Source organism: Roseobacter sp. YIN89 (assembly GCF_057219365.1).
Genome location: NZ_JBXVVD010000003.1, coordinates 401,367 through 516,709, shown reverse-complemented (window position 1 = coordinate 516,709; position 115,343 = coordinate 401,367). Strand labels below are relative to the sequence as shown.

Below are 115,343 nucleotides of genomic sequence, written 5' to 3'. Positions count from 1 at the left end.
TGTTGCTGCAGTGGTTGCGGACGGCATCGGTGGCATGCGTGAGGGAGCACGCTGTGCATCTCTCGCAATTGGCGCGTTTGTATCACATCTGGTATCGTCTTCGAAGCAAAGACGCGCCATCCCGGCTCGTTGGATGCAGAATTCCATTAACGCAGCGAACGCCGCAGTCTATAAGGAATTTTTAGGTCAAGGAGGAAGTACCCTCGTAACCGTTCTTCTTCACCAAAATGGCGAAATTCACTGGGCCAGTGCCGGTGACAGTCGTATATATGGCTTCTCTGACAACCAGTTGAGGCAAATCTCAGTTGACGACACTATTGCTGGGCAGCTCAGAAAAAAAGGACCGGTACCGGCTGAGCATTCGAAAATCCTCCAGTTCGTTGGGATGGGAACAGATTTCGCACCACATTTTGGCAACGAAACTTGGCGGGGAGATGCGCAGTATTTGCTAACTACGGATGGAGTTCATTACCTATCCAACAGTTTTGAAGTATATTCCCAAATAGTTGCTCACGCCGAAGAAATTGGCTTAACAGCAAAACGGCTCATTGACTTGGCAAAGTGGTGCGGCGGGCCGGACAATGCCACGGCTGCCATTCTGCGCCTGCCACTAATCCCGTCTCAGCTAAGATCAGAAGATAATGATAGTATTTCCGTTTGGGATGCATTTGGAGAACTTCAGGTTCAGATAGAAAGCATTGATGAGAGGTCTGGACATGCTAAACAAGAGCCAAAGCACGATCCGGAACATGGCGAAACAATGGATGATTGCGATGAGGAGCCTTCACTTATTGAAGGTGCCGCTCACGAAGACCTGTCAGAGAAGCCTAAGCCCGCACCAAAGAACCAAAAAACTCCTAAGAGCAAAAAGAAACCGCAGGTTGATGACGACAAGGCGCAACTGGATATCAAATTTTCTTCCAAGTCGGATTAATCATTATGCAGTTGCCCCAGCGCTATGCTCAATTAGGACCCGCAATCGATGGGGGAATGTCATCAGTATTCCCCTATCGAGATGAATACCTAGATCGCAAGGTTGCGTTAAAAATTATCCCACCTGGACGGAACGCGAGAAGAATACACGATGAGCTAGAAGCTCTTTTCAAACTGCGTTCGAAGCACGTTGTCCAAGTATACGATGTGGCGACGGACGCGACGAGCATTGGCATTGTGCAGGAGTTTGTCGAGGGAGATGACCTGTTTAGCGACAGGCTAACCGCCAATAACACGGAAAATTATCTAAAGATTATTTGGCAAATAGCTTCTGGAATTTCTGAAATTCATGAGGCAGGTATTATTCATCGGGATGTCAAGCCAAACAACATGAAAATCGATCATGAGGGCATCCTTAAAATTTTCGATTTTGGCCTTGCCCGGGATGAAGCTACGAACGCTGCGACGGTCGGCTTTGTGGGCACGCACGGCTTCGCTGCCCCAGAGCTGTATGCTAGTCAAGTGCAATTCACGCCTGCCGTTGATGTGTTTGCTTTCGGTGCAACGGCTCTTTTCTTTGCCTTGCGCGATTTACCTGACGAGTTGAAGTCTCCGCCCCCAACGCCCATGGCAGTTAACCCATTCTTGTCACTTCCTTTTCAGTTACCAGCTGAAGTGGCACAAATCTTGTACCAATGCTTGTTTATGGATCGTTCATTGCGCCCAGAGATGTCTATGGTGAAAACAGTGATTGAGAAGCATTTGTTGCATGATCGACATCGAGCGCTTGTCGTAAACGGAGCGAAAGCGTCCTATTTAGATAGTAACAACCGGTCCGTCAGCCTGAAGTATGGAGACCACGGAGCAATCGAAATCAAATACGACGGATTTGCATTTGTCGTTACTAATGCGAGTGGCAGCGTGTATCTTAATAACTTGCCGGCCGGTGTTGGGGATCATTTGCCGGGGGCCTGTGTACTGACGCTTGGAGGTCCGGAGCTTGGTGTTGGCAGAGCATACGTTACATTCGACCTATCCAATCCTGGAATTGTATTATGAGCGATGTTCTCAAAAACGGTGATCTTGTTGATAATCGCTACCGTGTTGAAGGCTATTTAGCGGAAGGTGGCATGCAGTTTGTCTACATAGCTTTGGACGAAACTACAGGCAGAAGAATTGCGCTTAAAACTCCCAAGAATGCTTCTGCGCAAAAGCGTTTTCGTCGCAGCGCCGTAGTTGCGGCTCGCGTAAATCACCCCAATGTTGCCAAGACACTGGATTACATTGAATTTGGGGGCCGAACTTTCCTAGTAGAAGAACTGATTGAAGGCGAAGACTTGAAAGCCGCCCTTCTAACAAGGGCAGATTTTGTAGATCCGTACCTCGCCGCCCGCGTATTTCATCATTTAGCAAAGGCAGTTGCAGCGGCCCACCACACCGGAGTGGTTCATCGGGACCTAAAACCAACCAATGTCATGGTAATTGGTGGATACAACGTTGAGAGCCTCAAGATAACAGACTTCGGCATTGCCAAGATGGCAGAGGCCGAAATGGAGGAAGCAATTGAAGGGGGCGACGAAACGCTATCAGCTTCTGCGACTGCGGTTGGGGCGCTTCCCTATATGGCTCCGGAAGCAATAGATGAGCCTGAGACGGTTGGACTGCCTTCGGACATTTGGTCTCTCGGCGCAATGATGTTTCATCTTCTTTGCGGGGAATTCCCTTTTGGTTCTGGCCTTCGGGCGGTGCCAAAGATTATGGCAGCCGAACTGCCAGACACTCCAAGGTTTGTAGTATCAAAACAGCAATTCAAACCTCTTGCTGATGAAATCCTGAGCATTATCCATCACTGCCTTCAAAAAAATCCAAATGATAGGCCAACTGCGGATGATCTAGTTAGCCAATGTAGCGCACTCTGCTACACGGTTTCTGACCGCACGATTGGTAGAGTTTACGATTTTCGCCACAACGCTTTTGGCTTCATTCGAGGTCCACAAGGCGACGTATTTTATCATAAGAATAGTGTATACGGTCCCCTGCCTCGAGAAGGTGATGAAGTTGTGTTCTCCTGCTACGAGAGCGGCCAATCACCAAGAGCGCTGCCTGTCGTGAAACTGCGCATTCACACCAACGATGCAGCTCAAGCTTAATGCAGGCTGCATTCCTCTAACCCTATGGATTGCCGGGTAAAACAGGCAGTATTGGTCAGAGCGGTGCTACGTCTAACCCATTACTCATGAGCGAGAAGCGGTCAATGATGCTTTGCTTGTTTGGTCTGTTGCCATGCGGCAAACTCAACTGACTTGAACGCCGAAAAAAGACTGAATGGTCAGTCCGCCCTATAGGGCATGCCCCCGTGAGACACCGCCTTTGAGCACATTTATGCGTCTCATAAACATATATTTTGACTTTTGATACAATTGTCTCTTATTCTTTAAGAGGCTAATGAGACAAAGGTGACACATGTTATTGGGATATGCGCGGACTTCTACTGTAGATCAAAAGGCTGGCTTAGAAACCCAGCTTGATGAGCTAAAAAAAGCCGGATGCGAAAAAGTATTTGAGGAGCAGGTATCTTCCGTGGATGTCCGTGCCCGCACACAGCTTGCAGAGGCGCTGAACTATGTGCGTGAGGGGGATACCCTTGTGGTGACCCGCTTGGACCGCCTCGCGCGCTCTGTGGCGCATCTGATGCAGATACTGGACCAGCTAAAGGAGAAGTCGGCGAACCTGCGTATTCTGGGGCTGGGAATTGATACCGGCAATTCTACCGGAAAGCTGATCCTGACTGTGTTAGGCGGCATCGCTGAATTTGAACGGGACATCATGCTGGAACGACAACGCGAGGGCATTGCTAAGGCCAAAGCTGCCGGGAAATACAAAGGTCGAAAGCCAACAGCACGCGCCCGCTCAAAGGAAGTGCTGGAACTGCATGCTGGGGGCTCTGGTGCGACTGAGATTGCCAAGAAGTTAGGGATTGGCAGGGCGTCGGTGTACCGAATTCTAAGCATGCAAGACGGGACAGAGGGCGCTTAGTCCCTGTTGGTTTCGAGCATTTGTTAGGAGCACGCACTGATCGGTGCACTTGGGTGCACCAGACAGCTTGGAGTTAGGACGCATCTGAATGAGTGTTCTCTAGTCCGGCCGGGCAAACCCGTCATCCAATGATACAAAGGAAGGGATGATAAGAAAAACGAATGCAAATCGGGCTCTGTCTCGCTGCGCAAATCTGAATTAATAAAGTGCTTATAGAACTCTGCTACGCCCAGAACTATTGGCGCAGCTCGTCAAGGTCATTGTCGATCTGGTACACAAGTTCATGCTGCCTTTTCAGCTCGTCGGTCAGGACATCTATATCCTTTTGCAAGCGTTTCATGTCCCCTTTCAGTCGATTAATATTTGACGATCTGCGGCTATTGTTCGCACTGGATATGAGCACCCACAGGAACAAAATTGCAAACAATGTCAGATTGATCATGGCTAATCATCCTTTAAGGCATAAATTGCAAAATCGCGAACAATCGACACTCGGCTCGTCGCATAGTTCCACCCAAGCTCTTCCGGATTTTGGTTTGTCATAACGAATTTCTTTCATCAGATCGCTGATTGTTTTGGTGCATTCCCAAGCACCAGCAACCCAATGATTGCTATCACAGGCGAAAAGAAGAGTGAGATGAGCACCCAACCGAGTTTGTTGCGGTTCCGGTTCCCGGCCATTTCTGCGGGCAAGAGGATGTAAATCCAGACAACCAACGCAAGCGCCGCCAACCCGATAATTAGTGCGAATATTTGTTCCATTTCGTTTGTCCCTCGTAAGTCAGTCTGCAAGCATTATTTGGCGCTTGTGAATTCGGGACGCTTTCGATTAATTGCCATTGTTTTTACTTTATCAGCCAGTCGGTTAGTTCCCGTTTATTATTATGGTCAATTATTACGCCGCCATAGGTTCGATCTAAACATCCTGGAGCACTACCTAATGTTACAACCGAAACGCTTTAGCAGTACCGGGATTGTGGTAGCCGCGACCGCGCACCAGCAGGCTCCAGATTGCGATATCGCCCTCCGGAGTAACGGCGACAGTCCAAAGCATATCCATTTGCAATCATGGCCGCTCCGATGTCGTGACCTTCTTCCGTGAAGCAGACGCCAACCCATCGGTCATAGGTTCGATCGCCATTCAATTCGCAATTCAAGGTTTTGCCACGCAGGTAGCGTTTCATTGCGGCGGTAGCTTCGTTACCCGCCTGCGTGCCGGTTTCAGGGGCGTCAACGCCATTAAGACGGATCGGTACGCCTTTGACGACTACGGTGTCTGCATCGCGGACCTTCGTTACTTTGCCCGTCACGGTCTGAGCCGCGTTGGCAAAAGACGCGAAGCAAACCAATGCGACCGTCGCGATAGTAAGAATACGTTTCATGAAAAACCCACCTTTTCTATTAGTGGCAGTGCAGTGGTTTGGACCCAGCATGACAGCATTGGCCCGGAGGGCTTGATTTCCTGCAGCCACCACTGTGATGGATTTCATTTTGGCCCTGAAACTCAACGTCCACAGAACTCATTGCCAAAGCGGGTGTGCTCGCGAGAAGTGCAAGCGAGCAAAGCAGATTAATTGTAGCTTTTTTCATTTCAAACTCCGAAGCAATTTTGTGTCAGAGCGGTACTTCTGAGGCACCACGCTTCTAAGGCGCTGCGCTTCTGACACACTTCCGATAGCCGAAACCAAAGGGCCAAACTTTTGAATTAATGCCACTGTTTTTGGAGTTCGTGCCAATAGTTGAAAGCTGGGCAAACTCGTCCAACCGGTAAGCAACGGAATAGCCGGTGCATTTCGCAGTCTCTGCAGGAGGGCGTTGTATACACCCCACATCTCCAAAAAGGCTATTTTCAGCCATTGATAACTTTCATTTTCCCTGCACTTTGTCCGCGAAAGTGAACAACTCGGAGTAAAGACGTGCAGATCGATGCATTTAGACTGAGACATGTGGCGGAATGCGTCGAAAAACAGCCGAATGGCTCAGCGATCTTGGACGAATTGTTTCGTCGCACGAAATTATCACGCAAAGCCATATCACTGGACAAAACAGTTGATGTGTTGAAGGAGCCAGAGTTCATAAGCGAGGCCTGCGACATCCTGCAGGATCCAGTTTTTGCCGCCAGAGCAGGTTTATCGCTCCGAGACGGAACCAATCTTACCAGTTACATCGCAAAATACTCGCCGACCTTGCGAGCGGCTATAGAAAATTCCTCTCGCTATTATTCAATCTTTGACCCTGCATTTTCTTATTCCCTGAGGGTTTCTGGAAACGCCGCATCCTTTGAGGTGGACTGCAGAGACCCGGAATATTTGCAATTCCATCGCCACAAAGAGTTTTTGCTATTCGCCGCGTTGTCCCGCGCGCGATCACTCACGAATACTGGTTTTTACCCTATTGAAATGCGTTTTAATCACGAAGTGAAATCAGCGGCAAAAGCAATCCAGAAACTAGCAGGATGCCCCGTAGTTTTTGGTGTTGAGAGTATTGAGATACTAATACCTCTTTCAACTCTGGACCTGACGATCCCAACGTATGATCCTAGCCTCCAAAACCACTTGATGCAGTATGGAGAAAAGTTACTCAAGGAAACACCGGAACAGGAACCAACTTTGGAGGTAAAAATCAAAAGTATTCTTGCAAGCAGCCTTCCGGGCCGCATGGCGACCGCTGACGAGGTCGCATCGATCTTGGGGATGAGTAAACGAACATTCGCAAGACGCCTGCGCGAAGAGAACAGTAGCTTTCGCAAGATCGTGGATGAGGTGCGCTGCGATATAGCCAAGGTTTACCTGAAAGACAGCATTAGTATATCCGAGATCGCTTTCTATCTGGATTACTCCGATCAGGCGGCTTTTTCGACCGCGTTTAAGAGGTGGATGGGTTGTAGTCCGAAAGAATATCGGATGCAGCAAGGCCGGTAGTTGCAGTCAAAAACTGCAACCAATGAATTTCTTGGGATCATCTTATCCGATCTACTTTTTGGATATCCACGAGGGCTGGATCAGCCTCACTTGACCGTTAATCCAATAAACTTGGCATAAGATCGAAAGCCGTTCGGCAAAACTATCCACATATAAAAAGCATCAATTTTTCCACGTAGGTAACTGGGTTGGTGAGTTAAAAGGATGGTAACATGAATGGTGTAAGTAAAAAAATTATTGCTGTAGCAATCGGTGCAGAAGTTCTCATTATTGGAGCAGGTCTGTCACTTGCCACGGCTATTGGTTGGCAATCCTTCACGGAACACAACAATGCTACGCTGGCGCTATCGGCAGCTACATTTCCACTGATCCTCGCCTGTCTGGAGCTTTTTAAAATCCCAGCTGGGTATGCGCTCTACAAAGCGTCATGGATTATGAAGCCCTTCGCCGCAATCCTGCTGATCGGTGGTGTTGTCGCGACTTTCGAAACCGTCACTATGGCTGGATCAACTTGGTTCCGCTCAGTTCAGTATGACGTCATGGAGGCGCAAACAAATCTTGCCGCCATGGAGGAGCGTAAGGCTGGTCTTGTCACTGACGTATCCTTCGCCCCACAGCACGCGGTTGTATCTGCACTGCAAGATCAGCTTGAAGGTCTCAACGGCACTGGGCCAAACGCGGCTCTCAAACAAGCCACAGCTGAGCGTGCAGCGTTGCTGAGCCGGTTTTCGGACATGCGTGACAAGTTCGGTGCAGAATGGGATGCGCAGAGCGCAGACAACGAACGCCGCGCAACCAGTCCCAACTCAGCTATCGCTGCAGAAGCGGTCGCATCCCAACGAAGCCTGCCGTCGCGCACCAACTATATTGCTGCTCAAATGGCTGAGTGGGAAAGAAGCGAGGGTGCTCTAATTGCGACGGAGATCGAGAGGATCAACTCCAGAATTACCAATGCCGAGCAGCTAAAAGAGGTGTCGACCGACAATAGCGCTGCAATCGCGGCCATACAGGAACAGCTTGCCCAGGCCAATGCCGCACTTTTGATGGCGCAACGCGCTGCAGCACAGGCGGCGACGGACAAGATCACTTTGAGCGTCGATATCGAGAAAGCCCGTTTGGTTGTGGGCGAAATGGCCTCAGCAAGTATTGTCTATGACATCGCTGCCAAAGTTTATGCTGTACCGGTCGTAGAAGTGACGGAAGAACAAGCCAACAAGATCACAAAATGGATCGTTGGCGGCGTTGCGGCAGCAGCGGCCCTGTCCACAGGCATGGCGGCGTTTATTGCGGCTCACGTTGCCTCGCCACCGCCTGCACTTTCACTGGGTCAGGCACTTCGCCGATATGTTGTAGGTCGTAGGTGGCGTCGAAAGCAGACTGTCGAGAAGATCGTTTACAAGGATCGGGTGATCACACGGTATCTGCCGTCAACGGACACCGTTGAAAATGTTGGCAGCAACTCGGTCATCGCTGACCTGTTTGGTAAAAAGGAGAAAGCCAATGTCGGTTGAAACTATTAACGACTACAGTGCCGTTGAACAGGCGCTCAAGCAGAACGAAGCACCTGTACGGATGCGTGAACGCGTCGGCCGGGGTATCATGACTGGTGCAGTTATACTTGCTATGGGCGTTGCTATTCCACTAGCCGCGCTCGGGATCGGAAAGGCCATTCACATGGCCAAGGAAGAGAAGATCGTCGAGGTCGAAAAAATCGTGGAAGTTGAAAAGATTGTCAAAGTGCCTGCGCCAACTCTACCGCAGGCTCCGACGCCAGAAATCGGCACCAAGATTACACGTAACTTTGTGATCTTTCAGGATGTCTCTCAAGTCATTGGGGGAGAGGAAATGACGATCGTGACTGGGCACAATTACGCGTCCAGCGAACAGGATACATACGATGATGCCTATTGCTACACGCAGATAGATATAAACGGCCTGGATGTACGGGTTAGCTTGTCAAACAAATTGCCGCATGAAACGCCGCAAAAAACACCCTCTATTGGATGGCAGAAAGCGGGCTTGTCATCGGCAAATCTGGCGGAACTGCGAAGCCTTTGCCCGTATTTATGAGGTTATCCGCGTTGCTACTGTCCCAAGGTACGGGGTCCGAACTGCTTGATCCGGTCCAACCTGAAGGCATTGCGTGGCTCTGGCTACTGGGGGTCGGATTTTTCGCTACCCTGAGCCACATCATGATGACCTATGCGCTGTCGCTTGCACCCTCCGCCACGCTGGCGCCACTGCAATATCTGGAACTGCCGGTGGCGACCCTGCTGGGCTATCTGGTCTTCCGCGATTTACGTACATTCAACCTCGTCACTCGTAATATGCGGAGTTCACGTCAGGGCGCCTGATGACATTGTCGATGGAGTGCTTGGGCCAGCACCAGCGCCTGGATACGACGTAGGAGACCGCCACGCAGCCACGGGTTTGCGCGCACATCCGCTGGCAAGCATCGAAGGAAATGTCGCGGATCCCGTCCTCGGTCATGTCGCCGCCGGTGAGATCCACACCATCAATTCGCTTAAGCCGCGGCGCGGGTGTCGTGGCTGCACTGCGCGTCTCGCAGCCTCGCGCCATCTCCGATATCTTGGTGTCCTCTACGCCCTCCTCGAACCCGAAGAAGATACCAACTTCCGGAGATGTAGCGCGGGCGCCCAGGGTCCGGGCATTGCCGAGGCGTGCGGCGACGGGACCGGGAACCAAGGAAATTGCCTTGAGGCGATTGCTCTTGCGCTCGATCACGTCGGCATCCGGAAGGGCAAAGATATCTCCGTCGATGAAGAACTCCAGGATATCCGCGCGCGCTGTCTCTGGTTCGTTGAGATCCAGGATTGCAACAAGTCCCGTGTCGCCACAAAGAAGCGTCAAGCTGTTCGTACCCACCTGGCTCACCTGCTCGAGGTACAGCGCGATATCGCCGCCCAAGTTCCGGTATTCCGCAAACTCCCGGTAGATGCCGTTGGTCACGACGAAAAGATCTTCCAGATCCGTCTTCGGCACCCAATACATTTCCTCTGGATTTGCCGTAACCATCAGGCTGAAAAGTTTAGGATCTGCTCGCATTTCGCGGATGTATTCGACGATTTCAGCCGAGATCGATTGCGACAAGGATAGTGCCTCGGTGCCATCCATCTCCAAGCGGGTCGAAAATTGGTGAACGCCCAGTCGCGCGGGCGCACTCAGGAACCTGTAGTCAGCCCCGAGATATGCCAGTACGCAGGCCGAAGCGCAAATCTGATGCCCATTTTCCGTACCAACGGTAATGCGGGTCGCAAAGGGTAAATCGTTGATGGTCCTACCAAGACGCATGCCTTCCGCGAGACTGCCGCCGGGGCTGTCAATGCGGATCACCATTTCGTGGATATCGTGATCAAGGTAAGGCAAAATCGCTTCGAGGAAGTACAGGGTGTCACCCTGCTCGATTTCACCTTCCATGCTGACCCACAAGGCCGGCGGGAAAATTGGCCTATTGTCGGTGTATTTGATATCGAAAGTCATCGCGCCTAACCCGGCGAAGGGAAGGATACAATGGAACGCGGCGACAACGAGCAACCTAATAATGCTCGGCAGTTTCATAGCAATTAATTCACCTTTTTTCTGCCTCGGTGTTTTTAGCTGAAAGATTGGCCGATTTTATGAAGTTTATACAGACAGGATCTCAAAAGATCGCGTCCAACGCGATGGTCGCACTGACTTTGGGCGCTGTGCGGCATGGTGCCCTTGCCTCGTAGTTTATCTTGTCCCCCTGCACTTAGGAAAACTCGTGCATCCCCAAAAGGCATCGCCCGTCTTACGGTTGGTCCGCTTAACCATTTCCCCGCCACATCTCGGGCATGATGTTTCGTTTGAAGAATTAACGGGCTTTGAAATGGCTGTTCGGTTTTTGGCTGCAGCTTTCTTTTCAAGGTTCTGCAAGTGCTGTTTGCGCACTGCCCTAGTGTTTTCCAAAGCCTGATTTTGCAGCTTGCGGGCATAACCGTCCACTTCAATATCTGAAATCACATGCTGCTTTCGCACGCCTATCAGCTTACCAAGCGCCTGTAATCCCCATGCAACATTTTCCGGCATAGCAGTTTTCGGTTCTGCGGTGCCGGTAAATACAACGAAGTTATGCAGAACTTTTTGGTCGATACCCAAGATTTCTTGCACAGCCTTAACATGCGCATAGTTCTGTATGAGTGGGTTTTGGAAGCTGCGTTTATTGCCTCCTTTTTGGACCTGGGTCCACTTCTTCTGTTCCGCATCGCCAAAAATCCATCCAGACATGTTTTTGGTCTCGATTACAAAAACTCCGTAGCGGGACAAAACGAGGTGATCTAACTGGGTGGTGCCGCCAGCGACAGGCAGTATTAAATCAGACAGCACCCGATAATGATTTTCATCCAGGACAGAGGTCAGTGCATTATGCACTCGGCGCTCACCCCTAGCGCCTTTTCTTTCAGGTGTGTTGTAGCTATCTTCTGCAGCCCGGATGGCCGACCGAACAGCGGATTTCAACAAATACTTCAGCATAGGTACTTTCAGTTTTCTGATGTCAGCCGTCCGGCTAAATCGCATATTTATCAACTACTCCCAATGACTTGGGTCAAATTAAGGCAATAAGGAGGCCTCACGCCGCGCGAACGTAAAGCTAGCGGGCTCTTTGATTTAAGTGAACTTGAGTTCACTGCATCGCAAGGCTTTTAGGAACCAATTATTTGCCGATAATCCATACAGGCTACGACTACTTCATACGAACAACCGGACCTTGCGGCAGCTGAAGTTGAAGTTGAAGTTGAAGTTGCGAAATTACCAGTCCTTAGCTGCAACACCTTGAAGTAGTCAGAACTGCCCATTTCTGCCTTCTCAATTACAGGTAATGTCGATAATTTCGCGACCTAAACTATCTGGCGGCAATCTGTCGTAGACCGTCTCAGGGACTACGATCATCTGACCGTTGGATTGCAGGCTGCGGTGTTCACAGAGAACATCGACGAATAATGTTTCTTCGCCATCTCGCATAAACCAGCGGTTTCGCTCTTTGATAAGCATGGTGCCGTCGCCTACCTCTTGCCAGTGTTCACTGAAGTATTGGCGCAAATTTTCCCAGTCTTCAGGCGTACGTTCTTCCGCGACTACTGAAGTTGTTACGAAGGCTGACAATAAGGCCGCAACAAATGAATGTTTCATATCTGTAACTCCTGTTTAGGTGGAGTTAGTCATCGCCGGACCTATTCGCTTTTTAGGTGCAGCCAATTATTTGAGATTTCTTGCCAACATTCCGAGTTCGCAGGCAGGAATATCGGCAACAAATGCGTTCGTCATCCCAACAGGCGTCTAGTTTCTATATTTTCATATCGCGAAGATATTTGAGCACAAATAACCAAGCGTCAATCAGCGATCCGGTCGTTTAAACACGAACTCACGGTGGAACGCCAGGTAAGGAAGCTGCTCCTTTCTAAAGGGGTCATAGCGTCCATCAGGCTCTATGCCCCAGAGGATTAGGGTGTCGATATCTGCTTCCAACGAAACAAGCAGCGCGCCGTCATCGGCAAAACTTATGAAGCCCTGATCGAACAAATGGTCGATATGCGGGCTCAACAAAAGGCCGTTGTTGCCATCAAGTTTCTCGAAGGTCGTAGAGGCTCGCCAGGGCTTAATGTGGCTTGCGCGCAGATGACGGCGGCTGGCGGCTCCCGTGATCCGGCAGGCCTTTTCGAAGCCTTCTAAATTCTGTCGATAGATACCCTGCCCGCGGCGTGATTTGACGAGTTGCAGCTTCTCGGTCTCATCTAAGTCAGTACGGTTTCGCAGTTCTTGTTCAATCTGCTCTTCGTAAGCCTCGATCGTCTCGATCTGATGTGTTGGCTCAACAGTGGCGCCGTGATCAACCTCTTCCCAACGTGGGCCGAGAAGGGTTATCACCGCTTCGGCCATCTTCATAGGTACAGCGGCAAGATACGCACCCTGGTTGCCATTGCCATCGGGGCGGATGGGAGAGTATTTGGCCGGCAAAGTCGGTCCGAGAATGTCCATGTGATCCTTAGGGCGCATTGGTGTGCTGAGGCGGGTGAATTCAACGGGAACACGCCAGCCCTCGCTGCCCCATGCATCGCCGGCCGCCCCGAACTCCCCGGGCTTTGGCGCCAGGATCGCGGGAGCAGAGCATATGCCGACAGCTTTGATCTCGCCTCCGGCAAAAGCGAACACCACATCGCCAGGCCGAATGCGCTTCATATTTTCGTAGAACTCATTGCGGCCCCCATCGCTCCGGTGGGTCGGCGACCACAAATAATTTCCGCCTATTTCGTGAGAGTAGGTCTGCTTGTTGTTGACCCACCAGAAAGCGAAGCCCTCTGGTCCAACATTGCCAAGCGATTGCGCACCAGACGTTACAGTAGAAACCTGAACCTCAAATCCCAAGCCGCGAAGCTTCTTCGCAACTGTGGCATCACCTCCAGAGAATTCAGTATTGGCCAGCGGGCCGCGATCCCCACCAGAGAAGCCATGCGCTGCCCCGATGATCGCCTTCGTGTCGTATTGCTTGCCTCCGTGGTGAAGAAAATACGCACGCGATCGGCCGTAGCCGTATTGCTGCAAGAAGGCATCCCGACCGATCCAATCGAATTCCTCAATGGCGCGCAGGACCGCGGCCCGATCTATGTCTGAAAGTGACAATCCGATCTCCCAAAACCTAAAGTCAAAAGACTGCGTCGCAGTGCAGCCGATTTAGGCTACACAAGCAATTCTGCTAGGCTTTTCCAAGTGACCATCGCCAGCATCTTGTACAATCTCACACCCACTGCTTAAATTTGAACTTAAGTTCAATTGTTTAAGTGCGCTATGGAAAAAGGCCGCGAAATCGCCGGTGAACTAAAGGCCTCGGAATAGGCAGTTCCTGCGCACACGTTTGAATTCAGTTAACAAATAGCTGACCCGTACGAAAATGACGATGGCGGCGTACTCCTATTCATCCGGCAATTATCGTGCAATCAGTGAACTCGGTGGGCTTACCGGCAAAGTTAAGCTGCCACTGCCCGCTGGACTGCCCGTTCCGATCCCCTAAAGTCGGGCTATCAGCTGGGATTTATCCAGCAAATGCGAAGGTGTGATGCAGCATGACAGCAGCCGAACTGGACGACTATCTGCGGAACCGGATGCGCATGTCGCATGTCTATCAGCCTGCCATGCTGCGTGTTCTGCTTGAGGGCGGCGGACAGGCATCTACAGCGGACATTGCACAGGCACTTCTGTCTTATGACAAGTCACAGGTAGAGTATTATGAAGTGCGCACCAAGCAGATGGTGGGCAAGGTACTCACTCAGAACGGCATTGTTGAACCTGTTAAGAAAGGATCGCGCACTGTCGGATATAAGCTGACTGCTGACGGGCTGGAAGACGCTGAAGCAGAGGCTCTGGCGGCGCTTTGCGCGGAAAAGATAAATGCCTACGTCAGCCAGCGCGGCGGCGCGATCTGGGACCACCGTAGCAACGCATCGGGCTACGTGCCGGGGTCGATCAGATATAAGGTGCTGTCACGTGCTAAGATGCGCTGTGAGTTATGTGGCGCACATGAGACCCAAGCCGCACTGCATGTCGATCACATTGTGCCCCGCAATAAAGGCGGTAGCGATGACATCAGTAATTTTCAGGCACTCTGCATCACATGCAATGCGAACAAGCGCGACACGGATGATACGGACTTCCGGCACTTGCTGGATAGCTATCAAGAAAGAGACGCTGACTGCCTTTTCTGCACCCTTGGCCCTGACCGCATCATTGCAGAGAATGAGTTGTGCGTTGCTATACGCGATGCTTTTCCGGTGACGCCAATGCACACGCTGGTCATCCCCAAGCGTCATGTGGCCGATTTCTTCGATCTCTATCAGCCTGAGATCAACGCGGCCCACAGCCTGTTGCATGAACTGAAAGAAGACATCGCAGCGGGTGATCCAAAAGTGACTGGTTTTAATGTCGGGGTGAATTCCGGCGCATCGGCGGGGCAAACAATCTTCCATGTTCATTTCCATCTTATCCCCCGCCGTGATGACGATGCAGATGACCCGCGCGGCGGTGTGCGCGGCGTTATCCCTGAGCGCCAGTCATATTAAACTGTGATCGTGCCACTTGCTATGAGTTGCCAAGTTCATGTCACTAGAAGACTTGCGATACCCAGATTAACCTGGATATCGCAGATGCACCTTACGACCCGCTGTACCATTTAACGGGAATGTCCGTTGATTGATCCTTGAGCGGTTTCAGCTCTGCGTCAGTGATCTTAAAAGTGTATCTGAGTTGGTTCAAATCGAACTCATAGTGATCTTTGATGCAGTCGACCAAAATCCCGCAAAAAGCAAAGGCCTGTACCCAGCCATAACACATGCTCTCAAACCTGAGGTAGTCTTGTAGCCCCATAACACGCAGCTTCTCAGACTGCGCCTTTTTAGCGGCTGTGAGGCGACCGTAGACACGCTGTCGCTGGCGATAAGTGTGTTTGCGGAATGCTTTCACATTAGCATCAGTAGGGTCGGCTTCAAGACTTCCGTCCTTCTCCATATACACCCAGCATCCAAGCATCTGAAAACCCTGCTTAGCGGTGACGGCTTGCACTGTCTTTCCGTGGAAGTCCCCTCCCGGCAGCCCGGCAATGCCGGAACTCAGGGCTTTGGATGCGCTCTGGTCACATTCAGGTGACGCAGAAAGGGCAAAGAAATTGTCGGCGTGATTTATTACCACGGTATCCTTCAATGTCTCCATTGGCATATTGGCAATGCACCAGTCTGCCACGGCTGCCGAGGACGCACTGCCCTGTGGTATGCCCGGAGGGGATGATATATTACCGTACTGTATGTATAGGGGATGTAGACCCCAGCTTGCGCTTTTGGCCAGTACGATTTGCCTTATTGCCTCTTTCGGCAGTGGTAAGGACTTTATCAGGGCTTCTTCGGTAAAAGATGGGAAGAAGTCCTTGATGTCGATTTCTGTTACATGGGCAAATCCTTTCTCTTTTATGACGGTCATCGCTTGCTGCACCTTCTCTGAGAAGTGCAGTTTGGCGAACTGAAACGGTTGCGGTTGATATTTTAAGCGGAGCAGCTTGCTGACCATGAGCTGCGCAGCGCGAGCAACAGGGCCAAATGAACATACGACCCGCATGCGATTGCCGCACGCCTTGGGTTGCTGCCAGACCCGCGCGGGTTCATTAAGGTTTTTGAGAATGTCGTATTCATTTGCCAGCGCAATCAACTGATCAAGCGATCTGCGGTCGCCTATAGGCCGCTTTGCATTGTCTTTATGCAGTGCGACCAACAGGCACCTTTTGCAGGATAGATATGTCTTTGAGACAGCCTTGGAGGCTTTCGTATTTTTGTGCGCTACGCTCTTGCATTTTTCGCGCAATTTTTCTTCATGCTTTAATGCATTCGCCACATACGCCATCGCCTTCAGGCTGCTGGGAGGTGCTTGCACTGACGCAGTTTCTTTTATGATAAAAATGACGGGCATCAGTATTGCCGCCGATCCGAGTGGCGTCTTTTTCCTGGCATCATATCTTCAGTCAAAATGTTGCTTTATTGGTGACCGCGTTCCGCAAAGAAGCTGAGCGAAACGCGGCGCGATACAGTACAGCAGGCTTAGACTAGTTCTCGGCCCTTAATATTTTTTCTTGGACCTCCATATTCTCCCAATGTTCTAGCCGACCTGCCTCACTGGCTTCCAAAAGGCGTTGCGCCAATCGACTGACCCATACTTGATTGCCGTATTGTGCCCACGGCAGGTCCAACACCAGTTCTTCAAGGACCCGCGCAGATACTTCGAGTAAGCAGAAAGAGGTCATAATGTAAGTTGCTTGTACTTCACTGTAGTTTGCTCCCGTTTCAGTTGGGTCAACCAGCAAAGAATGATCAGGAGCGAACTCGTGGTCCAGGATTTCGGATAGCTTTTCGGTAATCAAATGGCCGTACTTTAAAACATCCATTATTCCGTTCATATTGTTGCATTTCTCGTAGAACTCTTTGGGATCTACTTTGGGCGGGTCGTACAGATCGTCCAAAATGTCATTTTCAGGTTCATTTACTTTATCCATTGATACTGGCTCCTTCAGTTAGGTGCGTTGATTAATTGTGCGAGCCGGAGATTTCGGCGGCACGAGGAGAGCCATTAATACCCCGAAGATACTCGGCCAAAAACGCCGTACAAATTGTATTTTTTGGCCAATGAATTACTTGGTATGGTGAACTTAAGTGCACACTGCGATGAACTCACGTTCGCTTAGCTCGGCTACGCTCTTCCAATCCGTAATTTGACGTTGGGAAAACAACGCGGGATGAAATTTTCTGCTGCCCAAGAGGCGACTACGCCGAGGATAAATGCCGTGAAACCGTCAAAGGGCGCTCCTGCTAGCTCAACCAGGTTGCCACAATAACACCTTAACTGCTTCACGATTTAGCTCCGAGTATCGCTCAAACAAAAAACAGGGCGAGACATGAAGTATGGTCCGGAAAAGGCAACAGCTATGGTGACTTCTGAATGGGGCGAACGTAACCACTTAGCCAATCTCGGCCAGAAAGACGCACGGCTTCTCCTAGAATTTCAGAAGGAAATCCTGCGTGATGATCCAATTGCTGTGTATCAGACACTGCTTTTATGCTGTGACCAACAGATTGCTCTGCCTAAATGGCTCACAGATCACCTGCTTGAACTCATCGCAAAGTACCACCTAGGACAAAAACCTAAGTGGAAAGGTGCTGGAAATCGGCCTTTGATTATTGTGCGGCGTCGGTTCGAGAATGAGGTGAGGCGCAGGGCTGTGATCGGCGTCAGGGCGTGGGTCAAAGATAGGAACCTGTACCAAAAGATGCCGACGGCATGTATTCACGCTTGGAATGAACAAGATTGTCGTCATTGCGAATTCAAAAACGATACCGACGCGCTGGAATTCGCATCATTTGGGTTACGAGATATTAGATTACAGACCAACGGACCGGTTCTGAAGCGTAGTCCACGGACTTTAAGGCGCGCGATAGAAAATAAAAATTTAAGTCAGCTTCCCAAGTTGTCCAGTCGTATCGCAACAGTTTTTGGCTTGATAGATCCCGACAGCCTTTTTGGATATAACGAACCGCTAAAACCCAACCTCAAATAGGCAAAAGTGTCAGTTGGAAGTAGAGCGTGGGGCTGTGAGTGAACTTGAGTGCAACTAGGTTTACCTGATTGAGAACTCACAGCAGGCGCGTAACTGATTGTTTCGTTAGCAAACGCATGCAAGTGCATCAGGTAGATCTTTACTTTTGGCCAAAAATTAAAATTTATATGGCGTTTTTGGCCGGAAATTCTGTCGCTATATTTGTCTCCACGCGACAAGGAGACACTGAGTGCATATCAAAATACAGCTTCATTATCATTTCGGCGAGTTAATCGGAAACCTGGGCATGCGCTCACCTTCGAGGTTCTTCAATGGCTTGAAAGAACGCCGCAATTGGCGAAACCGAACACCATGAAAGTTCGGCCGAGATTGTTGTGCCCCACAATACCTACGCATAGTGCTGAGTAAGAAATTCAGCCTTGCACTGATGTCGAAATTCCCCGAAGGAGATTGCATGAAACCTTTTAATCCCAATACGTTATCCAGGCGATGGGAGTGTTCCGCGGAAACCATTCGGCAGATGTGTAGACGCGGCGACCTACCCAGTTTCCGCGTGGGACGGATGATACGCATACCTTACAAAGCAGTAGAGGAAATTGAATGCCAGACCTCAATATCGGACGTTTGCGCGGCGGGTTCTGCGTCTATTGGCGCAATGGGGACAAAAAGCGAAAGCGTTTTCAGCTTGCGGCACGTTCCAGAGCGGAAGCAGAAGCGGAAGCGATAAACGTTTACAGACGAGAGAGTTTCTTAAACAGCTCCGATAAAATGACGATTTCCAAAATTTGGATGGCATACCAAGAGGAACTTGGTAACAAACCCACTGCTCTTACGATGATGTACACAGGCAAGGCCATCTTACCACATTTTGGAGCGCACGACCCTCAAAACATAGATGTTGAAATATGTAAGGCTTACGCTGCAAAGCGAACCCAACAGGGGATTAAACAAGGCTCAGTTTGGACAGAACTGGGACACTTGCAATCCGCTTTAAACAGTCACTTTGGACGAAACAACGCACCAAAGATTTGGCGACCACAAAAGCCGCAATCCGACAAGCGAATTTTGACACCTGACGAAGCTTGTTCATTGATTGAGGCGGCCAATGCACCACACATTAGGCTTGCATTGATCCTACTGCTTTGTACCGCGGGACGCGTAGGTGCCATTCTAGATTTGACTTGGGATCGCGTGGATTTTGAAAGAGGAACGATCAATCTCAGAAATGAAACAGCAGCCACTCGAAAAGGGCGCGCAATTGTTCCCATGAATGGTAGCACTAGAGCCGCCCTTTCATCTGCGCACGAGGCAGCACTCAGTGACTGGGTCATAGAGTATGCAGGTTGTCAGGTAGGCTCAATTCGGAAGGGTTTCACAAATGCGGTTTTGCGTTCTGGCATTGGCCATGTAACCATTCACGAGCTACGTCATACAGCTGCGGTCACGATGCTTGGCGCAGGTGTGCCAATCGAGAAAGTGTCTCAGATGCTTGGTCATTCAAACTTGACCATTACGTTCTCGACTTACGCTCGCTATTTGCCTCAACACATGCAGGACGCTGCTGATGTTTTGGATTTTCTTGCAGTGCGGAATGGCCATTAGGTTCACAGAACCAGTGCACGCTTCGCAGCATTCATCCAAGTCATTGATTAAATGGTGGGTCGTGAGAGGCTCGAACTCCCGACATCTTCGGTGTAAACGAAGCGCTCTACCAACTGAGCTAACGACCCGATGTAGCGCGGTTTAGCCAAACTCGGCGTCGGCTTCAAGCCCTTATCGACAACTTCGTCTGCTTGCCGTTCTCAAGACGAAAAACCACGCCCTGCCCTCCGTCAGTCATGGCGATTTCGCTAATATCGCGGCCGGTCGCTATCAGGCGCAGCATGCGAGATGTGATGCCATGCGTGACCACAACCGCTGGGCCCTGCAAGCTGTCGAGGAAGGCCTCACAGCGCGTTTGCAAAGCAGCGAATCCCTCGCCCCCCGGTGCGCGCTCATATAGATCCAGCGCGCTCTCTTCGCTCTCATCCATCATCCTGTCGATCAACAATTCGTCTCGACGACGCCCTTCCCACGCTCCGACACCAATTTCGCACAACCTCGGATCGGTATGAATAGCTGCCACCAGCCCCTCAAGAGCAATCGAAGCGGTGTGGAACGCGCGGCCTTGCGGGCTGCACAGCGCTGCGTAACCGGTGAGCGCACACTCTGCCAACAACGCCCGCTGCGCCCGCGCCTGCTCCCTGCCCTTGTCGGTCAAAGGAGAATCGAGCCGACCCTGAATGCGGTGTTCCGCATTCCAAACCGTCTGGCCGTGGCGCAACACATATAACGGGGGGAAATTCGTCATTTGGTATCAGGATCCGCAAGCCGGATCGGCTGTGTACTGCCGTCCTTCGCCTCGCCAAACCAGATGGTTTGTTGCGGAAACGGAATTTCGATGCCGCGTGCGTCAAACACCTTTTTCAGCACCGCATTATAAGCGCGTCCTGTACCCCACTGCTTGCCCGGGACTGTTTTGATACGTGCCCGCACAACGACTGCGCTGTCGCCAAAACTATTAAGCCCGTGCCATTCCAATGGTGCAATGATGTCCGGTGCGATCTCGTTGTCTTCCATCAACCTGTCAAAAGCCTCAAACATGGCTTCCTTCGCTTCATCTACGTCTTCGCGGTACGCAATGCCCATGTCGCATACGAAATACGAAAAATCCTTCATAAAATTCGAAACCATATCGACCGATGAGAACGGGATGATGTGCAGTACACCCTGAACGTCGCGCAGAGATACAGACCGCACCGAAAGGCGCTCCACCCCGCCTGTAACACCGCTAAGAGTGATGACATCTCCGACATTAATTGCGTTTTCAAATTGAATGAAAACACCTGTGATGATGTCCTGCACCATTTTTTGTGCGCCAAAACCGATGGCAAGGCCTAGCACACCGGCAGATGCCAGCAATGGCCCGATATCCAGCCCGATCTCACTGAGGCAGAACATCGCGGTCAATACGATCAAAACGATGGTCAGCGCGTTTCGCATAAGGGTCAGCAGCGTGGTTTCGCGTGCTGTCGGGACGGCCCCGTATTCCGGATTGAGCCGGTAATCCACAAAAGATGTCAAAGCGAGCCAGAGCACAAATGCAACCAAGAGCAACAGCGACACAGACATCATTGTAGTGGTTACCGACAGTCCAACCTGGCTTTCCAACCACCCGCGCATGTCGATGACACCAATGACGTCAAGGCTAAAGACAAAAACGAAGACTAACAGCCCCAACCGCAAAAGACCAAACGCCTGCGGTATGAAGCGGTTGATGCGCAACTCCAACAGTGGCAGTTTTTCGGTCACATCATCAGGCAACCTGACACCGCGCGCGACGGATCCGGCAAGCCACCCCGATACCAGTGCGGCAATCATGATCGCCAGCAAGATTTTTCCCGACCCGATCAAGGCATTGAAGGTGGTCAGTGCCGGTTGCGTCATGACCACGACAAACATCATCGAAAGATATACCAAAGCAAACCAATGCCAGCCCGCCGCAAGAGCGTGCAAACTTTGACGAATTACGCCGGGCTCTTCACGCTTCATCTGCTCGAGACGGTTTTGTCGTTCCTGTTCTTCGAGGTCGTCTTCCAAATCCAGTTTTTCATGCGCGTCAGTGTTTTTCTTCAACCACGCAGCGACGCTTTTTCTGTACCGTATGACCGCCCAGAACAAATACAGCAGCACTAATGTGGACAGCACAGCAGAGGTGCCATTACCAGCTGTCAAAGACGCATTCTTGTTGACGATTGGGACAACAAGAAGCTGGCTATAGCCAAGGATACTGATGACCGCACCACAAATACGAGTGAGCACCCGAGCGGCAAAATTGCTGACCGGGATCAGTCGCAAACTGCCAGATATGGGTGACAGCGCAGTTCTGATCAGCCATCTTCCGAGACCGACAATCAGGAAGGCATTGAGATACATGCTCTGGTGGATCCCGATTTGGCCAAACTCACCAACCGCAAACAGAGTGACCAGATAACCGGCAGCCCAAGCCAAAACTACAATCAACGCGCCTAGTAGATTGGACCCGACAAACATGCCCAGAAGAGCCAATCCACGTGCATTCTCAGCCTTTCCTTCGACACGACGATACACTCTACGGGCAAAAACGCGCAAGATCAGGTAAATGGTCATTGTGCTGATGATCACGACCAGCAACCCCGGCAAGGCATCGATCATAATGGACAACTCGTCACCGCTCAGACCGGAGAACACAGACGCCCCCCCGGTCAAAGCGCCCCAGAAGTTCACAAGTGTTTCGACGGTTGTCTCTGCAAACTCTTGTGTCAGCGTGGCGATGCGACGACCGAAAGACTGGATCGCATCGTCTGGTTCGACAACTGCCTGAGGTTCCGGTGCAACTGCAGTTTCCAGTTTGGCGATCAAAGCTGCGCGGGCAGCATCATCTTTCAAAACGTCCAGAAGGTTTTGCAGGGCTGACGGCTCGGTATCAGCGGAAGCAGCCTCTTGCGCCGAGACGGCACCGGATAACATTACGAACGAAGCGCAACACACCAGAAACGTTCGCAAAAACAGCCTTACAAGGTCGAGTCGTTTCATATCAGATTTTCCTTGCGGGTTTCCAACGCTCAGCAGAAAGAAGCGCCCAATTTTGAATGAGCCCCGTACAATGAAAACCCGCGCACCGACAACTCAAGCCGGTGAAGAAAGTCGACTCTAGAGCAAATTTCAGCTGTTATTCAGCCGCTGTCTTGGTTGAAGTCGTGGGACCGGACTGCACCGGCTGCTCTTTTTGGCGTAGCTTCATCGCCAGAACGCGCCCGTCTTCCAATTCTTTCGTCCGATTGATGCGCACGCGCCCTAAAGGCGGCAATATGAGATCCCGCCCCTCTGCCAAAGTTGCGCCCAGTTCAGCCAGCATTGCCTCGATTATCACGCGTGCATCGCGTCTTTTTACACCTGTTCGTGTGACAATCGCCTCTACGAGTTCTTTCTTTCGCATGGGCAGGACGTCAGCCTTGGTATTGCTTGCCTGCTGCGAAGTCGCGGCCGCGCTTGGCGCTGTTACATTTGTCGTGACTGTCGTGCTTGTCGATACCGGATTGGTATCCGCTGTCGTTGCCTGCGTCACGGGCGTTTTACTGCCAGCGGTTTTCGCGGTAGCCGTTGTTTTAGAGGTTGTGGTCCTTACGGAACGCGTCGCCGTCGCTGGGACGGCGGATTTCGCCTTGGTCACCATGGGTCTGCCTTTACTGCTCGGTGCGGCAGTTCATCTGCCGCGATTCCTTATGCCGAAATCTTACCCGCAAATGGCCAATTTGAATAGGAGTCTGTCATTACGCGCATATTCCGCGCAGAAAAAGACATGAGCTTTGCCCCACAATGCACTGATAAAAAATAAAGAGCGGCGCAATTTGACCCGCGCCGCTTCAATGCTTTTTCTAAAGTCCTAGTGCGCCGTTGCGGAGTCCGACTGTGTTGCCTGCTTGCTCAACGCAGCAGCGGCAGCTTCTTCCGCTTCCTCATCCCATTCAACGGCCTCGGGCTCTTTTGTCAGAGCATGCTCCAACACTTCGGAAACGTGGGTCACCGGAATAATGGTCAGCCCCTCTTTGACATTGTCCGGAATCTCGGGGAGGTCCTTGGCGTTCTCCTCAGGGATCAGCACGGTCGTGATGCCCCCTCGCAAAGCAGCCAAAAGCTTTTCCTTCAATCCGCCGATCGGCATGGCGTTCCCGCGCAGCGACACTTCACCAGTCATCGCAATGTCTTTGCGAACTGGAATCTGCGTCAGCACTGACACGATGGACGTTACCATTGCCAAACCAGCTGATGGGCCATCTTTAGGCGTCGCGCCGTCTGGTACGTGAACGTGGATATCCAGCTTGTCGAACTGAGGCGGCTTGATCCCAATCTTGGGACTGATCGAACGGACATAACTAGATGCCGCATCAATCGATTCCTTCATTACGTCACCGAGCTTACCGGTTGTTTTCATCCGGCCTTTGCCCGGAAGCCGGAGCGCTTCGATGCTCAGCAACTCTCCGCCAACCGACGTATAGGCCAGTCCGGTCACAACCCCGATCTGATCCTCTTTTTCGGCCAGACCATAGCGATACTTTTTAACCCCAAGGAATTCGTCAAGGTTTTCGTCTGTGACGACAACTTCGCTCACTTCCTTTTTAATGATCTTGGTCAACGACTTACGCGCCACCTTGGCGATCTCGCGTTCGAGATTTCGGACCCCCGCTTCGCGCGTGTAGGTCCGGATCATTTCGGTCAATGCGCTATCCTCAAGAGAAAACTCCTTGGCTTTAAGGCCATGATTTTTCACTTGTTTCGGAACAAGGTGCTGTTTGGCAATCTCGCGCTTTTCATCCTCGGTGTACCCTGCCAGAGGAATAATCTCCATCCTATCAAGCAACGGTCCGGGCATATTGTAGCTGTTCGAAGTTGTCAGAAACATCACGTTGGACAGGTCGTATTCCACCTCAAGGTAATGATCCACAAAGGTCGAGTTTTGTTCAGGATCGAGGACCTCCAGCATTGCAGATGCAGGGTCACCACGGAAATCCTGTCCCATCTTGTCGATTTCGTCGAGCAGGATAAGCGGGTTCGTGGTTTTGGCCTTTTTCAATGCTTGAATGATCTTGCCCGGCATCGAGCCAATGTAGGTACGACGGTGTCCCCGAATTTCGGATTCGTCTCGCACGCCACCAAGGCTGATGCGGATAAACTCACGACCGGTGGCCTTGGCAACTGACTTGCCAAGGGAAGTCTTACCCACGCCCGGAGGACCGACCAGACACATGATCGGGCCTTTCAGTTTCGTCGATCGCTGCTGCACGGCCAAGTATTCGACAATGCGCTCTTTTACCTTTTCGAGACCGTAATGGTCATCGTCCAGCACTTTTTGCGCACGGCTCAGGTCTTTCTTGACGCGCGATTTCACGCCCCAAGGAATGGACAGCATCCAGTCAAGGTAATTGCGCACGACAGTTGCTTCGGCAGACATCGGGCTCATGTTTTTGAGCTTTTTGATTTCTGCGTCAGCCTTTTCCCGCGCTTCTTTGCTGAGCTTGGTTTCCGCGATCTTTGCTTCGAGTTCGGCGACTTCGTTCTTGCCGTCCTCACCATCTCCCAGCTCTTGCTGGATCGCCTTCATTTGCTCGTTGAGATAGTATTCGCGCTGAGTACGCTCCATCTGGCTTTTGACGCGCGTTTTGATCTTTTTCTCAACTTGCAGAACAGACATCTCGCCCTGCATGAGACCATAGACCTTTTCCAAGCGTTCCGAGACGCTGAGCGTCTCGAGCAGGTCTTGTTTCTGGCCCACCTCGATACCGAGATGCCCTGCCACAAGGTCTGCAAGCTTGGCCGGTTCGGTCGATTCACCTACGGCAGCCAGCGCCTCTTCAGGCACGTTCTTTTTGACCTTTGCATAGCGCTCAAACTCGTCAGCAACCGTGCGCAATAATGCTTCGGTCGTTGCGACATCGCCCGGCATTTCGGTCAGATATTCTGCCCGCGCCTCGAAAAAGCTATCGTTTTCAAGGTATTCCGTGATACGCACACGCGCCTGCCCCTCAACAAGCACCTTGACGGTGCCATCTGGCAATTTGAGCAGTTGCAGTACGTTGGCCAGAACGCCTGCTTTGAAAATCCCGTCCGCTTCCGGATCGTCCTCGCCCGGATCAATCTGGCTGGACAAAAGGATCTGCTTGTCATCCGACATGACCTCTTCCAGAGCCCGAACTGATTTATCGCGGCCCACGAAAAGCGGTACGATCATATGGGGAAACACCACAATATCGCGCAGCGGCAATACGGGGTATGAGGCGTTGAGTGGCTCTTGCATGCTCTTTCCTTATTTTTGGCAAAACGAACATGGTCCCGCATCGCAGCAACGCTCGCTCGTTTCCGGTCTACCTTGAGAAGGTGGGCGCTCTGCACGCGAATTCAACCTTGCCCGTGGCTTGCACCTGCAGCATGACCAGAGATTTCCCCCAACACAAGGCACACCAAGCGTATTTTAGGTAAAAATCGTCAAAACCCGTACAACGCCGAAACGGACGTTCCCAGATTGCGATATTGTCCGTATCAGAGGGGGTATTTTTATCGAACAAATACACTTGCGCGGGCCATCCCTGCCCACAATGCACCGTTTGGGTCAGATCGGCTCAATGTCGCCTTCGGCGCGTTTGGCGTGAAATTCAGATTGCCATTTCTCAAATGTCCCAGCCGCAATGGAGGCGCGCATGCCAGCCATAATCTCTTGGTAATAGTGAAGATTGTGCCATGTCAGCAGCATTGATGAAATTATCTCCTGACTGCGAAAGACGTGATGCAAATAAGCACGGCTGTAGTTTCGGCACGCCGGACATGTGCAACTTTCGTCCAGCGGGCGCGGATCGTCGGCGTGACGCGCGTTTTTGATGTTGACCACCCCGTGGTGCGTAAAGACCTGGCCGGTCCGCCCTGATCGACTGGGCAACACACAATCCATCATATCAATACCGCGCGCGACAGCACCCACTATGTCATCAGGCTTCCCGACCCCCATAAGGTATCGCGGTTTGTCTTGTGGTAACTGGCCTGCCGCAAAATCAAGACAAGCAAACATCGCTTCCTGCCCTTCGCCAACGGCCAGTCCGCCGACGGCGTATCCGTCAAAGCCGATGTTACGCAGCGCCTCGGCACTTTCCGCGCGTAAATCTTCCTCTAGCCCGCCTTGCTGAATACCAAAGAGCGCATGGCCGGGCCGGTCACCGAATGCGTCACGCGAGCGCTGAGCCCATCGCATCGATAACCGCATGCTTTCGGCGATCTGTTCTCGCGCCGCAGGCAGGGCCGGACACTCGTCGAAGCACATAACGATATCCGACCCGAGCAAGCGTTGGATTTCCATCGAGCGCTCCGGTGTGATCTCGTGTTTGGAGCCGTCTATGTGACTTTTGAACGTGACACCCTTTTCAGTCAGTTTACGCAACGCGGCAAGGCTCATCACCTGAAACCCGCCTGAATCTGTCAGGATCGGGCGGTCCCAATTCATGAAATTGTGCAACCCGCCAAGCCGGTCAATTCGTTCTGCCGTCGGCCGCAGCATCAGATGGTAGGTGTTCCCAAGCAGCACATCCGCACCGGTCTCGCGTACAGAGCCGGGCAACATCGCTTTGACTGTGGCGGCAGTACCAACGGGCATAAACGCCGGCGTGCGGATTTCGCCGCGTGGGGTCGAAATGACCCCAGTGCGCGCAGCACCATCCTGTGCAATTCGTTCAAAACCGAAACCTGCCATGATACGCCCTTAATTTCGTCGCATCCGCGGGGTAGCGCCAAAGCAGCAAACTTGCAATCATTGCATCACCCGACCAGATCGTTGGGTACAGGCGTAACTAGAAGAGGCAATAACCATGGATCTCGAGACATTGATCGTGGATCTGCTGTCGGGCAATCTTGTACTGCTGCTCTTTGCAGCGTTGATCATCACCTTGGTGGTCAAAGGGGTCAAGATCGTGCCCCAGTCAGAGAAATACGTCATCGAACGGTTTGGCCGACTGCGGTCCGTACTCGGCCCCGGGATCAACCTGATCGTGCCGTTTATCGACCGCGTGGCACATCAGATTTCCATTCTTGAGCGGCAACTGCCAAATGCCAGTCAGGACGCGATTACCAAGGACAACGTTCTGGTTCAGGTCGAGACATCGGTTTTCTATCGCATTACAGAGCCGGAGCGCACGGTGTACCGTATTCGCGATGTAGATGCCGCGATTTCGACCACCGTCGCCGGTATCGTACGCGCCGAGATCGGCAAGATGGACCTGGATGATGTTCAGGCCAACCGCGCGCAACTGATTGCCACGATCAAGCTTTCGGTCGAAGACGCCGTTGACGATTGGGGGATCGAGGTCACCCGCGCCGAGATACTGGACGTCAACCTGGATCAGGCGACCCGCGAAGCAATGTTGCAGCAGTTGAACGCTGAACGTGCAAGGCGCGCGCAGGTCACCGAGGCAGAAGGTTCAAAAAGGGCGGTTGAACTGTCCGCCGACGCCGAACTCTACGCATCTGAACAGACCGCTAAAGCAAGACGCATTCTCGCTGACGCGGAAGCTTATGCCACGCAAGTCGTGGCACAGGCCATCAATGAAAACGGTCTGGAAGCCGCCCAATACCAGATTGCGCTGAAACAAGTCGAGGCAATCAACACGATGGGCACTGGCCAAGGCAACCAAACAGTTGTTTTACCAACGCAAGCGCTTGATGCCTTTAACGACGCGTTCAAACTGCTCAAGGGACGCGGTGGATGATTGATGCGTTACTGAACATCTGGTGGCTCTGGATTGCGATCGCCCTTGTACTGGGCCTGATCGAGCTTTTTGCCCCTTCTTTCATTTTTCTGGGATTCTCGATTGGTGCTCTGGCCACAGGGCTGGTTGTGCTTTTTGCCACTCCCGGATCGGCCGCAAGTCTGCTTGCCATCTTTGCAGTTCTGTCTTTGGTCGGTTGGGTAGGTTTACGCCTTGCTTTTAAAAAGCAGTCGAGCGGCGCGAAAATCGTATCCGAGGACATCAACGACAACTAATGTCCGGCACCCAGTCTGGTTGAGCTTCGCCAGAGCACCTGTTACGCCCGAGTGCAAGCTATTGGACGGGACAAGACATGGAAAAGCTGACATTCGGGTGGGAAGAATGGGTGTCCTTGCCAGACCTGGGCTTGCCTGCGATCAAGGCAAAAGTTGATACTGGCGCACGGACCTCGGCGCTGCACGCCCACGACATCGAAGTGTTCGGGCCGGCGAAAAACCCAAAAGTGCGCTTCAACGTCCACCCTGTGGGCGGAAGTACGGATGTGTCCATTACCTGCTCTGCCCCGCTCATTGACAGACGCGAAGTGACCTCTTCCAACGGTGAAACAGAACAACGGTTTGTCATTCTGTCAACGCTGCATGTGGGCGGACAATCCTGGCCGATCGAAATTACCCTGACCAACAGGGCCGGTATGACATCGCGGATGTTATTGGGGCGTCAGGCACTTGGCGATCACATTTCAATCATGCCGACGGAAAAGCACCTGCAGCCAGAGCTTAGCTATGATGACTATCATACGGCGGCGTTGAAGAAAGGTGCGCCAAAGCGCGCCTTGCGGATCGCCGTACTGAGCCGCGAGAATAATTATTCGACACGGCGGTTGGTTGAAGTTGGCGAGGCGCGCGGTCACGTTGTCGAAGTCATCGACACCACCCGCTGCTATATGGCGATCAATGCCATGGCACCGGAGGTGCATTACGACGGCAAGCGACTGCCGCGCTACGACGCGGTAATTCCCCGCATCGGCGCTTCGATCACATCATACGGCACGGCCGTGATCCGCCAATTCGAAGCCATTGGCACTTATTGCGTAAATGGCAGCGCCGGCATCACAGCAAGCCGCGACAAGCTGCACGCACACCAAATTCTGGCAACGAAAAAGATCGGCATGCCTTCGACCGCCTTTGCCGCCTCGCCCAAGGATACATCGAACATCATGGGGCTGGTCGGAACCGCACCTTTGATCGTCAAACTGCTCGAAAGCACTCAAGGCAAAGGAGTGGTTCTGGCAGAGACGAAAAAAGCGGCTGAATCTGTCATTGACGCGTTTCGCGGCTTGAAAGCGAATTTCCTCGTGCAGGATTTCGTCAAGGAAGCCGCAGGAGAAGACATTCGCTGTCTCGTGGTCGCCGGCAAGGTCGTTGCGGCCATGAAGCGTACGGGCGCCGACGGTGATTTCAGGTCCAACCTGCACCGCGGAGGCAGTGCAAAGGTTGTGCGGATTACGAAACAAGAACGTGAAACTGCCGTACGTGCGGCACGCGCTTTCGGATTGGGTAAAGCGGGCGTTGACCTTTTGCGTTCGTCCACCGGCCCCAAGGTTTTGGAGGTCAACTCGTCTCCGGGTTTTGAAGGCATTGAAACCGCAACCAAGAAAGACATTGTCGGCAAGCTTTACGACGAGATTGAAGCTCGTGTGAAACCACAGCCCGTCCGCAAGAGAGCCCGGGGCTAAGCCAGCCACTTTCACTACATTTGATTTAAATTGCTCAGGTGGCTGCCGGCTTGACGCGGCAATAATGAGTGAATGGTGCACAGCCCTTGAGGAGCGGAGTACTCTTTACGTCGCTGGCGTTAATTCCTATATAAATGCTCAGGAACATACTGAGGCACCTAATGAACGATCAACCAGAACCACTTGAAGGGACGCCATTGATCGCACCTTCATCTACCGACCATCCGCTGTACGAGCAGGTCGTGGATGCCTGCCGCACAGTCTATGACCCTGAAATTCCGGTCAATATTTATGAGCTGGGCCTGATCTATACCATTGATATCGATGCAGAGAATGCCGTTGCGATCAAGATGTCGTTAACCGCGCCCGGATGTCCGGTTGCAGGCGAGATGCCTGGCTGGGTTGCGGATGCGGTCGAGCCCATTCCGGGGATCAAGCAAGTTGACGTCGAACTGGTCTGGGAGCCCCCTTGGGGCATGGATATGATGTCTGACGAGGCGCGCCTCGAACTGGGTTTCATGTAACTGCGATCCGATGCAGACCGAAAAGCAAAAAATGATCGCAGGCGAGCTATACCGCCCTGGCGACCCTGAACTGGTTGCGGAACGCGCGCAATGTCAGGACTGGCAGCGTCAGTACAACGCCACAATCGTTTCGGACGTGTTGACCCGGCGCACAATTCTCGATGTCTGGATCGGATCGCGCGGTGATAACTGCGCGTTGCGCGCACCGTTTTACGCAGATTACGGCTACAACATCCACTTGGGCGACGACGTATTTTTTAACTATGGTTGCGTCTTGCTGGATGTCTGTGAAATTCACGTTGGCGACAACACGCAGATCGGCCCCTATGTTCAGATCCTCACTGCGGACCACCCCAGAGACGGCGCAACGCGTGACGCGGGTCTGGAGTTTGGTAAGCCAATTCACATTGGCAGAAACGTATGGATTGGCGGTGGTGCGATCCTTTTGCCCGGTGTGAGCGTGGGTGACGATGCCGTGATCGGCGCTGGCGCAGTAGTGACAAAAGATGTAGCACCCGGCACAACTGTTGCAGGAAATCCCGCGCGGGTTCTTGTTCCGCAGGGTCAAAATCCCTAGCTTGGTTCCAAAGGAGGCGCCTCATGTTTGGTATTCCCGGAAAGCAGGCCGTTACACTGACCCCCAAGGCTGCTGCACAAGTAGCCAAACTGATGCAGTCCGCAGGACATGCAGGATTGCGCATTGGCGTCAAAAAAGGCGGATGTGCAGGCATGGAATACACCATGGAATACGTCACCGATGCCGACCCCAACGATGAGGTCGTTGAACAAGATGGCGCACGCGTGATGATCGCTCCGATGGCGCAGATGTTTCTTTTCGGCACGGAAATCGATTACGAGACCAGCTTGTTGGAATCGGGGTTCAAGTTCAACAACCCGAACGTGGCGGATGCCTGCGGATGTGGCGAATCCATCAACTTTAAAGATGTGAGTGAATTGGAAGCTCAGCGGCAAAGCTGAACGCTTTGCGTGACTCAAACGCTTCGATCAATCCTGCAAGTGGACGTAGGTTTCCTTGAACCTGCGCGATAAGTGGTCACCTGCGAGGATGACCTCTCCCGATCCCATAGGCGCAATATTGGTATCCACTGATGGGTTGAAAAACAGTGGAACAGACAGTCTCTCATTGTCTCCTCCCACAACCCGGTGCGGAGTGGCTCTGACCTTCCCTTCGCTCCAGATTTCCATCATTTCACCAAAGTTGATGACGAATTCACCCGGCGGTGCGCTGACAGGTATCCAGCCGCCACCACGCTTGCGCACCTCAAGCCCTGGGGACCCATCGGTCGCAAGTAGCGTCAGGCAACCGTAATCGGTATGTGTGGCGATCCCGAAATCCTGCGCGGTCGCCCATGACGGCCTTTGTGGGTAGTAGTTGCCCCGCAAGAGCGCCATTGGCGCATCAAATGCGCCGTCAAAGTAACTGGCCGGTACGTACAGAGCCTTTGCCACGCCGCGAAGTACCCCCATCGCCACATCACAGGCCTGCTGGTAGTAGCTTTCGATTTCCGGTCGAAAGGCGGCCGGCTTTTCCGGCCATTGGTTCGGCGCATATACGTCAAGGCGGCTGCGCGGATCGTCCGAAGGCAGGGTGAAGCCGCTGTCGAAATACTGCTTGTAGTCAGGGTTGGCATCAGGGTCGACCTGTTCAGAGCCCGAAGCTCCCCACCCCCGGTTCGCGCCGGTTTTCGCCATATCGACAGCTGACTTGTCACTCTCGGGCAATCTGAAAAAGGTCCGGTAAAGCTCCAGGATTTCGCGAACCCGATCCGCTGAGATACCTGTGCCATAGACGGTGGCAAACCCCGTCACTGTGGCGGCCTCTCGCATCGCTTGTATCGTATCCGGATCGTTACTGGCAATCTTGCGTGCGTCTAGCCGGGGGATCATCGCATGCTCCTCTAACTCGGTATGGCTGCCGTTTGGCACAGCATATCGGCACACGCAACCGCCGCCATCTGTTTGAAGACCAGCCCACAGCCTGATAGCTAGCTTTCAACGCCCAACCAGAGGAGATGCCCATGCGCCGCAAGCTTGCCGCCGGAAACTGGAAAATGAACGGATCCATGTCACAGATGGACATGATTACCAAGCTGAAGCTCTCTCATCCCGAGTGCCCGATCGACGTGGTAATTTGCCCTCCCGCGCCGTTGATCTACCCGGCACTGCAAAACACGGCAGGCGCACCGGTGACCATCGGGGCTCAGGATTGCCACCCGGAAGAAAAAGGCGCCTACACCGGTGACAGCGCAGCACCAATGATTGCAGAGATTGGCGCAAAATATGTGATTGTCGGGCACTCCGAACGGCGTGAAGCCTACGGGGAAACGGACAGTCTGGTCGCAGCCAAAGCCCATGCCGCACAGAATGCCGGACTAATTGCTATTGTCTGCATCGGTGAAAGTCTGGAACAGCGAGAAGCTGGCGAAGCGTTAGACGTAATTGCCGCTCAACTGGAGGGCTCAGTCCCGGAGACCAGCAGCGGCGCTTCGCTTGTGATTGCCTATGAGCCGATCTGGGCCATTGGTACCGGAAAAATCCCGACGATGGACCAGATAGAAGAAGTCCATGCCCTGATGCGTGAACAGTTGAAAAACCGTTTCGGAGAGGAAGCCGACGGCATTCGGCTGCTTTATGGCGGATCGGTAAAACCTGACAATGCAGCAGACATCTTTTCACTGGAAAATGTCGACGGCGCGCTTGTTGGTGGCGCCAGCCTCGCTGCCGAAGACTTCTCGCCGATCATCACAGCATTGTGCGACGCCTGAGCGGGCCCGCAGGAATAACGCAAAGGGCCGCCCCACAGGGCGGCCCTTTTCATTTGGATCAGGCGAAATTTTCGCTATTTCACGATAATCTCTGGCCCCATGACAGATATCGGCAACCACGTACTTATGGCCGGAATATAGGTCACCATAATCAGGAATACGAAGAGAACGGCAGTAAAAGGCAACGCCGCCTTGACGACCTCCCACATGGGCATATTCGCGACCCCAGACGTGACAAACAGGTTAAGTCCGACCGGTGGCGTGATCATCCCGATTTCCATGTTGACCACCATAATGATGCCCAAATGGATCGGGTCGATCCCCAATTCAATGGCAATCGGGAACACCAATGGCGCCACGATGACCAGCAGGCCCGATGGTTCCATAAACTGCCCACCGATCAGCAGAATAACGTTGACGATGATCAGGAAAACGATCGGTCCAAAGCCAGCGTCGAGCATCGCCGCCGCAATGTGCTGCGGAATCTGCTCATCGGTGAGAACGTGCTTGAGGATCAGCGCGTTCGCGATGATGAACATCAGCGTCACAGTCAGCTTGCCCGCCTCGAACAGTGTGTTTTTGGTGTCTTGGTGCACGAATGCGGTGATCAGCGCGACGGGCTTTTGCAAAAGCGTCAGATTACGCCTGTCGTCTCCGTCCTGATGCAGTGGCCCCATGTCCCGATACACGAAACTGGCGATGAAAAAGGCGTAAACCGCCGCGACTGCCGCGGCTTCGGTCGGTGTGAAGATACCGCCGTAGATGCCTCCCAGAATGATTACGATCAGAAACAGACCCCAGCCCGCTTCACGACCGGATTCAAACACCTCGTTCCAGCCACGCCATTCGCCTTTTGGCAGGTCGCGCAGCTTCGCGATAATGTATATCGTAAACATTAGCATGGACCCGGCCAGCAAGCCCGGGATAACGCCTGCCAGAAACATTCTGCCCACTGAAACATCGGTTGCCGACGCATAGACCACCATCACAATCGACGGCGGAATGAGAATGCCCAAAGTGCCTGCGTTCGCGATGACACCGGCAGCAAAGTCCTTTGTGTACCCAACTTGGCGCATGCCTGCGATCACGATGGAACCGATCGCCACCACGGTCGCCGGTGACGATCCCGACAGCGCGGCAAAGAGCATACAGGCAAAAACACCCGCAATTGCCAGACCACCCGGCAAGTGCCCGACAAGCGCGATGGAGAAACGGATGATCCTCTTGGCCACGCCGCCTGTCGACATGAATGACGACGCCAGAATAAAGAACGGGATCGCAAGTAAGGTATAGTGTCCGGCCATCGCCTGAAACAGTGTCTGGGCGATTGACGCCAGAGATGTGTCACTGAGAACCAGCAAAAACAGGATCGAAGACATGCCAAGGCTGACCGCGATCGGTACGCCGATCAACATAAGGCCGACGACCATTGCAAAAAGAATTGCGACTTCCATGGCTTATTTTCCCGAATTCATATGTTTGACGGCCTCGACATCATCTTCGGCCTCATGGCTGACGATCAGGCTGCTCTGCTCGCCCTTGGCAATGCGGATGGTTGCCTGAACAAAGCGAAAGAGCAAAAGCGCCATGCCAAACGGCAGCATCGCATAGGGAATGAAACGTGGAATTTTCTCGTACTCCTCCCCCTGATTGAAGATCGGTTCGATCCAGCGCAACCATTCCGGCATCGGCATATCGACAACTTCATACCATGCCTGATCGCGGCTGTTTTCAAACCCCGTCGGGAACCAGCGGCCGGAGGTTGCATCCAAGCCTGCAAACGGTGCCCAGTAATCCCACGCGCCTTTCAGAACCAATGCGGCATAGGACAGGCAGACGGCCGCAGCCACCAGCGCAAGGATGCGCCTGACCGGGGGTGAAAAAAGGTTAATAATCGCATCGACACCTAGGTGCGCAGTCACTTTCACTGCGTAACTGACACCGAACAGAACCAGCCACGCAAACAGAAAAGTCACTGCTTCGAGGCCCCAGATGATCCCGGTATTAAAGCCGTAGCGTAAAACAACGTTGATAAAGGTAATGATCGTCATCAGGCCAAGAATGACGGCGATCGCCGTCTCTTCGATCTCGTTGACGACTCTGCCCAGCACCGAGTCTGTTTCATAGGATTGCGACATCGCACCCCTCCCCCCTAAAAAACGCCCGGCCACGCACACTGCGGGCCGGGCGGTATCTTTGTGACGCGATTAGAAGCCCGCGTTGATGGCCTGTGCCGCGTCGATGTTTTCTTGACCGACGTCATCCTTGAACTGGTCCCAGACCGGTTTCATCACGGCAACCCAATCGGCGCGCTGTCCTTCGTCCAGCGTACGCACAACGCCACCGGCTTCGAGAATGGCTTGCTTAGCCTCTTCGTTGACTTTGGTGGATTCTGCGTTGCGAGCTTCCGTTACCTCATTGATGATCGTCACAAGCTGTTCGCGCACGTCCGCGTCGAGGCTGTCGATCCAGTCTACCGAGGTTACGACCATGTAATCAATGATCCCGTGGTTGGTCTCGGTGATCCCGTCCTGAACCTCAAAGAACTTCTGGCCGTAGATGTTGGACCATGTGTTTTCCTGACCATCGACAACGCCGGTTTGTAGCGCACCGTAAACTTCGGAAAAGGCCATCGGCTGCGGCGACCCACCCAGAGCGGCCATTTGTGCTTTCAGCACGTCGGAGTTTTGAACCCGGAATTTAAGACCGTTGGCATCTGACGGGCTGTTCAGTGGCACGTTGGCCGACATCTGTTTCATGCCGTTGTGCCAGAATGCCAAGCCCAGCAAACCGCGACGTACCATGGATTCCTTCATCGCCTGACCGGTGTCAGAGTTCTGGAATGCATCAACGGCGTCGATGTTCTTGAACATAAATGGCAGGTCAAAGATGCGGAACTGTTTGGTGAACTGTTCGAACTTGGACAGCGATGGCGCGGCCATCTGAACGTCGCCCTGCAACAGCGCTTCCAGTACTTGGTCGTCGTTGTAAAGCGTGGACTGCGGATAGACTTCCATGCAGGCCTTGCCATTCATTTCTGTGTTGACGCGCTCTTGCAGCAAGCTGGCCGCAATTCCTTTCGGGTGGCGGTCAGTGTTGGTTACATGGCTGAACTTGATAACCATTTCGCCGTCATCGCATGCAGCTTGAACGGCCCCTGCGCTGACAGTCAGGGTCAATGCCGTCAATGCGGCTGTAATCACTCTCATGGTGTTTCCTCCCAAAAACGATTTGTGATCGTAAAGCTAACACCGCCCCAGACGGTGAGCCTGCGCACTAACAGACTACTGCCCTAGCGTTAGTGCAAGGGGACAAGTCAAAACACACCAATTAGCGTTTTTTACATATTATTTACAATTATTTAGCTCTATCTTCATCTCCACTGGAAGAAGTCGCGTGCGGAGAAACGCACAGATGTTAGCGCCAATGTGCGAAATTCCGCACACTATTCGGTTCGAAAGTCTTCAGCCCGAATCCCGTAGCGGTTCAGCTTGTCGTAAAACGTTTTACGCGGCAGTTTTAGCGCGCGTGCGGCATCCACAGCCTTTCCTTCGGCCCGGCGCAGAGCTTGCTCTAATAAAGACTGCTCTACCTGCGCCAACTGCTCTGCAAGACCCAAATTGGCGTCCTGAGAGCTTTCATCGGCCAGCCCAAGTGCAAAACGCATCGCCTCGGACATCAGCGCGCGCGCATTCCCCGGCCAGTCGCGGGCCAGCAAGGAAGATACGACCTGCGGTGTGATGGGCGGTGGTGTCAAACCGGCCTGTTCGCAGGCTTGCTCGACATAATGCCCGAAGAGCACCGGTATATCTTCTGGTCGCTCAGCCAAAGCCGGAATCCTTACAGGAGATACTTCCAGACGGTAATAGAGTTCCGCGTTCAATTCCGACTTCGCGACGCTCGCCTGCAAATCGCGATTTGAACCAGCAAGAAAGCGTGTTGCGCTACCTGCCTCGAGTATCTCCAACAGCGCGATCTGGGCTTGCGCCGGCAACTGGGTGATTTCATCAATGAACAGCGAACCGGTTTGCGCGCTTTCAAGCGCTGCGGCAAGGCTTTGACTGTCGAGCGACGCTGCTGCGCGTTTGACAAAGGGGGCTTTGGACCGGGGCGAACAAAGATGAATGACCTCGGCCACCTTTGAGATGCCGGTTCCCGGTGCGCCGGTCACCAGAACATCTGTATCTGCCTGCGCAACGCGGCGCACTCGGGCGCGCAACCCTTCGGCAAGCTGTGATGTCCCAAACAGCATGCGTGCTGCCGGATCTCCTGTTTGCACCATCATGCGCAACTGGCGGTTATCCAAAACCAAGGCACGGGTGTTCAATGCCCGCTCCAAGACTGCGAGCAGATCACCGGGTGCGCAGGGCTTTTCCAGAAAATCAAACGCGCCCTGCTCCACCGCTTTCATCGCGGTGGGTATATCGCCCTCACCTGTCAGCAGAATAACGGGCAGTTCCGGATCCTGATTTTGTGCGTAGGACAGAAGGTGGAATCCGTCGCGACCCGGCATGCGAAGGTCAGACAGGATCACACCGTCAAAGGCCGGTGTAATATGATCTTTGGCTGCTACGAAAGACGCGGCCGTTACGGGCGACAAATCTGCGAGTTCAAGGCTTTGCGCCAACGCGTCGCGTACCGCCACGTCGTCATCCACAACAAGCACCCGTTTGCTCATGCCGCCTCCTGAACGTGCCACCGTTGCAATTCGACAATAAACCGCGCTCCCGGATTACAATTACGCACCCGAATGTCTCCGCCAAAACCGCGCACAATTCCGTAAGAAATTGACAGACCAAGCCCCATACCTTCGGACGCGCCGACCTCTTTTGTCGAGTAAAAAGGATCAAATACTTTTTCAGGAACATCCACGCCGGTGCCCGTGTCCTGCACCCAGACCTCGACCGACTCTGTATCTGGGATGGTAATCTGTATTACGCGTTCTTGTGTAATGTTCATTGCGTCCAATGCATTCGTCAAAAGATTCACGAAAACCTGACCTAGACGTACTTCGCCGCCTTGCACCCATAAAGGCTCCTCGGGCAGATCACACAGGATGCGCGCCTGCATCTGCGCCGCGCGCGCCTCGACCATCTCTATGGCCTCTCGCAGCACCGCCGTCAGATCTACACGGGTCATCGGTTCGGCCTGTTGCTTGGAAAATGCACGCAGGTTCTTGATGATCCGTCCCATACGGCGGGCCATCTCGGCAATTCGCGTGAGGTTCTGGCTCGCCTTGTCAGGCTGGCCACGGTCCAGAAAAGTGGCCGCGTTGTCGGCAAACGAGTTTATTGCCATCAACGGCTGATTAAGCTCATGACTGATCCCCGCACTCATCTGCCCTAATGCGCTGAGCTTACTTGCCTGCACAAGATCATCCTGTGCACGCGCCAACGCCGCCTGGGCCTCTTGGCGCTCACTGATTTCCCTGCGCAGCGTCGTATTTGTTTCCGACAAGGCACGGGTACGCTGATCAACACGCACCTCCAATTGCGCATTAGCGAGCGCCAAAGCGCGTCGCCGTTCCGTCGCGAGGAAAAGCACAGCGCCAAATGCAAGGCACAAGGCCGCAACGGAGAGCGCTTGCAAACGCGCAAGGCGCAGCGCCGGAGATACATCGACCAAAGCCTCGCCTTTCAGATCAATAATCGGCAGTTCTTTGACTAGGTGCAGCGCATTCTGAGGCAGATACGGACCCCAATTCAACTGCCACACTTCGTGATCGCCCGTCTGATAGCTGTCAAACGCCGGTGCGGCCCCTTCGGATGGCACCAGTCCCGGGGCACCTTGCGGGCGTCGCCACGATACAAGTTCGGAACGGTTTGTGACAAAAACCTCCCCCGACTGGTCCGTAAAGAAAATGGGACGAAACCCACCGCGCCATTCGTCTTCGATCCCCGTAATTCCCGCCGCTACGATCACAGCACCCAGGATAGATCCGGAGCGGCTGAAAACAGGTGCCGCATGATAAAATGCACGGTCTTCGAGGGGTAAATTATGCCCGTGCCCCCACCCCAACGCGCCGTGTGCGGCCCGTTCGATATACTCCACACCAGACAGATCCCTGCCCGGCGTCGTTCGCGCTGCCGCCTTCAGCACACCCTGCGCGTTTACGAACATAATATCGAGCGCGCCGGTGAAATCGGCAACCTCCAAAAAAAGTGCGGATGCTTCCTGCGGATCGCCCCCCTCCGCCAGCGTCTCAACGACTGGATGGTCAGCGATAAGCACGCTGAATTCACGATAAAGTTCAAGCTGCCCCACAAGCCGGTCGCTGGCCAAGGCAAGATCCACCTCGCCCTGCCGCGATAGCTGATCCAGCGCCTGAAGATAGCCATAGCGCCAAACCCCGACCGAAATGCCGGCCACTACGCTCAGAAAGGCGCAAACAACAAAGAGGCGTCGCAAGATCGGTCGGTTCATGTACGCGAGATTAAACAGCACCTCTTGCCTTGACCAGAGCCCTGCGGCTTAAAGGCTGTTATGAAAGACTTGCACCAGTCCCCGATCGAAGATGCCTTCGTGCAGAACCCCTATGCTCTATATGCCGATGTGCATAAGGATGACCCCGTAAGGTATTGGAAAGAATATGGTATGGTCGCTGTCTTCGATGGCGCACTGATACAGTCTTTGCTGCGCGACCGGCGGCTGGGACGGGCCCGACCTGACGGCAAACGGCTTCCTGCACCGGATCATCTGCACGACTTTGAGGCGGTGGAACAGCATTCGATGCTGGATCTGGAGCCTCCCCGGCACACCCGTTTGCGCGGTTTGGTTTTGCGCGCCTTTACCTCTCGTCGGATCAAGGCACTTGCGCCGGAAATCGCAGAGATCAGCACTGAGTTGCTGCGCAACTTTCCCGACGAGCCCTTTGATCTGTTGCGGCATTTCTGCCAGCCCTTGCCGGTAAGAGTGATCGCAAGGTTGCTTGGCGTTCCCGAAGAGATGTCACCGCATCTTTTGGCGTGGTCCAACACTATGGTGGCGATGTACATGGCAGGGCGGACCAGAGCGACAGAAGAAGCAGCAAATACGGCTGCGCGCGAATTTGCTGCTTTTCTTGGCGACTACATTGAACAAAGACGGTCAGACCCGCAGGACGACCTGATCACGCATCTGATCGCAGCTGAAGAGGACGGCTCCAAGCTCAGTCGCGACGAAATGATCGGGACCTGCATTTTGCTATTGAACGCGGGGCACGAGGCGACGGTACACACGCTTGGCAACGCGGTAAAAGCGCTGCTCGAATGGGAAACGCCTTCGTCGGCGCTGGAAACTGCGACCATTGCCGACACAGTCGAAGAGGTGCTGCGGTTTGAGCCGCCGTTGCACATATTCACCCGGTTTGCCTACACCGATATAACCATTGGCGGCCATCCAGTTTCAGAAGGTGACGAAATCGCGTTGGTACTGGGGGCCGCGGGGCGCGATCCAAAGCTGGTGGCAAATCCAGACAGGTTTGATCCATGGCGTACCGACCGCTCACACGCAGCGTTCGGCGCAGGTCTGCATTTCTGCCTCGGCGCACCTCTGGCGCGACTGGAGATGCAGATCGGCCTTCAGCATCTGTTTGCAGCCAAGCCAAATATTCGGATCACCGCTCCTCCCAGATGGGCGCGCACATATCACTTTCACGGCCTTGAAAAATTGATGGTCCAAGCGTGAAAACCACACCGCATTGAACGCGCGTGCTCACGCCTGAGCCGCCGCCAATAAAAAGAATGCAGCGTCGCTGCGCCACTGGATCCGTTCTTACAGCGGAAGCATCGTCGTCGACTTGATTTCTTCCATGGAAAGCAATGCAGTTACGTTGTGCACGCGGACTTCTGAGATCAAGGCTTGATAAAACGCGTCATAGGCGCGCGCATTTTTCACCCGAACTTTCAGAATGTAGTCGATGTCTCCGGCAAGGCGGTGCGCCTCCTGCACTTCGGGCCGATCGCGTAGCGCCTTGAGAAAAGTCGCCTGCCATGAGGCTTCGTGCTCCGATGTGCGGATTAAAACGAAAAAACAGGCTTCAAATCCAAGCGCATCCGCGTCCAGCACCACTGTTTGCTGACCGATGACGCCGGCTTCGCGCATTTTGCGAATCCGGTTCCATACAGGTGTCTTGGAAGACCCGATTTTCGCCGCGATTTCATCAAGGGACTGCCCTGCGTCCTCTTGGATCACCTTGAGAATTTTCCGATCCGTCTCGTCTATCCGAACAGCCATTCTGCGATCCCGTCCTGTGCTCAACATACGTTCCTTTTTTCACATTTACAGAAACATATGTCCTTATCAACCCCGGCATATGGCGCATAATGAGAATATTGTCCTATATTGAGCGCAAGAAACAAGAGGCTTTTGATCATGGATCACTTTCCGATCTTCTTACGTGTAGAGGGACGCCGCGTCGTTGTTTCCGGCGGCGGCGAGGCTGCTCTGGCCAAGCTCCGCTTGCTGTTTAAAACAACCGCTCATTTGACGGTTTTTTCGACACAGCCGGACGCACAGATCGAACGGTGGGCGGCTGAAGGAAAATTGCGCCTCGTCAGGCGTGCGATGTCGGCCGGCGACGCGCTTTGTGTCGCCCTGTTTTATGCTGCTGACGAAGATGCGCGCGAGGATGCGCGCACCAGTGCAATCGCGCGCGCGGATGGCGCGCTGGTCAACGTTGTGGATAACCTCGAGGACAGCGCCTTTATCACTCCTGCCCTGATAGACCGTGACCCTGTCACAATCGCGATTGGCACCGAAGGCGCTGCGCCTGTTCTGGCGCGTGCGATCAAGGCAGATCTGGAAAGCCGCCTGCCAGTTGCGCTCGGTCCTCTTGCGCGTATTGGCAAGTCGTTTCGTAAGATTGCAGAGGCGCTGCCCATGGGGCGCGCACGTCGGGATTTCTGGCGAGACTACTATTTCAAGACAGGCCCCAAAGCCATGAAGGCGGGGGAACAAGCTGTTACGCATGGCCTCAACGCACTGCTGCAACAGCACCTGTCGCGCGAGGCGCGGGCAGGCTTTGTGCATTTTGTCGGTGCCGGGCCCGGTGACCCGGATTTGCTGACGATGAAGGCGCGCCGCGTTCTGGATGAAGCGGACGTCGTGATCTATGACCGCCTGATCAGCCAACCTATTTTGGAACTCGCACGGCGCGAAGCGGTAATGATTGATGCCGGGAAAGAGGGTTTCGGCCCTTCCATGCCACAAGAGGAGATAAACGACCTGATCGTTAAACATGCGCGAACAGGTGCACAGGTCGTCCGGTTGAAATCCGGGGATGCGACAGTATTCGGCCGTTTGGACGAAGAAATTGACGCCGTAGACGCACAGGCGATTGCTTGGGAGATCGTACCGGGGATAACATCCGCCTCTGCCGCAGTCGCGGCTATTGGTCAAAGCCTCACAAAGCGTCAACGCAACTCTTCCGTACGCTTTCTTACCGGCCACGACATGAAAGGCTTTGCGGATCACGACTGGGCTGCCTTGGCGCGTCCTGGCGAAGTCGCGGCAATCTTTATGGGCAAGAAATCCGCCCGCTTCATTCAAGGGCGTTTGATCATGCACGGCGCGGACCGTCAGACACCCGTGACCGTCATTGAAAATGCATCGCGACCTGAACAGAGGGTGCTGGATACCACGCTCGACGCGTTGCCTGCGGCACTGGCTGCGGCTGACATGTCTGGCCCCGCACTAACCTTTTACGGCCTCGCCCCCCGCGAGGCGATGGCGGCGAAACGCGCACGGCAGACATCCAATGTCACATATGCCGCCCCTATTCCCATCAAGGAGGCTCGGTAATGGCAAAACCATTCACGCCAAAAATCGTCACCGCCAATCACCTTTTGAAGGGTGATGTCATTTATCAAACAGCAACCGGTTGGACGCGCGAGTTGCGCGAAGCCGAGATTCTCACGGACGAAGCAGATGCGGATCTTCGCCTGATCGACGCCAGCCAGCAAACAGAAGTCATTGTCGGCGCCTACCTCGCAGATGTTGAGATTAAAGATGCGGTCCCTGTGCCAACCCACTTCCGCGAAGACTTTCGCGCGACAGGCCCATCAAATTACCTGCACGGCAAACAGGAGGCACTGTCCCATGTATAATTACAGCGATTTCGACGCAGCCTTTGTCTCGGAACGCAATCGCCAGTTCCGAGCACAGGTCGAGCGGCGCGTGGACGGCAGCCTGACCGAAGACGAATTCAAGCCGTTGCGCCTGATGAACGGCCTCTACCTGCAACTGCATGCTTATATGTTGCGCGTTGCAATCCCCTACGGGACTTTGAACAGTTGCCAAATGGATCAGCTCGCCTATATCGCGGACCGCTGGGACAAGGGGTATGGGCATTTCACGACCCGCCAGAATATCCAGTACAACTGGCCCGAGTTACGCGACGTACCGGACATGCTGGATGCATTGGCCGAAGTGCAAATGCACGCGATACAAACCAGCGGCAACACAATCCGCAATGTAACGGCTGACCATTTCGCCGGTGCCGCAGAAGACGAGATCGCCGATCCGCGCCCGGTAGCTGAGCTTATCCGCCAGTGGTCAACCGATCATCCTGAATTCCAGTTCCTGCCGCGCAAGTTTAAGGTCGCGGTCACTGGCTCGCCCAATGATCGCGCTGTGACCAAGGCACATGACATTGGTTTGCGCATGATCGAACGCGACGGTGTGGACGGGTTTGAAGTCATCGTCGGTGGCGGGCTTGGTCGCACCCCGATGATCGGCAAGGTGCTCAAGGATTTTCTGCCTCGCGAAGACTTGCTGCCCTATCTCGAAGCCATCGTCAGCGTCTATAACCTGCTGGGTCGCCGCGATAACAAGTACAAGGCGCGGATCAAGATCACCGTTCACGAGAACGGGCTCGACGATTTCCGCAGCCGTGTCGAGGAACGTTATGCGCTGATACGACCGCAGTTCAACGGCGTGGACCAGCAGATGCTGGCCTCGATCGAACAGGATTTCGCCGCGCCGAATTTTGCCGAGAAATCTCTGGCTCCGTTTGAAGCGGCCTATACCAACGATCCGGTATTCCGCGCATGGGCGGATACCAACCTTGATCCGCATCGTGCGCCCGGCCATGCAATTGTGTCGATCAGCCTGAAAGCACACGGTGCCACGCCTGGTGACGCCACATCGGCGCAGATGCGCGTGATGGCAGAGATCGCGCGAACCTATGGATATGACGAATTGCGCATCAGCCACGAGCAAAACGTGATCTTGCCGCACGTTCACAAGGCGGATCTGCCAGCGCTGCATGCTGCGTTGAAAGAAGCAGGTCTGGCCACAGCCAATATCGGTTTAATCTCTGACATCATCGCCTGCCCCGGCATGGACTACTGTGCATTGGCAACAGCGCGTTCCATCCCGATCGCGCAAGAAATTGCGACCCGCTTTGATGAACTCAAGCTGGAGCATGACATCGGCCCGCTGAAGATCAAGATTTCCGGGTGCATCAATGCTTGCGGGCACCACCATGTGGGTCACATCGGCATTCTCGGCCTTGATCGGGCCGGCGTGGAAAATTATCAGATCACGCTGGGCGGCGATGGCACTGAAGACGCAGCAATCGGTGAACGTGCCGGACCCGGTTTTTCTGCTGACGAAATCATTCCTGCAATCGAACGGCTGGTCCTTGCCTATCTCGATTTGCGCGAAGGCCCAACAGAGACGTTCCTTCAGACGTATCGACGCCTCGGGATGAAACACTTCAAAACCGCGCTTTATGAGGATGCGAAAGCAAATGCAGCCTGAAGTCTTGAATCGTCAGTACAAAACGGCGGCGCCGGTCAGCGCCCCTGTTCCCCCGGCGCTTGCCGAGAGGGTGGCGGAACTGAACGCCCAGATGCGGCACCACAGCGCCAGCTGTGTAATCGCTTTGGCGCTGGCCGAGATCAGGCCGCTGCCGCTGGTTTCCAGCTTTGGCGCTGAATCCGTGGCTCTGCTTCATCTTGCGGCTATGGTGGACCGCAATATACCAGTGATCTTTGTCGATACGGAGATGCTGTTCACCGAGACACTCGTGTACCAGCAAGAGGTCGCCGAACGCTTGGGATTGCGCAATCTGCGAATTGTGCGCGCCAAAGACACACTTCCCGCCGATCCACGGGGCGATTTGCATAAAACTGACCCTGACGCCTGCTGTCACTTGCGCAAAACCGCACCGTTGCAAAATGCATTGGTGGGCAGCAACGGTTGGATCACAGGGCGCAAACGCTTTCAAAACGAGCAGCGCGCGGCCCTTCATTTTTTCGAAGTGGAAGCGGAAAGCCTGAGGATCAAAGTCAATCCGCTGGCGCATTGGACATCTTCAGACGTGGCTGACTACATCGCGGAAAACCGTCTGCCAAGGCACCCGCTGGTGGCACGCGGCTACCCATCGATAGGATGTGCGCCCTGCACCACGCCAGTTGCACCCGGCGAAGATCTGCGTGCGGGTCGTTGGCGCGCCCGGAACAAAGATGAATGCGGCATTCATTTTGCCAACGGCAAGGCTGTCCGAACTGGAGACGACAAATGACAACAATAGTAACAGATGAGGGTTTTGGCCCTGACACATGGACAAGCGGATACGCAGCACTTGGCGCCGCAAATGATGCAGAAGCGCTCGACATACCATCTGATGCTGACCCGGCGGACGTTCCTCTGTGCGAGGGCTTGCAAATGATCCGAATTGATTTTCCATCTTCCGCAGACGGTCGTGGTTTTACGATTGCGCGCGCGCTCAGGCTGCGCGGCTACACCGGACGCCTGCGGGCACGCGGGTACGTGCTGGCCGATCAGTACGCAATGGCGCGTCGCGCCGGATTTGACGAGGTGGAAATCGACGCAGCCTTGGCCGAACGTCAGCCTCAGGATCAGTGGCTGTTTCGCGCTGACTGGCAGTCACACAATTACCAAGCACGCTTGCGCGGACAGACCGCAGGCTGAGCGCGTCAAACCGTCGTCTTTGCATAATCGAAATCATCTTTCAAAAAGGAAGCGTCAGGTGTAAACCTGCGTTGACACATCTATGACCGAGCAATCTGCCGTGAATCAAGTAACCGCCGCCAAAGTGCCCACGCTGCCAGACGCGCAGACTGTCACTTTCGTCCAACACTGGACGGATCGCCTGTTTTCCTTTCGGGTGACCCGCCCGGCGTCTTTGCGCTTTCGCTCCGGCGAATTCGTGATGATCGGCCTGATGGGTGATCCCGATCCCAAGACTGGCAAACAGAAACCTCTTTTGCGTGCGTATTCCATCGCCTCGCCCTCTTGGGATGACGAGCTTGAATTCTACTCGATCAAAGTCCAAGACGGCCCTCTGACGTCGAAACTGCAGCACATTCAACCAGGCGACCAGATCATTCTGCGCCCAAAACCCGTTGGTACATTGGTGCATGACGCTTTGCTGCCGGGCAAACGTCTGTGGTTTTTTGCAACGGGTACGGGGTTTGCGCCATTTGCGTCACTTTTGCGGGACCCACAAACCTATGAAGACTACGAAGAGGTTATCATCACGCACACCTGCCGCGATGTCGCGGAATTGGAATATGGCCGCCTGCTGATTGAAAACATCAAATCAGACGAATTGATGCTGGAACTGCTGGGAGCGGACAACCTTAAAAAGCTCAAGTACTATCCAACCACCACGCGCGAACAGAGCCCCAAAATGGGTCGGATCACGACCTTGTTGAAAGATGGCACGGCGTTCGCCGATCTTGGTGTTGAGGGCATCTCTCCCGAAACCGATCGGGCAATGGTATGCGGCTCGATGGGCTTGAACACTGATCTCAAAGAAATTCTCGAAGGTTTTGGGCTTGAAGAAGGCGCTAATTCCGACCCAAAACACTACGTCGTCGAAAAGGCATTCGTCGGGTAAAACGGCTGAACAGCCGTGCCCGATCTGATAGCCCAGCCCTCCGGGCTGGGCTAATTATTTTCAACCGGTCGGGATTGCATGCGCGCAGCCGTTTCTCGCTCTGCCCGTTTGCACCGCATGGGCGGCAGGCCTGCATCCATCAATTGCATGTCTTCTAGCACCATCTCACCCATGCCTTTAAAAGCAACATCAAGCGCACCGGCACGGTGCGCTGAGCGTATAAATCCAGGCAAGCGGCGTAGCGGATCACTTGGCGGCAGAGGCTCTTGTGGAAAAACATCACTGGCCGCACGGATTTTCCCCGCCGATACGACATCAGTTAGCGCAGCAAAATCTACCACGTCAGCCCGCGACAGCAAAATGAACAGTGACCCCGACGTCATCGCGTCAAAAAACTTTCGGTCAAGAAAATGACGGTTTTCGTTGGTGACCGCGGCGACAACGAACACCACATCTGCGCAAGCGGCAATGTCATGGAGTGCCATCGGTTCAAGACCTTCATCGCGCATGAAAGAGGCAGGTAGCCAAGGATCATGCACAACAAACCTGCATCTAAATCCTGCCAAGACCCGGTGTAGCGCCTTTCCCAAATCTCCATACCCGATCAACCCCACTGTGGCTCCGGTCAGCAGACGTGCGTTCGTATTTCCTTCCCCGCCCCAGACCTCTTTTCCTTGGCGGAACGCCAGATCGGCATCTGTGATACCTCGTGCAAGATCAAGGGCCAGCCCAAGGCCCAGTTCGGCCACGGGCACCGCAAAAACAGCGCCCGTTGTTAGCACATGAATGCCCCGCCCGAACAATCGTGCATAAGGCATGTTGTCTATGAGGTTGGATTCGACATTCAACACCGCTCTGAGTTCGGTCATCCGCTCCAGTGTTTGTTCAGAAAGCGACGGCTGACCGAGTATGTAACGGGTATTAGCCAATGTTTCGGCGCCGAGATTGGGCAACGCCTGCTCGTCTGTTTCAACAACCTTATAGTGGGAATGCAATGCATCGCGGTGTTCCGCCGAGAAAATCAGGTCGAGCGTTCGGGGCCATGGTGCTGACAGTACAATCGGCTTCACGGATCGCTCTCCTCTTTAGGTTAGCGTAAGGCTATCGCAGCCGAACAACGCGGTCCATTCATCAAGAACACGAAAAACTGACCCCGCCGGAGGTCTCCGACGGGGTGCACGGCGTTCTGCGATTTATGTTCGATTAGTACCCCAAGGCGCTGCGCAGTTGCTCAAGCGCAACTTTCAGCAATTCGGGGTCCGCTTGGGCCTGCTCGACAGCTGTTCCAAGTAGCTGCTTTTGGGCGGTACTGAGATCAGAATTGTCTACGATCTCTTGTACGCGTTCGAAATCAAAACCCTCTACGGTAAGCGCTTCGGGAGGTGTTGGTTGTTGCACTTCACCCTCTTCGGCAGCGGCTGTTGCAACGTCTTCTGCCGTGGCAACTTCGGCTTCGGTTGCGCCAGAGGCCTCGTCAACAGTTTCCTGAGCCGCCGTCGCCACACCTTCTGCGGCGTTTTCTGTTTCCTGCTCGGCATCACTAACAGCGTCAGAGACGGCCTGCGCACTATCCTCCACCGCGCTTTCTGTAGCTGCAGAAATTTCGCCTGCGGCTTGGTCCACGTCTGACACGCTTTTTTCAGCCACTTCACCCGCCTGTTCTGTTAATGTCGCAGCGCTGCTAACTGCACCAGACGCTGTCTCGGCAATTGCATTGCCTGCCTCCTGTGCCGAATTAGTGAGGTTTTCGGCCGCCTCCGAGATACCTTCAACCAGCGACTGGTCCGCCTCTTCGGTAGGTGTTTCCAGTACAGCTTCGGCACCCGCTTCAGCGGCGGCGTCTGGCTCGCCGTCGGCGATTTCATCAACGGATTGCCCGGTGAAAAGCATGTAGCCGCCGATCAGTATAACCGCAGCCAGCAGTATCCAGATGACATTTCTCATTACGAAACTCCTTGTCATTTACATAGTAACGCGCGAGGTCCGCCCGCGGTTCCTGATGTCAGTTGGTCGGGTCGGAGCAAATGCACAAAAGGGAAAACTTTGAAAACAGGCCCGATACCGCCTATTTGCGGCTTGAAGTGGCTTACGCGCGGGTCTATTTTGGCGGCGCAATTTGCATAACTATCGAAGGATAAATATCATCGCTCGCAGACCTCACAACGCGCCGCCCCAAAGAGATACCGGCCCGCGCGTGAATGAAAAGATCCGCGGTTCAGACATTCGTCTGATCGGCGCAGACGGAGAAAATGTTGGGGTTGTAACCCCAGATCGTGCTTTAGAGATGGCAGAGGAAGCAGGGTTGGACCTTGTGGAAATTTCGCCGAATGCCAACCCACCCGTGTGCAAGATCATGGACTTCGGCAAGTTCAAATATGAACAGCAGAAGCGCGAGAGCGAGGCCCGCAAAAAGCAAAAAGTAATCGAAATCAAAGAAGTAAAGTTCCGTCCCAATACGGACACTAACGATTACGATGTCAAAATGCGCAATGTCTTCAAATTCCTGGAGAATGGCGACAAGGTAAAGGTTACCCTGCGCTTTCGCGGCCGCGAGATGGCGCACCAAAACCTTGGCCGAGAGTTACTTGAACGCGTCGCAGAAGACACCAAGGACAAGGGCAAGGTTGAGAATTTTCCGAAAATGGAAGGTCGGCAGATGGTCATGTTGATCGGGCCACTGCCAAAGTGATTTGAAATCGCCCCTATATGTTAAGGCCGCACGTTTCCGTGCGGCCTTTTTTCGTTTCGGCCAACTGGTTTCTCAACGCAACAACGGAGTAATGTTGCGCACAACCGCGCGCCGGTTAGCCCGCTCCGCCGTATTGGTTGGCACCTTGAGCACGGACTCGCCGTAGCCCTGCACAATCAGATTTTCCGGTGGCACGTCGAAATACTCCGTTAGTGCCAAGGCTACCGTCTCCGCACGGCGGTCGGATAGAGCAAGGTTGTATGCCGCGCTGCCAACCGCATCGGTATGACCTTCAATCAGCACAACCGATCTTGGATCCGCGTCAATGATATCCGTGATCGTCGTCCCAATGCGGGCAAGACTACGCGCCTGAGCAGGACGAATGGCAGCAGAACCGGTTTCAAACTGAATATTGGTCAACTCGATTTCCGGTGCCAGAGCGCGCACCTGCTTGATGTCACGGATTTGGCGCAGCGAGAAGCTTTGGGCTTGCACTCCAAGCTCTGCCTGCAGTGCCCGCGTCAAGGCATCCTCCTGACCAGAGTTGGTTTCCTGAACAATTGGCGGAAACGCCGCAACATCGATCTGCGGCTCCGGTGCGGTGTCGTCAAAGATGACGATTGCCTCGCCTTCGGGTGTGATCCTCGTACGGCTTAGAACCCGGCCTTCAGCTGCGCGGATTGTGACAATTTCCGACCCGTCCTCGCGATTGACTGTTGTGCGGGTAGATCCGTCGTTGAAAGTTTCCGTGCGCAATTTGCTTCCCGGTTGGCGCAAAAGCGTATCATCGTTTTTGAGCACACGCAGTTCGCCGTCGCGTTCGACCACCACGCGATCTCCCGAACGGCTGATGACCTCATCTCCATTATCCAGCACCTTGCCTACGACAACCGCCCCCAGCCCTAACAGCAACGCCTTTTCGAAATTGCTGAGACCGTCATCGTCATTACCCGGTGCTGTGGCGACTGACGCTGGCGCGGGCGTTCCGTCGGCAGTGGTGGCGAACTCTTCGTCACTTGAACGGGTGTTCTCTGCCGTAACCTCTTCGGTTGAGACGTCGACGTCGCCAGACATCGGAACGTTCGAGGGCGGCTGGGCAGCAGCCGCAGCGGCAGCTGCCGCAGGCATCTCTTCCATCGGCTGCACAGACGCTGTCTCACCTGTGTCTTCTGGCCCTTGTGCTTCGGGCGACTGAGGATTTGCCGCTGATTCAGGCGTGTTTGACGCTGCCGCTGTCTGCGCAGGTGCGGCTGGCCTGTTTTCGCTTTGAACGACTGGTGTCTGTGCCTCTTGATCAACCGGTTCTGGTGCCTCTGCTACATCTTTTGCTAACGCATCGGCGCTTGTGCCTTCAGGCGCCACTGCTCCGGCCGCCGCGGGCGCAGACGCGCCGGTGTCGGCGGTTTCTGGTGTCTGGTTTTCGTCAGATGGGGCGATCGCCGACAGCGCAACAGCTTGGTCGTCGGCTGGTATCGCTTCGGTCTGCGCGGGCTCGGTTGGCGTCTGTGCGACGGCATCCCCCCTCGTCGATGCGTCGCCCTTACGTGCTTCTTTGCTCAGCTCGCGAAAAGCCGTGGCGTCTTCGGCAATCTCACCGCTCTCGGTCAGGCAGGGAAAGCTGCGGTCCTTCTTTTTCGGTGCACATTCCCCGACCCCGCTGGTTTGAGCCAAAACCGGTCCAGGCAGAGCCATTGAAAGGCATAAAGCCACGCTTGCAGTCGAATTGAGAAACTTTTTCATGACACCTTGGTCCTTTGCATTCATTACCTTGCTGGCAATGAAACGTCTGATAACGCCCAAGGTTCCGCGGCGCGGCAAAGCAAAGGCTGCGCGGATCGCTCCGCGCAGCCCGTGAATTTGCGTGTATTTTGATGTCAGGACGCGGCCGAGACCGCCCGCTGCGCCATAACTTTGACCAGATGCGCACGGTACTCTGCCGTCCCGTGCAGATCGTTGATCATATCATCGGCAGCAACAGAAAGACCATCGAGCGCCCCCGAGGAGAAATCAGCAGAAAGCGCATCTTCCGCTTCGGTCCAGCGGAAAACTCCATCGTTTGACGCACCCGTCACAGCCACACGAACGCCGCTGGCATATTTAGCAACGAAAACACCAACAAGGGCAAAACGCGACGCTGGCTGCAGGAACTTCTGATAGTTCGACGCTTCTGGAATTGGGAAGCGAACTTCAGTAATAATCTCACCCTCTTCAAGGTCGGTTGTAAACATCCCCTGAAAGAAATCATCAGCCGCGATTGACCTTGAGTTCGTAATGACTGTCGCGCCGGTTCCCAGTGCAGCGGCAGGATAGCACGCGGCAGGGTCGTTATTGGCCAGACTACCACCAATGGTACCGCGGTTGCGCACCGCAGGATCTCCGATATGGCTGGCCAGACCGGCGAGTCCAACAAACTTGTCCGCAGCATCGCGCGCCACTGTTGCATGGGTTGTCGCACCACCAACGGCCAGTTCACCCTCGTCAGTGATGCAAACACCTTTGATATCGGCGATATTGCTAAGGCTAACCAGCACCGATGGGCTCGCGAGCCGTTGCTTCAACGTCGGGATCAGCGTCTGGCCTCCTCCCAACGCCTGCGCGTCCTCACGTCCCATGGCCGCCACGGCATCCGCAATCGTGGTGGGGTTCTCCACATCAAAATTGTACATCTCGTCGTCCTTTCCTGTGGGCGTAAAGCGGTGATTGCTCTTTCACTTTGCCCGATAAACTCCGGGGGAGCGCGGCCCTCGGGCCGCGGGGGGGCAGCGCCCCCGCCCCCCTAAAGATTTTATTGCATCGCCGCCCAGACACGCGCGGGTGTCAGCGGCATATCAATGTGCGTCACATTCTTTCCGCCTGATTGCAGCGCGTCTATCACGGCATTAACAACCGATGGCGGCGATCCGATCGCGCCGGCCTCACCACAGCCTTTTACCCCTAGTGGGTTATGCGTACATGGCGTTTGACAAGAATGATCCACCGCAAAATTCGGCAAATCATCCGCACGCGGCATCGCGTAATCCATGTAAGATGCACTCAACAGCTGACCATTCTCGTCATAAGCGCAGTTTTCCAAAAGCGCCTGACCAATCCCCTGTGCCAGCCCACCGTGAACCTGGCCGGTTACAATCATGGGGTTCACCACATTGCCAAAGTCATCCACAGCGGTAAATGCTTCGATGCTCACCTTGCCGGTATCAGGATCCACCTCCACTTCGCATGCGTAGGCTCCGGCCGGATAGGTAAAGTTCGACGGATCGTAAAACGCCGTCTCCTCCAATCCAGGCTCCAGATCTTCCAGCGGGTAGTTATGCGGAACATAGGCCGCCAAAGTGACATCCCCCCAGGCAAGCGACTTATCCGTGCCCGCCACCGTAAAGGTACCGTCCTTCAGTTCGATATCCGCTTCCGAGGCCTCCAGAATATGGCTCGCGATTTTCTTGGTCTTGGCAATGATCTTTTCAGTCGCCCGCACCATGGCCGATCCACCAACTGCCAATGACCGTGAGCCATAAGTGCCCATGCCCATCGGCGATTTTGACGTATCGCCATGAACGATCTCGATCATATTCTCATCGATTCCGATCATTTCTGCGATAACCTGCGGAAAGGCCGTCTCGTGTCCCTGACCGTGGCTGTGACTGCCTGTCATGACCACTAGACCGCCAGTGGCATTTACGCGCACCGTAGCACTTTCATACAGCCCGGCCCTTGCACCAAGCTGTCCAACAAGATTCGAAGGCGCAATCCCGCAGGCTTCAATGTAGCAATTCACCCCAAGCCCGCGCAGCTTCCCATTGGCTTCAGAGGCCTTGCGGCGCGCTTCAAAACCGCTGAGATCAGCCATCGCCTCAAGTTTGTCCATCGTCGCGACATAGTCACCAGTGTCGTATTCGACTGCCACCGGCGTGGCATATGGAAACTCGGTGACAAAGTTCTGCCGGCGCAAGGCAATCGGATCGACGCCAAGTTCGCGAGCGGCTTTATCGATCACCCTCTCCAGTTGGAAAGTCGCTTCAGGACGGCCCGCACCGCGGTAGGCATCCACCGGCACCGTGTTGGTAAAGACGGCTTTCACATTCACGTAAATCAATGGCGTCTTGTAGTTGCCTGCCATCAAGGTCCCGTGCAGCCATGTCGGCACCGAAGGTGCAAATGTCGACAGGTAAGCGCCCATGTTCGCAAAGGTCTCCGTCCGGATCGCCGTGAAATTGTTTTCGGCATCCAGCGCCAGTTCGATCTTCGTGACGTGATCGCGTCCGTGCGCGTCCGACATGAAAGCCTCGGAACGACTCGAAGTCCATTTGACCGCCCGGTTGCAGGCCTTGGCGGCAAATGTGCAGAAAGCCTCCTCCTGATAATGGAAGATCTTGGTGCCAAATCCGCCGCCGACATCAGGCGCTACAACGCGCAGCTTGTGCTCTGGAATGCCCAGCACGAAAGCGCCCATCAAAAGCCGGATCACATGCGGGTTTTGCGACGTGGTGTAAAGCGTGTGCTCATCCGTGCCACGACTGTAGTCTCCAACGGCCACGCGCGGCTCCATCGGGTTCGCCACCAGACGGTTGTTGACCAGCTCCAACGTTGTTACATGTGCAGCATTGGCAAAAGCGTCATCGGTCGCAGCTTTGTTTTCTTCCACAAAGCCCCAATCATAGCAAAGGTTCGTCGGCAAATCGTCGTGTACCTTGTTGCTGCTGTCAGCAACCGCGTCTTTCATGTCTACAACTGCGGGCAATTCAGAGATGTCAACCGTGATCGCTTCGGCAGCGTCGCGTGCTTGTTCAAGCGTATCGGCCACAACAGCGGCAATCGGCTCACCGACATGCCGTACTTTGCCATGCGCAAGCACAGGATGCTTGGGCTCAAGCATCGCCTCACCGTGACGGTCAGTCACCTGCCAGCCGCATGGCATACCGCCCACCGCTTCAAAGTCTGCCCCGGTGAAAATCCTGACCACGCCAGGCATGCCTTCTGCAGCGGACGTGTCAACCGAGTTGATCGACCCATGTGCAATGTCGGAGCGCAGGAAAAATACATGTGCCTGCCCCCTTATATTGATATCATCGGTATAATTTCCGGCTCCCGTCAGAAACCGGATATCCTCGCGGCGCTTCGAGCTTGCGCCAATGCCTCCATCTTTCGGCATGAAATTCCTCCCTAAACTGATGCGGTGCGATGACCGCTCTGCTAGCCCCTGCCCGGCTCTTTCATCTTGCCAGAAAAACTCCGGGGGTCCGGGGGCTGGCCCCCGGTCGGGCTCTGATTATTCCGCAGCGACTGCAACTTCCTGACCGGAAGCCGCCATGATCGCTTTGACGATGTTGTGATACCCTGTGCAGCGGCAGATATTGCCTTCGAGATAGGCGCGAACTTCGGCCTCGCTGGGCTTTGGATTTTCTTTCAAAAGGGCTGCCGCCGACATCACCATTCCCGGTGTGCAAAACCCGCATTGCAAGCCATGGTGGTCCTGAAAAGCTTGCTGGATAACACTCAGTGACCCATCCGCATTTGCCATGCCTTCAATGGTTTGAACCTCTGCGCCTTGCGCTTCTGCAGCCAGCATTGTGCAGGCTTTCACGGCTTCACCGTTGACGTGCACGACGCAGGCGCCGCACTGGCTCGTGTCGCAACCCACATGCGTCCCCGTCAGGTTCAGCGCATCGCGCAGAAACGACGACAACAACGTCCGCCCTTCCACCTCGCCAGACGCGGCTTTCCCGTTCACGGTCATCGTGACCTGTGTCATATTTTCCTCCCTGAGTGCTTTTACCTTTTCCCGGAGTTAAGCACGGCCCATCCCAGTTGAGAACAGAAAAATTCAATAATCTCGCCCGGATGCACTATCGGGCACAAGATCACTCAGGTGCGCGGCCCGCGGCGGGGTTGTGGTCGGGTCGGTATCTCTTTCAGCAAACCGCCCACGCCCATGCCTGCAATATCTGCCGAACTGACCGCTTGGCCGCAAATGACACGCGCGAGCACCCAGTCGGCTCCATTAAGTGCGGGCGAACGGGCACATCCCGGCAGACCAATGACCGCACCTGCCTCCAAAGCACCCACGAACAAAAGGTTACCGGGATCGACGGGCATGCCGAAACGATCAACAATGCCGCCCGCGGCGCACACCGCCGCAGGAGCTACATCTTCGGGGTCAGACGTGGCAGATCCGGTCAGGATCAACGTCAGATCAGCGGGTGACGACCGCAAGACATCCGCCAGATCAGCGATCCGGTGCGCGACACGCAGCGGCTCGGGCAGATCGAGCCCGAAAGCCGCGACACGCTCTTGGATAGCGCGCCAGCCCTTGTCGCCCACACCGCCCGGGATATCGGTGATGATCAGCCGTACGCTGGACACAACAGGCGGTGCCAGAGAGATCGCGGCTCTTGCTTCGGTACAGGCCTGAGCCAAGGCTGTTTCCGGCACGGCATAGGCAATGATCTTTATGGTAGCCAACATTCCCCTGTCCGCCATCTGCTGATGCGGCGGCACGGTGGCGACGGTAATCATGGGGTGGATGGCGTTGACCGCGTCAATCGCGGCGCTGTCGATCAAGGCGACCCCCGGACCTTGCGCGAGGATGTTTACCCGTCCGGTAAATGGTTTGGTCAGACTGACATTGGCTCCCCCGGCGTCCGGTACAAGGGCCTGCGCCAAGCGCGCAGCTGCCGCATCTTCGCCCACGTCATCCGGCTCAAGGCGCGCGACGGTGACTTCCGTGATCCCAGCCGCGTTCAGCGCGGTCACGTCGGCTGCATCCAGCACACGGCCTTTTCGCAGACGTGCCTTGCCCTCGACCGCCACCGAATGCGCGAGCGTTGCGCCGATGGCCTGCTCGGTGCGGACCGGACCGAACTTCATGCGCCCCGCCGCAAAACACGGGTCATTTCAGCAAGGATCGATACGGCGATCTCAGGCGGGCCGCTTGATCCGATATCAAGACCGATGGGGCCGTGGATACGGGCGATCTCTGCCTCTGAAAACCCAGCATCCGTCATCCGGCTCACCCGTTTTGCGTGGGTGCGCGTCGATCCAAGCGCTCCGATGTAAAAACACGACGACTTGAGAGCGATTTCCAACGCGGGATCATCAAGCTTCGGGTCATGCGTCAAGAGAACAACTGCCGTCCTGCTATCGACACCGATCTGTGCCAAAGCATCATCCGGCCAGTCGGCCACGATTTTTTCACCCGGAAACCGGGCGGCAGAACCGAAGGCCTCTCTTGGGTCGACAATAAACAGATCATAGCCGGCGATCCTTGCCATCGGCACCAACGCCTGCGCTATGTGAACCGCACCGATAACAACCAGTCGCAAGGGCGGGTTGTGAATGGCAACAAAGACATCATCCCCCGCTTCAAAGCCCGAACGGTCCATCGCAAAACGCTCTTGGTAGCCATCGCGCACAATGCGTCGCGCACCGCTTTTAAGATCGACCTCATAGGCTACGGGCCTGCGCGCCGCACGCGCATCCACAAGCTCCTTGAGAACCGCAAGAGACAGCACCTCGCCCACCGGTTCCACCAAAATGCGAATGGTGCCACCACAGGCCAGACCGACCGCAAAGGCGTCATCGTCGCTGACGCCGTATTCGAGCACGCGCGCCTGAGATTTGTCTAACGCATCCTGTGCCTCCAGCACGACAGCGCCTTCGACACAGCCGCCAGAGACCGAACCGTGCATCTCCCCGTCGCCGGCAATAACAAGTTGCGCACCTACCCTGCGCGGTGCGGAACCCCACGTTTCGACCACTGTGGCAAGTACTGCCCCCCTGCCTGTCTCGGCCCATGCCAGTGCACGCTCCGGTGCGTTTTCGAAAATCTCCATGGCGCCTCTCCCTTGCATGCAGCAACCCAACTGCGCGCGTGCGTGTGCGTTTCCCGTCATCGCACCACAGCGCCGCGCAATGCGCAATGGGGTGCTCGCATTGACATCTTGTTCGCAACGCATTCAAACACTAAATCAGGAATTCCATCAGAGGGGAGAAACCCATGCCGATGCAAGCTCAGGAAATCGAAGATCTGCTGCGCGAGAGCTTCCCTGACGCGCAAATTCAGGTCGAAGGTGACGATGGCGTCCACATGGCAGCCATGGTCATCGACGAAAGTTTCCGTGGGAAGAACCGGGTACAGCAACAACGTGCTGTCTATGCCGCGCTCAAAGGCAAAATGGATGGCGCCAACGGCGAGTTGCACGCGCTAGCCCTGACCACGCGCGCGCCGGATTGATTTCAAATGTCACTCTGGTCGCGCATCACATACCCTTTCCGGCGCCAAAAACGTCGCCCGCTGTCGTATAGGCAACCAGAGCGACGCGCCGAAGCAGATGTGCCACTGGGCTTGGAGGCGATTGACATGCGGGTGGTCAACGACGCCCACAAGCGCAACTCCAGTCTCGAGCGCGTGAGCAACCTATTTTCTCAAAACCGGCGGTTCGGCAGCTTTGCCGAAACGGCGGATCTGGACATCACTCCGATGGCCGATGACGAAACCTACGCCGCGCGGTACCACCGCGCCTACAACCGAAAAGGCTCCGACGACCAATGACCGATGCTAAGACCTCGATTGACGAAACCGTAAAATCCAATGACGTGGTGCTCTATATGAAGGGTACCAAGTCGATGCCGCAGTGTGGCTTTTCCAGCCGTGTTGCCGGCGTGCTGAATTACATGGGCGTGGATTACACCGATGTGAATGTGCTGGCCGACGACGGCATCCGGCAGGGTATCAAGGAATATTCCGACTGGCCCACAATCCCGCAGCTATACATAAAAGGCGAGTTTGTGGGCGGGTGTGACATCATCACCGAAATGACACTTTCCGGCGAGTTGGACACGCTTTTGGAAGAAAACGGTGTGTCCTTTGACAAGGATGCCGCCGAAAAAATCCGTGAAGCAAACGGCTGACACCAGAACAGCATGACAAAAGCGCGTCCCCTCGGGCGCGCTTTTTCATTTCGCAATTGCTTGGTTCAGGAGGCTGACTTTTCCTCAACAGCGTCGGCAATCGATTCAGCGCGCGCGGCCAGTTCAGCCAAAGTGTCACTGACCGACTGAGGGACAACCGGCACCTCGACCTTTTGCGGTTCTGCCACCGCCTGCTTGAGCGCTGCAATCTCTGCGTCGCGTTCGTTGATCTTTGCTTGTGCTTCAGCCACACGATCCTCGACGCTTGCAGTTTTGTCCGCGAGCATCAAACCAGCCATCAGCAGCATACGCGCTTCGGGCATACGGCCTACCTGGTCAGACAGGACCTGCGCCTCGTCATCCAGCAGCTTGGCCGCCGTGCGCAGGTAGTGTTCTTCGCCTTCCTGACAGGCAACGTCAAAATCGCGGCCGCCGATTGAGATTCTAACCTCTGGCATCAGATGGCCTCCTCTTCTTCACTGCCACCGGCATTTTGCAAAAGCGGCGTCAGTGATTGGATAATTTCATCGGCTTCGGCCATCTCGGCACTGCGCATTGCCCGGATGCTTTCCAATTCAACCATCATGGATTTGTTGATCAGATGCGGTTCGCCAACACCTTCTGCATTCGCCTCGCGGAGCGCATTGCACATCTTTGTCAGACGCCTGTTCGCGCGACGCAGCTTTTGCATCTCTACGTCCAGTGCTTTTACGCGTTCTTTGGCATCACCAGCCTTGGCCTCAAGGGCTTCGATTGCTTCCTCCTGACGCTCCCCCAAGACGCGCACCCTTTCACTGAGTTGCGCGTTGACCTGCTTTTCCTCTTCCAGCGCCTGCGTCAGACGGCTGACCTCGTCAGCGTCTCCACCGCCCAGCCCGTCGACGCCCTTGGCGACGCGGTCCATGGCCGCCATAATCCTGCTGCTCAGTTCTTCGATATCACTCATGCCCACCTCACTGCTCAGGCGCTGCGAGCGCCGAGACCGGACCGAATCGTCGCCCGTGAAGTCAATCGTACTCATTACACAGCCACAGACAAACCCGCTTTTGTTACGGTTCAAAGGCTTGCGCGGCTCTCTTGAAGTCGGAGCCACAACTGGCCGGGCGCTTTCGCTTGAACTTTGCGGGCGGGCTGGTATGCAGCCTGCGAAAAAGACGACACGACAGACCAAAGGCCAGATAAAAAGGCCCCGAACGGATAAAGGACAAGTCACCCGTGGATCTCAAAGCCCTTGCCGCTGCCAATCCCGAGCATTGGAAGAAAGCGACCGCCATCCGCGCGCTCGCACTGGACGCTGTTGCAAACGCCAACTCCGGTCACTCCGGAATGCCCATCGGCATGGCAGACGTAGCGACCGTATTGTTCGAAAAGCATCTGAAGTTCGACCCCAAAGCACCAAACTGGCCAGACCGCGACCGTTTTATTCTGTCTGCCGGCCATGGTTCGATGTTGCTTTACGCGCTGCTGCATCTGACCGGATACGAGGACATGACGCTCGAGCAGATCAAGAATTTCCGGCAGTGGGGCGCGATCACAGCGGGCCACCCCGAGTATGGCCACGCCACGGGGATTGAAACGACAACAGGACCGCTTGGGCAAGGGATTGCCAATTCCGTAGGCTTTGCGATGGCCGAAGAGATACAGCGCGCCCATTTCGGCAAGAAAGCCGTCGACCATTACACATACGTAATCGCCGGTGACGGCTGTTTGATGGAAGGCGTCAGCCAAGAGGCAATTACGCTGGCAGGACGCCATCAGCTCAGCAAGCTGATCGTAATGTGGGACAACAACAACATCACCATTGACGGGCCCGTCAGCCTGTCTGACCAAACGGATCAGGTTGGCCGCTTTCAATCTGCGGGCTGGGAAGTCATTGAAATTGACGGGCATGATCCCGACGCCATTGACGCGGCCCTGACCGCCGCCAAAAAGAGCAAAAAACCTTCAATGATCGCCTGCAAAACCCATATCGCTTTGGGCCATGCGGCGCAGGACACCTCAAAAGGCCACGGCGCGCTGACGAATAACGAGCAGAACCAAGAGGCCAAAGCCGCCTGGGGCTGGACGACAGGTCCGTTCGAGGTGCCGTCAGACATTCGGGACGCCTGGGCAGAGATCGGTGCACGCGGCGCCGCGGCGCGCAAAGCTTGGGAGGAACGCTTCGATACGTTGTCGCGCAGCAAGCGCGAAAGCTTCAACCGTGCCTACGCGCTGGATGCCCCCAAAAAATTGAGTGCGACGATCAAAGCCTTCAAAAAACAGATGTCGGAAAGCGCGCCGAAGCTGGCGACACGCGCCAGTTCTGAAAAGGTACTTGAGGTCTTAAATCCGGTGGTGACTGAAACCGTCGGCGGATCTGCCGACCTGACAGGGTCGAACAATACAAAAACCGGTGATCTTGGAGTTTTCGACGTCGACAGTCGTGGTGGTCGCTATGTCTATTGGGGTATCCGCGAACACGGTATGGCAGCCGCGATGAATGGTATGGCCCTGCACGGCGGGCTGCGGCCCTATGGCGGCACTTTCATGTGCTTTACCGATTACGCCCGCCCCGCCATGCGGTTGGCCGCGCTGATGAAAATCCCAACTGTATTTGTCATGACCCATGACAGCATAGGCTTGGGCGAAGACGGGCCGACGCACCAACCGGTCGAGCATCTGGCAATCAGTCGTGCGACTCCGAATACCTACGTGTTCCGGCCCGCCGACACGATAGAAACCGCCGAAAGCTGGGAACTGGCCCTGGCGGCCAAGAAAACGCCTTCGGTACTGTCGCTCACGCGACAAGGGTTGCCAACGGTTCGTACCGAACACAAAACCAAGAACCTCACCGCACAGGGCGCTTACGTGCTGGCCGACGCAGAAGGCAAACGTCAGGCGATTCTCATGGCCACAGGGTCAGAAGTCTCGGTGGCCATGGCCGCGCGCGATATTCTGCAGGCTGAAGGGATTGGAACACGGGTCGTCTCGATGCCGTGCTGGGAACTATTCGAAGAACAGGATGAGAAGTATCGCAAGCGTGTGCTTCCCGGTGGGCCGGTGCGCGTTGCAATCGAAGCTGGTATGCGTTTCGGCTGGGACCGCTGGCTCTTTGGAGAACGCGGCAAGCGTGAAAAGTCCGGTTTTGTCGGCATGCATGACTTTGGCGCTTCAGCCCCCGCGAACAAATTGTTCGAAGAGTTCGGGATCACCGCCGAAGACGTCGCGCAAAAGGTACGTGATCTGGTGGCGGGTAAGTGGCAACCGGACCCACGCACCTGAACTGAAAATCAGAAACCTTAAAAAGCGCGCCGCTGCCCCGTCAGTGGTGCGCTTTTTCTTTTGACCCTGTCACCGCAGCAACCGCCGGTCCTATCACACGTGTGACAACCGGAATTAGCAGCATTCCTACGACCAGACCCAATATCCCGTCGATTAGCGCGGTTACCGCCCATTCGATAAAGCGCTTCGCGGTCGATAGACCATCCGCCACGGCAACGGCGATATGGTGGATTTCGTCGTAGAGCCGTGGCCACCCCAAAACATCGAGGCCATGCACGAGAATAGACCCGCCGACCCAGAGCATGGCCGCAGTACCAATGATCGTCAAAGCCTTGAGCAGCACAGGCATTCCCTTCACGAGGCCCATACCCAATGACCGGCCAGCGCCCGTGTGCCCGTTCGCAGCCAGCCAAACGCCAAAGTCGTCCATCTTAACGATCAATGCCACAGTGCCGTAGACCAGCACGGTCACGGCAACGCCGGCAAAGGCGAGTGTCGCCGCTTCAAACCAGAACGTGTCTGCCTCGATATTCGACAGAATAATCGTCATGATTTCCGCAGACAGAATAAAGTCAGTCTTGATCGCGCCCTGCACCCTCTTTTCTTCGAGGTGGACCGGATCACCAATCGACATATCGGCTTCTACGTGTTTGTCACCGTGTGGAAACAGCCAGTGGAACACTTTTTCAGCACCTTCAAAGCAAAGGTAACAGCCCCCTAGCATCAGAAGTGGTGTGATGAACCAAGGCGCAAAGGCATTCAGCAATAACAGAGCGGGTAAAAGGATCACCATCTTGTTGAAAAGCGAACCCTTGGTAATTTTCCAGATGATGGGCAATTCGCGCTTTGGTTCAAAGCCGGTCACGTACTTTGGTGTTACTGCGGCGTCGTCGATCACCACGCCCGCAACCTTGGAGCCCGCTTTGGCCGCCTGCCCCACAACATCATCCACCGATGCTGCGGCGATTTTGGCGATTCCCGCCACGTCGTCCAGCAGTGCCAATAATCCACTCATGTTGTGCTCCGTCCGTCGCTGTGCCCGTTAGATAACTTCAGTTAGAACGATCATGTTCCAAAGACAATGTACACGCCTGACGCGTGTTAGCCCAAACATCTAGCTGCGCCGCGGCATATTTAACGCTAACATACGGTAATCATTCCGTTTTAGGCGTTTCCGCAAGCGAAATACCATTGTATACCGCCCACATACAACATAGCGACAAGGCGGTTAGCATGAGTATCAAAGTGGGCATTAACGGGTTTGGTCGGATCGGACGGTGTACGCTGTCTCACATTGTCAGCTCCGGTCGCAACGATATCGATGTGGTCGCGATAAATGCGACAGGGCCACTTGAGACCGCAGCGCACCTTCTCAAATACGACAGCGTGCATGGGCGGTACCCCGGTGAAGTCGTCACCGGCGCCAATACGCTGGACTTGGGGCGCGGCCCCATCCGCATGATGTCCACCTACGATCTGGATGAACTGGTTTGGGAGGGCGTAGACGTCGTACTCGAATGCACCGGACAGCATAACGACGGACACAAAGCGGCAAAGCACAAGGAGCGAGGCGCAGGCCGTGTACTAATCTCAGCGCCCGCAAAAAATGTCGATCGGACAGTCGTTTTCGGCGTGAACCATCGTGACCTGATCGCCCCCGATGCGATCGTTTCGAACGGGTCTTGCACAACGAACTGCCTCGCACCGATGGCAAAGGTGCTTGATGAAGCCATCGGCATCGAGCGCGGTATCATGACCACAATTCACTCTTACACGGGCGACCAGCCGACACTCGACCGCCGGCATAACGACCTTTACCGCGCGCGGGCCGCCGCGATGGCAATGATCCCGACCTCGACGGGCGCTGCCAAAGCTTTGGGTGAAGTGCTGCCCAACCTTGCCGGCAAACTGGACGGTACCGCAATGCGTGTACCCACCCCGAATGTCTCTGCCGTTGACCTGACATTTGAAGCCGCGAAAGACGTAACTGTCTCGGACGTTAATGAGGTACTGCAGGAGGCCGCAATGGGCCCGATGGCGCGTGTTCTGGCCTATGACCCGGAACCGAAGGTATCCGTCGACTTCAACCACACCGAACACAGCTGCATCTTCGCGCCGGAACAGACGAAAGTTGTCGGAGGACGCACCGTGCGCGTGCTGGCATGGTATGATAATGAGTGGGCGTTTTCAGCGCGCATGGCGGATGTCGCCGTTGCGATGGGTCGACTTTGATCTAATCACTGCTCCGCCGCTCTTGCGAGACACTGGCACGGCTGTCATACAGCACGCGCGCGCCTGTACGCGTGCACGTCAGCAGGAACGGCGCGGGAGAGCGCAGATGACCAACCGCATTGCTCTTGGATTGGGTGCCGCCATTGTCGCTCTTGTCCTTGTTGATCTGCTGCTTTTTGGCACCGAGCATCTTGTATTTCTAGGCAAGAAAATACTTGAGTTGATCGAGTGGATTGCATTCTGGCGATAGAAGGCGGTTTTTAATTTGAAACAAATATTTAGCGCAACAACCTGACGCTTCGCATTAGTTTTGTGAGAACCGTGTTATAAGTGCTTTGTTTACTTCCGGTGTTACGAATTTTGACACATCCCCGCCAAGCCGCGCAATTTCTTTGACGAGTTTGCTTGCAATGGCCTGATGCTCGGCCTCGGCCATCAGAAAGACGGTTTCGATTGTGTCATCCAGTTGCCGGTTCATACCGACCATCTGGTATTCATACTCAAAATCCGCAACCGCACGAAGACCGCGAATAATGACACTGGCACCAACATCGCGCGCGCAGTCGATCAACAGATTTTCAAACGGGTGGGCTACGATCTTTAGGCCGGTCTTTTCGCTGATCTTGCGCGTTTCCGCTTCCACCATCGCAACCCGTTCCTCAAGACTGAACAAGGGTCCCTTGTCGCGATTGATGGCCACGCCAATCACCAGCTTGTCCAGCAACGCGCTGGCGCGGCGGATCACATCAAGGTGTCCAAGCGTGACGGGGTCAAAGGTTCCTGGATAAAGTCCAACGCGCATCGGGCATTCCTGTTAGCATAGTTCGTCTTGTTAAACCAACACGTTACATGTCACAGTACAAGCCGCAATCGCGCCTCAATGGCCCATGATCATGCCTTCGAGCGCATCTTTTTCCATCGCCAGTTCCATCAATCGCGCTTTGACCACATCACCGAGTGAAATCAGTCCGCGCAGCGTGCCGTCTTCAAGCACCGGCATGTGCCGGAATCGTCCGTCCGTCATCTTGCGCAGCACATCATCTGCGCGGTCATCCGGTCCGCAGGTTACGAGCTTTGATGTCATGAGGGTTTCAACGGTATGCGTCAGGCAGCCCGCACCGCGTGCGCCAATTTCGCGCACGATGTCACGTTCGGAAAGGATCCCGTCGGCTTTCTGACCGTCGCGCGACACGACGACCGTACCGATACCTTTGTCTGACAAGATCCGGGCCGCTTCGGACACGGTCAGCGACGGCTTCACCGTGATAATCTCATCTACACTTTTGGTCTTGAGTATCTGTGAGACGAGCATCGGGTAACCTCCTGTTTCAACAAGTCTTGTGGTCCAAGCGTCTCCGCAATGATCCTTCAAGTCAAGCTTTCCAAGCGTGCAACTTCCTCGCGCAGCCCATCACTTAGCGCATCGGCAAACCGGCTCAGCCGCAGATTACGCCGGTCATCTTCGTGGCGGATCAGGTAAAACGACCTGCTCAGGCTGACTTCTTGCGCCAACAGTTTCTCCACCCCCGGCGCAGAGGGCAGTGCAAAGTCGTGCACGACCCCGATCCCCCCACCCTTGCGGATGAGGTTTAACTGCACCGCAACAGAGTTTGAGGCCAGATGAACCCGTGGCACGCCGATGTCCGCCAGATAGTCCAATTCCCGATCAAAGATCATGTCAGGGATGTAGCCAACGATCCGGTGGCCTGCGAGGTCCCGCGGATGCCGGACCTTTGGGTGTGCTTTCAGGTAGCTAGATGCTGCTGCCATATGTAACTGATAATCTGTGATTTTTTTCACGATCAATCGTCCAGCCGTTGGCGCGCTTACTGCAACGGCCATGTCTGCTTCGCGGCGCGACAGGTTGAACACACGCGGCAGTGCAACGATCTGCACTTCGAGATCAGGATGGGTCTTGCTGATCGCTGCGCACACTTGCGGCAGCAGAAAATTGGCCGCGCCGTCGGGCGCTCCGATCCGGATTTGACCGCTCAGCGTGTCATGTGGCACCGGCAGTTCTGCAACAGCGCCGCGCATCGCACGCTCCGCCAGTTCTGCCCTGTCCCGCAACAAAACCCCGGCCTCTGTCAGAGCGTACCCCTGAGGGGACTTCACAAACAGTGTGGCCTGAAGCGCGGTTTCGAGCCGCTGGACGCGCCGACCGACGGTCGCTGGATCAAGGCGCAGCGCCTTGCCGGCAGCAGAGAGGCTCTCTTCTCGCGCGACGGCTAGAAAAATCCGCAGATCATCCCAGTTTTCCTGCATCTGAGGCTCCGATCGTCTTGCATTTTTGCAAAACCACTTTGCTACCTTTGGGCTTTTACAAGGATTTCTGCAAGACTAAAACGGGCAGCGAGATTGTCGCTTCGACCCCCGGTCACGTCATGCAAGGAGACACCGATGCAAGAGCTAACCCACTACATCAACGGCGCACACGTCAACGGAACATCAGGCCGCTTCGCCGACGTCATGAACCCGGCAACGGGTGAGGTGCAGGCCAAAGTGCCGCTGGCGTCCAAAGATGAATTGACGCAAGCCGTCGAATATGCCGCCGCCGCACAACCGGTCTGGGCCGCAGTGAACCCGCAAAGACGCGCGCGTGTCTTGATGAAGTTCGTCGATCTGCTTAACCGCGATATGGACAAGCTCGCCGAAGCGTTGAGCCGCGAACACGGAAAGACTCTGCCCGATGCCGCCGGAGACGTTCAGCGGGGTCTGGAAGTGGTTGAATACTGCATCGGCGCACCGCACTTGTTGAAAGGCGAATACACCGATAGCGCCGGACCGGGTATCGACATGTACTCCATGCGTCAGCCTTTAGGGGTCACCGCGGGCATCACGCCGTTCAACTTTCCGGCAATGATCCCGATGTGGATGTTCGCGCCGGCAATCGCATGCGGCAACGCATTTATTCTGAAACCATCAGAGCGCGACCCGTCGGTGCCGCTGATGCTTGCGGAATTGATGGAAGAAGCCGGGCTGCCGAAGGGCGTATTGCAGGTGGTCAACGGCGACAAAGAAGCGGTTGATGCCATTCTGCACGACCCGGTCATTCAATCCGTGGGCTTTGTCGGCTCGACCCCGATCGCGGAATACATTTACGGCACCGGATGCGCCAACGGAAAACGCGTTCAGTGTTTCGGCGGCGCAAAGAACCACATGATCATCATGCCCGACGCCGATATGGATCAGGCGGCCGACGCATTGGTGGGCGCCGGATACGGCGCTGCAGGCGAACGCTGCATGGCGATTTCGGTTGCAGTTCCTGTGGGCGACGAAACCGCGGACCGGCTCATCGAAAAGCTGGTACCGCGTATCGAAAAGCTCAAAGTCGGCCCCTACACTGCTGGCAACGATGTGGATTACGGCCCCGTCGTGACAGCCGCAGCCAAGGCCAACATCGAACGGCTTGTCCAAACGGGTATTGATCAGGGGGCCGAACTGGTTGTCGATGGCCGGAATTTCCAGCTGCAAGGTTACGAAGACGGATTTTTCGTCGGGCCACATCTCTTTGACCGCGCGACCAAAGACATGGACATCTACAAGACAGAGATCTTTGGCCCCGTGCTGACCTGTGTGCGTGCACAGTCATACGAAGAGGCGCTGGGGCTGGCGATGGACCACGAGTACGGAAATGGCACCGCGATCTTCACCCGCGACGGTGACGCGGCGAGAGATTTTGCGAACCGGGTGAACGTGGGCATGGTGGGCGTCAACGTGCCGATCCCCGTGCCGCTCGCCTACCATACCTTTGGCGGCTGGAAGAAGTCCGTCTTTGGCGATCTCAACCAGCACGGCCCAGACGCGTTCAAGTTCTACACCCGCACCAAGACTGTGACCGCGCGCTGGCCTTCCGGAATCAAGGAAGGTGGCGAATTCTCCATCCCGGTCATGGAATAAACAACAGCTTTGACACACGCATGGGCGCAGATTGCTTTGCGCCCATGCCAGCTTTCGTTCGCCAGCGCACAGAATCAGCATGCATGACGTGCCGCAGCGGAACCCATCCCAGTCGCCACATGCGCACAGAGACGGCATGTTTTGCTCAAATTGGTTCGTCAATAGCGGCGTTTAATCGGCATTATCTCAAAATCGGAAACAGTACGTTTTCACACCCCGCCGCCAAAACTGCCAAAAGCCACTACCCATGGTGGAATATGCCAAAAACGCAGCAATTTAATCGTTAATAATTTGCTACAACGCGCGAATTATGGCAAAAAAGTGACGAGGGTGTGGGAGGCTTGCCTCCTATGTTTATTAATCGGGGCATTGCTCCAATGAAGGGGTGCAGTTTTATGTTTAGCACAAAAGGTCTTACAACATTGGCCGCAGGGGCAGCGATGTTCCTTGGCCTTGCAATGACGTCTACAAGCGTCGAAGCCGCGGGCGTCGATTGCCCGAATGGCGTCACTCTGGACAGAAACTTCAATCTGGATCCCGCGCTTGAGTGCGTGGACTACGGGACCGGAAACATCAACGGCTCGGCAACTGATCCGTTCCTGTCAACACTGACAGATGGCGTTTTGATCGATAAGTCCGACGCGGGTGGTGTCGAGAGCGGCGTGCTCAGTGGCGACGTGGCTTCTAGCACTGTTACTGAAATTGATGGCGTGACAGGTACAACTGGTACGATCACCATTGCAAACCTCACTGGTACATACCTTGAGTTGTTCCTTGGCCTTAAGGTCGGCAATAGTGGCAACCCAACTTGGGCGATATTCAAAATTGCAGCCGATGACGTGCCAGGCGACTTTACCTACTTCATCGACCCGCAAAACGGAGCCGGGATGTCTCACGTGAACCTGTACGGTGTGACCGGAACACCGGGTGACTGTGTGCCTGGTTCGTTCGATCCAGAATGCGACGAGCCAGGAACACCGGAAGTTCCAGTGCCTGCTGGCTTGCCATTGATGCTGACTGCGATCGGCGTCGGCGCGTATATGCGCAAGCGGGCGCGGAAATCCGCCTAACCAGCATAGACTGTGACAATTTTAAGGAAAGGCGCCTTGCGGGGCGCCTTTTTTTTGACCTATTGGCTGCTTAAGAACCATCCCTGGGGGTGCGGAGACAAAACCGGAGCAGTCTGCCAATGCCAATGAATTTCAAGTCCAAAAACGTTCTGCCGAATGGTTTCGACACCGACGTCGTTGCCAGCTTCTTTAACGGAGGCGGTCGCAGTGCAGAGGTACAAGCCGCAATTGCCGCATCCGACCCCGGCGCACGTGGCGCAGCCGTCTCAGCAGCCGCACGGGGCATTGTAGATGCACCTGAAGGCGAAAGCATCGAGTTCGGTTATGCCATCTCGACAACCGAAGAGGACATGCTCAACCACGATCACGGCGGCCACGCACATGGCGAGGACCACGTGTGTGATGAGAACTGCGGCGAAGACTGCGCGCACAATCATGAAGCAGAAGAAATCCAGGTCGAGGCTGACGCACGCTCCAACAAGGGCGGGCCAAGCTGGAAAACCGAAACCGACGGCGGTGGCGGTGGCCGCGGCAAGGGCAAGAAAAACAAAGATCAATCGCAGGAGCAAGAGCCGGAGCCCGCACCACTGCCTGAGCCCGAACCGGAGCCGGAGCCCGCACCTTTACCAGAGCCAGAGCCGGAGCCCGAACCCGCACCTCTGCCAGAGCCTGACCCCGCGCCCCTGCCCGAACCAGAGCCGGAGCCCGAGCCAACACCCACCCCGACCAATTTTGGCTGGATCGACAGCAACACCTATATTTCCGGCGCTGACACACCAAACGGGTTCAACGTTGAACTGAACTTCAATAACACTTGGACCCAGTCGCAGAAAGCTGCGGCGGCAGAGCAGGCTGAAATCCTCAGCGATCTGATCATCGGCGACCTTTCAGATGCCGGTGACATCGATGACGTGCGCATCCAACTCTACAACGAGAACATCGACGGCGGCGGTAGTGTCTGGGGCCGCGGTGGATGGATTTCGCTGCGCTCCGACGGCATGGTTGCCGAAGGCGGCGTCCGGATCGACTCCAACGACATCGGCACTGCCGAATCCTGGGGGATGCTGGATGAGCTGCTGATGCACGAAATGCTGCACGCCATTGGCTGGGGCACCACTTGGAGCCGTGACGGCCTGATCTCGAACGGCAATTTCATCGGTGACAACGCGATGGATGTTTATGGTGGCGCGGTACCGCTCAACGGAAACGGTCACCTTGATGAATCTGTCGGCAACGAGATGGGGACAACCTACATCACCAACAATGCCGAAAACATCACGGATCTGACGCTCGCGATCCTCGAAGACATGGGATACGAGACGATCTACAACGCGGACGCTGCGCTGGTCTGATCGTTCCAGAACAATCGGGAAAAGAGCGGTCTTTGGGCCGCTCTTTTTCTTTGCGCGACAGACGGTCTTGCCGCCGCCAGCACACCGCGCGATAACCGCCCCAGTAACAGGGAGCGGTCGCACTATGTCAGACGTCATCATCCGGAAAATCAACGCCGCCGGGCGCATCACCTTGAACCGGCCGGACGCGCTGAACGCCATGACCTACGACATGTGCCTTGCCATCGAGGCCGCGATGGACGCATGGCGTTCGGACCCGGAGGTCGCACATGTGGTGCTGGACGCAGCGGGCGACCGCGCCTTTTGCTCTGGCGGCGACATTGCAGAACTCTATCGCACAGGCCGGGCTGGCAACTTCGAATATGGTCAGAAATTCTGGGCGGACGAGTACCGGCTGAACGCAAAGATTTTTAATTATCCCAAACCGGTCATTTCGTTCCTGCAGGGGTTCACGATGGGTGGTGGTGTCGGGCTGGGATGTCACGGAACCCACCGTGTGGTTGGTGACAGCAGCCGCATCGCGATGCCTGAGTGTGGCATTGGGCTGATCCCGGACGTGGGTGGTACGCTTATGCTGGCATTGGCGCCCGGCCGCATCGGCGAATATCTCGGACTGACTGCGGCACGCATGTCCGCAGCAGATGCGATTTTCGCGGGATTTGCCGACCATTACATCAAGGAGGACGCTTGGCCCGACTTAATCGCGGCATTGGAGGCCGACGCAACCGCAAGCGACGTGGCCGCGGCGGCATCTGCACCGCCGGAGAGTGCGCTTGCCGCTTTGCAGGTCCAAATTGACCAGCACTTCGGAGGAGAACGGCTCGGGGATATTCTGACGACGCTGCGCCAGGATGACAGTGACTTCACGCAGGCCACAATGAAGTCGATGGGGCGCAACAGCCCCTTGTCCATGGCCTGCACGCTCGAGGTCATCCACCGGCTGCGCGGCCCCTCTATCAGTATCGCCAAGGCCTTGAACCTCGAATACTGCTTCACCTATCGTGCGATGGAACACGGCGATTTGCTTGAGGGCATTCGCGCTGCCATCATCGACAAAGATCGAAACCCGCAATGGCAGTTTGCCGACGCCAACGTGCCGGTTGTCGCCGTAAGCAAAATGCTCATGCCTTTGGGCAAAGACGCGCTGAAATTGGAAGGGTCACAGATGCCAGAAACTAAAGTTGCCGTTATCGGTCTTGGGAACATGGGAGCGCCCATGGCCGCAAACCTCGCAAAGGCCGGTATGGTGGTCACTGGCTTCGACACGGCCGGTACATCCGCGGAAGGGGTTGAGGCTGCGCCTTCGGCAGCAGCAGCGGTCAGCGGCGCTGACGTTGTGATGACGATGCTGCCGAATGGCGACATATTGCGCCGCGTAGCAGAAGACATCCTGCCGGAGATGAAGGCTGGAGCCTTGTTCCTCGACTGCTCCACCGTCGATGTAGAGAGCGCGCGTGCGATCGCCGAGATGGCCGCGGCGCGCAACATCGGTTTTGTTGACGCGCCAGTATCGGGCGGGATTGGCGGCGCGTCTGCCGGCACCTTGACGTTTATGGCTGGGGGCGCGGACGACGCCTTCGCTGCAGCACAGCCGCTTTTCGAGATAATGGGACAAAAGGCGGTGCATTGCGGTGATGCAGGGGCCGGCCAAGCTGCCAAAATCTGCAACAACATGATCCTTGGTGCCACGATGATAGCAACATGCGAAGCATTTGCGCTGGCTGATAAACTGGGGCTCGACCGACAAAAGATGTTTGACGTGGTTAGCACCTCGTCAGGATACAGTTGGAGCATGAATGCCTACTGCCCTGCCCCCGGTGTTGGGCCGCAAAGCCCTGCAGATAACGGCTACACACCCGGTTTTGCTGCAGAATTGATGCTCAAGGATCTCGGCCTGTCACAGCAAGCAGCCAACTCTGTCGACGCGGACACCCCTATGGGGGCTCTGGCGCTCAGTCTTTACAAACAATTCGTCGAAAAAGAGGACGGTCTTGGCAAGGATTTCTCAGCAATGTTGCCCCGGTTTGCCTCAAAAGGCAGAGCAAACTGAAATCTCCGTCTAATGCGGCTTTCTTCCCGTCAACCGGTTGCACGGCGTCAAGGCTCGTAGTCAGGGTGCCAGAAACCGGAACAATTCATCAGGGTCACTCGTTTGTGTCCTGAGATGAAAAGGAGAGCACTCATGCGTTATGCGTTGATCGCCGCAGTTGCTGCAACCGCGACCTTTGGCACCAGTGCCGTTGTTTCCGCCGCCCCTAAAGGATGCCCGCCCGGGTTGGCAAAGAAAGCCGTGCCGTGTGTCCCACCAGGTCAAGTCAAAAAGAAGCGGGCGCAAAACGGTGATTTTCGCTACAATGTTGGAGAACGCATTGACGGCGATTACCTCTTCATTCGCGATCCCAAGCGCTATGGGCTGAAATCAGACGGCACCTACGTGCGTTCGAACGATTATGTATACCAGATCGACCGCGAAACCCGTGAGGTCATCAACCTGATTGGTGCAATCGGCGCGATCCTCGACTGACACAGACATAGCACGCAAACAGATGCTCCCGCGCCAGCAGCCTTGGTGCTGGTTTTGCATTAGTGGAGCGGCAGCCGAAGGCTTTTTCTAACATCTAGCCGAAACCCATCAGCACGACCCAGGCGGCGCGGCAGAGCCCCGAAAACCGCCTCATTGCAGATGAGACATGCGTTGGTGTTTATGACTATCAAGGCGATGCTAACGGCAAGGCAATCGATCCGGTGGGCATCATTGCATCGCAAGTCTACAGGGTTGGCAGGATGCTTCACGATAATCTGAAACAGAAGCGGCGGGTACCTGTCAGCTTACAAATAAATGGCGCCCGAGGAGGCGCCATTTTTCTTACTGATCCGCGATGCACAGTTACTCTGCTGCGACCTTCCGCTTTACCTCAAGCATTGGCTTGAGATACCGGCCGGTGTAGCTCTGTTCGACGTTGACCACCTCCTCGGGCGTTCCCGTCGCAACAATACGGCCACCACCGTCGCCACCTTCAGGGCCGATATCAATGATGTAATCGGCTGTTTTAACGACATCGAGGTTGTGCTCGATCACAATTACAGAATTACCCTGATCGACCAACTCATGCAGCACTTCGAGCAGTTTGCGCACATCTTCGAAATGCAAACCCGTTGTCGGCTCATCAAGAATGTAAAGTGTTCTGCCGGTTGACCGTTTGCTCAACTCTTTTGAAAGTTTCACCCGTTGCGCTTCGCCACCCGAAAGGGTCGTGGCCTGCTGGCCCACTTTTATGTATCCGAGCCCGACGCGCATTAAAGCGTCCATCTTTTCACGAATTGATGGCACGGCGGAGAAAAATGCCTGCGCATCTTCGACCGTCATGTCCAGAACGTCCGCAATGCTCTTGCCTTTGAATTTGATCTCCAGCGTTTCGCGGTTGTAGCGCTTACCTTTACAGGTCTCGCATTCGACATAAACATCCGGAAGGAAGTGCATCTCGATTTTGATAACCCCGTCGCCCTGACAGGCCTCACACCGGCCACCTTTGACGTTAAAGCTGAACCTGCCGGGTTTGTAGCCGCGCGCCTTCGCTTCGGGCAGACCAGAGAACCAGTCGCGGATCGGGGTGAAAGCGCCTGTGTAGGTCGCCGGATTCGACCGTGGTGTGCGCCCAATCGGGCGTTGGTCGATGTCGATAACCTTGTCGAGATATTCCAGCCCCTTGATCGTCTCGCAGGGTGCCGGTGTCTGACGGGCGCCATTAAGCTGCATGGAGGCGGTTTTGAAAAGCGTCTCGATCGTCAGTGTCGACTTGCCGCCACCAGACACACCGGTGACGCAGACGAACTTGCCCAACGGATAATCAACAGTGACGTTCTGTAAATTGTTGCCGGTTGCCTTGACGACGGTCAGCTTTTTCTTGTTGCCCTTGCGTCGCACTGCGGGCACAGCAATCTCACGCGCGCCGACGAGATACTGACCTGTGATGGAGTTTTCGTCAGCGGCAATCGCGTCCGGCTTACCGTGACTGACGACCTGACCACCATGAACCCCTGCCCCTGGGCCGATATCAAAGACGTAGTCCGCCTCGCGAATGGCTTCTTCGTCGTGTTCAACCACAATGACGGTATTACCCTGATCCCTAAGGTTCTTCAGCGTGCCAAGCAGCCTGTCGTTGTCGCGCTGGTGCAACCCGATGGATGGTTCGTCGAGAACATACAACACCCCTGTCAGGCCAGAACCGATCTGCGATGCAAGACGGATACGTTGGCTTTCACCACCCGACAAGGTGCCTGCGTTGCGGCTCAGTGTCAGATACTCCAACCCGACGTTATTGAGAAAGCCAAGCCGTTCACGGATTTCCTTTAGGATGGCACGCGCAATCTCGTTCTTCTGTTGCGTCAGAAACTTTGGCACAGTCTCGCACCAGTCAAAAGCCTCCCGGATCGACATTTCGACAACCTGACCCACATGTTTCAGGTTTTCGCCGCCTTTTGACGGCCCGATTTTGACAGCAAGCGCCTCTTGCCGCAAACGATAGCCCCCGCACGAGCCACAAGACCGGTTGTTCTGGTAGCGTTCGAACTCCTCACGGATCCAGTTACTGTCAGTTTCCCGATAGCGCCGTTCCATGTTCGGAATGACACCTTCGAATACGCGGGTAACCTGATAGACACGCCCACCTTCATCATAGCGGAACGCAATCTCTTCCTTGCCGGAGCCGTATAGAAATACCTGTTTAACTTTCTCGGGAAGATCCTTCCATTTGGTCGACTGTTTAAAGCCATAGTGTTTGGCAAGAGCTTCGATGGTCTGCAGGAAATACGGGCTCTTACCCTTTCGCCATGGCGCCAAGGCACCATCCGCAATTTTCAGATTTTGGTCAGGAACCACCAGCCGTTCGTCAAAGAACAGTTCGACACCCAGACCATCGCATTCTGGACAAGCCCCGAAGGGAGCATTGAAAGAAAACAGACGCGGCTCGATCTCGGGGATTGTAAATCCTGACACCGGGCAGGCGAACTTCTCGGAAAAGGTTGTCCGTTCGGGGTCTCCCTCTGACGGGGCGGTCTCAATGATTGCGATGCCGTCCGCGAGGTCCAGAGCCGTGCGCAAACTGTCCGCCAATCGCGTCTCCAGCCCTTCTCGCACAACGATGCGATCGACCACGACGTCGATGTCGTGGCGGAACTTCTTGTCGAGTGTCGGCGGTTCATCCAGTTCATAAAAGCTTCCGTCGACCTTGACCCGCTGAAACCCCTGCTTGCGCAGTTCAAGGAATTCCTTGCGATACTCACCTTTACGGTCGCGAATGATCGGCGCGAGAAGATAGGCGCGTGTCCCCTCCTCCATCGCCATCACGCGGTCGACCATGTCTTGCACCTGCTGCGCCTCGATGGGTTTGCCGGTTTCAGGGCTGTAGGGCGTTCCGACCCGCGCGAATAACAGGCGCATGTAGTCGTAAATCTCCGTCACCGTACCAACCGTCGAGCGCGGGTTCTTTGACGTTGTTTTCTGTTCAATCGAAATCGCGGGGCTGAGACCAGAGATGTGATCCACATCCGGCTTTTGCATCATATCCAGGAACTGACGGGCGTAAGCACTGAGCGATTCAACATAGCGGCGCTGGCCTTCGGCGTAGATCGTGTCAAAAGCCAAAGATGACTTGCCCGACCCCGACAGACCGGTGATGACGACCAACTGGTCTCGTGGAATATCCACGTCGATGCTTTTTAAATTATGTTCGCGCGCGCCGCGTACTTCGATGTTTTTCAGCTCTGCCATCAGACACCCCTATCCGTCCTCTGATCACATAGGTGCATTACGCGTCAGTGCCAATCAAAATATGAGAACGAATAAAGAACATCAAGTGGCTTTTCGCCGCCATGCCAGGATCAGGTGCGCCACAGCGCCGGCGACGAAGGCGATTGCTGCAATGACAGGCAATCCGGCAAAGCCAAAAGCGGACGTCGCAATGGCCATCACCGGTGTGCCCAATGTGTTGCCGAGGTTTCCAGCTTGGGCCAAGCCACCGTTCGCCTGCGCCTGTGCCGCGGCTGTTGGGTTGAGTTGTGGCACAGCAGCAAAGCTGGCTCCTTGGATCAGCCCCATGGCGGCAGCCACCGCCAGGCACGCCACGGGCTGCAGGGTCAAACCCATCCAAACGACACTCAACGCACTGAGCACAAAGCCCAGCACGATCACGGAAACCGCAGTAGTGATCCTCAACAACCAGACGCCGATCGTCATAGACGACGCAATACTGATCAAGGGCATTGCCCCCATGACCCAGCCACGCACGTCAGCGCTTAGATGTCCGGGCAGTACCGTCAGGATGGATACAAAACAAAAGGTGTAAAACACCCACCCAACTGCAGGCGCCGCGATCGCCGGAGAGCGATAAATCGACAAGTGGTCACGCGCTAGCTGGCGCAAGGAAAACGGGCTGTCTGGCGCCGCAGCATTCAAACGCTTCAAGCGCGCCGACAGGAACAGCGCGCATATGGCCAGATATGCTGAATGGACCAAAAGTAGCGCCGCGACCCCGTGCTGCTTGACCAGTGGCAAGCCAAGAAATGCCAAAACGGCAAACGCTACGCCAAAGAATGTTCCCCACAAGGTCAGCGCCAGCCCCCTGTCTTGTGGCGCGCAGAGCTGTGCGATCAGCGTGGGGATCGCCACCACCATCCCCAGATGGGAAAGCCCTTCGATCAGGCGGCTGGCCAGCATCCATGACAGCGGCGGCAAGAGCGCCTGAAAAGCGGACATCGCTGCCCCCATCCAGAGCGCCCACAGTAACGCACGGCGAAAACGGATCCGCGCCACCAAGAGCCCCGCCGCGACACCCAGAAAAATGCCGACGAAACCGACGATTGACACAACCAGCCCGAGGCTTGCACCCGCTTGCGGATAATGCTCCGGCAGAACATCGTATATGACGCTCATTTTGCCGTATTGCGCGGCTGCTCCCAGCCCGGCCGCCCAAAGCAACAGAACCATAGCCCAGGAAGTTTTTTGCGGCGCGTCCGTCATGCGCGATGCATGACAGAGGCACTTGGTGAAGGCAATCGCGCACACAGACCATAAATGAAACACAAAAAAAGCCGCCGGGTATGTCCGGCGGCTTGCAAAACAAATCAGGCCAGCGGTTCCGCAGGCCCAGTTCAACCTTACATATGGATCACACGATCGTAAGCATCCAGAACGGATTCGTGCATCATTTCGCTAAGTGTCGGATGCGGGAAGACGGTATTCATCAGATCTTCTTCCGTTGTCTCCAGTTGACGTCCAACAACGTATCCTTGGATCAGCTCTGTTACTTCGGCACCCACCATATGAGCGCCCAAAAGTTCGCCCGTCTTGGCATCGAACACGGTTTTGATCATCCCTTCCGGTTCGCCCAGAGCGATGGCCTTGCCGTTGCCGATAAAAGGAAAGCGGCCAACCTTGACCGAATAGCCCAACTCTTTCGCCTTCGCTTCGGTATAGCCGACAGAGGCAACCTGCGGATGGCAATATGTGCATCCCGCAATGGTTTCAGGCTTGACCGGATGGGCATGCTTGCCCGCGATGAGATCCGCGACCATGACACCTTCGTGGCTTGCCTTGTGCGCAAGCCAAGGGGCACCGGCGATGTCACCGATGGCATAAAGCCCATCGACGCCCGTGCGGCAGAACTCGTCTGTCACGACATGCGTGCGGTCCACTTTCACGCCCAACTCTTCGAGGCCGAGCCCTTCGACATTACCCACGATGCCCACCGCAGAAATCACCGTGTCAAAGTCGTGCTTTTCAACCTTGCCACCCACCTCAATATGCGCGGTAACCTTGCCCTTGGCGCGGTCCAGCTGCTTGACCATGGCTTTTTGCATGATCTTCATGCCCTGCTTTTCGAATGCTTTCTTGGCAAAGGCTGATATTTCCGCGTCTTCTACAGGCAATACGCGATCCATAACCTCAACCACGGTCGTGTCAGCGCCGAGCGTGTTGTAAAAACTGGCAAACTCGATCCCGATCGCACCCGAACCGATGACCAACAGTTTTTTCGGCATACGTTTGGGCTGCAATGCATGTTTGTAGGTCCACACAAGATCGCCGTCCGCCTCAAGACCGGGCAGCGTGCGCGCCCGTGCGCCCGTCGCAAGAACGATATTCTTAGCGGTCAGTTCCTCTGTGCCTTTCTCGGTCTTGACCTTCACCTTGCCCTTGGCAGGAATTGTCGCCTCCCCCATGACAACAGTGACCTTGTTTTTCTTCATCAAATGGCCGATGCCTCCGGAAAGCTGTCCGGCGACCTGACGCGACCGCTTTACCACCGCATCCAGATCATAATCGATGTTGTCGGCTTTCAATCCGAATTCCTTGGCGCGATGCATCAGATGGAACACTTCGGAAGACCTCAGCATTGCTTTGGTCGGGATGCATCCCCAGTTGAGGCAAATACCACCCAGATGCTCACGCTCGACAATCGCAACAGAGAGACCAAGTTGCGCGCCACGGATCGCGGCCACATAGCCACCCGGGCCTGCGCCGATCACGACCAGATCGTAAGATTTCGCTGCCATGTGAAGTCCTCGCGCATTGGAACAAAAATATAGTTTACCGTTAAACTAATTCCTGATGCGCGGCAACACGAAGGGGCGCGCGACATATGCGCACCCCTGTCAGGCCAGTGTCAGGCAGCCTTGTCCGCCTGCAACTCGCGGATAGTGTCACCATATCCGCCCCGAGCAAGAAAGGCTGCTTCGGGCTCGGTCGATGCGCGACCCAAGGCGCTGTTACGACCGGGAAAACGTCCGAACTGGCGAATAATTGCACGGTGCGCCCGTGCGTGCAGCAGAAAGGCGCTGCCATGTTCCGGCATACGCTCGCACATCAGTCGCACGCAACGGTCCTGATCATAAAGATTTTCGGAATGCTCAAGCGGCAAATAAAAGAAATGCCGCGCAGGTTCGTCAATGCGCATATCCCATTTCTTGTCGATTGCAGATTTTGCCGCGGCCATCGCAATGCGGTCTGTTGCAAAGGCGCGCGCGGTGCCGCGGTACATATTTCGAGGGAACTGATCCATCAGAATGACATACGCCAGAGCGCCTGACGGATACGTCAGCCAGAGAGAAAAACGCCCCTCACATGCATCCTTGTAAGTCTCTTCGAACCGTGCGCGGATATTTGCGTCCAGCGCTTCCGATCCCTTGTACCACCCTTCCGGCCCCACATCGTCGAGCCAGAAACTCAAGATTTCTTCAGGACTTGCCATAACACCTCTCAGTACACACGCGTCCCACGTGCCTATATTATCCTGCATTTTCTGCTTTTACCTATTCACGAATTACGTCACGGCGACACATTGGAATTGTCACCTGCGTCAATTTCACCCTCCTTGTCGGTTTCGATGGCGTATTCTTGTGCATATTCCAGTGCGACAGATGTGTAACTAGGCGCAACCGGAACATACGTACCTGTATCCTCCACAGCGATCGTACGACCCTGAGTGGAGCGGTAGAACGCGTAAGCCACCAGCGCGACAAACAGCAAACCCGTAAACAGGTAAAACCCGCCAGGGCCGACCACGTCCATCATGTAGCCCGTAATGATCGGGCCAGAGATCGCGCCCAGACCGTTAATAAAGATCAGCCCACCCGAGGCCGCCGCCATGTCATCATGCTCCAGCCAGTCGTTCGTATGCGCGATCAGCAGCGAATAAAGTGGATTTGACATACCACCAACGACAAATGCAGAGGCAAGCAGGAACGCGAAATTGCCCCCCAGCATCAGGCCAATGGCAGAGCCGAACGCGCCGATACAAGAAACGATCAGCACGAGAAACCGTCGGTCCATTCGGTCAGATATCCACCCGATCGGATACTGCAGCACGACCGAACCGACAAAGAAGGTAGCGACAAAGGTCGAAATCTGCGCAACACTCAGTCCGGCTTTTGCGCCGTAGACCGACGCCATGCCGAATTGTGCGGAAAAAATGCCGCCGAGCAAAAACATGCCCACGCACCCCAATGGCGAAAAGCCGTATAGATCACGCAGACTCATCGGCTTGGTTGCTTCGAATGCGGGCGTCGGACTGATCGACAGCAGGATGGGTGTGATGGCGATGGACACAAGGATCGACGGGATCACGAAGAGTACGTAGCCCGACGGGTCAGCCGCCAGCAGCAACGCTTGGCTGATCACGATCCCGGCTGTCTGCACAATCATGTAAAGAGACAGAGCCTGTCCTCTGTTCGAATTATCGGCCGCGTTGTTCAGCCAACTTTCGGCTGTCACATAAACGGCGGAGAAACAAAACCCGATCAGCACCCGACCGACAGTCCATAGCCATACCTCTGTTACGGTGGGGTACAGGATCATGACGGCAGAGATCAGAGACGCGAGCGCTGCGAAAACGCGCACATGCCCTACCCGCCGGATCATGTTTGGCGCCATCCGCGACCCCCCCAGAAAACCGACAAAGTAGGCGGACATCACGATAGACATCTCAAAGGTGGAGAAACCTTCAATCTCGCCGCGGATACCGAGCAACGTGCCCTGCATCCCGTTGCCAATCATAAGCAGGCACATGCCCAAGAGCAGCGCCCATGCGCTTGAAAGGACCTGAAGCATCTTTTCAACGTCTCCTGTGGGAGGAAAAGGAGTGTCACTGCACATGCTTTGACAAAGCCAGAGCGTGTCGTCCCGTTCAGCCGCGACTTTTCGGAGTCGTATTATGGCAGCATTAAGATTTTGGTATCAGCAAGGATGCATCGCCGTAGGAGAAAAAGCGATATCTCTCGGTAATGGCATGCGCGTAGATTTCCCTGATACGCGCCTCTCCCATGAGTGCGGATACCAGCATCATCAGCGTCGACTTTGGTAGATGAAAGTTGGTCATCAAGGCGTCGGCGACCTGAAACTGAAACCCCGGATAGATGAATATGTCGGTGTCGCCTTCCCAAGCGCGAATCTGACCGCCCCGCCCTGCCGTTTCAATCAGTCGCAGCGCCGTTGTTCCAACTGGAATAACCCGCCCGCCGCCAGCTTTCGTCTGTGCGATTTCAGCGGCACCTTCTGCACTGACCTGTCCCCATTCGGCATGCATCTTGTGGGTCGTGACATCCTCGACTTTGACAGGCAGGAAGGTGCCCGCACCCACGTGCAGGGTCACATGTGTGAATGAAACGCCCAGTGCCTTGAGCGCCGAAAGCAGGGGGGCGTCAAAGTGAAGCGAGGCGGTTGGTGCGGCGACTGCGCCGGCATTGCGGGCCCAGACCGTCTGGTAGTCTTGCTTGTCTCGCGCGTCCGCCGGGCGTTTGGCGGCGATATAGGGCGGCAGCGGCATCGCGCCCGCAGCGTTCAGCGCCTGATCAAAATCGTCACCGGCAAGGTTAAACGCAAGATGAGCCTGACCGTCTTCGATCGCGGTCAGTGTCGCGCTCAATTCGTGGGAAAAGACAACCTCCTCGCCAATTTTCAGTTTTTTGAGCGGCCGCACCAGCGCGTTCCATGTGCCGTCTGCGCGCGGCTCCAGCAAGGTGACATCGATTGCGGCTTTGACCGGCCCTTGCGCGCTGTCGCGATGGCGACTTCCGGACAGGCGCGCGGGGATGACTTTGGTATCGTTCAGCACAAGCCTGTCACCCGGGCGCAGCCAGTCTGGCAGGTCACTCACGACGCTGTCAGTTATCGTATCGCCCTGCGCGACCAACAACCGGGCTGAGGACCGCGGGACCGCCGGACGTGTGGCGATCAACTCGTCGGGCAGGTCAAAATCAAAATCACTCAGTTTCATGCCTGTGTCCTTCAGCGGTCAGACCCGCTGACACGGGGAGGCAATTGCCGCACGGGCTCTGGCTCCGGGGGTGCTTCCCCTTCTACACGTGGGGCTTCCGGAGCAGCGCGGCGGAACAAATTGCGAAACATGCCCGGGGCAAGAGCAGTCAGCGGATTGACGAACACTTGAGGGTTTTTCGCTGTGCCTTCAATCGAATAATTGAACCCGAACAACCCTTCGCCACGCCGCGTCAGAACGCTGCCAATCGCGTTGAGCAGATAGACCGGGGAAATAACGCCCTGCATTTGTATCTGGCCGGTACTCGGCACGAAAACACCATCCATGGACAATCCCATCGACGCCCCGACAGCGCTTGCTTCGCGCAGGGTGATCTGTTGCGGGCCTAGCCGGAAATCTGCGGAAATCTCGTCAAAGTAAATCCCGTCTCCGGTCAGCTCGTTCACCAGCCCGACGATGCTGATCGCGTTGAGCAAGGCGGCAATGGCCGGGGCGTCTTTTATCCGGGCGTCGCGGACACGCAATTTGCCATCAAAAGCGCCGCCTGTTCCCACCGGGTCGAGTACAAGATCCATGCGCCCGCCACGCGCCTGTTGCAACAGATCGGCGGCGGCAAAAACGCGTCCGGCATCCGGCGAGGCAACCCGTATACTGCTGCGCGCGCCCTGTGGCACAAGCTCTCCGCTGACAGGGGCCGCGCCATTGACCAGACCCTCAAAATTTCCGGCCACACCGCCGCCTGTACTGAACTGACCGCGCATGTCTGTAATAGCGATCGTGTCGGTGACCTGAAGCCGATCAAGGTTCAGCGAAAGGGGGGTGGTCTGGCCCGACGACGCATTGTTTCCAAAATCGGCGCGGCGCAGATCAATGCTGCCACTACGTACTTCTATCCGGGGGGGGACACCTTTGCCGCGCCCGACAATATCCACCTGTCCGTTGAGCCAGCCACCGACAGACACTTGCTGCAATCGCAACCGGTCCAGCGTGCCTTCGGATGTCAGCTGGAGCGTGCCTTGCGCATCCAGCCCCGGCGCGCCAAGGGTCAGTCTTTCTACCACCGGCACCGCACCCAACGCCGCAGAAACTTCGAGTTCAGCCTCTGTATCCGAACTCTTGAACCAATTGATCGGGGGCAAGGCCATCGTGATACCGCGCAGATCAGAGCGCAGGTTGAATGCCGGCGGTGTGTCTTTGACCAGATCAATCGTGATATTGCCAATGCCTGTTCCTTGCACCAACCCGGGCGGCAAATCGATATTGAAGGCGTCCAAGGCTGTCTGACTTATCTCTACGGTGCCTGTGATCTTGCTTGGCAAGGAAGCACCCGGCGCACCCAGCGGCTGCCGCCACGCAATATCGAGCGGAACACCGTCAATGGTCCCTTTCCCGGAAACCCGCACCGAGTCGTCTGATGCCACGATATCCAGCATGTCTGCCGCCAATGTCCTGTTCTTCACCAAAATGTCAGTACTGACATCTCGTGCCGTTCCGACGACATCGAACGCGATCGATTCCAGCGGCGGTTTCTTTCTCAACGGCAGGGATATCGTACCGCTCAGATCGATGGCCCCTTCGGCCAGCGCTACGGGGAGATTTGCCTTTGTCATCACGCGCAACGGCTCTTGATCCAGCAAGGACAAGGCGGCGGTGGTGCTGCCACGGGCGGTCAGACGGACGACCCCCGGTGGATCAGGTTTGACACGCACGTCAGGAATAATGAACGAACTGCCAGCCCCGTCCACAAACCCGCCTTCCGGTGCGATGACACCGCCCTCGTCCAGAACAACGACAAACCTGTCGTCAACCAGTGTTCCATGCCCTTTACCATTGCGAATGGGCGGCAGCGTTTTAACGAAACGCACGTCTGCTTCTGCAAAGTCAAATGCCAGATAGGTGCGCGGCACACCGCCTTGAGTAAAGCGTAACGCACCCGAGGCGTCACTCAGTTTTGCTGCAAAGACATTTTCGTTGATCCAGTTGCGTGACTTGGGCTTTACCCCTTCGGGCCAAAGCTCCAACAGACGCGCAGGGCTTAGCCCGTCCATTTCGGCATCCAAGGCGATATCCCAGCCGCCCCGGTCAGCCGACAACTTTCCACGCGCAGTCAGAACTTGTCCGCGGTCAAGGATTTGCAAACGACCCAATTCAAGCGCGAAGGGCACCGTGCGCAGCCGGAAGTCCAGTTCGGCCGCGGATATCTCAACCGGTTCCGCATAAAGGTCCGCCGGGTTAAGCCGCAGACCAGACAGTTGAACCTGACCGATCAAGTCCTCGATCCGTCCGTTCGCCGCCTGTACCAGACGCGCGCCGCCCTCTAGCCGGCCGCTGCCCCACTTGCTCTCGACAGACAACTCGTCAAAACGAATTTCCTGCTGCTGCGGCAGGTAGGTGAAATAGCTGCGAGCGGCGTCGATAGGAATGGGCTTGGCTTCGGCGGTTGGCTGGATCACACCTGCACCAATTTGCAGCGTTGCATTCAACGGGCGAAGACTGCCATCGCCGTTCAAACCGCCGCGCAGCGCGCCCGAAATCGGCGCGTCCAACGCACCCAGCCAGCCAAAGGCGGGACCCTGCGTCGCGATATCGCCGGCATCGAGGCCATTGATCGTGATGCCAAACTCAGAGTTTTGCGCGCCGATAACACCAGCATAGTTGGCCGCAATCGTAGCAACACCCGCGCCACCACCGAGAATAGCAATATCAGCAGCGATCTGGAGGTCAGACCCTTCTCGGTCCAGACGCACGCGCCCGCCATCCACAGTCCAGGCCCGACCGGCACGCTCGTCTTCATAGCGCAACGTGATCGCCAGCACGTCAAGATCAGTCAGCTCTTCCAGCCCGGGTCGCAGCAGCAGGGTGCCAAGATCACCAACCAGCCGCGCCAGATTGGCGGATTGCCGGCTGGCGCTTTGATCACCCTGCCCCGAAGACACCGCAACGCCACCGCCTGCTTCGCGCCGTAGGGTGATAAAAACGCCGCTAACCTCTAGGCTTTGCAGCCCAAGCCTTCGATCAATCAACGCCTGCCGATCAAGCTTGCCCCGCATGTCACTGAACGAGACCACAGGGGTACCGTCCAGCCGTTCAATATGCAGGTTGCGTACCAGAAACCGGGGCCGCCAATCCTGCTCGACCACAGCCATCAAAGATCCGATACGCACCCGAGCCTCAGGCAGAGCCTCGTTAAGACGCACTTCGATTTCTTCGCGCAACCACTCTGGTACCGCGATCTGTCGCTCTCGGAGCAAGAATGCCCCGGCAACCCCCAAGGCGACCAGCAATAGAACAACAAAGGAAGCGGCCCGCAGAAAGCGGGCAAACCAACCCCGCCGGGTGGCAGGATTTTCCGAGGTTGTCTCAGTCGTCAAGTCGGGTCTCGGCCTCGCTCAGGGCGGAAATCAATGTGTTATTTGTTATTTGCGCTCTTGGCGGCGCGCGCCTGTGTTCTACTATGTCACCCACACACAATTCTGAAAAGACAAGAGAGCGTTATGCCTGAAATTTCCCAACCAGCACCGGATTTTACATTGCCCAGCACTGGTGCTGGCGACGTCACACTATCCGCCCTAAAAGGCCAACCCGTGGTGCTGTTTTTCTACCCGCGGGACGACACACCGGGATGCACCAAGGAAAGCATCGGTTTTTCGCAATCACGCGAAGCCTTTGAATCAGCCGGCGTTCAGGTCTTTGGCGTTTCCAAAGACAGTATAGCCAGCCACGAAAAGTTTGTCGCCAAACGCGAATTGACGGTGCCGCTGCTTTCGGACGAAAACGGCACCACCTGCGAGGACTATGGCGTTTGGAAAGAAAAAAACATGTATGGCAAGAAATACATGGGGATCGAACGCACCACCTTCCTTATCGCCGCGGATGGCACCATCGCGCGCATCTGGAACAAGGTGAAGGTGCCTGGTCACGTAGAGGAAGTTCTGGACGCGGTGCACGCCCTGTGATGCCGCTGGCCGAAATGGCCGAAGCTGTTCTGCGTACGGCAGACGGACGCGAAAAGACCGCACTGTCGCGTAAGTTTGCCGCGCAATGGCGAGAGGCGCGCGAAGGAGGCGACAAACCGGCTATCGGTTCGGCTGCGCCCCCTCTGCACCCCGCGCGGCCGGACGCGCCACTGCTTCTCAGCCCGCGCGACGTTCCACGCAGGCGTCCCGGCACTCCGGAGGGCCGGATCGCCTTGCTGCATGCGGTCGCCCACATCGAACTTAATGCCGTGGATCTGCACTGGGATATCGTCGCCCGCTTCACCGACACAGACTTTCCTTACGGGTTTTATGATGACTGGGTGAAAGCAGCAGATGAAGAATCCAAGCATTTCAATCTGATGTGCGACTGTCTTGAAGCGGAAGGCAGCTATTACGGCGCCCTTCCGGCACACGCGGGCATGTGGCGCGCAGCCGAAGATACGGTCTTGGATATTATGGGGCGCCTTGCCGTTGTGCCGATGGTCCTAGAAGCGCGCGGGCTCGATGTAACACCGGGCATGATCGAGATCTTTGAAAAAGCCAAAGCAGTCAAAGCCGTTGATGCGCTCAAGGTGATCTATTCCGAAGAAGTCGCGCATGTCGCCTATGGGTCCAAGTGGTTCCACTTTCTGTGCGGCCGCCACAACCTCGACCCAAAAGAAGAGTTCCACCAGTTGGTCCGCCGGTATTTCCACGGGCCGCTCAAGCCCCCTTTCAACGAAGAGAAACGTGCCGAGGCTGGGATCCCGCCTGATTTCTACTGGCCCCTTACCTGAACGAGGCACCGGGATTGTTCATTGAAAACCGGCGATTTTTTGCCCATTTACAACATTTCTACCTCAAGTAGTAGGCACCTCCGGAAACAGGGTTGCTCCACCCAAAGCCAGTGTTTACTGACGTGTGCAGTCGCGCAGCCACGACAGGCAAAGCGCGGGTAACACACACGAGGGAAACGGGAAAACGTGCGAACGCGTTTGGCAATCAAAGTACACGGATTTTTGGAGAGCTGCTTTCCCGAACGCCGCGTATTCTTGAAATCAGACACAGATACACGATTCATTCGGCTTCGGTCCGAGACCCAGGCGTTGGCGTTTGTCGGCGGCTCTCTGGTGATCGCGTGGGCAATTATTGCCACGTCGCTCCTGTTGATGAACAGCATTGGCGCGGGCAATTACCGAGAGCAGGCAAAACGTGACCAGACAACTTATCAGGCACGGCTGAATGATCTGGCGCAGCAGCGCGATAGCCGCGCTGCCGAAGCATTGGCCGCGCAAGAACGATTTAATGCAGCACTCGATCAGATTTCCGCAATGCAGTCGGAACTTCTGGAGTCCGAGACGCGGCGGCACGAGTTGGAGACCGGGATCGACGTGATCCAGACCGCGTTGCGCCAAACAATGCGCGAACGCGAAGAGGCACGCGAAAAAATTGCACTTTTGCAAGACAACGATGCCAACCCAAACGCGAACTCAACCCTCGCTGCGAAAGACAGCGGCGCCCCGGTCGATTTCCTGGCAGATGCCTTGGCGCGAACAGCCGCCGAACGCGACCGTGTGGTTGCCGATGCCCAGCACGCGTTGGTCGAGGCTGACAAGCTTGCGCTTGAAATTGAACTGCTGAAAGAGAACAACGACCAGATTTTCCGCCAGTTGGAAGAAGCGATGACGGTTTCGGTCGAACCGCTTGACAAGATGTTCCGCGCTGCCGGTCTGCCGACCGAACGCATACTCAGTCAAGTCCGACGCGGATACTCCGGTCAGGGCGGGCCACTGACCCCCCTTTCGTTCTCTACAAGTGGTGGTCAGGCAAGCAAGGACATGGAACGTGCGAACCGCCTGCTTGAGCAGATGGACACGCTGAACCTGTATCGCATCGCAGCCGAACAGGCCCCGTTTTCGATGCCGGTCAAGAGCAGTTTCCGGTTTACAAGCGGCTACGGCTTGCGCCGTGATCCGAAAACCGGTGGGCGGCGGATGCACCACGGCACGGATTTTGCCGCCCCTCTGGGCACTGATCTTTTCGCCACAGCAGACGGCGTGGTTACCTTTGCGGGATGGCAATCAGGCTACGGGCGGTTCATCAAGATCAAGCATGCCTTCGGTATCGAAACCCGATATGCGCATCTTTCAAGAATTCGCGTGAAAGTAGGCCAAAAAGTCTCGCGCGGCGATCACATTGGTGATATGGGATCATCCGGACGCTCGACCGGCGTGCATCTGCACTATGAGATCCGCGTCGGCGATAAGGCTGTGAACCCCATGATCTATATCAAGGCTGCAAGAGATGTTTTCTAAGAGCAAAATCAACGAACCAGGCCAGAAACAGGCCGATACAGACACACCGGCTGCAGCAACTTCTGCACCTGCTGCGGCGCCGAAATCGAGCGACTTCAAGGCCTCTGCGCCAAAGCCAAAGCCACCGGCTTCGGTTCTGTCGTCCGATCTTCACGTCACCGGCAACATGAAGACCACTGGCGACATCCAGGTTGAAGGCACCGTAGAAGGTGACATTCGCGCGCATCTGTTGACCATCGGCGAGAGCGCGACAATCAAGGGCGAAGTGGTTGCGGATGATGTTGTTATCAACGGGCGCATCGTAGGCCGTGTACGCGGTCTGAAGGTACGCTTGACCTCCACCGCGCGTGTCGAGGGTGACATTATCCACAAGACCATTGCAATTGAAAGCGGCGCGCATTTCGAAGGCTCTGTTCAGCGTCAGGACGATCCGCTGAACCCCGGCGCAAAATCAGCGCCTGCGGCAAAGCCAAATCCGGCGTCTTAAGACACAAATCTCGATCGAGAAACAGAAACGCGGCCGCTCTGGCCGCGTTTTTTGTTTGAGAAACAATTAACTGATCTCGAAGCAGGCGAAAAAATGTAATGCATTGAAAGTCAAATCGCGTTTATCTTCGATCTTGAACTGACGACCAGCGTGTGATGGGGGATATATGCGCCGCTTGCTTAATTGTGCCAGGTGGATGGTTTGCTTGGCCGTAATCGGCTTTCTGTTTCCTGCTTCACCTTACGCTCAGACGAATGGCGAGGCCGAGGTTTGCGCGCCACCTAATTATCGTAAAGATGTGCGACCGGATCACGACGGCCCACCTACCAAAATCATGATTGGCGCAATGCTGGCCGATCTGCTTGAGATTAGCGACGTTAATCAAACGATCACAGTCGATGTCGCCTACCGTATGAAATGGACCGACCCGCGTCTGGCAGATCTGGCCGGATGCAAGATATCCGTACACGACATCTGGTTTCCTAGACTGGCGATGAAGAACTCGGGCCGCATTTTTTCGCGTTGGCCCACAACCGTCAGCGTCGAGGAAGGCGGTCAGGTGCTTTATATGCAGCGAATTTCCGGCACATTTTCGGGATACCAAACACTTCAGAATTTTCCGTTCGACCCTCAGGCCATCACGCTCAGGATATTTCCTATGGAGTGGACCATGGCAAAAGTTCAACTGGTACAAGACCCGAACTTTTCCGGAATTGATCGCCCGCTGAACATTTCGGACTGGTCTGTGACCGACGTAGAAACCGAAGTCAGGCCCGAACGCTTTGAGAGCATGAAACAAGACCGTTCGGTTCTGTCGTTCACTATTCTGGCCGAGCGACAGGAAAGCTACTACGTCTGGAAAATCCTCATTCCGATTGGATTGATTGTGGTGATGTCCTGGTGTGTTTTCTACATCAATCCAAAGGACTTCGGCACACAGCTGGGCTTGTCCGCCAGTTCCGTTCTCACGATGGTCGCGTTCATCTTTGCAACGACCAACATGTTGCCGCGGCTTGGGTATTTCACGCTATTGGATCGCTATGTCGCCGGGGCAACGATCTTTGTGTTTTTGGCGCTCTTGCAGTCGCTTATTACGGGTTATCTGGCGTCGAAGAAACATGTCGGTCTGGCAACCAAGATTGATCTGGCCAGCCGCGTCTTGTTCCCCGCCGCTTTCTTTTCGCTTTGTTTGAAGCTTTACTTCCAGATCGTGTAAATCTACATGCAGCGCCCATGGATGCGCGACGACTTTACCTGTCCTGAGCGTAGGTACGCGCGTAGCGACGCTCTTGCGGTGTTGTTCCGGAAATCTCCAACACCAGTTTTCTGCGCACGGTTGCTGCGAAACTTGCCCTGTCTTCCGCTGTCACCATGAAAGACCCCGGCCCGCCTATAATACGCTCGGCGTACTCTGCTTCCAAATTGGCACCTGCCCGCCGGCCATCGTCCGGGCGCAGGATCGGCAAGGCGTTTATCACAATACCTGCCGCCAGCACCGCCTCTCGCGCTTCGGCAATGGATGGGCCGGACGAGTTGCGAATGCTGTCGCCGGAAAAGTCGATGACGGCACGCGGAGCGTAGATGTCATTTTCCTCTATCAGACGCTTTCCGTCCAAAAGCGCGTTGCCAATGGCGTTGCTGCCATATGCCTGTCGCGGCGGCCCCGCCAAAGCGTCCGCAAAAGCCTTTGCGGTTTCAGGCCCGTCAACGATCATCCAATCCACCACAACGGCGGTATTGGTGGCCCATTCGACGTAAGTGACGGCAACATTGCCATAGAGTGAATTCTGAATAGCCTTGATCACCTCGGGGTTGGTGATGGCCAGTGCGTAACCCTGACGCTGAAAGGCAAGCTCATCCGGGTCGATGGACCCCGAAGCATCCGCGAGCAATACGAGTTCAAGCCCGGCCTCGCGCGTCGTCTGCGCCAGGGCGACAGCGGCGTGAAGCGTCATCAGAAGTGCCAATAGCATCACTTTCATGCAAAGTAACCTAGAGCACGAAGCAGACACGACAATACGCGCTGCGTCTTTCCGCGATCATCGCGTCGCTGGGTGCTCGCCTAAAGTGCATGACGCAAAAAAGGCAGGCCGAAGCCTGCCTTCTAACGCGTTGCAGCTTCTGCCCCGATCACTCGGTAACAGTCACTTTTTCCATGATGTCAGGCGCGCCGATCACTGCACCGTTTTGTCCTTCGCCGCGCTTGATCGCGTCAAGCACGTCTAGTCCTTCGGTCACCCGACCGACCACAGTGTATTGACCATTCAAAAAGTAACCCTGATCGAACATGATAAAGAACTGGCTGTTGGCACTGTTGGGGTCTTGCGCCCTGGCCATACCCACAACACCGCGATCATAAGGCACATCCGAAAACTCTTCGTCGAGATCGGGCATGTCAGATCCGCCCATACCGGCGCGGCGCATGTCCTGTCCTGTTTTGCCGAACTCCACGTCGCCTGTCTGCGCCATGAAACCGTCGATCACACGGTGGAACACGACGCCGTCGTAAGCGCCCTGTTCTGCCAGCGTTGTAATGCGTTCGACGTGAAGGGGAGCTACTTCTTCCAGCAAATCGATCTTGATCGTGCCATTGGCCTCGCCGGAAACTTCAATATCGATGCCGGTTGCCATGGCCGGCCCGGCCAGCACCAGCGCAGCAATGCACAGCTTATACATCAGCGGCCACCTTTACAGAGATCATGCGGTCGGGTTCGGCTGGCGGCTCGCCGCGCGTGATCGCGTCGACATGCTCCATGCCCTCTATGACCTGCCCGTACACGGTGTACTGCCCGTTAAGAAAGTCATTGTCCTTGAAATTGATAAAGAACTGGCTGTTGGCACTATCAGGGTTCTGCGACCGCGCAGCGCCGATGCTGCCGCGTGCATGCGGGATTTTGGAAAACTCGGCAGGCACGTTCGGCAGGTCCGATCCGCCGGTGCCTGCCATACGCAGATTGAATCCGTCTTCCATGTCACCGTGTTGAACGTCGCCTGTCTGCGCCATGAACCCGTCGATGACCCGATGAAAGGCAACATTATCGTACTGGCCGGACCGGGCCAGTTCTTTCATCCGCTCCACATGCTTGGGCGCCACGTCAGGCAGCAACTGAATTGTGACGGTGCCACCCTTCAGTTCCATGAGGATTGTGTTTTCCGGGTCTTTAATCTCGGCCATAGGGCTCTCCTGTTTGTCTGGTTACGCGATACCTAAGGCCTGAGCAGGCGATTGCCAAGGCGATCAGTTGACCTCGGCACGGATAAGCGCAAAACAGTGCATGCACAGTTAAGGGGCAGTGACGATGAGCTGGAAAACACTCGACGAAATGGATCTGGACGGCAAACGCGTATTGGTGCGCGTCGATATCAACGTACCTGTCGAAGACGGTAAGGTGACGGACACTACGCGCATCGACCGCATCGTGCCGACAATCAAGGACATTATCTCAAAGGGTGGCACGCCGATCATTTTGGCACACTTTGGCCGGCCCAAGGGCAAATTCGTCCCGGAAATGTCCTTGCGCGTCACCGTGCCCGCGCTGGAACAAGCCCTCGGCGCCTCTGTCACCTTTGTCGAAAAACCGGATCCGGCAGCGTTGGCAAAATTGGCTCCGGGCACCATCGTTCTGGTGGAAAACACCCGATTTGCCGCAGCAGAAGAAAACAACGACCCCAAGATGGCCGAATTTCTGGCAAACCTTGGGGATGTTTTCGTCAACGACGCTTTCTCGGCTGCGCATCGCGCACATGCGTCGACCACCGGGGTTGCACATTTGCTGCCCTCTTGCGCCGGCCGATTGATGCAAGCCGAGTTGTCCGCACTCGAAGCAGCGCTTTCCGCTCCGAAACGCCCGGTCGGTGCTGTGGTGGGGGGCGCCAAAGTATCGACCAAGATTGCGCTCTTGGAAAACCTTGTGGCCAAGCTCAACGTGCTGGTCATCGGCGGCGGGATGGCGAACACGTTCCTTGCGGCACAAGGGGCAAAGCTCGGCGCTTCATTGCAAGAACCTGATTATCTGGACACCGCACGCTCGATCATGGCGCGCGCCGAAGATGCAGGGTGTGCGATCTTGCTGCCGGTGGACGGGCTTGTCGCCCGGGCGTTCAAAGCCGGTGCACCAAGCGAGGTCGTCACGCTGAACGCAGAGACGGTACTCGATGATGATCAGATGGTGCTGGATGCCGGCCCGGTAAGCATCTCGGCTGTTACAGAAGCTTTCGGGGAACTGAAGACACTGATCTGGAACGGCCCACTGGGCGCGTTTGAAATCCCCCCCTTTGATCAGGCAACAAACGCGGCTGCAAAAGCGGCGGCAGACCTGACCCGTGCGGGTGATCTGATTTCGGTTGCGGGAGGCGGCGACACGGTGGCCGCGCTCAATCAGGCGGGTGCTGCGCAAGACTTCACCTATATCTCGACAGCAGGCGGTGCCTTTCTGGAATGGATGGAAGGAAAGACCCTGCCGGGCGTTGCCGCGTTGGAAAGGTAACCAAACCGGCAGAATCACTGATAAATAGCAGAATTGATTGCAAAAACTGTTCACAGGCGCTGCGCACTGTGTCATAGTGATCTCACGCCCGACAAGAGGCGACCCGAGGCACGAAACATGACACGCAGTACACGCCCTGCATACGGATTTCTCACGTTTTTCACCCTGGCTTTAGGCTTGGGCACCTACTTCACCTTTGCTGCGGTACAAGGTGATTTTGGCCTGTTTCGTCGTGCGGAAATCAACGGAGAAGCTGACGCGTTGCGGCAGCAGCTGGTTCAGGTGCAACAGGAAGTCGCGCGCATGGAAAACCTGACGCAGCGCCTGTCCGATGACTACCTCGATCTGGACCTGCTGGATGAGCAGGCACGCCGCGTTCTCGGCATGATCCGCGCCGACGAAATCGTCATTCGCTGACCCTCCCTGCCCGTATGGTGGCGCAAGTTGCCGTTGCGCCAAGTTGTCACGTGCATTGCTGGCTCGAATCCTATAATGAATAGTTTAATACTAAACTATCTGCCGTTACGGGTACGATGGGACCACGGATACAGATCAGAAGGAGTGCGATCGATGGCCACGCGCAAAGCTGCCAAAAAGCCGAATGTCTCCGCCGATGAGCTAAAAGCCTATTACAAGGATATGCTCCTCATTCGGCGGTTCGAGGAAAAAGCGGGTCAGCTTTACGGCATGGGACTTATTGGCGGCTTCTGTCACCTCTATATCGGACAGGAAGCCGTGGTGGTCGGCCTGGAAGCTGCGGCTAAGGATGGCGACAAGCGCATTACTTCTTACCGCGACCATGGTCACATGCTCGCCTGCGGGATGGATCCTAACGGCGTTATGGCCGAACTGACCGGTCGTGAGGGCGGCTATTCCAAGGGCAAGGGCGGCTCGATGCACATGTTCTCCAAGGAGAAACACTTTTACGGCGGCCATGGGATCGTCGCGGCACAGGTGCCGCTGGGTGCGGGCCTTGCCTTTTCCGACAAGTACAAGGGCAACGACAATGTGACCTTCACTTATTTTGGCGACGGTGCGGCCAACCAGGGCCAGGTTTACGAAGCTTACAACATGGCAGAGCTTTGGAACCTGCCGGTGGTGTTCGTCATTGAGAACAACCAGTATGCTATGGGAACCTCGACAAAACGCTCGACGCACTCTCCATCTTACTGGGAACGCGGCGCCGCCTACGGGATCAAGGGCGAAGAAGTCGACGGCATGGACGTGTTGGCGGTTAAGGCCGCTGGCGAAAAGGCAGTCGAAGTATGCCGGGCAGGAAACGGTCCTTACATCCTTGAAATCAAAACATACCGCTACCGCGGCCACTCCATGTCCGATCCGGCAAAATACCGGACACGCGAAGAGGTACAAAAAATGCGCGACGAGCGTGATCCGATCGAAGCGGTGCGCTCGATGCTGCTGACCGGCAAGCACGCATCCGAAGACGATCTGAAGGCGATCGACAAAGAGATCAAGGATATCGTTAACGAATCCGCTGAATTCGCCAAAACGTCGCCAGAGCCCGCGTTGGAAGAACTCTGGACCGACATCTACGCAACTGACGAAGCACCTCAGGAGGCTTGATCGATGGCAACCGAAATTCTCATGCCCGCCCTCTCGCCCACCATGGAAGAAGGCACGCTCGCAAAATGGCTGGTCAAGGAAGGCGATACCGTGTCGTCAGGTGACATTATGGCCGAGATCGAAACCGATAAGGCCACAATGGAATTCGAAGCGGTCGATGAAGGCACGATCGGCAAAATTCTTATCGCCGAGGGTACTGAAGGCGTCAAAGTGAACACCGCCATCGCGATCTTGCTCGAAGATGGCGAGAGCGCTGACGACATCGACAGCGCCAGTGTTGCCGCGCCAGAGGCCGCGCCCGCGGCCTCAGCGGACAACGAGGCGGCGCCCGAAGGGGGCTCCGAGGCGTCCGCGCCCCCCGCCGCCCCCGAAACAGATACCAGCCCCGACTGGCCCGAAGGCACCACACTTAAACAACAAACAGTGCGCGAAGCGCTCCGTGACGGCATGGCCGAAGAGATGCGCCGTGACGAATCCGTGTTCCTGATGGGCGAAGAGGTCGCGGAATATCAGGGGGCTTACAAAATAAGTCAGGGCATGCTCGACGAATTCGGCGACAAGCGCGTGATCGACACCCCGATCACCGAACACGGCTTCGCCGGTATCGGTGTCGGTGCCGCGTTCGGCGGTCTGCGCCCCATAGTAGAATTCATGACATTCAACTTCGCGATGCAGGCCATCGACCAGATCATCAACTCGGCGGCCAAGACGTTGTACATGTCCGGCGGCCAGATGGGTGCGCCGATGGTGTTCCGCGGCCCCAACGGTGCTGCGGCCCGTGTGGGCGCACAGCACAGCCAGGACTATGCTGCATGGTACATGCAGGTGCCCGGGTTGAAAGTGGCCATGCCCTACTCTGCGTCTGACTACAAAGGTCTGATGAAAACAGCGATCCGCGACCCCAATCCGGTGATCTTCCTCGAAAACGAGATTCTTTACGGACGTACATTCGATGTACCGGAACTCGATGACTACACTGTACCTTTCGGCAAGGCCCGCATCTGGCGTGAAGGCGAGGATGTAACCATCGTCAGCTTTGGGATCGGCATGTCTTACGCTCTTGAGGCCGCAGACAAGCTGGCAGAAGAAGGCATCATGGCCGAGGTCATCGACCTTCGCACCTTGCGGCCGATGGACACTGGCGCAATCCTGAAATCCGTGATGAAGACAAACCGTTGCGTGACAGTTGAAGAAGGCTGGCCGCAAGGATCTGTCGGCAATTACATCTCTTCGGTGATCATGCAGGAGGCGTTCGATTATCTCGATGCACCGGTGATCAACTGCACTGGCAAGGACGTACCCATGCCTTATGCGGCCAATCTGGAAAAACTGGCACTGGTCACCACGGACGAGGTGATCCAAGCTGTCAAAAAAGTCACTTACAAATAAGGAGCGCGACATGCCTACAGAAATTCTCATGCCCGCCCTCAGCCCCACGATGGAAGAGGGCACGCTCGCAAAGTGGCACGTCAAGGAAGGTGACACCGTCAGCTCCGGCGACATCATGGCCGAAATCGAAACTGACAAGGCAACCATGGAATTTGAAGCGGTGGACGAAGGTACGATCGGCAAGATCATCGTCGCCGAAGGAACCGAAGGGGTAAAGGTGAACTCCCCCATCGCCGTGCTTCTGGAAGACGGGGAATCTGCAGACGACATTGGCGACGTCTCGTCCACGCCCAAAGAGGACGCCTCATCAAACGCCGCACCGGCCGACGCATCAGAGGCAACAGCCCCGGCGGCGGGACACGGCCGTGGCACCACAGACGCGACCCCCGCCCCCGCAGCCCCAACCGGCGGCGACGGCAAACGCATCTTTGCCTCACCGCTGGCGCGGCGAATTGCGGCGGATAAGGGGATTGATCTGTCCTCGCTCAAGGGCTCCGGCCCGCACGGGCGTATCGTCAAAGCGGATGTCGAAGGGGCAACGGCTGCACCAAAAGCCGCCGCGCCCGCTGCTGCAACAGCACAAGAGGCCCCAGTCGCCAAACCCGCCAGTGGTCCCGCGGCCGAGGCCGTCATGGCCATGTATGATGGGCGCGAATACGAGGAAATAAGCCTCAACGGTATGCGCAAGACCATCGCCGCGCGCCTGACCGAAGCAAAGCAGTCCATCCCGCACTTTTACTTGCGGCGCGATATTGAACTCGATGCGCTCCTCGCTTTCCGCGGTCAACTGAATAAACAACTGGAAGCGCGCGGCATAAAGCTTTCCGTCAATGACTTCATCATCAAGGCCTGCGCGCTTGCGTTGCAGGAAGTTCCGGACGCCAATGCTGTCTGGGCAGGCGATCGCATGCTCAAGCTGAAACCATCGGACGTGGCCGTCGCCGTTGCCATCGATGGTGGCCTCTTTACTCCTGTCCTGAAAGACGCAGAGATGAAGTCTCTTTCCGCGCTCTCCGCAGAGATGAAAGACCTCGCCGCGCGCGCGCGCGACCGCAAGCTGGCACCGCACGAATATCAGGGCGGCAGCTTTGCAATTTCAAACCTTGGCATGTTCGGTATCGACAACTTCGACGCGGTCATCAACCCGCCGCATGGCGCGATTCTTGCTGTTGGTGCCGGCGTTAAAAAACCCATTGTCGGTAAGGACGGCGAACTGGGCGTGGCGACAGTCATGTCCGTGACACTGTCCGTCGATCACCGCGTCATTGACGGCGCCCTTGGTGCGCAATTGCTCACCGCGATCAAGGAAAACCTTGAAAACCCGATGACCATGTTGGCGTAACACCCGCAGCCTATGTTCACACCTGCGCCCTCAATGGGCGCAGGACATCACGTAAAACGCCGGGGCGCTTCGGGCGCCCCGGCGTTTTTCATTTGAATGACATTTGCCTCGTCAGTCACGCGGCCCGAACATGTGGTTCATGGACACCGACGGTTGATCGCATCCGGCTTCGCCCACGATACGCGCAGGAATACCCGCCACGGTCTTGCAAGGAGGTACTTCTTCCAACACCACCGAGCCTGCAGCGATCCGGCTGCAATTCCCGACCTTGATGTTACCCAACACCTTTGCGCCAGCGCCAATCAGCACGCCATTTCCAATCTTCGGGTGCCGGTCCTCTTCTTCCTTGCCGGTGCCGCCCAGCGTCACCGAGTGCAGCATCGACACATTGTCACCCACGACCGCGGTTTCGCCGATCACGATCGAATGCGCATGATCAATCATAATCCCCTTGCCGATCTTCGCCGCAGGATGGATGTCGACGCCGAAAATCTCCGACACGCGCATCTGAACAAAATAGGCAAGGTCCCGATGCCCCTTTGTCCAAAGATGATGGCCAACCCGATAAGCTTGCGTCGCCTGAAACCCTTTGAAATAGAGGATCGGCTGTAACAGCCTGTGGCATGCGGGGTCGCGTTCGTAAATGGCGACCAGATCAGCCCGCGCCGCCTGAACGAGACTGGGGTCGGCGGCATAGGCCTCTTCCACCATCTCGCGCACCACCACCATCGACATCTCGTTGGAGGCAAGTTTCGCCGCAATGCGATATGACAGCGCTTTCTCGATGCTTTTGTGATGCAGAATACAAGCATGCAGGAAACCGCCCATCAGCGGCTCATCCTGCGTCGCCTGACGTGCTTCGGCACAGATCTGCTCCCACGCGGGATCGACCGGGGTGATTTTTGTCTTTGGTTCAGCCATACTCAGCATCCTTTCGGCCTATAGCCTAACTTATGTAGGATGCCGAGACAAAACGCAAAACAGTGATGATGCTCATTTCTATTCGGAATGACCGGCGCCTCATGCTTTTTACACCGAGGTGGACACCCGCGCCGGCAAGCCCGGACCATAAACTGCCGAGATCTGGCGAACTTCCAAGCTGTAAGCCCCGGTAAGACCGTCCGCCGCCTGCGCCGACAAGGGATAAATCCAAAGCGGGTCTGTAACGGTCTCTTCCCGAATGATGACCCCATCCTTAAGCACGCGAACCAGATACATTTCGCGTTCCTCGCCCAAAGGCACTTCCGCAACGTCCCAGCCATCGCCATCCACACGCGTTCGACGTATCCAACCAAGTACCACCGCGCCGTCAGGCGTCATGTCTAAATTCAAATGTGCCGGAGCATAAGGGCGCAGGCCATTTCCATCAAAGGCCTCTGTCATCTGCACATAAGACGGGTCCGATATCGCACGGCTCGCGGACCCGATCCGATAGGTTTGTGCAACTCGGCGCAGGTTGCGCGACAGGCTGATCTGTTCCGGCAGCCCGTTCAGCAATACGAAATACGATCCCGCGGGCCAAACCTCGGGCATTAATCCGTCACTCCCCAACTGTCCGCGCAGGCGCATGCGCAAGGCATAGGTGTCCGGGGCCACCAATTCGGCTTGGCGAAATTGGAATACTTCCCAGTTTCCTGCGGTGCCGTCGCCGATGGCAGCCAAATTGGCACCGCTCAGCAGCGCATCCTCTTCAACCGAGCTTAGACTCCCACTCATCAGTTTGACGATAACCGACGGGCCGCGATCATAACGCCCAACAGGGCCTTGCTCCAAATCGGATTCAGTCGTCCCGATAATTGCGCGCGCTGATATCAGATCAAGCAGCCGAAAATCGCTTTCGCCCGGCGACTGATAGACTGCAACAGACCCCGGCCACGGCTGCGCGGTCGCGGCCAAATGCGGCGCGTAAGGAATTTCATCGCCGGTAATCAGCGGCAAGTCCATAAACAATGGCAGCACTGGCACCGAAGGCACAAAGCTCTTTGAGCTTTCCACTTCATCCGGCATGTCAGAAGGCACGTAGACTTTGGGATCAATCCGCACGGCTTCCACTAATTGCATCTCCCCCTGCTCGACGCGATCGATGCGATAAAGGCTGTCGCCTTCCTGCTGGTCAGCTTTCAGCGATACGATATCGCCCGCGCCGAGGCCCAGTTGCGACATCGGCAAAGCAAAGCGGATCGTATCGCGCGCAACGCGCGATTCTGTCAACCACCGCTCTACCACCTGCCGACCCTCCGACCGCGTAAGCGCCAAAGGCATCTCGGAGGTTGATACCGCGTGTGTACGTTCATCCGGCAAAACGGCTTCTTCGGACAGCACGTCAAAACCTGCATCCGCCTGTACAAACCGCAACCGTACCCGCCCAGCCAACTCTGCCTGCGCACCACGCGTCTGCTCGACCGTTCCGTCGAGATCGGGGCTCAACGCCAACGCCGATGTTGTCAGCGGCACCGCACCGAGACCGTCTCGCATCCGAAACACCAACAGCCCGTCCCGTTCCACTGCATCAAATGAATATCGAAGCATCAGCGGCTGCAATGCCGCGCGGGCATCAGCAACCTCGGTCACGCTGTATCCCCGAACGATGCCGTAGAGTTGAGATGTATCAAAGGCGGTCAGCCCCGTCTCAAGGCAAATCTCCGCGACCACTGAAGCTAACGCGCGCGATGAACTGCGGCCATTGATCCAGTGGCCGCGCGCATAGTTTGTAGCATCACTCCATTGCGCAGGGTTATTGGGGAAATAGGGATACGGCCGCGCATCCCACGCCCAGACAAAAGCGCGGTTCATGTCGATCATTCGGCCGCCATATTCCACTGATACCGGATTATTCTGCGGATCATTCCAATAGGAGATCACCGCGCGCAGATATTGCGTCTGTATCAGGTCATCCCGTGCGCCATTGGAAAACTTCGGCAAGCTGCTCTCGGAAGACTTCGCGTCGACAAATTTGTTTGGCTGGTTGGTACCTTTATCAACAGCAGAACATCCGAACTCATCAACCCACGCCGCGTCGAACTGCGGGCCACGTAACCCCTCTGGATCAAAGGCAGAGTGAATGGTCGCAACCGCCCCATTCGGCCAAACCAGCCGTTTACGACCCGCTTCCCATGTCGGTTTGCGGTCAGGCGGCGAACAGGCGAGAATACCGCTGTCACCAAAAATCATTACTTCCCGAACTTGTTCGATGGTTTCACCCACAAGCGCAACACGACGCGCACGCCCCTCATCCAAAGGCAACGCGCCTTCGACCTGCGCTCGCACCCATTCAGCGCCAGCGCGGGTCTTGCCCGCACCCCGTCCGCCCATGATCACCCATGTTCGCCACTTTCCTCGCGGCGGCAGTTGATGCGGCATCGCCCAAAATTCGAACAAAAAAGGGAGAGCCAGAAGCTAAACTTTAGGGTATTTGTTATATAAAACCAGTGACTTAAAAAGCCAATTGGACACTATCTAGTGTCCAATTAGTGTCCAGTAGTGTCCGATTTAGTGTCTATTTGCACCATGAAGACAAACAGACCTTTTTCCTGCAAAACAGCAGACCTTTGGAGCATTGTACTGCAAATAGGCATAAAAAAAGTCGATTCTCCCACCTAAATCGGAACTTTTGCTTATAAATAAGATTGTTAGCAAAAGTCCCCCGATCTTGACTGTCTCAAATCCGGTCGGTCGGTGGCAAAGATTGAGAAGGAATAAAGGATTACATGGCTAGAAAATACGACAACATTAAATTCACTGAGAACACTGACTTTACAGCTAAGTCAAAGGTGAAGTTTGATTATACTTCAGAAAAAAGATTGAAGGCGTTGGAACACGATGCAGAAGGCAGAAGACCACATGTGATGGTTCTAGCTTCAGATGAATCATATCAGTATGCAGCTTTGACTGTACTACTTATGAACGATGCTGATGAAACACTTGGCAAACATAAGATGCTAAATGAATTTCCATCGTTCAACACATTCATTAATTCAAAGTGGACTGAGGGTAATCTTTACAAGAAGATTTACCGTTTAGCTGCTTACTTCAAGAACAATACAAATGTGTATATCAGGTTTCTATCATCAGATTTTGTATTACAAGATGCTGATACATTTAAAGAAATGCTGAATAGAAGCCGCGCATTTTATAGAGGTACGACAGAAGAAAATATGATCAAGAAGATCAATTCTTTTGTTAACGCCTTAAACCTTCAAAAGAAACTACTGAAAAAAGCATGGTATAACCCTGCTGCTTTTGCGCGTAAGTGTAGAGCAGAACGCCGTAAGGATATGCCTATTCGTGTGGTAGGTGATGATTTCAAAAAAGCTATGGATAGCTTTAAAGAATATTGTTCGCCTAACAAAGATGAGCAGTATATAAGACTAGAAGCAGTGGAAAAGCAAAGAAAGCTTGAAGCCAAAGTAAAAGCACGTGCAGAAGAAAAAAAAGCACGTGAAGAAGCTGCAAGCAGAGCAATCCGTACCTACCAACATATCAATTCAAATAGTGAAAGTGGTTCGCGTCTATATTACCTACGCGGTCTTGCTGGTGTTGATGGTAGTAATATCTCTGCAACTCTTATCAAAGCATATGACCTATGTCGTGATGTTGTAATGAAAGAACTATCTAAAGAAGAAATGATACTAGATAGGTTACGAGCAAAATACACTGTTCGAAGGGAATAACGGATGAGGCAATGAGCCTCTAGAACCAAAAATTTCCCTCTAACCTGCTAAGACACATAAGCAGAAAGTGTCAAAACCAAACAATCAAACAAAAGAAGCTTCATCAGGATTTCAGCCTGAGTGCGAAGCTTATGCAGATGTTATTGAGTTTTTTCAAAGCATTTGCGTTGTTCCAAAAAGGGGTTGAGGGTCTTGAAGGATTTGATAATCAAGATGCTAGTAAGTTCTTAAGATGATGTTAATAAATCTAGATGATGTTAATAAGATGTTAAGAAATTATTAGTGAAATACAAAAAGAAATCCTGATTAAATACCATTGACCATTAGTATGTCTAGATTCTAGACCTACATTGTAACTGTAGAAATATTGTAGGAAAATATCTTTTGGAATTCTTATAGGATTTCTAACAGTCATTAATATAAATCCAACAGTATTCTATCTGACACCCAATATGATACTGCAGTGATTTATCTACATCCTATCTGGAACATTTGGTTTACCTAAATATTCACAGAAACCAAATAGGACCAACATGACTCATTCAAATAAAATCTTTGATCCATCTTTAAACATCTATAACAACATAGAAGATATTCTACACCGCCTGAAGACCTTGCATTGTTTATGGCCAAGGCCAGTTATCGCACCTTAGCTACAGTGTCGAATAGAGCATACACCAAAGATAAGACTTTGCATCTACAGTTACAGCTAGAACTTCATAAAAGACGACAACCAGTTTTAAAGAAGTTACGAAGAAGTTAACCCTACACTCTAAAGACATGTTCCGATTGTTTCCATATGAGCAACCCATTGTTTCGTTTTCGATAAATACATTGAAAGGCCAACCATGCACAAATTTTCAATCTTGACCACTCAAGTGGGGCTGCTCACTGCGGATAAACTAAGCTAACTGGTGATGGTGGTGATTTCTATTGGCACTCAGGAATCTTTGGTGCGAAGGGAACGTGAGAAAATGAATGGGGAAGTTCCAGTTTTTATAAATATGTATGTATTTCAATATTCCAAACCAAAGGAAGCATCATATGAAAACCAATTATTTTAAATACACAGCACGTCGAAAAGTCTTCGATTTGCTGACATCACTGACAATCAACAAGGATCGTCGTTACTGGCCACTAGTGATCGAGGTGACATGATATGGCAGTGATATATGAAAAGACATATAGACCCATCCACCTCAATGTTGATGCTGAATTACTTGGTCAATTGGATGAGTATAGGTCACAATCGATGCCGAGGTCGCAACACATCCATGCTGCTCTGAGGATGTACGTGGATCATCTGGAAAAACAGGATACGCGTAAATCTGTTTGGCTAATTGATAGGGGAAAGGGTCATGACGAGTTAAAGTGAATACCTATTGTTCAGTATCCGCTTGCCTACATTCACCACTGCCTCCTGGAAAGACTATCATCTTTATTGTATAGTGTGTCTCCGTCAGTCGTCGTTACTTGTCGCTCGTGTAACGTGCCTGATGTCTAATCGAACGCCTCTAATCCACTGGTGAATTGCTTGACTGGTTAACAGGCAGGATAATCGATGACTGACCCTAATCAGAATAAGGAAAATAGAACCTATGACAGAGAAGAAAAAAGAAACTGAACAGAAACCAGAAGATCGTTCAAACGAAGATTACAAGAAGAGCCGTTGGTATAGTGTGATTGGCGAAAAAGGTGATCGTGAGTTGGCAGAGATGCTGAATAAGATCATGGACAAAGGCAGGATTATTGTCACTGAATAAAATGGTCTGATGCCTTCGGTTCTTTTCTAATTTGCATCCAATTTCTCAAAAGTAGGAGACATCATTTATATCTGAGGAGATTTGTATGGAAATGAAACGGCAATTTTCCACAGAATTGGCTAACCCCGAAAAGGTTTTCTACCTTACGTGTTTTGCAGGTCAGAAGTCGCATCAAGAAGAAGTTTGGTTCGTTAATAATTTTCAAGAAACACTGGATTATGTTCGACCTGCTACTGGTGGTTTCGCGACCTGTGATGATGACATTATTCAAATGACGTCAAGCCCCGACAGCGTTTTGTACAAAGACGTACAACCGCGCGAGGCTGTTTTCATTGATGTCTACGACATCGTTTTTGATGGTGATTTTATGATTTCGTGGGGAGTTGAATTGAAGTCACCAAGTCTAGGTGAACAGTATTTTACCAGCGATCCTGTAAAAGGAAATTCACCAGAAGTTATTCTTCATTGGAAGCCCTTACCGGAGGAGATGGAAAACCCAGATGATCCTGAAGAACTTGTTGACCCAGCTAAAGTAGCCAAAGCATACCAACAAACTTCTGATCGGAGCCTTCCTAAATATGTTCAATATAACAAAGGAAGCCTGCTGTATGACATCAACATGGGTTTTCTGAATGAATGTGGTTTGCAATTCTCGAAAGAGATTCTTCGGGATGGCAAAGTAGCGAATTACCGTTTTCTGAACGAAGAGGGTGTTGAAATATTCAGAACCTTGGATTTGGATCGGGCGATAAATTTTATCCATGGCTTGGAAGGTTCTTAGGATACGACATTAGCTATTCGGGAGTCTGGGCGTGAACGACTGCTTTACCCAACACCGGACATTCGCCAAAATCGGGTGAATGACTGAGTTGCGGACGAAGCCGCCTGATGCTTGTGTAGCATCTGGGTAGTTTATTAGATGTAAATGCTTGCAAATTGTTTCCACGTGTTTGAAATTTCCCGTTATCTTATGTTGGGAGAACGCAAACATGGGTTTCTTTGAAGCAACCAAAACTTGCCTTGCAAAATACTTCGTTTTTTCAGGGCGGGCGGCACGCTCCGAGTATTGGTGGTTTGCTCTGTTCGTCTTTGTCGTCAGCGTTGTTTTCGCAGTGATCGATACTTCGCTGTTCGGTGTTAACCCTGAAACCGGTGAAGGCGTGCAAGTCTTGACCCCGACCTTCCAGCTCGCTGTAGCCATACCCATGCTTGCTGCCGGGTGGCGTCGGCTGCATGACACCGGAAGGCCTGGCTGGTATCTGCTTTTGCCCGCGGCATTGAGCATTGTAACGATGATCATGCTTTTCAGCGGCGTTGCTGTTTTTTCAGTTCTTGAACAAGGCGCGGACGACCCTGAAGCGCTGCGTGGTCCAGCAGCCTTGCTTGGCGTCACTGGGTTAATGGTCGTCGCAGTTCTTCAGCTTATACTTTTAGTCTTTATGATCTGGTGGCTTAGTAGACCTTCACAGGAAGGTACGAATGAATATGGTCCGCCTGTAGTATAAACCGATGATGTGGGCCAGTCTGGGGTTCGCTGTGACATGATGAAATATGGCTTGGTTGCCTAGGAGATTACTTATGAAGAGACATCTAATTGCCACTATGATCCTCATGGTCATGATGTCATCCGCTGCAGCTGCGGACTGGAGTTTCAATGGGCAACCAAATCCCAACGCCTTTATCCAGACCGGCAACATGAGCCTTGAGTTGCAGTGCGACAGGGTCCGGTTCGCTCCCGCCGGATATGAGGATTCTGAAGACATAGCCGCCAAGCAAGGCCTCTCATTCCGTTTTATGGAGAACGGCTCATCTGAAGTTGGCGCGTTCCAAGCGGGATCAGATAATTCGGATATCTCAATCGTGGACAATTATCCTGTCGAGGTTCGGTTCGACGACCAAGCAGATTATGATTTCGTGCTGGATCAGATCGCAAAGAATGCCGTCTTGAACCTATCGATGATTGACCAGGATGTGTCCTATGGCATCTTCACGCTGAAAGGGTCCGGAGCCGCGGTGCGCTTGCTACGCGCGGCCTGTACCTCCGACGCGTCATCGTCGCAGTCCATGGAAGCGCCTGAAGGCATTGTCTATTGCGGCGGCGGTGCTGTGCAGCGAGTTATTGAATACGCCATCGTGGGCCAGCCGGGCGACCAATGGGATGCGATCGTGACCGTCAATGGCGAAACCATCCGCGCGATGACCTCGTACAGCTTCTTCGGTAACTCACAGCCGCCGGCAGGCTTCCAAGTCGCGCTCCTCGGTGAAGACCGGTCCGAATTTCTCGTCTTCAGCGATGGGGGGCGGAACTGGATAGAATTCGGCGATTACGCCTACGAACAATGCAACTGACACGTCGAACAAGAAAGGCATACAACGTGAAAAAAGCACATAAACTCGTTCCAGGCTTGCTCCTGGTAACTTTGCTGACGGCTTGCGTAGAAGATACCGGCTCCACAAGCTCAACTCCAAGTCGCGCGAACCAGGATTGTTTGACAGCAGTCGCCCAGGCGACGGGCAATAGTCAAGTTAGGGTTCTGTCGTCCGAGGCGCGCGAGGCCAATATCCGAGTGATCGTCGGCGTTGGACCAGATGCAGCCCCTTGGCAGTGTATCACCTACGGAGATGGAACGACCGAAGGCATCATGTCTTTGACAGACGAAGGCTTCCTCTGACGCAGCCGTGGCGCGCCGCCTTCCGGGCATCAATAGCGACAAATGCCATCGCCCTTTTCATCCGGGCGGTTGGCACTTTTGGGATGGTTCGGACACAGGCGCGAGCCCCTCATCGCAGTTGAATGGTTGACGCAGGCTTTATGAATGGAGGATAGAGCAAAAGTGTGGTCAGTCGGCAAAACCAATGTCAAAGCCAGCCGGGCTGTCTTCCTGGCAGTCGTCGGCGTGGCGTTCATCGGCGTCTCGGCGAATGCCCAGGATTGGTCCGCTTTACCCGCGCAGTTACTTGAAAAAGTGGAGGCAGCGCAGCGGGCATGTTCGGATTTGGACAACGGGCAGTTCGCCGTCGAACTCGGAGCCGTGCACAGGGTTGATCTTGATGGTGATCTCTATAGCGACTGGGTGCTCGACGAAGCCGGGTTTGCCTGCTCTTCTGTACCTTCAATGTATTGCGGCACAGGGGGATGTGTCTCTCATTTCCTGATTGGCGATAATATCGACTCACTGCTCAATCAGGGTTGGGATATGGCACAGATCGGTCCCCACAGGGTTCTCTTGGCGAATGTGCACTATTCGCAGTGCGGCGGGATCAGCCCAAGCCCCTGCGTTGTGGCCAGCGTTTGGGACGAGGACGAAATGATATGGCGCCGCACGGTGGCAAAGTGGGAATAGTAATGACTGATATCCTTAAGCCTCTCATTATCACCCTGTTTGCCGTGGTCATGACAACGCTAGTGACGGGTTGTGTCGAGACTGCACCAGATCTTGCGATCAGCGAACCCGATCCCGAGCTTGTCTTTGTCCGTGGATACCGTGGCCCAACAGATGAGTGCCAACTTGTCGGTGAAAGCGCCTTCACCTCCGAGTTCCTAGATGACGCAGCTGATCTTATTGCTTGCCCCACTGGAAGCGCGTCTATGTCCAGTTTAATGGCGGAGACAGGAGCGGGAACGCTCACCCAGACGAACAGCTACACGTTTTTCAGCATTCCCTATCGCTGAACCAAACTCTTTTCGACATCAGTAAATGACAGATACAGCCGAATAGGATGATCTGCCTCACAAATTAGTTCAGGGCATCCATCGAGAAGAAATAGGTCGCGCAAATACCTTGGGCGGCGACACCCGTCGGCGCATCCAGCCCGGTAAACAATGCAATGCCTAAGGGCTTAAATCCGGAGTTGTTCTCATTCCAGGCCGCCATGTAGGTCACCGGCTGATCGCCACAAAGCGTGTTTCCTTGCCGCAGTGGTCCTGCATCCCCTGATACACGAAACACCTGAGCAAAAGGCACTTCTCCGGATGCGCCCCAGTTGCCTGAAGTACTGAGGTTATGTGCTTCCAGATCAAGAAACGTGCCGGTCTCGAAAACCATTTTTTTAGTAGACAAGATTATCGGTCCCGTGATTGCCATTGCAGTCTCACTATAAGGATTGAAAGCCATAGGCTCCTCCAAAAGAGGTTGAGAAGATGCAGGACCTACCAAGACCCCTATCAAAACCAGTGGTGCTAAGAGTGAACGATACATTTGTTTATCCTTTGCGCGAAATGGCTGACCTACGCTGATAACAATTTAAGGCAAAATATCATGAGCGCGAAGGCCATCTTGTATACTGATGCCGCACAGGCATTAAAGAAGCGCTTTTGATCTTTGGTTGTGTTGTTTTGATATCAAACAAAATGAAAACTGTGCAGGTCAGCATTTGCCATAGTTTCGCCTTGGTTTTTAGTTGTATGCTTGTCTAAAAACATGCTGAGGTTTGAGCATTTGCAACATTATGTCCGACACAAGCTGCAAGCAGCAAATACGATTGTGTGCCTATTAACTGCAACGATCCTGACGATAGTTGGTGTCACAGAAATTCAGGCTCAAACGCAAACTTTTGAATTGCAAGGTGCCGGCGCTTACAATGCAGAAGAAATCCTGAGCTTTGCCGCACAGCTAGAACTGCAAAGAACCGGTGCCGTTACCGCTGCAGGGATCGCGCGCACGGTTGAGACGATCTACCGTGAAGACGGTTATTTCCTTGCGGAAGCGCGCGTCAGCCGCGACGGGCGCACAATTATTGTCGATGAAGGCGAAATTGGCTCTGTTTCCATTGAAGGCGTGGACCAGAGGACGTTCAATCTCATCAATGGTTTTTTCCGTCCCGTTGTAGGCAAACAAGGGGTGACGCTTGCAGAGTTCGAGCGCGCGGTGATGCTGACCGAAGACATCCAGTCCATCGCTGCCTCAGCTGAAATTTACTATCCCGACGGGCAGGACACTGCACATGTACGTGTTGTGGCCGAACAGCAAGACACAAGCTCTGGCTATGTAACGCTGGACAACCCTGCGCGCGAGTTCGGGGATGCGGCAACACTGACCTTCGGTCAGGAATTTGTCAGCTTGCTCACGCCCGGCGACCTGTTCCGCTTTGAATTATCCGGCACCGCAGCCTTCGACGGTGGCGAAAACGATCTATATGGCTCTGTGATCTATCGCGCGCCGATTGGTGTTTCGGGCACCTACGGCGAAGTTTATTTGGGCAACGCTGTAGGAGACCGCGATGCCACCGGAACGCTGCGCCAGACGGACCTGGACGGGGATACTGTGATCCTTGCAATCGGCCATCCGGTTATTCGCAATATCGACACCTATGGATACGCCATTCTTGAGGCGCGCCGGTCAAGTTCGGACAGTGATGTTGATGGCGTCAGCACGGACTTTGAAAGTACGGTTAACGTGATCGCCGCGTCTTGGATTTACGGGCGTGCTTTGCAGAACGGCGGGGCATTCGAATATGCAACGAACCTGGCATTCGGATCACGCAGCAGTGACGCGGATGGTTTTGACGATGGCGACGAAGACTTTTGGCATCTCCGCGCGGGTGCAGGCTACCAACAGCCCGTGTCGTGGTTCGGAGAGAACTCGAGCTTCCGCGCCGAGATTTGGGGGCAGTATACGACGGACCGCTTGCCCGGCATCGAAGAGTTCTATCTTGGTGGTATCGACGATGAACGCGGATATACTTTTGCTGAAGTTCAGGGCGATTCCGGCGTCTCCGCAGTATTTCAGGCAGGTCGTGATTTCTTTCCTCAATCAAGCACGGTGAGGCGCTACAGACCCTTTGCCTTTGTCGATGCAGGGTATGTCGACAACAACGAGCCGTCTGCAACTGAAACGGATGACGATTTTCTCTCGTCAGTGGGTATTGGTGTGGACCTCGAATTTGAAAACAGGTTCTTCGCACAGGCCTACGTAGCCGTGCCCACGACATCCGGTCCCGAGACAGACTCCGGCGACCCTGCCTTCTACCTTGCCCTTTCCAAAAGCTGGTGACCCTATGAAACGTTATGTATCCGCCGCAATTCTGTCCTTTGTTGCCGCAACTTCAGCCGGACAGGTTTCGGCCAACGGTAATCACTATGGATGGTGTAACGGCGTAGGCAATCCGCACCGTGGTTCAAATTGTGGAAGCTCGGGTTCAACGCAACCAACTCAGACACCCTCAAGCGTGCCAACTGCCAATCAAAAACCTGCAACAGGCCCAACCAATCCTCAAACACCTGGTGGGCTACCTACTCAGGTCATCGTGGTTACGCCGCAACCGGGGCAAACGATCACGGGTACTGGTCAGGTGCCGCCAATAGTCGGGCAACCGGGGCCTACAATAACAGGCACTGGGAAGCCGACTATCACGCTGCGTCCTCTGCCACCGCAAGTAATCACGGGGACATCGCCCGTAACTACAGTCACCGCACAGCTTGCACCTTCCTTTACCGGATTCGGCCTGCCGGTTGTGACAATTAAACCGAATCCTCAGCAGACCTTTGTGGGTTACGGAAAAGTTCCGGCGACCATCATCGTACAACCCATTGCACGACCCAGTTTTACGGGGACCGGTGCGATCCCCTTTCCGGTACCGCAGCAGATACCACCACAAATACCAACAGCTATTCCGTCAAAAACACCGCAGGGAACACCATACTTGATACCGTCGCTCATCCCAAGCAAGACCAACGGAAAAACGCCTTCATCCAGTCCCCCGAAGGCACCGCAGACCAAACCGATTATGGTACCGAGGCCGAAACCTCGGCCGACTGCCCAAAAACCTGTCGCAAAGGGGGGGGCAACGTCCCACCAATCGGCCGTAACGGCTCCCGCACTCAAAAAAGAACACATAACGAGAAGCCCCGGCCGTCAGGAACAGCACAATTTACCAGAATTTGAAGCATCGGACGGCGGACAACCTTGGCATTGTGTTGCAAGTGGCCACGGTCAGCGCAAATCGCTCGTTGATAGGCGTGTTTCAGTCTCCGGAGCGTTGCGCCATATCGGTTCGATTGATGTACTTGGCAGAGACTTGCCCGCTCTGCATCCCCAACATGCCGACTGCATCATCTCAATCAAACGTCGCGCGAACTGAGGCTTAGTCCGACGCGAGGGTCATCAGTCCATTCGTTGCTGCATCTGCGAGTGTGGCAAAAAAATATTTCCGCTTTGGGCTCCATGCAGTCATTCACCGGATTTTGCTGAGTGTCGGCTGTTTTGCGTTAAGCAGCTTTCTTCGTCATTGTCAGGACGGATCACAGCAACGCAATTATCATCAAGGCAACGCAGCAGGTGATATCTACGCATTCAGATAACGGTAGACCGACGACCGTGCTATGCCTAACTGCTTGGCTATGGCAGAAGGTGACATGCCATTGGACTTCATTTCAGCAACCTGTTGCCCATCGATGGTCGCTGGTCGACCTTTGAAAGGACTGTCCTCTCCTTTTGCCAGCGCCGCATCTATGCCTTCACGTTGGCGTTCAGCGCGAATTGATGCTTCGAACTCACCAAAGGCTCCAAGGATTGTGAAGAACAGCTTTCCAGTAGCGTTCGTCGTGTCTACAGGCTGTTCCAGCACTTTCAGATTCACGAGCACTTGAGGCGGCTGGAAAGCCCGACAGGTCCAATAGCTACCTGAAAATCACTGGAAAGCCCTCAATCCGCACTGCCGTAAACAATTACAAAACCAGTGACCTACTTTTTTTGAGACTCAAAATATGAAAAGGTCATCGAAGGAGGTAACGAGATTGCGGCCAATATTTTTTGCGATAATTCTTTCTATTGTAGCTGGCACCGGATGTTTTCAGACGGCGTATGCTCAGAACTATGAAACAATTTTTTCAGACTTTGACAGCAGGAAATTAAGCCAGGCTGACAAGCGTTTTTTGCAAGCCGCTCTTGCTTTTGAAGGTCATTACAATGGCCTTCTTGACGGCGACTGGGGCAAAATCAGCCAAAGGGCTATGTCTCGATATTCTAATCAGGAATTTGGTGGGCCGAGTGAAGACTGGCATATGGCAATGCTAGCTTTTTCGTTTGTTGAACTCATCGAGAAAGACGGTTGGGACATTAATTTCGTGCCAACACTTTCTCTTTCGTTTTTGTGGCCGTTCAAAACAATCGTGACGGATGCAGGTTCCGAAAACTTTGCAAATTTTCGGCACTCTCGCAGCACCTTAGCCATATCACTTGGGATCATGGATAGAAATTCCACTCAGGGTGTCCATGATTTCACGATGCAAGAACATAACTCTCGAAATTCGCCATACAGTGTCCGCAAGCCTAACATTGCAGTATCCTCGGTAACAAAAGCGGATGGATCGATCCTTTATACACGCTCAGATTTTGTCGCTGGAAATTGGTCAACGATAATACTCGCGGCTGAAAAATGGGATGCTTCGCTACTTAACGCTATGGCCGCCAGCATCTCTGTTGGCGACGCTCCCAAATTAATCCCTAGTGACGGTGGATATCTATATTCAGCAATCAAAAAGACCGTTGCATACGCAAATTCGCTTGATGATGAAGGTGTATCATCCAGTCGTGGCGAAGATATTGTAAATTCCGAAGAAAGATCATCTTCAAGGCGAGCAGCTTCAGGCAGCGGCTTCGTAGTATCGGAGGATGGTCACGTCTTGACTAATGCTCATGTGATTGATGGTTGTAAAAAGATACGTGTTAACGGTCAACCTGCGGACCTCGTCGCATCTTCAGAAGAATTTGATCTTGCGCTGTTAGTTACGGACAAATCTTCTCGACAAAAAGTGGCTGTATTCGCAACAAATAGTGCAAAACTAAACTCGGATGTTACCGCAATTGGATACCCTTACGCGGGCCTTTTGGGTGGTATGAACGTTACGCGAGGGTCTGTGTCTTCTTTGATGGGTTTAGGCGGTGACGCAAAGACGATGCAGATAACCGCTCCCGTCCAGAGTGGGAATTCTGGCGGTCCACTTTTATCGTCTGATGGCAAGGTTGTCGGTGTTGTTGTCTCAAAGCTAGATGCTGTCGCGGTGGCGGATGTAATCGGTGACTTCCCACAGAATGTGAACTTTGCCATACGTGGCGGGATAGCCAAGTTGTTCTTGTCCGTAAACGGCGTCGAACCGCAATTAAGTATGCCGGAAGATAGGATGAACCCAGAAGATTTGGCTGACCTAGCTACGTCATTCACTACGTTTGTCGACTGTCAGTGATATCGACTTTTTTGCCAGAGTCACAGGGCACGGGGAATAATTAGGCGCCACTCCCCATTGGAAGTAAAAATTCTGTCCATTCATACAATTCGCCTTAGGGGTGCTATGCAGACTGTCCCCACCCTAGCCCTTAACCTGCTGCAACTTGGTGACAATCTATTCTGGCTTTTGTCGCTTGATTCCCGTTTTTGATCCTCCGTTTCCTAACTACAGGGGCGGACCAATTCAAAGGGGAAGGATCACAGATGCCGCGTCGTTACCAGTTTGTCATCTTGGAGCAGCTTGCGTTAACCAGTTGGTTTGGACTGATCCCAAGACCGCCGGGAGCATCGAAGTCAACATTTCCGTGTTCCGCTCTTAGTTGCGTTTTCTGGGTCCTTACACACTTCTCATAGGGTGACAATGCATAATAGATGCCGACTGCCATTCCAAAAAATACACAAATTGATAGCAAGATTTTCTTGGTTCCCATCTTTCACTCTCTCGTCGCCAGAACTTGGACATATGCAGAGGCATAGTCATCCGCTTGCGATTTCCCGCCAATTTCTTGCTTTTGGAGGCCAAGTCGGGTTGGAATTTATAGTTGTCTGAATTTCTCAAGGGGATAATCAAAATTGTGTTGCGGCCTATCGACAGTCTGAGAGAGAAAGTTTTTACAGCTGCGATCCTTCCCTTAGGCTACGACCCCAATACTTTGTATACAGCCCCCCTTGAGCAGCCGAGTTGGCCAGCAATTGCTGATATCTTCATTCCTTCAGCAGCCATCTCTCTGATCTTCTTGTGGTCGAGTCGCACCGGACGTCCTTTGTAAACACCTTTGGCTTTTGCGGCTTCGATCCCAGCTTTCTGACGTTCCTTGAGATGGTTCAGCTCCATTTCCCCAACCATCCCCAAGACTGTCAGGATCATTTTGCCCATTGGCCCACTAGTGTCGATTTCAGGCTCCAAGACGCGTAGGGATGAACCTTTTTCTTCCAGTTCGTGCACGAGGTTAAGAACGTCCCGTGTTGATCTACCAAGTCTGTCCAATTTGCAGACGACCAACTTGTCACCTTCAGATATGAAGTCCATCAGGTTTGCCAGTTCATCCCGTCCTTGTCTGGATTTTCCCGAAACCTTTTCGGTTCGAATTACAGAACAGCCTGCTTCTTTGAGCAGTTTTTCCTGAACCTCAGTTGATTGAGACAGTGACGACACTCTTGCATAACCATAGACAGCCATAATTCACGCTCCTTTTGTCACTTAGGGTCTTAGACTATGGGGTCCTGAATGTCAATAAGTCCAATTAGACCCTAAGTAACGCATAAAGTGTTCACTCTAAATGGTTCACTTAGGGTATACCCCTAGTGACAATACTTCTGGAAACAATGCATTAGGTAGAGTGGACTCTTCACAATGCTCAGTTAATTGATGGCTATGTGCGACTCGCATATCAGGCGCATTTTTCGAACAATTACTGCTACGGCAAGAAGCGGACCACCCGTGCGGAAAATTCGGATCGGTGGGCATCAATGATTGCTTTGCCGTGCATAGCGGTCATCTGACAAAAACACTCGGATGACCGAATTGAGCCCGAAGAGGACATGCCGCGGCTGACTGGGTCAACGGTTTTGGCTAGGTTAAGTACGCGTCAAGAAGATCACAGATGTCTTGGGAACATGAGCAAACGCACAGTCGCACCTAAAAGCTAAACCTTGTCCTGAGACCCAAAACCACTTCTGTTGAGTTGCCCGATGACAAGGGTGTGTCAAAGATA

At 54.5% G+C, this 115,343-nt stretch carries 109 protein-coding genes, 1 tRNA gene and 2 pseudogenes (2 of these 112 cut by a window edge); 59 read left to right on the top strand and 53 right to left on the bottom strand.

The window, feature by feature from the left end; genetic code table 11:
- From AC2D8V_RS14860 to AC2D8V_RS14845, 4 genes are all read left to right on the top strand, one after another.
- On the top strand, nt 1-934 hold the 3' portion of the coding sequence (locus AC2D8V_RS14860) for a protein phosphatase 2C domain-containing protein (RefSeq protein WP_484734356.1). Its footprint begins 182 nt before the window's first position; 934 of the gene's 1,116 nt are visible here — the last part of the coding sequence; its start codon lies off the left edge, out of view; the stop codon is at nt 932-934.
- A 5-nt stretch (nt 935-939) separates the two neighbouring features.
- On the top strand, nt 940-1,992 hold the full coding sequence (locus tag AC2D8V_RS14855; RefSeq protein WP_484734355.1) for a serine/threonine-protein kinase: 1,053 nt from the start codon (nt 940-942) through the stop codon (nt 1,990-1,992).
- A complete protein-coding gene (locus AC2D8V_RS14850) occupies nt 1,989-3,083 on the top strand; it encodes a protein kinase domain-containing protein (protein ID WP_484734354.1) in 1,095 nt (364 codons plus the stop codon). Before AC2D8V_RS14855 ends, AC2D8V_RS14850 begins: the two co-directional genes overlap by 4 nt.
- A 313-nt stretch (nt 3,084-3,396) precedes the next feature.
- Nucleotides 3,397-3,969, top strand: a complete 573-nt coding sequence (locus AC2D8V_RS14845) for a recombinase family protein (protein WP_484734353.1) — start codon at nt 3,397-3,399, stop codon at nt 3,967-3,969.
- 235 nt (nt 3,970-4,204) lie between these two features.
- Here the strand turns inward: AC2D8V_RS14845 and AC2D8V_RS14840 are convergent, their stop codons facing one another.
- The 3 genes from AC2D8V_RS14840 to AC2D8V_RS14830 form a co-directional block, all read right to left on the bottom strand.
- Nucleotides 4,205-4,411 (bottom strand): hypothetical protein, encoded by a 207-nt coding sequence (locus AC2D8V_RS14840; RefSeq protein ID WP_484734352.1) that lies wholly within the window; start codon nt 4,409-4,411, stop codon nt 4,205-4,207.
- Between the two features lie 116 nt (nt 4,412-4,527).
- On the bottom strand, nt 4,528-4,731 hold the full coding sequence (locus tag AC2D8V_RS14835) for a hypothetical protein (protein ID WP_484734351.1): 204 nt from the start codon (nt 4,729-4,731) through the stop codon (nt 4,528-4,530).
- Nucleotides 4,732-4,928: 197 nt separating this feature from the next.
- Entirely contained in the window at nt 4,929-5,351 is a 423-nt protein-coding gene (locus tag AC2D8V_RS14830; RefSeq protein ID WP_484734350.1) for a thermonuclease family protein, read from the bottom strand.
- A 534-nt stretch (nt 5,352-5,885) separates the two neighbouring features.
- Here AC2D8V_RS14830 and AC2D8V_RS14825 point away from each other — a divergent pair.
- The 4 genes and pseudogenes from AC2D8V_RS14825 to AC2D8V_RS14810 form a co-directional block, all read left to right on the top strand.
- The gene (locus AC2D8V_RS14825; RefSeq protein WP_484734349.1) at nt 5,886-6,890 is read left to right on the top strand and encodes a helix-turn-helix domain-containing protein; all 1,005 of its coding nucleotides are present in this window, start codon (nt 5,886-5,888) and stop codon (nt 6,888-6,890) included.
- A gap of 212 nt (nt 6,891-7,102) precedes the next feature.
- Nucleotides 7,103-8,401, top strand: a complete 1,299-nt coding sequence (locus AC2D8V_RS14820; RefSeq protein ID WP_484734348.1) for a hypothetical protein — start codon at nt 7,103-7,105, stop codon at nt 8,399-8,401.
- On the top strand, nt 8,391-8,960 hold the full coding sequence (locus AC2D8V_RS14815; RefSeq protein WP_484734347.1) for a hypothetical protein: 570 nt from the start codon (nt 8,391-8,393) through the stop codon (nt 8,958-8,960). Before AC2D8V_RS14820 ends, AC2D8V_RS14815 begins: the two co-directional genes overlap by 11 nt.
- A 17-nt stretch (nt 8,961-8,977) precedes the next feature.
- Nucleotides 8,978-9,187: pseudogene (locus tag AC2D8V_RS14810) on the top strand (EamA family transporter); the annotation flags it as partial.
- A gap of 19 nt (nt 9,188-9,206) precedes the next feature.
- Here the strand turns inward: AC2D8V_RS14810 and AC2D8V_RS14805 are convergent.
- The 4 genes from AC2D8V_RS14805 to AC2D8V_RS14790 all read right to left on the bottom strand — a co-directional run bounded on the left by AC2D8V_RS14805 (nt 9,207) and on the right by AC2D8V_RS14790 (nt 13,550).
- Nucleotides 9,207-10,469 carry a hypothetical protein gene (locus AC2D8V_RS14805; protein ID WP_484734346.1) on the bottom strand — a complete coding sequence of 421 codons (1,263 nt, stop codon included), beginning with the start codon at nt 10,467-10,469 and terminating at the stop codon, nt 9,207-9,209.
- A gap of 156 nt (nt 10,470-10,625) precedes the next feature.
- Nucleotides 10,626-11,450 carry a nuclease-related domain-containing protein gene (locus AC2D8V_RS14800; protein ID WP_484734345.1) on the bottom strand — a complete coding sequence of 275 codons (825 nt, stop codon included), beginning with the start codon at nt 11,448-11,450 and terminating at the stop codon, nt 10,626-10,628.
- A 288-nt stretch (nt 11,451-11,738) separates the two neighbouring features.
- On the bottom strand, nt 11,739-12,062 hold the full coding sequence (locus AC2D8V_RS14795; protein WP_484734344.1) for a hypothetical protein: 324 nt from the start codon (nt 12,060-12,062) through the stop codon (nt 11,739-11,741).
- A gap of 204 nt (nt 12,063-12,266) precedes the next feature.
- A complete protein-coding gene (locus tag AC2D8V_RS14790) occupies nt 12,267-13,550 on the bottom strand; it encodes an HNH endonuclease (RefSeq protein WP_484734343.1) in 1,284 nt (427 codons plus the stop codon).
- 440 nt (nt 13,551-13,990) lie between these two features.
- On the opposite strand from AC2D8V_RS14790, the gene AC2D8V_RS14785 reads away from it, so the two are divergent.
- Nucleotides 13,991-14,983, top strand: coding sequence for an HIT domain-containing protein (locus AC2D8V_RS14785; RefSeq protein ID WP_484734342.1), 993 nt, complete (start codon nt 13,991-13,993; stop codon nt 14,981-14,983).
- A 91-nt stretch (nt 14,984-15,074) separates the two neighbouring features.
- Here the strand turns inward: AC2D8V_RS14785 and AC2D8V_RS14780 are convergent, their stop codons facing one another.
- Nucleotides 15,075-16,376 (bottom strand): RNA-dependent RNA polymerase family protein, encoded by a 1,302-nt coding sequence (locus AC2D8V_RS14780; protein ID WP_484734341.1) that lies wholly within the window; start codon nt 16,374-16,376, stop codon nt 15,075-15,077.
- A gap of 133 nt (nt 16,377-16,509) precedes the next feature.
- Nucleotides 16,510-16,956: a hypothetical protein gene (locus AC2D8V_RS14775; RefSeq protein WP_484734340.1), complete on the bottom strand. Its 447-nt coding sequence runs from the start codon at nt 16,954-16,956 to the stop codon at nt 16,510-16,512.
- A 399-nt stretch (nt 16,957-17,355) separates the two neighbouring features.
- Between AC2D8V_RS14775 and AC2D8V_RS14770 the strand changes: the two genes are divergently transcribed.
- From AC2D8V_RS14770 to AC2D8V_RS14760, 3 genes are all read left to right on the top strand, one after another.
- Nucleotides 17,356-18,015, top strand: a complete 660-nt coding sequence (locus tag AC2D8V_RS14770; RefSeq protein ID WP_484734339.1) for a hypothetical protein — start codon at nt 17,356-17,358, stop codon at nt 18,013-18,015.
- Between the two features lie 427 nt (nt 18,016-18,442).
- Nucleotides 18,443-18,742 (top strand): helix-turn-helix domain-containing protein, encoded by a 300-nt coding sequence (locus tag AC2D8V_RS14765; RefSeq protein WP_484734564.1) that lies wholly within the window; start codon nt 18,443-18,445, stop codon nt 18,740-18,742.
- A gap of 41 nt (nt 18,743-18,783) precedes the next feature.
- Nucleotides 18,784-19,617, top strand: a complete 834-nt coding sequence (locus AC2D8V_RS14760; RefSeq protein WP_484734338.1) for a tyrosine-type recombinase/integrase — start codon at nt 18,784-18,786, stop codon at nt 19,615-19,617.
- A 52-nt stretch (nt 19,618-19,669) separates the two neighbouring features.
- Here AC2D8V_RS14760 and AC2D8V_RS14755 read toward each other — a convergent pair.
- From AC2D8V_RS14755 to tgt, 6 genes are all read right to left on the bottom strand, one after another.
- A tRNA-Val gene (locus AC2D8V_RS14755) sits at nt 19,670-19,745 on the bottom strand.
- 35 nt (nt 19,746-19,780) lie between these two features.
- Nucleotides 19,781-20,365, bottom strand: coding sequence for a histidine phosphatase family protein (locus AC2D8V_RS14750; protein WP_484734337.1), 585 nt, complete (start codon nt 20,363-20,365; stop codon nt 19,781-19,783).
- On the bottom strand, nt 20,362-22,629 hold the full coding sequence (locus AC2D8V_RS14745) for a mechanosensitive ion channel domain-containing protein (protein ID WP_484734336.1): 2,268 nt from the start codon (nt 22,627-22,629) through the stop codon (nt 20,362-20,364). The genes AC2D8V_RS14750 and AC2D8V_RS14745 overlap by 4 nt, the downstream gene beginning before the upstream one ends.
- 136 nt (nt 22,630-22,765) lie before the next feature.
- Complete coding sequence (locus tag AC2D8V_RS14740) at nt 22,766-23,161, bottom strand: HU family DNA-binding protein (RefSeq protein WP_484734335.1); 396 nt, start codon at nt 23,159-23,161, stop codon at nt 22,766-22,768.
- Between the two features lie 318 nt (nt 23,162-23,479).
- Entirely contained in the window at nt 23,480-25,888 is a 2,409-nt protein-coding gene (gene lon, locus AC2D8V_RS14735; protein ID WP_484734334.1) for an endopeptidase La, read from the bottom strand.
- Nucleotides 25,889-26,200: 312 nt separating this feature from the next.
- On the bottom strand, nt 26,201-27,328 hold the full coding sequence (gene tgt / locus AC2D8V_RS14730; protein ID WP_484734333.1) for a tRNA guanosine(34) transglycosylase Tgt: 1,128 nt from the start codon (nt 27,326-27,328) through the stop codon (nt 26,201-26,203).
- A 115-nt stretch (nt 27,329-27,443) separates the two neighbouring features.
- Between tgt and AC2D8V_RS14725 the strand changes: the two genes are divergently transcribed.
- From AC2D8V_RS14725 to AC2D8V_RS14700, 6 genes are all read left to right on the top strand, one after another.
- On the top strand, nt 27,444-28,340 hold the full coding sequence (locus AC2D8V_RS14725) for an SPFH domain-containing protein (RefSeq protein ID WP_484734332.1): 897 nt from the start codon (nt 27,444-27,446) through the stop codon (nt 28,338-28,340).
- Nucleotides 28,337-28,615 carry an NfeD family protein gene (locus AC2D8V_RS14720; RefSeq protein ID WP_484734331.1) on the top strand — a complete coding sequence of 93 codons (279 nt, stop codon included), beginning with the start codon at nt 28,337-28,339 and terminating at the stop codon, nt 28,613-28,615. Before AC2D8V_RS14725 ends, AC2D8V_RS14720 begins: the two co-directional genes overlap by 4 nt.
- Nucleotides 28,616-28,692: 77 nt before the next feature.
- On the top strand, nt 28,693-30,075 hold the full coding sequence (rimK, locus tag AC2D8V_RS14715; RefSeq protein WP_484734330.1) for a 30S ribosomal protein S6--L-glutamate ligase: 1,383 nt from the start codon (nt 28,693-28,695) through the stop codon (nt 30,073-30,075).
- A 161-nt stretch (nt 30,076-30,236) separates the two neighbouring features.
- Entirely contained in the window at nt 30,237-30,599 is a 363-nt protein-coding gene (locus AC2D8V_RS14710; RefSeq protein WP_484734329.1) for an SUF system Fe-S cluster assembly protein, read from the top strand.
- A 10-nt stretch (nt 30,600-30,609) separates the two neighbouring features.
- Entirely contained in the window at nt 30,610-31,176 is a 567-nt protein-coding gene (locus tag AC2D8V_RS14705) for a sugar O-acetyltransferase (protein WP_484734328.1), read from the top strand.
- Nucleotides 31,177-31,199: 23 nt separating this feature from the next.
- Complete coding sequence (locus AC2D8V_RS14700; RefSeq protein WP_484734327.1) at nt 31,200-31,577, top strand: HesB/IscA family protein; 378 nt, start codon at nt 31,200-31,202, stop codon at nt 31,575-31,577.
- 27 nt (nt 31,578-31,604) lie between these two features.
- Here AC2D8V_RS14700 and AC2D8V_RS14695 read toward each other — a convergent pair whose 3' ends face one another.
- Nucleotides 31,605-32,507: an isopenicillin N synthase family dioxygenase gene (locus AC2D8V_RS14695; protein WP_484734326.1), complete on the bottom strand. Its 903-nt coding sequence runs from the start codon at nt 32,505-32,507 to the stop codon at nt 31,605-31,607.
- Nucleotides 32,508-32,638: 131 nt separating this feature from the next.
- Here AC2D8V_RS14695 and tpiA point away from each other — a divergent pair, with 131 nt between their 5' ends.
- Nucleotides 32,639-33,385 carry a triose-phosphate isomerase gene (gene tpiA, locus AC2D8V_RS14690; protein ID WP_484734325.1) on the top strand — a complete coding sequence of 249 codons (747 nt, stop codon included), beginning with the start codon at nt 32,639-32,641 and terminating at the stop codon, nt 33,383-33,385.
- Nucleotides 33,386-33,459: 74 nt separating this feature from the next.
- Here the strand turns inward: tpiA and AC2D8V_RS14685 are convergent, their stop codons facing one another.
- The 5 genes from AC2D8V_RS14685 to AC2D8V_RS14665 form a co-directional block, all read right to left on the bottom strand.
- Nucleotides 33,460-34,839, bottom strand: coding sequence for a TRAP transporter large permease (locus tag AC2D8V_RS14685; RefSeq protein WP_484734324.1), 1,380 nt, complete (start codon nt 34,837-34,839; stop codon nt 33,460-33,462).
- Between the two features lie 3 nt (nt 34,840-34,842).
- Complete coding sequence (locus AC2D8V_RS14680; protein ID WP_484734323.1) at nt 34,843-35,523, bottom strand: TRAP transporter small permease; 681 nt, start codon at nt 35,521-35,523, stop codon at nt 34,843-34,845.
- Nucleotides 35,524-35,592: 69 nt separating this feature from the next.
- Nucleotides 35,593-36,594 carry a DctP family TRAP transporter solute-binding subunit gene (locus AC2D8V_RS14675; protein WP_484734322.1) on the bottom strand — a complete coding sequence of 334 codons (1,002 nt, stop codon included), beginning with the start codon at nt 36,592-36,594 and terminating at the stop codon, nt 35,593-35,595.
- A gap of 236 nt (nt 36,595-36,830) precedes the next feature.
- Nucleotides 36,831-38,063 carry a sigma-54-dependent transcriptional regulator gene (locus AC2D8V_RS14670; RefSeq protein WP_484734321.1) on the bottom strand — a complete coding sequence of 411 codons (1,233 nt, stop codon included), beginning with the start codon at nt 38,061-38,063 and terminating at the stop codon, nt 36,831-36,833.
- The gene (locus AC2D8V_RS14665; protein ID WP_484734320.1) at nt 38,060-39,808 is read right to left on the bottom strand and encodes a sensor histidine kinase; all 1,749 of its coding nucleotides are present in this window, start codon (nt 39,806-39,808) and stop codon (nt 38,060-38,062) included. Before AC2D8V_RS14665 ends, AC2D8V_RS14670 begins: the two co-directional genes overlap by 4 nt.
- 60 nt (nt 39,809-39,868) lie before the next feature.
- Here AC2D8V_RS14665 and AC2D8V_RS14660 point away from each other — a divergent pair, with 60 nt between their 5' ends.
- The gene (locus AC2D8V_RS14660) at nt 39,869-41,050 is read left to right on the top strand and encodes a cytochrome P450 (RefSeq protein WP_484734319.1); all 1,182 of its coding nucleotides are present in this window, start codon (nt 39,869-39,871) and stop codon (nt 41,048-41,050) included.
- Between the two features lie 87 nt (nt 41,051-41,137).
- On the opposite strand, the gene AC2D8V_RS14655 is transcribed toward AC2D8V_RS14660, so the two are convergent.
- Entirely contained in the window at nt 41,138-41,599 is a 462-nt protein-coding gene (locus AC2D8V_RS14655; RefSeq protein ID WP_484734318.1) for an Lrp/AsnC family transcriptional regulator, read from the bottom strand.
- 138 nt (nt 41,600-41,737) lie between these two features.
- On the opposite strand from AC2D8V_RS14655, the gene cysG reads away from it, so the two are divergent.
- From cysG to AC2D8V_RS14625, 6 genes are all read left to right on the top strand, one after another.
- Entirely contained in the window at nt 41,738-43,165 is a 1,428-nt protein-coding gene (gene cysG / locus AC2D8V_RS14650; protein WP_484734317.1) for a siroheme synthase CysG, read from the top strand.
- Complete coding sequence (locus tag AC2D8V_RS14645) at nt 43,165-43,470, top strand: DUF2849 domain-containing protein (protein WP_484734316.1); 306 nt, start codon at nt 43,165-43,167, stop codon at nt 43,468-43,470. The genes cysG and AC2D8V_RS14645 overlap by 1 nt, the downstream gene beginning before the upstream one ends.
- Nucleotides 43,463-45,127, top strand: a complete 1,665-nt coding sequence (locus tag AC2D8V_RS14640; RefSeq protein WP_484734315.1) for a nitrite/sulfite reductase — start codon at nt 43,463-43,465, stop codon at nt 45,125-45,127. The genes AC2D8V_RS14645 and AC2D8V_RS14640 overlap by 8 nt, the downstream gene beginning before the upstream one ends.
- Nucleotides 45,117-45,893, top strand: coding sequence for a phosphoadenylyl-sulfate reductase (locus tag AC2D8V_RS14635; protein WP_484734314.1), 777 nt, complete (start codon nt 45,117-45,119; stop codon nt 45,891-45,893). Before AC2D8V_RS14640 ends, AC2D8V_RS14635 begins: the two co-directional genes overlap by 11 nt.
- The gene (locus AC2D8V_RS14630) at nt 45,890-46,303 is read left to right on the top strand and encodes a DUF934 domain-containing protein (protein WP_484734313.1); all 414 of its coding nucleotides are present in this window, start codon (nt 45,890-45,892) and stop codon (nt 46,301-46,303) included. Before AC2D8V_RS14635 ends, AC2D8V_RS14630 begins: the two co-directional genes overlap by 4 nt.
- An 82-nt stretch (nt 46,304-46,385) precedes the next feature.
- Nucleotides 46,386-47,234: a ferredoxin--NADP reductase gene (locus AC2D8V_RS14625; RefSeq protein WP_484734312.1), complete on the top strand. Its 849-nt coding sequence runs from the start codon at nt 46,386-46,388 to the stop codon at nt 47,232-47,234.
- A 50-nt stretch (nt 47,235-47,284) separates the two neighbouring features.
- Here AC2D8V_RS14625 and AC2D8V_RS14620 read toward each other — a convergent pair whose 3' ends face one another.
- Entirely contained in the window at nt 47,285-48,304 is a 1,020-nt protein-coding gene (locus tag AC2D8V_RS14620) for an NAD(P)-dependent oxidoreductase (RefSeq protein ID WP_484734311.1), read from the bottom strand.
- 133 nt (nt 48,305-48,437) lie between these two features.
- On the bottom strand, nt 48,438-49,178 hold the full coding sequence (locus AC2D8V_RS14615) for a translation initiation factor 3 (protein WP_484734310.1): 741 nt from the start codon (nt 49,176-49,178) through the stop codon (nt 48,438-48,440).
- A 250-nt stretch (nt 49,179-49,428) separates the two neighbouring features.
- On the opposite strand from AC2D8V_RS14615, the gene infC reads away from it, so the two are divergent.
- Complete coding sequence (infC, locus tag AC2D8V_RS14610) at nt 49,429-49,923, top strand: translation initiation factor IF-3 (RefSeq protein ID WP_484734309.1); 495 nt, start codon at nt 49,429-49,431, stop codon at nt 49,921-49,923.
- Between the two features lie 72 nt (nt 49,924-49,995).
- Here infC and AC2D8V_RS14605 read toward each other — a convergent pair whose 3' ends face one another.
- From AC2D8V_RS14605 to AC2D8V_RS14580, 6 genes are all read right to left on the bottom strand, one after another.
- A complete protein-coding gene (locus AC2D8V_RS14605) occupies nt 49,996-51,663 on the bottom strand; it encodes an OmpA family protein (RefSeq protein ID WP_484734308.1) in 1,668 nt (555 codons plus the stop codon).
- Nucleotides 51,664-51,797: 134 nt separating this feature from the next.
- The gene (locus AC2D8V_RS14600; protein ID WP_484734307.1) at nt 51,798-52,589 is read right to left on the bottom strand and encodes an FAD binding domain-containing protein; all 792 of its coding nucleotides are present in this window, start codon (nt 52,587-52,589) and stop codon (nt 51,798-51,800) included.
- Nucleotides 52,590-52,708: 119 nt separating this feature from the next.
- Nucleotides 52,709-55,069: a xanthine dehydrogenase family protein molybdopterin-binding subunit gene (locus AC2D8V_RS14595; RefSeq protein WP_484734306.1), complete on the bottom strand. Its 2,361-nt coding sequence runs from the start codon at nt 55,067-55,069 to the stop codon at nt 52,709-52,711.
- Between the two features lie 117 nt (nt 55,070-55,186).
- The gene (locus AC2D8V_RS14590) at nt 55,187-55,669 is read right to left on the bottom strand and encodes a (2Fe-2S)-binding protein (RefSeq protein ID WP_484734305.1); all 483 of its coding nucleotides are present in this window, start codon (nt 55,667-55,669) and stop codon (nt 55,187-55,189) included.
- Nucleotides 55,670-55,782: 113 nt separating this feature from the next.
- Entirely contained in the window at nt 55,783-56,784 is a 1,002-nt protein-coding gene (locus tag AC2D8V_RS14585) for a molybdopterin-binding protein (protein ID WP_484734304.1), read from the bottom strand.
- The gene (locus tag AC2D8V_RS14580) at nt 56,781-57,749 is read right to left on the bottom strand and encodes an XdhC family protein (protein WP_484734303.1); all 969 of its coding nucleotides are present in this window, start codon (nt 57,747-57,749) and stop codon (nt 56,781-56,783) included. Before AC2D8V_RS14580 ends, AC2D8V_RS14585 begins: the two co-directional genes overlap by 4 nt.
- A gap of 164 nt (nt 57,750-57,913) precedes the next feature.
- Between AC2D8V_RS14580 and AC2D8V_RS14575 the strand changes: the two genes are divergently transcribed.
- Genes AC2D8V_RS14575 through grxD form a run of 3 tightly spaced genes read left to right on the top strand, consistent with a single transcriptional unit; the run spans nt 57,914 to nt 58,827 of the window.
- On the top strand, nt 57,914-58,150 hold the full coding sequence (locus tag AC2D8V_RS14575; RefSeq protein WP_484734302.1) for a BolA family protein: 237 nt from the start codon (nt 57,914-57,916) through the stop codon (nt 58,148-58,150).
- 6 nt (nt 58,151-58,156) lie between these two features.
- Nucleotides 58,157-58,468: a hypothetical protein gene (locus AC2D8V_RS14570; protein ID WP_484734301.1), complete on the top strand. Its 312-nt coding sequence runs from the start codon at nt 58,157-58,159 to the stop codon at nt 58,466-58,468.
- On the top strand, nt 58,465-58,827 hold the full coding sequence (gene grxD / locus AC2D8V_RS14565; protein ID WP_484734300.1) for a Grx4 family monothiol glutaredoxin: 363 nt from the start codon (nt 58,465-58,467) through the stop codon (nt 58,825-58,827). The genes AC2D8V_RS14570 and grxD overlap by 4 nt, the downstream gene beginning before the upstream one ends.
- Before the next feature lie 65 nt (nt 58,828-58,892).
- Here grxD and AC2D8V_RS14560 read toward each other — a convergent pair whose 3' ends face one another.
- A complete protein-coding gene (locus AC2D8V_RS14560; protein WP_484734299.1) occupies nt 58,893-59,285 on the bottom strand; it encodes a cell division protein ZapA in 393 nt (130 codons plus the stop codon).
- Nucleotides 59,285-59,848, bottom strand: coding sequence for a hypothetical protein (locus tag AC2D8V_RS14555; RefSeq protein WP_484734298.1), 564 nt, complete (start codon nt 59,846-59,848; stop codon nt 59,285-59,287). The genes AC2D8V_RS14560 and AC2D8V_RS14555 overlap by 1 nt, the downstream gene beginning before the upstream one ends.
- A gap of 194 nt (nt 59,849-60,042) precedes the next feature.
- On the opposite strand from AC2D8V_RS14555, the gene tkt reads away from it, so the two are divergent.
- Nucleotides 60,043-62,088 carry a transketolase gene (gene tkt / locus AC2D8V_RS14550; protein WP_484734297.1) on the top strand — a complete coding sequence of 682 codons (2,046 nt, stop codon included), beginning with the start codon at nt 60,043-60,045 and terminating at the stop codon, nt 62,086-62,088.
- A gap of 40 nt (nt 62,089-62,128) precedes the next feature.
- Here the strand turns inward: tkt and AC2D8V_RS14545 are convergent, their stop codons facing one another.
- Nucleotides 62,129-63,103, bottom strand: a complete 975-nt coding sequence (locus AC2D8V_RS14545; protein WP_484734296.1) for a DUF808 domain-containing protein — start codon at nt 63,101-63,103, stop codon at nt 62,129-62,131.
- 218 nt (nt 63,104-63,321) lie between these two features.
- Here AC2D8V_RS14545 and gap point away from each other — a divergent pair, with 218 nt between their 5' ends.
- The gene (gene gap / locus AC2D8V_RS14540; protein ID WP_484734295.1) at nt 63,322-64,320 is read left to right on the top strand and encodes a type I glyceraldehyde-3-phosphate dehydrogenase; all 999 of its coding nucleotides are present in this window, start codon (nt 63,322-63,324) and stop codon (nt 64,318-64,320) included.
- A gap of 106 nt (nt 64,321-64,426) precedes the next feature.
- Nucleotides 64,427-64,570: a hypothetical protein gene (locus AC2D8V_RS14535; protein ID WP_484734294.1), complete on the top strand. Its 144-nt coding sequence runs from the start codon at nt 64,427-64,429 to the stop codon at nt 64,568-64,570.
- A 54-nt stretch (nt 64,571-64,624) separates the two neighbouring features.
- Here the strand turns inward: AC2D8V_RS14535 and coaD are convergent, their stop codons facing one another.
- The 3 genes from coaD to AC2D8V_RS14520 form a co-directional block, all read right to left on the bottom strand.
- Nucleotides 64,625-65,122: a pantetheine-phosphate adenylyltransferase gene (gene coaD, locus AC2D8V_RS14530; RefSeq protein ID WP_484734293.1), complete on the bottom strand. Its 498-nt coding sequence runs from the start codon at nt 65,120-65,122 to the stop codon at nt 64,625-64,627.
- Between the two features lie 75 nt (nt 65,123-65,197).
- Complete coding sequence (locus tag AC2D8V_RS14525; RefSeq protein ID WP_484734292.1) at nt 65,198-65,632, bottom strand: CBS domain-containing protein; 435 nt, start codon at nt 65,630-65,632, stop codon at nt 65,198-65,200.
- A 56-nt stretch (nt 65,633-65,688) separates the two neighbouring features.
- A complete protein-coding gene (locus AC2D8V_RS14520) occupies nt 65,689-66,585 on the bottom strand; it encodes a LysR family transcriptional regulator (protein ID WP_484734291.1) in 897 nt (298 codons plus the stop codon).
- 135 nt (nt 66,586-66,720) lie between these two features.
- Between AC2D8V_RS14520 and AC2D8V_RS14515 the strand changes: the two genes are divergently transcribed.
- The 6 genes and pseudogenes from AC2D8V_RS14515 to AC2D8V_RS14490 all read left to right on the top strand — a co-directional run bounded on the left by AC2D8V_RS14515 (nt 66,721) and on the right by AC2D8V_RS14490 (nt 73,166).
- Entirely contained in the window at nt 66,721-68,220 is a 1,500-nt protein-coding gene (locus AC2D8V_RS14515) for a CoA-acylating methylmalonate-semialdehyde dehydrogenase (RefSeq protein WP_484734290.1), read from the top strand.
- 395 nt (nt 68,221-68,615) lie between these two features.
- Nucleotides 68,616-69,290 carry a VPLPA-CTERM sorting domain-containing protein gene (locus AC2D8V_RS14510; protein WP_484734289.1) on the top strand — a complete coding sequence of 225 codons (675 nt, stop codon included), beginning with the start codon at nt 68,616-68,618 and terminating at the stop codon, nt 69,288-69,290.
- A gap of 119 nt (nt 69,291-69,409) precedes the next feature.
- Nucleotides 69,410-70,642, top strand: coding sequence for a hypothetical protein (locus AC2D8V_RS14505; protein ID WP_484734288.1), 1,233 nt, complete (start codon nt 69,410-69,412; stop codon nt 70,640-70,642).
- 124 nt (nt 70,643-70,766) lie between these two features.
- Nucleotides 70,767-71,780: pseudogene (locus AC2D8V_RS14500) on the top strand (enoyl-CoA hydratase/isomerase family protein); the annotation flags it as partial.
- A complete protein-coding gene (gene mmsB, locus AC2D8V_RS14495) occupies nt 71,766-72,692 on the top strand; it encodes a 3-hydroxyisobutyrate dehydrogenase (RefSeq protein WP_484734563.1) in 927 nt (308 codons plus the stop codon). The pseudogene AC2D8V_RS14500 and the gene mmsB, both read left to right, overlap by 15 nt.
- Before the next feature lie 132 nt (nt 72,693-72,824).
- Nucleotides 72,825-73,166, top strand: coding sequence for an excinuclease ABC subunit A (locus tag AC2D8V_RS14490; RefSeq protein WP_484734287.1), 342 nt, complete (start codon nt 72,825-72,827; stop codon nt 73,164-73,166).
- Nucleotides 73,167-73,529: 363 nt separating this feature from the next.
- On the opposite strand, the gene uvrA is transcribed toward AC2D8V_RS14490, so the two are convergent.
- The 7 genes from uvrA to AC2D8V_RS14455 form a co-directional block, all read right to left on the bottom strand.
- The gene (uvrA, locus tag AC2D8V_RS14485; RefSeq protein WP_484734286.1) at nt 73,530-76,412 is read right to left on the bottom strand and encodes an excinuclease ABC subunit UvrA; all 2,883 of its coding nucleotides are present in this window, start codon (nt 76,410-76,412) and stop codon (nt 73,530-73,532) included.
- Nucleotides 76,413-76,493: 81 nt separating this feature from the next.
- Nucleotides 76,494-77,660 (bottom strand): MFS transporter, encoded by a 1,167-nt coding sequence (locus AC2D8V_RS14480; RefSeq protein WP_484734285.1) that lies wholly within the window; start codon nt 77,658-77,660, stop codon nt 76,494-76,496.
- A gap of 137 nt (nt 77,661-77,797) precedes the next feature.
- Complete coding sequence (gene lpdA, locus AC2D8V_RS14475; RefSeq protein WP_484734284.1) at nt 77,798-79,192, bottom strand: dihydrolipoyl dehydrogenase; 1,395 nt, start codon at nt 79,190-79,192, stop codon at nt 77,798-77,800.
- Nucleotides 79,193-79,302: 110 nt separating this feature from the next.
- Nucleotides 79,303-79,887, bottom strand: coding sequence for a DUF924 family protein (locus AC2D8V_RS14470; protein ID WP_484734562.1), 585 nt, complete (start codon nt 79,885-79,887; stop codon nt 79,303-79,305).
- Nucleotides 79,888-79,964: 77 nt separating this feature from the next.
- A complete protein-coding gene (locus tag AC2D8V_RS14465) occupies nt 79,965-81,245 on the bottom strand; it encodes an MFS transporter (protein WP_484734283.1) in 1,281 nt (426 codons plus the stop codon).
- A gap of 112 nt (nt 81,246-81,357) precedes the next feature.
- Nucleotides 81,358-82,410, bottom strand: coding sequence for a tRNA preQ1(34) S-adenosylmethionine ribosyltransferase-isomerase QueA (queA, locus tag AC2D8V_RS14460; protein WP_484734282.1), 1,053 nt, complete (start codon nt 82,408-82,410; stop codon nt 81,358-81,360).
- 11 nt (nt 82,411-82,421) lie between these two features.
- Nucleotides 82,422-85,781 carry a YhdP family protein gene (locus tag AC2D8V_RS14455; RefSeq protein WP_484734281.1) on the bottom strand — a complete coding sequence of 1,120 codons (3,360 nt, stop codon included), beginning with the start codon at nt 85,779-85,781 and terminating at the stop codon, nt 82,422-82,424.
- 123 nt (nt 85,782-85,904) lie between these two features.
- On the opposite strand from AC2D8V_RS14455, the gene AC2D8V_RS14450 reads away from it, so the two are divergent.
- The 5 genes from AC2D8V_RS14450 (at nt 85,905) to AC2D8V_RS14430 (ending at nt 90,384) form a co-directional block, all read left to right on the top strand.
- Entirely contained in the window at nt 85,905-86,366 is a 462-nt protein-coding gene (locus tag AC2D8V_RS14450) for a peroxiredoxin (RefSeq protein WP_484734280.1), read from the top strand.
- Complete coding sequence (locus tag AC2D8V_RS14445; RefSeq protein ID WP_484734279.1) at nt 86,366-87,163, top strand: ferritin-like domain-containing protein; 798 nt, start codon at nt 86,366-86,368, stop codon at nt 87,161-87,163. The genes AC2D8V_RS14450 and AC2D8V_RS14445 overlap by 1 nt, the downstream gene beginning before the upstream one ends.
- Before the next feature lie 186 nt (nt 87,164-87,349).
- Nucleotides 87,350-88,681: a DUF5930 domain-containing protein gene (locus AC2D8V_RS14440; RefSeq protein WP_484734278.1), complete on the top strand. Its 1,332-nt coding sequence runs from the start codon at nt 87,350-87,352 to the stop codon at nt 88,679-88,681.
- Nucleotides 88,671-89,168 (top strand): bactofilin family protein, encoded by a 498-nt coding sequence (locus AC2D8V_RS14435; RefSeq protein WP_484734277.1) that lies wholly within the window; start codon nt 88,671-88,673, stop codon nt 89,166-89,168. The genes AC2D8V_RS14440 and AC2D8V_RS14435 overlap by 11 nt, the downstream gene beginning before the upstream one ends.
- A gap of 196 nt (nt 89,169-89,364) precedes the next feature.
- Nucleotides 89,365-90,384, top strand: a complete 1,020-nt coding sequence (locus AC2D8V_RS14430) for a hypothetical protein (RefSeq protein WP_484734276.1) — start codon at nt 89,365-89,367, stop codon at nt 90,382-90,384.
- Between the two features lie 34 nt (nt 90,385-90,418).
- Here AC2D8V_RS14430 and AC2D8V_RS14425 read toward each other — a convergent pair whose 3' ends face one another.
- From AC2D8V_RS14425 to AC2D8V_RS14415, 3 genes are all read right to left on the bottom strand, one after another.
- A complete protein-coding gene (locus AC2D8V_RS14425) occupies nt 90,419-91,150 on the bottom strand; it encodes a DUF1194 domain-containing protein (protein ID WP_484734275.1) in 732 nt (243 codons plus the stop codon).
- Nucleotides 91,151-91,298: 148 nt separating this feature from the next.
- Nucleotides 91,299-91,844 carry a peptidylprolyl isomerase gene (locus AC2D8V_RS14420; protein ID WP_484734274.1) on the bottom strand — a complete coding sequence of 182 codons (546 nt, stop codon included), beginning with the start codon at nt 91,842-91,844 and terminating at the stop codon, nt 91,299-91,301.
- Nucleotides 91,837-92,343, bottom strand: a complete 507-nt coding sequence (locus AC2D8V_RS14415; protein WP_484734273.1) for a peptidylprolyl isomerase — start codon at nt 92,341-92,343, stop codon at nt 91,837-91,839. The genes AC2D8V_RS14420 and AC2D8V_RS14415 overlap by 8 nt, the downstream gene beginning before the upstream one ends.
- 124 nt (nt 92,344-92,467) lie before the next feature.
- On the opposite strand from AC2D8V_RS14415, the gene AC2D8V_RS14410 reads away from it, so the two are divergent.
- From AC2D8V_RS14410 to AC2D8V_RS14390, 5 genes are all read left to right on the top strand, one after another.
- Complete coding sequence (locus tag AC2D8V_RS14410) at nt 92,468-93,655, top strand: phosphoglycerate kinase (RefSeq protein ID WP_484734272.1); 1,188 nt, start codon at nt 92,468-92,470, stop codon at nt 93,653-93,655.
- A gap of 117 nt (nt 93,656-93,772) precedes the next feature.
- Nucleotides 93,773-94,072 (top strand): septum formation initiator family protein, encoded by a 300-nt coding sequence (locus tag AC2D8V_RS14405; protein ID WP_484734271.1) that lies wholly within the window; start codon nt 93,773-93,775, stop codon nt 94,070-94,072.
- Between the two features lie 153 nt (nt 94,073-94,225).
- Nucleotides 94,226-95,239, top strand: coding sequence for a pyruvate dehydrogenase (acetyl-transferring) E1 component subunit alpha (pdhA, locus tag AC2D8V_RS14400; protein ID WP_484734270.1), 1,014 nt, complete (start codon nt 94,226-94,228; stop codon nt 95,237-95,239).
- A 3-nt stretch (nt 95,240-95,242) separates the two neighbouring features.
- Nucleotides 95,243-96,628 carry a pyruvate dehydrogenase complex E1 component subunit beta gene (locus tag AC2D8V_RS14395; RefSeq protein ID WP_484734269.1) on the top strand — a complete coding sequence of 462 codons (1,386 nt, stop codon included), beginning with the start codon at nt 95,243-95,245 and terminating at the stop codon, nt 96,626-96,628.
- A 10-nt stretch (nt 96,629-96,638) separates the two neighbouring features.
- A complete protein-coding gene (locus AC2D8V_RS14390; RefSeq protein ID WP_484734268.1) occupies nt 96,639-97,970 on the top strand; it encodes a pyruvate dehydrogenase complex dihydrolipoamide acetyltransferase in 1,332 nt (443 codons plus the stop codon).
- Between the two features lie 111 nt (nt 97,971-98,081).
- Here the strand turns inward: AC2D8V_RS14390 and cysE are convergent, their stop codons facing one another.
- Together cysE and AC2D8V_RS14380 are read right to left on the bottom strand one after the other, a co-directional pair.
- Nucleotides 98,082-98,891, bottom strand: a complete 810-nt coding sequence (cysE, locus tag AC2D8V_RS14385; protein ID WP_484734267.1) for a serine O-acetyltransferase — start codon at nt 98,889-98,891, stop codon at nt 98,082-98,084.
- A 108-nt stretch (nt 98,892-98,999) separates the two neighbouring features.
- Nucleotides 99,000-101,282: a phage tail protein gene (locus tag AC2D8V_RS14380; RefSeq protein WP_484734561.1), complete on the bottom strand. Its 2,283-nt coding sequence runs from the start codon at nt 101,280-101,282 to the stop codon at nt 99,000-99,002.
- A 395-nt stretch (nt 101,283-101,677) separates the two neighbouring features.
- Between AC2D8V_RS14380 and AC2D8V_RS14375 the strand changes: the two genes are divergently transcribed.
- From AC2D8V_RS14375 to AC2D8V_RS14340, 8 genes are all read left to right on the top strand, one after another.
- Complete coding sequence (locus AC2D8V_RS14375; protein ID WP_484734266.1) at nt 101,678-102,640, top strand: hypothetical protein; 963 nt, start codon at nt 101,678-101,680, stop codon at nt 102,638-102,640.
- A gap of 1,598 nt (nt 102,641-104,238) precedes the next feature.
- The gene (locus AC2D8V_RS14370; RefSeq protein ID WP_484734265.1) at nt 104,239-104,403 is read left to right on the top strand and encodes a hypothetical protein; all 165 of its coding nucleotides are present in this window, start codon (nt 104,239-104,241) and stop codon (nt 104,401-104,403) included.
- An 85-nt stretch (nt 104,404-104,488) separates the two neighbouring features.
- Nucleotides 104,489-105,184: a hypothetical protein gene (locus AC2D8V_RS14365; protein ID WP_484734264.1), complete on the top strand. Its 696-nt coding sequence runs from the start codon at nt 104,489-104,491 to the stop codon at nt 105,182-105,184.
- A 208-nt stretch (nt 105,185-105,392) separates the two neighbouring features.
- Nucleotides 105,393-105,908 (top strand): DUF805 domain-containing protein, encoded by a 516-nt coding sequence (locus AC2D8V_RS14360; protein ID WP_484734263.1) that lies wholly within the window; start codon nt 105,393-105,395, stop codon nt 105,906-105,908.
- 73 nt (nt 105,909-105,981) lie between these two features.
- On the top strand, nt 105,982-106,752 hold the full coding sequence (locus tag AC2D8V_RS14355; protein WP_484734262.1) for a hypothetical protein: 771 nt from the start codon (nt 105,982-105,984) through the stop codon (nt 106,750-106,752).
- Between the two features lie 140 nt (nt 106,753-106,892).
- Complete coding sequence (locus AC2D8V_RS14350) at nt 106,893-107,075, top strand: hypothetical protein (protein WP_254694323.1); 183 nt, start codon at nt 106,893-106,895, stop codon at nt 107,073-107,075.
- A gap of 144 nt (nt 107,076-107,219) precedes the next feature.
- Entirely contained in the window at nt 107,220-107,747 is a 528-nt protein-coding gene (locus tag AC2D8V_RS14345) for a hypothetical protein (protein ID WP_484734261.1), read from the top strand.
- Between the two features lie 2 nt (nt 107,748-107,749).
- The gene (locus AC2D8V_RS14340) at nt 107,750-108,076 is read left to right on the top strand and encodes a hypothetical protein (RefSeq protein ID WP_484734260.1); all 327 of its coding nucleotides are present in this window, start codon (nt 107,750-107,752) and stop codon (nt 108,074-108,076) included.
- A gap of 64 nt (nt 108,077-108,140) precedes the next feature.
- On the opposite strand, the gene AC2D8V_RS14335 is transcribed toward AC2D8V_RS14340, so the two are convergent.
- Nucleotides 108,141-108,602: a hypothetical protein gene (locus tag AC2D8V_RS14335; RefSeq protein WP_484734259.1), complete on the bottom strand. Its 462-nt coding sequence runs from the start codon at nt 108,600-108,602 to the stop codon at nt 108,141-108,143.
- A 285-nt stretch (nt 108,603-108,887) separates the two neighbouring features.
- Here AC2D8V_RS14335 and AC2D8V_RS14330 point away from each other — a divergent pair, with 285 nt between their 5' ends.
- Nucleotides 108,888-110,396, top strand: coding sequence for a ShlB/FhaC/HecB family hemolysin secretion/activation protein (locus tag AC2D8V_RS14330; RefSeq protein WP_484734258.1), 1,509 nt, complete (start codon nt 108,888-108,890; stop codon nt 110,394-110,396).
- A 498-nt stretch (nt 110,397-110,894) separates the two neighbouring features.
- On the opposite strand, the gene AC2D8V_RS14325 is transcribed toward AC2D8V_RS14330, so the two are convergent.
- On the bottom strand, nt 110,895-111,062 hold the full coding sequence (locus tag AC2D8V_RS14325) for a hypothetical protein (protein WP_484734257.1): 168 nt from the start codon (nt 111,060-111,062) through the stop codon (nt 110,895-110,897).
- Between the two features lie 625 nt (nt 111,063-111,687).
- Entirely contained in the window at nt 111,688-111,987 is a 300-nt protein-coding gene (locus tag AC2D8V_RS14320; protein ID WP_484734256.1) for a helix-turn-helix domain-containing protein, read from the bottom strand.
- Between the two features lie 151 nt (nt 111,988-112,138).
- Between AC2D8V_RS14320 and AC2D8V_RS14315 the strand changes: the two genes are divergently transcribed.
- A complete protein-coding gene (locus AC2D8V_RS14315) occupies nt 112,139-113,587 on the top strand; it encodes a S1C family serine protease (RefSeq protein ID WP_484734255.1) in 1,449 nt (482 codons plus the stop codon).
- Between the two features lie 678 nt (nt 113,588-114,265).
- Here AC2D8V_RS14315 and AC2D8V_RS14310 read toward each other — a convergent pair.
- Nucleotides 114,266-114,808 (bottom strand): recombinase family protein, encoded by a 543-nt coding sequence (locus AC2D8V_RS14310; protein WP_484734254.1) that lies wholly within the window; start codon nt 114,806-114,808, stop codon nt 114,266-114,268.
- Between the two features lie 459 nt (nt 114,809-115,267).
- Nucleotides 115,268-115,343 carry the 3' portion of a carbohydrate porin gene (locus AC2D8V_RS14305; RefSeq protein ID WP_484734253.1) on the bottom strand. The gene runs 1,109 nt beyond the window's last position, so the window shows 76 of its 1,185 coding nt (coding positions 1,110-1,185); its start codon lies beyond the right edge, outside the window — the gene reads right to left on this strand; its stop codon occupies nt 115,268-115,270.

Coding starts and splice junctions, on each gene's coding strand:
- AC2D8V_RS14855 (WP_484734355.1), top strand. CDS start 940: ATGCAGTTGCCCCAGCGCTATGCTCAATTAGGACCCGCAATCGATGGG.
- AC2D8V_RS14850 (WP_484734354.1), top strand. CDS start 1,989: ATGAGCGATGTTCTCAAAAACGGTGATCTTGTTGATAATCGCTACCGT.
- AC2D8V_RS14845 (WP_484734353.1), top strand. CDS start 3,397: ATGTTATTGGGATATGCGCGGACTTCTACTGTAGATCAAAAGGCTGGC.
- AC2D8V_RS14840 (WP_484734352.1), bottom strand. CDS start 4,411: ATGATCAATCTGACATTGTTTGCAATTTTGTTCCTGTGGGTGCTCATA.
- AC2D8V_RS14835 (WP_484734351.1), bottom strand. CDS start 4,731: ATGGAACAAATATTCGCACTAATTATCGGGTTGGCGGCGCTTGCGTTG.
- AC2D8V_RS14830 (WP_484734350.1), bottom strand. CDS start 5,351: ATGAAACGTATTCTTACTATCGCGACGGTCGCATTGGTTTGCTTCGCG.
- AC2D8V_RS14820 (WP_484734348.1), top strand. CDS start 7,103: ATGAATGGTGTAAGTAAAAAAATTATTGCTGTAGCAATCGGTGCAGAA.
- AC2D8V_RS14815 (WP_484734347.1), top strand. CDS start 8,391: ATGTCGGTTGAAACTATTAACGACTACAGTGCCGTTGAACAGGCGCTC.
- AC2D8V_RS14805 (WP_484734346.1), bottom strand. CDS start 10,469: ATGAAACTGCCGAGCATTATTAGGTTGCTCGTTGTCGCCGCGTTCCAT.
- AC2D8V_RS14800 (WP_484734345.1), bottom strand. CDS start 11,450: ATGCGATTTAGCCGGACGGCTGACATCAGAAAACTGAAAGTACCTATG.
- AC2D8V_RS14795 (WP_484734344.1), bottom strand. CDS start 12,062: ATGAAACATTCATTTGTTGCGGCCTTATTGTCAGCCTTCGTAACAACT.
- AC2D8V_RS14785 (WP_484734342.1), top strand. CDS start 13,991: ATGACAGCAGCCGAACTGGACGACTATCTGCGGAACCGGATGCGCATG.
- AC2D8V_RS14780 (WP_484734341.1), bottom strand. CDS start 16,376: ATGCCCGTCATTTTTATCATAAAAGAAACTGCGTCAGTGCAAGCACCT.
- AC2D8V_RS14775 (WP_484734340.1), bottom strand. CDS start 16,956: ATGGATAAAGTAAATGAACCTGAAAATGACATTTTGGACGATCTGTAC.
- AC2D8V_RS14770 (WP_484734339.1), top strand. CDS start 17,356: ATGAAGTATGGTCCGGAAAAGGCAACAGCTATGGTGACTTCTGAATGG.
- AC2D8V_RS14765 (WP_484734564.1), top strand. CDS start 18,443: ATGTCGAAATTCCCCGAAGGAGATTGCATGAAACCTTTTAATCCCAAT.
- AC2D8V_RS14760 (WP_484734338.1), top strand. CDS start 18,784: ATGACGATTTCCAAAATTTGGATGGCATACCAAGAGGAACTTGGTAAC.
- AC2D8V_RS14750 (WP_484734337.1), bottom strand. CDS start 20,365: ATGACGAATTTCCCCCCGTTATATGTGTTGCGCCACGGCCAGACGGTT.
- AC2D8V_RS14745 (WP_484734336.1), bottom strand. CDS start 22,629: ATGAAACGACTCGACCTTGTAAGGCTGTTTTTGCGAACGTTTCTGGTG.
- lon (WP_484734334.1), bottom strand. CDS start 25,888: ATGCAAGAGCCACTCAACGCCTCATACCCCGTATTGCCGCTGCGCGAT.
- tgt (WP_484734333.1), bottom strand. CDS start 27,328: ATGGCAGGTTTCGGTTTTGAACGAATTGCACAGGATGGTGCTGCGCGC.
- AC2D8V_RS14725 (WP_484734332.1), top strand. CDS start 27,444: ATGGATCTCGAGACATTGATCGTGGATCTGCTGTCGGGCAATCTTGTA.
- AC2D8V_RS14720 (WP_484734331.1), top strand. CDS start 28,337: ATGATTGATGCGTTACTGAACATCTGGTGGCTCTGGATTGCGATCGCC.
- rimK (WP_484734330.1), top strand. CDS start 28,693: ATGGAAAAGCTGACATTCGGGTGGGAAGAATGGGTGTCCTTGCCAGAC.
- AC2D8V_RS14710 (WP_484734329.1), top strand. CDS start 30,237: ATGAACGATCAACCAGAACCACTTGAAGGGACGCCATTGATCGCACCT.
- AC2D8V_RS14705 (WP_484734328.1), top strand. CDS start 30,610: ATGCAGACCGAAAAGCAAAAAATGATCGCAGGCGAGCTATACCGCCCT.
- AC2D8V_RS14700 (WP_484734327.1), top strand. CDS start 31,200: ATGTTTGGTATTCCCGGAAAGCAGGCCGTTACACTGACCCCCAAGGCT.
- AC2D8V_RS14695 (WP_484734326.1), bottom strand. CDS start 32,507: ATGATCCCCCGGCTAGACGCACGCAAGATTGCCAGTAACGATCCGGAT.
- tpiA (WP_484734325.1), top strand. CDS start 32,639: ATGCGCCGCAAGCTTGCCGCCGGAAACTGGAAAATGAACGGATCCATG.
- AC2D8V_RS14685 (WP_484734324.1), bottom strand. CDS start 34,839: ATGGAAGTCGCAATTCTTTTTGCAATGGTCGTCGGCCTTATGTTGATC.
- AC2D8V_RS14680 (WP_484734323.1), bottom strand. CDS start 35,523: ATGTCGCAATCCTATGAAACAGACTCGGTGCTGGGCAGAGTCGTCAAC.
- AC2D8V_RS14675 (WP_484734322.1), bottom strand. CDS start 36,594: ATGAGAGTGATTACAGCCGCATTGACGGCATTGACCCTGACTGTCAGC.
- AC2D8V_RS14670 (WP_484734321.1), bottom strand. CDS start 38,063: ATGAGCAAACGGGTGCTTGTTGTGGATGACGACGTGGCGGTACGCGAC.
- AC2D8V_RS14665 (WP_484734320.1), bottom strand. CDS start 39,808: ATGAACCGACCGATCTTGCGACGCCTCTTTGTTGTTTGCGCCTTTCTG.
- AC2D8V_RS14660 (WP_484734319.1), top strand. CDS start 39,869: ATGAAAGACTTGCACCAGTCCCCGATCGAAGATGCCTTCGTGCAGAAC.
- AC2D8V_RS14655 (WP_484734318.1), bottom strand. CDS start 41,599: ATGGCTGTTCGGATAGACGAGACGGATCGGAAAATTCTCAAGGTGATC.
- cysG (WP_484734317.1), top strand. CDS start 41,738: ATGGATCACTTTCCGATCTTCTTACGTGTAGAGGGACGCCGCGTCGTT.
- AC2D8V_RS14645 (WP_484734316.1), top strand. CDS start 43,165: ATGGCAAAACCATTCACGCCAAAAATCGTCACCGCCAATCACCTTTTG.
- AC2D8V_RS14640 (WP_484734315.1), top strand. CDS start 43,463: ATGTATAATTACAGCGATTTCGACGCAGCCTTTGTCTCGGAACGCAAT.
- AC2D8V_RS14635 (WP_484734314.1), top strand. CDS start 45,117: ATGCAGCCTGAAGTCTTGAATCGTCAGTACAAAACGGCGGCGCCGGTC.
- AC2D8V_RS14630 (WP_484734313.1), top strand. CDS start 45,890: ATGACAACAATAGTAACAGATGAGGGTTTTGGCCCTGACACATGGACA.
- AC2D8V_RS14625 (WP_484734312.1), top strand. CDS start 46,386: ATGACCGAGCAATCTGCCGTGAATCAAGTAACCGCCGCCAAAGTGCCC.
- AC2D8V_RS14615 (WP_484734310.1), bottom strand. CDS start 49,178: ATGAGAAATGTCATCTGGATACTGCTGGCTGCGGTTATACTGATCGGC.
- AC2D8V_RS14605 (WP_484734308.1), bottom strand. CDS start 51,663: ATGAAAAAGTTTCTCAATTCGACTGCAAGCGTGGCTTTATGCCTTTCA.
- AC2D8V_RS14600 (WP_484734307.1), bottom strand. CDS start 52,589: ATGTACAATTTTGATGTGGAGAACCCCACCACGATTGCGGATGCCGTG.
- AC2D8V_RS14595 (WP_484734306.1), bottom strand. CDS start 55,069: ATGCCGAAAGATGGAGGCATTGGCGCAAGCTCGAAGCGCCGCGAGGAT.
- AC2D8V_RS14590 (WP_484734305.1), bottom strand. CDS start 55,669: ATGACACAGGTCACGATGACCGTGAACGGGAAAGCCGCGTCTGGCGAG.
- AC2D8V_RS14585 (WP_484734304.1), bottom strand. CDS start 56,784: ATGAAGTTCGGTCCGGTCCGCACCGAGCAGGCCATCGGCGCAACGCTC.
- AC2D8V_RS14580 (WP_484734303.1), bottom strand. CDS start 57,749: ATGGAGATTTTCGAAAACGCACCGGAGCGTGCACTGGCATGGGCCGAG.
- AC2D8V_RS14575 (WP_484734302.1), top strand. CDS start 57,914: ATGCCGATGCAAGCTCAGGAAATCGAAGATCTGCTGCGCGAGAGCTTC.
- AC2D8V_RS14570 (WP_484734301.1), top strand. CDS start 58,157: ATGTCACTCTGGTCGCGCATCACATACCCTTTCCGGCGCCAAAAACGT.
- grxD (WP_484734300.1), top strand. CDS start 58,465: ATGACCGATGCTAAGACCTCGATTGACGAAACCGTAAAATCCAATGAC.
- AC2D8V_RS14560 (WP_484734299.1), bottom strand. CDS start 59,285: ATGCCAGAGGTTAGAATCTCAATCGGCGGCCGCGATTTTGACGTTGCC.
- AC2D8V_RS14555 (WP_484734298.1), bottom strand. CDS start 59,848: ATGAGTACGATTGACTTCACGGGCGACGATTCGGTCCGGTCTCGGCGC.
- AC2D8V_RS14545 (WP_484734296.1), bottom strand. CDS start 63,103: ATGAGTGGATTATTGGCACTGCTGGACGACGTGGCGGGAATCGCCAAA.
- gap (WP_484734295.1), top strand. CDS start 63,322: ATGAGTATCAAAGTGGGCATTAACGGGTTTGGTCGGATCGGACGGTGT.
- AC2D8V_RS14535 (WP_484734294.1), top strand. CDS start 64,427: ATGACCAACCGCATTGCTCTTGGATTGGGTGCCGCCATTGTCGCTCTT.
- coaD (WP_484734293.1), bottom strand. CDS start 65,122: ATGCGCGTTGGACTTTATCCAGGAACCTTTGACCCCGTCACGCTTGGA.
- AC2D8V_RS14525 (WP_484734292.1), bottom strand. CDS start 65,632: ATGCTCGTCTCACAGATACTCAAGACCAAAAGTGTAGATGAGATTATC.
- AC2D8V_RS14520 (WP_484734291.1), bottom strand. CDS start 66,585: ATGCAGGAAAACTGGGATGATCTGCGGATTTTTCTAGCCGTCGCGCGA.
- AC2D8V_RS14515 (WP_484734290.1), top strand. CDS start 66,721: ATGCAAGAGCTAACCCACTACATCAACGGCGCACACGTCAACGGAACA.
- AC2D8V_RS14510 (WP_484734289.1), top strand. CDS start 68,616: ATGTTTAGCACAAAAGGTCTTACAACATTGGCCGCAGGGGCAGCGATG.
- AC2D8V_RS14505 (WP_484734288.1), top strand. CDS start 69,410: ATGCCAATGAATTTCAAGTCCAAAAACGTTCTGCCGAATGGTTTCGAC.
- mmsB (WP_484734563.1), top strand. CDS start 71,766: ATGCCTTTGGGCAAAGACGCGCTGAAATTGGAAGGGTCACAGATGCCA.
- AC2D8V_RS14490 (WP_484734287.1), top strand. CDS start 72,825: ATGCGTTATGCGTTGATCGCCGCAGTTGCTGCAACCGCGACCTTTGGC.
- uvrA (WP_484734286.1), bottom strand. CDS start 76,412: ATGGCAGAGCTGAAAAACATCGAAGTACGCGGCGCGCGCGAACATAAT.
- AC2D8V_RS14480 (WP_484734285.1), bottom strand. CDS start 77,660: ATGACGGACGCGCCGCAAAAAACTTCCTGGGCTATGGTTCTGTTGCTT.
- lpdA (WP_484734284.1), bottom strand. CDS start 79,192: ATGGCAGCGAAATCTTACGATCTGGTCGTGATCGGCGCAGGCCCGGGT.
- AC2D8V_RS14470 (WP_484734562.1), bottom strand. CDS start 79,887: ATGGCAAGTCCTGAAGAAATCTTGAGTTTCTGGCTCGACGATGTGGGG.
- AC2D8V_RS14465 (WP_484734283.1), bottom strand. CDS start 81,245: ATGCTTCAGGTCCTTTCAAGCGCATGGGCGCTGCTCTTGGGCATGTGC.
- queA (WP_484734282.1), bottom strand. CDS start 82,410: ATGAAACTGAGTGATTTTGATTTTGACCTGCCCGACGAGTTGATCGCC.
- AC2D8V_RS14450 (WP_484734280.1), top strand. CDS start 85,905: ATGCCTGAAATTTCCCAACCAGCACCGGATTTTACATTGCCCAGCACT.
- AC2D8V_RS14445 (WP_484734279.1), top strand. CDS start 86,366: ATGCCGCTGGCCGAAATGGCCGAAGCTGTTCTGCGTACGGCAGACGGA.
- AC2D8V_RS14435 (WP_484734277.1), top strand. CDS start 88,671: ATGTTTTCTAAGAGCAAAATCAACGAACCAGGCCAGAAACAGGCCGAT.
- AC2D8V_RS14430 (WP_484734276.1), top strand. CDS start 89,365: ATGGTTTGCTTGGCCGTAATCGGCTTTCTGTTTCCTGCTTCACCTTAC.
- AC2D8V_RS14425 (WP_484734275.1), bottom strand. CDS start 91,150: ATGAAAGTGATGCTATTGGCACTTCTGATGACGCTTCACGCCGCTGTC.
- AC2D8V_RS14420 (WP_484734274.1), bottom strand. CDS start 91,844: ATGTATAAGCTGTGCATTGCTGCGCTGGTGCTGGCCGGGCCGGCCATG.
- AC2D8V_RS14415 (WP_484734273.1), bottom strand. CDS start 92,343: ATGGCCGAGATTAAAGACCCGGAAAACACAATCCTCATGGAACTGAAG.
- AC2D8V_RS14410 (WP_484734272.1), top strand. CDS start 92,468: ATGAGCTGGAAAACACTCGACGAAATGGATCTGGACGGCAAACGCGTA.
- AC2D8V_RS14405 (WP_484734271.1), top strand. CDS start 93,773: ATGACACGCAGTACACGCCCTGCATACGGATTTCTCACGTTTTTCACC.
- pdhA (WP_484734270.1), top strand. CDS start 94,226: ATGGCCACGCGCAAAGCTGCCAAAAAGCCGAATGTCTCCGCCGATGAG.
- AC2D8V_RS14395 (WP_484734269.1), top strand. CDS start 95,243: ATGGCAACCGAAATTCTCATGCCCGCCCTCTCGCCCACCATGGAAGAA.
- AC2D8V_RS14390 (WP_484734268.1), top strand. CDS start 96,639: ATGCCTACAGAAATTCTCATGCCCGCCCTCAGCCCCACGATGGAAGAG.
- cysE (WP_484734267.1), bottom strand. CDS start 98,891: ATGGCTGAACCAAAGACAAAAATCACCCCGGTCGATCCCGCGTGGGAG.
- AC2D8V_RS14380 (WP_484734561.1), bottom strand. CDS start 101,282: ATGGGCGGACGGGGTGCGGGCAAGACCCGCGCTGGCGCTGAATGGGTG.
- AC2D8V_RS14375 (WP_484734266.1), top strand. CDS start 101,678: ATGGCTAGAAAATACGACAACATTAAATTCACTGAGAACACTGACTTT.
- AC2D8V_RS14370 (WP_484734265.1), top strand. CDS start 104,239: ATGACAGAGAAGAAAAAAGAAACTGAACAGAAACCAGAAGATCGTTCA.
- AC2D8V_RS14365 (WP_484734264.1), top strand. CDS start 104,489: ATGGAAATGAAACGGCAATTTTCCACAGAATTGGCTAACCCCGAAAAG.
- AC2D8V_RS14360 (WP_484734263.1), top strand. CDS start 105,393: ATGGGTTTCTTTGAAGCAACCAAAACTTGCCTTGCAAAATACTTCGTT.
- AC2D8V_RS14355 (WP_484734262.1), top strand. CDS start 105,982: ATGAAGAGACATCTAATTGCCACTATGATCCTCATGGTCATGATGTCA.
- AC2D8V_RS14345 (WP_484734261.1), top strand. CDS start 107,220: ATGGAGGATAGAGCAAAAGTGTGGTCAGTCGGCAAAACCAATGTCAAA.
- AC2D8V_RS14340 (WP_484734260.1), top strand. CDS start 107,750: ATGACTGATATCCTTAAGCCTCTCATTATCACCCTGTTTGCCGTGGTC.
- AC2D8V_RS14335 (WP_484734259.1), bottom strand. CDS start 108,602: ATGTATCGTTCACTCTTAGCACCACTGGTTTTGATAGGGGTCTTGGTA.
- AC2D8V_RS14325 (WP_484734257.1), bottom strand. CDS start 111,062: ATGAGCGACGGTATCAAGTATGGTGTTCCCTGCGGTGTTTTTGACGGA.
- AC2D8V_RS14310 (WP_484734254.1), bottom strand. CDS start 114,808: ATGGCTGTCTATGGTTATGCAAGAGTGTCGTCACTGTCTCAATCAACT.